This is a genomic window from Pseudomonas sp. Root71 (assembly GCF_001429045.1).
Classification (GTDB): Bacteria; Pseudomonadota; Gammaproteobacteria; order Pseudomonadales; family Pseudomonadaceae; genus Aquipseudomonas; species Aquipseudomonas monachiensis.
Map to the genome: position 1 here is coordinate 449,472 of NZ_LMHY01000001.1, position 112,610 is coordinate 562,081.

At 61.2% G+C, this 112,610-nt stretch carries 106 protein-coding genes and 1 riboswitch (1 of these 107 only partly in view); of the genes, 50 read left to right on the plus strand and 56 right to left on the minus strand.

Annotated elements, in window-relative coordinates; all coding sequences use genetic code 11:
- Positions 1 to 42 precede the first annotated feature (42 nt).
- Positions 43 to 837, plus strand: a complete 795-nt coding sequence (locus ASD95_RS02125) for a thiazole synthase (protein WP_008051425.1) — start codon at positions 43 to 45, stop codon at positions 835 to 837.
- 9 nt (positions 838 to 846) lie between these two features.
- Positions 847 to 1,572, plus strand: coding sequence for a tRNA (guanosine(46)-N7)-methyltransferase TrmB (gene trmB, locus ASD95_RS02130; protein ID WP_056726481.1), 726 nt, complete (start codon positions 847 to 849; stop codon positions 1,570 to 1,572).
- 131 nt (positions 1,573 to 1,703) lie between these two features.
- Here trmB and ASD95_RS02135 read toward each other — a convergent pair whose 3' ends face one another.
- The 10 genes from ASD95_RS02135 to ASD95_RS02180 all read right to left on the minus strand — a co-directional run bounded on the left by ASD95_RS02135 (position 1,704) and on the right by ASD95_RS02180 (position 8,684).
- The gene (locus tag ASD95_RS02135) at positions 1,704 to 2,027 is read right to left on the minus strand and encodes a DUF3392 domain-containing protein (RefSeq protein ID WP_007987827.1); all 324 of its coding nucleotides are present in this window, start codon (positions 2,025 to 2,027) and stop codon (positions 1,704 to 1,706) included.
- A gap of 9 nt (positions 2,028 to 2,036) precedes the next feature.
- Complete coding sequence (hemW, locus tag ASD95_RS02140) at positions 2,037 to 3,242, minus strand: radical SAM family heme chaperone HemW (RefSeq protein ID WP_056726482.1); 1,206 nt, start codon at positions 3,240 to 3,242, stop codon at positions 2,037 to 2,039.
- Complete coding sequence (rdgB, locus tag ASD95_RS02145) at positions 3,239 to 3,835, minus strand: RdgB/HAM1 family non-canonical purine NTP pyrophosphatase (protein WP_056726483.1); 597 nt, start codon at positions 3,833 to 3,835, stop codon at positions 3,239 to 3,241. Before rdgB ends, hemW begins: the two co-directional genes overlap by 4 nt.
- Positions 3,832 to 4,266 carry a DUF4426 domain-containing protein gene (locus ASD95_RS02150; RefSeq protein ID WP_056726484.1) on the minus strand — a complete coding sequence of 145 codons (435 nt, stop codon included), beginning with the start codon at positions 4,264 to 4,266 and terminating at the stop codon, positions 3,832 to 3,834. Before ASD95_RS02150 ends, rdgB begins: the two co-directional genes overlap by 4 nt.
- Positions 4,267 to 4,292: 26 nt before the next feature.
- Positions 4,293 to 4,913 carry a methionine biosynthesis protein MetW gene (metW, locus tag ASD95_RS02155; protein ID WP_056726485.1) on the minus strand — a complete coding sequence of 207 codons (621 nt, stop codon included), beginning with the start codon at positions 4,911 to 4,913 and terminating at the stop codon, positions 4,293 to 4,295.
- Positions 4,914 to 4,920: 7 nt separating this feature from the next.
- Complete coding sequence (gene metX / locus ASD95_RS02160; RefSeq protein WP_056726486.1) at positions 4,921 to 6,060, minus strand: homoserine O-succinyltransferase MetX; 1,140 nt, start codon at positions 6,058 to 6,060, stop codon at positions 4,921 to 4,923.
- Positions 6,061 to 6,244: 184 nt separating this feature from the next.
- Positions 6,245 to 6,538 (minus strand): DUF167 domain-containing protein, encoded by a 294-nt coding sequence (locus tag ASD95_RS02165; protein ID WP_056726487.1) that lies wholly within the window; start codon positions 6,536 to 6,538, stop codon positions 6,245 to 6,247.
- Positions 6,539 to 6,542: 4 nt separating this feature from the next.
- Entirely contained in the window at positions 6,543 to 7,133 is a 591-nt protein-coding gene (locus ASD95_RS02170) for a YggT family protein (protein WP_056726488.1), read from the minus strand.
- A gap of 10 nt (positions 7,134 to 7,143) precedes the next feature.
- Positions 7,144 to 7,962: a pyrroline-5-carboxylate reductase gene (proC, locus tag ASD95_RS02175; RefSeq protein ID WP_056726489.1), complete on the minus strand. Its 819-nt coding sequence runs from the start codon at positions 7,960 to 7,962 to the stop codon at positions 7,144 to 7,146.
- 35 nt (positions 7,963 to 7,997) lie between these two features.
- Positions 7,998 to 8,684, minus strand: coding sequence for a YggS family pyridoxal phosphate-dependent enzyme (locus ASD95_RS02180; protein WP_056726490.1), 687 nt, complete (start codon positions 8,682 to 8,684; stop codon positions 7,998 to 8,000).
- 56 nt (positions 8,685 to 8,740) lie between these two features.
- Between ASD95_RS02180 and ASD95_RS02185 the strand changes: the two genes are divergently transcribed.
- Positions 8,741 to 9,775 carry a type IV pilus twitching motility protein PilT gene (locus ASD95_RS02185; RefSeq protein ID WP_056726491.1) on the plus strand — a complete coding sequence of 345 codons (1,035 nt, stop codon included), beginning with the start codon at positions 8,741 to 8,743 and terminating at the stop codon, positions 9,773 to 9,775.
- 104 nt (positions 9,776 to 9,879) lie between these two features.
- Here the strand turns inward: ASD95_RS02185 and ASD95_RS02190 are convergent, their stop codons facing one another.
- Complete coding sequence (locus tag ASD95_RS02190) at positions 9,880 to 10,500, minus strand: C40 family peptidase (RefSeq protein WP_056726492.1); 621 nt, start codon at positions 10,498 to 10,500, stop codon at positions 9,880 to 9,882.
- Between the two features lie 251 nt (positions 10,501 to 10,751).
- Here ASD95_RS02190 and ASD95_RS02195 point away from each other — a divergent pair, with 251 nt between their 5' ends.
- The gene (locus ASD95_RS02195) at positions 10,752 to 11,180 is read left to right on the plus strand and encodes an NINE protein (protein ID WP_056726493.1); all 429 of its coding nucleotides are present in this window, start codon (positions 10,752 to 10,754) and stop codon (positions 11,178 to 11,180) included.
- A gap of 114 nt (positions 11,181 to 11,294) precedes the next feature.
- On the opposite strand, the gene ASD95_RS02200 is transcribed toward ASD95_RS02195, so the two are convergent.
- The 7 genes from ASD95_RS02200 to gshB form a co-directional block, all read right to left on the minus strand.
- Complete coding sequence (locus ASD95_RS02200; RefSeq protein ID WP_056726494.1) at positions 11,295 to 12,566, minus strand: dihydroorotase; 1,272 nt, start codon at positions 12,564 to 12,566, stop codon at positions 11,295 to 11,297.
- Entirely contained in the window at positions 12,563 to 13,567 is a 1,005-nt protein-coding gene (locus tag ASD95_RS02205; RefSeq protein ID WP_056726495.1) for an aspartate carbamoyltransferase catalytic subunit, read from the minus strand. The genes ASD95_RS02200 and ASD95_RS02205 overlap by 4 nt, the downstream gene beginning before the upstream one ends.
- A 27-nt stretch (positions 13,568 to 13,594) precedes the next feature.
- Positions 13,595 to 14,098: a bifunctional pyr operon transcriptional regulator/uracil phosphoribosyltransferase PyrR gene (pyrR, locus tag ASD95_RS02210; protein ID WP_056726496.1), complete on the minus strand. Its 504-nt coding sequence runs from the start codon at positions 14,096 to 14,098 to the stop codon at positions 13,595 to 13,597.
- A 78-nt stretch (positions 14,099 to 14,176) separates the two neighbouring features.
- Entirely contained in the window at positions 14,177 to 14,614 is a 438-nt protein-coding gene (gene ruvX / locus ASD95_RS02215; protein ID WP_056726497.1) for a Holliday junction resolvase RuvX, read from the minus strand.
- Positions 14,614 to 15,186 (minus strand): YqgE/AlgH family protein, encoded by a 573-nt coding sequence (locus tag ASD95_RS02220; protein WP_056726498.1) that lies wholly within the window; start codon positions 15,184 to 15,186, stop codon positions 14,614 to 14,616. Before ASD95_RS02220 ends, ruvX begins: the two co-directional genes overlap by 1 nt.
- Positions 15,187 to 15,366: 180 nt before the next feature.
- A complete protein-coding gene (locus ASD95_RS02225; protein WP_056726499.1) occupies positions 15,367 to 16,266 on the minus strand; it encodes an energy transducer TonB in 900 nt (299 codons plus the stop codon).
- Positions 16,267 to 16,330: 64 nt separating this feature from the next.
- Positions 16,331 to 17,284, minus strand: coding sequence for a glutathione synthase (gshB, locus tag ASD95_RS02230; RefSeq protein ID WP_056726500.1), 954 nt, complete (start codon positions 17,282 to 17,284; stop codon positions 16,331 to 16,333).
- 235 nt (positions 17,285 to 17,519) lie between these two features.
- Between gshB and pilG the strand changes: the two genes are divergently transcribed.
- The 15 genes from pilG (at position 17,520) to madM (ending at position 35,015) form a co-directional block, all read left to right on the plus strand.
- Positions 17,520 to 17,924, plus strand: coding sequence for a twitching motility response regulator PilG (pilG, locus tag ASD95_RS02235; protein ID WP_007987791.1), 405 nt, complete (start codon positions 17,520 to 17,522; stop codon positions 17,922 to 17,924).
- A 57-nt stretch (positions 17,925 to 17,981) separates the two neighbouring features.
- Positions 17,982 to 18,347, plus strand: a complete 366-nt coding sequence (pilH, locus tag ASD95_RS02240; RefSeq protein WP_007897961.1) for a twitching motility response regulator PilH — start codon at positions 17,982 to 17,984, stop codon at positions 18,345 to 18,347.
- Between the two features lie 10 nt (positions 18,348 to 18,357).
- Positions 18,358 to 18,897 (plus strand): chemotaxis protein CheW, encoded by a 540-nt coding sequence (locus ASD95_RS02245; RefSeq protein ID WP_056726501.1) that lies wholly within the window; start codon positions 18,358 to 18,360, stop codon positions 18,895 to 18,897.
- A 168-nt stretch (positions 18,898 to 19,065) separates the two neighbouring features.
- Positions 19,066 to 21,126 (plus strand): methyl-accepting chemotaxis protein, encoded by a 2,061-nt coding sequence (locus tag ASD95_RS02250; RefSeq protein WP_056726502.1) that lies wholly within the window; start codon positions 19,066 to 19,068, stop codon positions 21,124 to 21,126.
- Positions 21,127 to 21,163: 37 nt separating this feature from the next.
- Positions 21,164 to 27,070, plus strand: coding sequence for an Hpt domain-containing protein (locus tag ASD95_RS02255; protein WP_056726503.1), 5,907 nt, complete (start codon positions 21,164 to 21,166; stop codon positions 27,068 to 27,070).
- On the plus strand, positions 27,063 to 27,524 hold the full coding sequence (locus tag ASD95_RS02260; protein WP_056726504.1) for a chemotaxis protein CheW: 462 nt from the start codon (positions 27,063 to 27,065) through the stop codon (positions 27,522 to 27,524). The genes ASD95_RS02255 and ASD95_RS02260 overlap by 8 nt, the downstream gene beginning before the upstream one ends.
- Positions 27,525 to 27,756: 232 nt before the next feature.
- On the plus strand, positions 27,757 to 29,427 hold the full coding sequence (gene mdcA, locus ASD95_RS02265) for a malonate decarboxylase subunit alpha (protein WP_056726505.1): 1,671 nt from the start codon (positions 27,757 to 27,759) through the stop codon (positions 29,425 to 29,427).
- On the plus strand, positions 29,427 to 30,302 hold the full coding sequence (locus ASD95_RS02270; RefSeq protein WP_056726506.1) for a triphosphoribosyl-dephospho-CoA synthase: 876 nt from the start codon (positions 29,427 to 29,429) through the stop codon (positions 30,300 to 30,302). Before mdcA ends, ASD95_RS02270 begins: the two co-directional genes overlap by 1 nt.
- Complete coding sequence (locus ASD95_RS02275; protein ID WP_056726507.1) at positions 30,302 to 30,601, plus strand: malonate decarboxylase subunit delta; 300 nt, start codon at positions 30,302 to 30,304, stop codon at positions 30,599 to 30,601. The genes ASD95_RS02270 and ASD95_RS02275 overlap by 1 nt, the downstream gene beginning before the upstream one ends.
- Positions 30,594 to 31,445, plus strand: a complete 852-nt coding sequence (locus tag ASD95_RS02280; protein WP_056726508.1) for a biotin-independent malonate decarboxylase subunit beta — start codon at positions 30,594 to 30,596, stop codon at positions 31,443 to 31,445. Before ASD95_RS02275 ends, ASD95_RS02280 begins: the two co-directional genes overlap by 8 nt.
- Positions 31,442 to 32,245: a biotin-independent malonate decarboxylase subunit gamma gene (mdcE, locus tag ASD95_RS02285; protein ID WP_056726509.1), complete on the plus strand. Its 804-nt coding sequence runs from the start codon at positions 31,442 to 31,444 to the stop codon at positions 32,243 to 32,245. Before ASD95_RS02280 ends, mdcE begins: the two co-directional genes overlap by 4 nt.
- Entirely contained in the window at positions 32,239 to 32,859 is a 621-nt protein-coding gene (locus ASD95_RS02290; RefSeq protein ID WP_056726510.1) for a malonate decarboxylase holo-ACP synthase, read from the plus strand. The genes mdcE and ASD95_RS02290 overlap by 7 nt, the downstream gene beginning before the upstream one ends.
- Positions 32,856 to 33,767 carry a malonate decarboxylase subunit epsilon gene (gene mdcH, locus ASD95_RS02295; protein WP_056726511.1) on the plus strand — a complete coding sequence of 304 codons (912 nt, stop codon included), beginning with the start codon at positions 32,856 to 32,858 and terminating at the stop codon, positions 33,765 to 33,767. Before ASD95_RS02290 ends, mdcH begins: the two co-directional genes overlap by 4 nt.
- A 65-nt stretch (positions 33,768 to 33,832) precedes the next feature.
- Positions 33,833 to 34,249 (plus strand): malonate transporter subunit MadL, encoded by a 417-nt coding sequence (gene madL / locus ASD95_RS02300; protein ID WP_056726512.1) that lies wholly within the window; start codon positions 33,833 to 33,835, stop codon positions 34,247 to 34,249.
- Position 34,250: 1 nt separating this feature from the next.
- Positions 34,251 to 35,015 carry a malonate transporter subunit MadM gene (gene madM, locus ASD95_RS02305; protein WP_056726513.1) on the plus strand — a complete coding sequence of 255 codons (765 nt, stop codon included), beginning with the start codon at positions 34,251 to 34,253 and terminating at the stop codon, positions 35,013 to 35,015.
- A gap of 158 nt (positions 35,016 to 35,173) precedes the next feature.
- Here the strand turns inward: madM and ASD95_RS02310 are convergent, their stop codons facing one another.
- A complete protein-coding gene (locus ASD95_RS02310) occupies positions 35,174 to 36,088 on the minus strand; it encodes a LysR family transcriptional regulator (protein WP_046039288.1) in 915 nt (304 codons plus the stop codon).
- Between the two features lie 131 nt (positions 36,089 to 36,219).
- Here ASD95_RS02310 and trhA point away from each other — a divergent pair, with 131 nt between their 5' ends.
- Entirely contained in the window at positions 36,220 to 36,837 is a 618-nt protein-coding gene (gene trhA, locus ASD95_RS02315; RefSeq protein WP_007975433.1) for a PAQR family membrane homeostasis protein TrhA, read from the plus strand.
- Here trhA and ASD95_RS02320 read toward each other — a convergent pair.
- Positions 36,834 to 37,751 (minus strand): LysR family transcriptional regulator, encoded by a 918-nt coding sequence (locus ASD95_RS02320; protein WP_056726514.1) that lies wholly within the window; start codon positions 37,749 to 37,751, stop codon positions 36,834 to 36,836. The two genes, trhA and ASD95_RS02320, sit on opposite strands and share 4 nt — an antisense overlap.
- A gap of 109 nt (positions 37,752 to 37,860) precedes the next feature.
- On the opposite strand from ASD95_RS02320, the gene ASD95_RS02325 reads away from it, so the two are divergent.
- The 3 genes from ASD95_RS02325 to ASD95_RS02335 are packed head-to-tail and all read left to right on the plus strand — an operon-like array spanning position 37,861 to position 40,412.
- A complete protein-coding gene (locus tag ASD95_RS02325; RefSeq protein ID WP_056726515.1) occupies positions 37,861 to 39,102 on the plus strand; it encodes a D-amino acid dehydrogenase in 1,242 nt (413 codons plus the stop codon).
- 27 nt (positions 39,103 to 39,129) lie between these two features.
- Entirely contained in the window at positions 39,130 to 39,480 is a 351-nt protein-coding gene (locus ASD95_RS02330) for a RidA family protein (RefSeq protein WP_007975437.1), read from the plus strand.
- Positions 39,481 to 39,509: 29 nt separating this feature from the next.
- Positions 39,510 to 40,412: a transporter substrate-binding domain-containing protein gene (locus ASD95_RS02335; protein WP_056726516.1), complete on the plus strand. Its 903-nt coding sequence runs from the start codon at positions 39,510 to 39,512 to the stop codon at positions 40,410 to 40,412.
- An 81-nt stretch (positions 40,413 to 40,493) separates the two neighbouring features.
- Here the strand turns inward: ASD95_RS02335 and ASD95_RS02340 are convergent, their stop codons facing one another.
- Both ASD95_RS02340 and ASD95_RS02345 read right to left on the minus strand, forming a co-directional pair.
- Entirely contained in the window at positions 40,494 to 41,213 is a 720-nt protein-coding gene (locus ASD95_RS02340) for a 16S rRNA (uracil(1498)-N(3))-methyltransferase (RefSeq protein WP_056726517.1), read from the minus strand.
- A 157-nt stretch (positions 41,214 to 41,370) separates the two neighbouring features.
- Positions 41,371 to 42,777 (minus strand): adenosylmethionine--8-amino-7-oxononanoate transaminase, encoded by a 1,407-nt coding sequence (locus tag ASD95_RS02345; RefSeq protein WP_056726518.1) that lies wholly within the window; start codon positions 42,775 to 42,777, stop codon positions 41,371 to 41,373.
- Between the two features lie 223 nt (positions 42,778 to 43,000).
- Here ASD95_RS02345 and ASD95_RS02350 point away from each other — a divergent pair, with 223 nt between their 5' ends.
- The 3 genes from ASD95_RS02350 to ASD95_RS02360 all read left to right on the plus strand — a co-directional run bounded on the left by ASD95_RS02350 (position 43,001) and on the right by ASD95_RS02360 (position 46,188).
- Positions 43,001 to 44,752, plus strand: coding sequence for a flavin monoamine oxidase family protein (locus ASD95_RS02350; RefSeq protein ID WP_056726519.1), 1,752 nt, complete (start codon positions 43,001 to 43,003; stop codon positions 44,750 to 44,752).
- A 264-nt stretch (positions 44,753 to 45,016) separates the two neighbouring features.
- Positions 45,017 to 45,568, plus strand: a complete 552-nt coding sequence (locus tag ASD95_RS02355) for a cytochrome b (RefSeq protein WP_056726520.1) — start codon at positions 45,017 to 45,019, stop codon at positions 45,566 to 45,568.
- Between the two features lie 32 nt (positions 45,569 to 45,600).
- A complete protein-coding gene (locus tag ASD95_RS02360) occupies positions 45,601 to 46,188 on the plus strand; it encodes a YceI family protein (RefSeq protein ID WP_015097179.1) in 588 nt (195 codons plus the stop codon).
- Between the two features lie 146 nt (positions 46,189 to 46,334).
- Here ASD95_RS02360 and ASD95_RS02365 read toward each other — a convergent pair whose 3' ends face one another.
- From ASD95_RS02365 to ahcY, 4 genes are all read right to left on the minus strand, one after another.
- Entirely contained in the window at positions 46,335 to 48,203 is a 1,869-nt protein-coding gene (locus ASD95_RS02365; protein ID WP_056726521.1) for a DEAD/DEAH box helicase, read from the minus strand.
- Positions 48,204 to 48,425: 222 nt separating this feature from the next.
- A complete protein-coding gene (locus tag ASD95_RS02370) occupies positions 48,426 to 49,244 on the minus strand; it encodes a substrate-binding periplasmic protein (protein WP_056726522.1) in 819 nt (272 codons plus the stop codon).
- Positions 49,245 to 49,436: 192 nt separating this feature from the next.
- Positions 49,437 to 50,282 carry a methylenetetrahydrofolate reductase [NAD(P)H] gene (gene metF / locus ASD95_RS02375; RefSeq protein ID WP_056726523.1) on the minus strand — a complete coding sequence of 282 codons (846 nt, stop codon included), beginning with the start codon at positions 50,280 to 50,282 and terminating at the stop codon, positions 49,437 to 49,439.
- Positions 50,283 to 50,442: 160 nt separating this feature from the next.
- Positions 50,443 to 51,852 carry an adenosylhomocysteinase gene (gene ahcY, locus ASD95_RS02380; protein WP_056726524.1) on the minus strand — a complete coding sequence of 470 codons (1,410 nt, stop codon included), beginning with the start codon at positions 51,850 to 51,852 and terminating at the stop codon, positions 50,443 to 50,445.
- Positions 51,853 to 51,875: 23 nt separating this feature from the next.
- A riboswitch (S-adenosyl-L-homocysteine riboswitch) is annotated at positions 51,876 to 51,978 on the minus strand.
- A gap of 198 nt (positions 51,979 to 52,176) precedes the next feature.
- Here ahcY and ASD95_RS02385 point away from each other — a divergent pair.
- Together ASD95_RS02385 and ASD95_RS02390 are read left to right on the plus strand one after the other, a co-directional pair.
- On the plus strand, positions 52,177 to 52,581 hold the full coding sequence (locus tag ASD95_RS02385; RefSeq protein ID WP_056726525.1) for an acyl-CoA thioesterase: 405 nt from the start codon (positions 52,177 to 52,179) through the stop codon (positions 52,579 to 52,581).
- A gap of 172 nt (positions 52,582 to 52,753) precedes the next feature.
- The gene (locus ASD95_RS02390; RefSeq protein WP_056726526.1) at positions 52,754 to 53,650 is read left to right on the plus strand and encodes a formate/nitrite transporter family protein; all 897 of its coding nucleotides are present in this window, start codon (positions 52,754 to 52,756) and stop codon (positions 53,648 to 53,650) included.
- A 3-nt stretch (positions 53,651 to 53,653) separates the two neighbouring features.
- Here ASD95_RS02390 and ASD95_RS02395 read toward each other — a convergent pair whose 3' ends face one another.
- On the minus strand, positions 53,654 to 54,823 hold the full coding sequence (locus ASD95_RS02395) for an MFS transporter (RefSeq protein WP_056726527.1): 1,170 nt from the start codon (positions 54,821 to 54,823) through the stop codon (positions 53,654 to 53,656).
- Positions 54,824 to 55,041: 218 nt separating this feature from the next.
- Here ASD95_RS02395 and ASD95_RS02400 point away from each other — a divergent pair, with 218 nt between their 5' ends.
- Together ASD95_RS02400 and ASD95_RS02405 are read left to right on the plus strand one after the other, a co-directional pair.
- Positions 55,042 to 55,875, plus strand: a complete 834-nt coding sequence (locus ASD95_RS02400; RefSeq protein ID WP_056726528.1) for an EamA family transporter — start codon at positions 55,042 to 55,044, stop codon at positions 55,873 to 55,875.
- A gap of 31 nt (positions 55,876 to 55,906) precedes the next feature.
- A complete protein-coding gene (locus ASD95_RS02405) occupies positions 55,907 to 56,290 on the plus strand; it encodes an MAPEG family protein (RefSeq protein ID WP_056726529.1) in 384 nt (127 codons plus the stop codon).
- Positions 56,291 to 56,380: 90 nt separating this feature from the next.
- Here the strand turns inward: ASD95_RS02405 and mltA are convergent, their stop codons facing one another.
- Positions 56,381 to 57,553, minus strand: a complete 1,173-nt coding sequence (mltA, locus tag ASD95_RS02410) for a murein transglycosylase A (RefSeq protein WP_056726530.1) — start codon at positions 57,551 to 57,553, stop codon at positions 56,381 to 56,383.
- 128 nt (positions 57,554 to 57,681) lie between these two features.
- On the opposite strand from mltA, the gene ASD95_RS02415 reads away from it, so the two are divergent.
- The gene (locus ASD95_RS02415; protein WP_056726531.1) at positions 57,682 to 58,131 is read left to right on the plus strand and encodes a c-type cytochrome; all 450 of its coding nucleotides are present in this window, start codon (positions 57,682 to 57,684) and stop codon (positions 58,129 to 58,131) included.
- 66 nt (positions 58,132 to 58,197) lie between these two features.
- Here the strand turns inward: ASD95_RS02415 and ASD95_RS02420 are convergent, their stop codons facing one another.
- The 4 genes from ASD95_RS02420 to ASD95_RS02435 all read right to left on the minus strand — a co-directional run bounded on the left by ASD95_RS02420 (position 58,198) and on the right by ASD95_RS02435 (position 62,772).
- Positions 58,198 to 58,593, minus strand: a complete 396-nt coding sequence (locus ASD95_RS02420; protein ID WP_056726532.1) for a DUF1090 domain-containing protein — start codon at positions 58,591 to 58,593, stop codon at positions 58,198 to 58,200.
- A 96-nt stretch (positions 58,594 to 58,689) separates the two neighbouring features.
- Complete coding sequence (gene ligB / locus ASD95_RS02425) at positions 58,690 to 60,369, minus strand: NAD-dependent DNA ligase LigB (protein ID WP_056726533.1); 1,680 nt, start codon at positions 60,367 to 60,369, stop codon at positions 58,690 to 58,692.
- A gap of 198 nt (positions 60,370 to 60,567) precedes the next feature.
- Entirely contained in the window at positions 60,568 to 61,758 is a 1,191-nt protein-coding gene (metK, locus tag ASD95_RS02430) for a methionine adenosyltransferase (protein ID WP_056726534.1), read from the minus strand.
- A gap of 18 nt (positions 61,759 to 61,776) precedes the next feature.
- The gene (locus tag ASD95_RS02435) at positions 61,777 to 62,772 is read right to left on the minus strand and encodes an ArsR/SmtB family transcription factor (protein WP_056726535.1); all 996 of its coding nucleotides are present in this window, start codon (positions 62,770 to 62,772) and stop codon (positions 61,777 to 61,779) included.
- Between the two features lie 261 nt (positions 62,773 to 63,033).
- On the opposite strand from ASD95_RS02435, the gene tkt reads away from it, so the two are divergent.
- The 6 genes from tkt to fba all read left to right on the plus strand — a co-directional run bounded on the left by tkt (position 63,034) and on the right by fba (position 69,279).
- Positions 63,034 to 65,031 (plus strand): transketolase, encoded by a 1,998-nt coding sequence (gene tkt, locus ASD95_RS02440; protein ID WP_056726536.1) that lies wholly within the window; start codon positions 63,034 to 63,036, stop codon positions 65,029 to 65,031.
- Positions 65,032 to 65,212: 181 nt separating this feature from the next.
- Positions 65,213 to 66,265 (plus strand): erythrose-4-phosphate dehydrogenase, encoded by a 1,053-nt coding sequence (gene epd / locus ASD95_RS02445; RefSeq protein ID WP_056726537.1) that lies wholly within the window; start codon positions 65,213 to 65,215, stop codon positions 66,263 to 66,265.
- Between the two features lie 12 nt (positions 66,266 to 66,277).
- Positions 66,278 to 67,441 (plus strand): phosphoglycerate kinase, encoded by a 1,164-nt coding sequence (locus ASD95_RS02450; RefSeq protein ID WP_056726538.1) that lies wholly within the window; start codon positions 66,278 to 66,280, stop codon positions 67,439 to 67,441.
- A gap of 34 nt (positions 67,442 to 67,475) precedes the next feature.
- Positions 67,476 to 67,697 (plus strand): hypothetical protein, encoded by a 222-nt coding sequence (locus ASD95_RS02455; RefSeq protein WP_056726539.1) that lies wholly within the window; start codon positions 67,476 to 67,478, stop codon positions 67,695 to 67,697.
- A gap of 56 nt (positions 67,698 to 67,753) precedes the next feature.
- Positions 67,754 to 68,095 carry an MliC family protein gene (locus tag ASD95_RS02460; protein ID WP_056726540.1) on the plus strand — a complete coding sequence of 114 codons (342 nt, stop codon included), beginning with the start codon at positions 67,754 to 67,756 and terminating at the stop codon, positions 68,093 to 68,095.
- Between the two features lie 119 nt (positions 68,096 to 68,214).
- A complete protein-coding gene (gene fba / locus ASD95_RS02465; protein WP_007981624.1) occupies positions 68,215 to 69,279 on the plus strand; it encodes a class II fructose-bisphosphate aldolase in 1,065 nt (354 codons plus the stop codon).
- A gap of 87 nt (positions 69,280 to 69,366) precedes the next feature.
- On the opposite strand, the gene ASD95_RS02470 is transcribed toward fba, so the two are convergent.
- Positions 69,367 to 70,035: a polysaccharide lyase family 7 protein gene (locus ASD95_RS02470; RefSeq protein ID WP_056726541.1), complete on the minus strand. Its 669-nt coding sequence runs from the start codon at positions 70,033 to 70,035 to the stop codon at positions 69,367 to 69,369.
- Positions 70,036 to 70,358: 323 nt separating this feature from the next.
- Here ASD95_RS02470 and ASD95_RS02475 point away from each other — a divergent pair, with 323 nt between their 5' ends.
- Genes ASD95_RS02475 through ASD95_RS02485 form a run of 3 tightly spaced genes read left to right on the plus strand, consistent with a single transcriptional unit; the run spans position 70,359 to position 73,350 of the window.
- Positions 70,359 to 72,482, plus strand: coding sequence for a putative bifunctional diguanylate cyclase/phosphodiesterase (locus ASD95_RS02475; protein ID WP_056726542.1), 2,124 nt, complete (start codon positions 70,359 to 70,361; stop codon positions 72,480 to 72,482).
- A gap of 45 nt (positions 72,483 to 72,527) precedes the next feature.
- Entirely contained in the window at positions 72,528 to 73,016 is a 489-nt protein-coding gene (locus tag ASD95_RS02480; protein ID WP_046039320.1) for a M48 metallopeptidase family protein, read from the plus strand.
- Between the two features lie 37 nt (positions 73,017 to 73,053).
- Positions 73,054 to 73,350 carry a winged helix-turn-helix domain-containing protein gene (locus ASD95_RS02485; protein ID WP_008050237.1) on the plus strand — a complete coding sequence of 99 codons (297 nt, stop codon included), beginning with the start codon at positions 73,054 to 73,056 and terminating at the stop codon, positions 73,348 to 73,350.
- Between the two features lie 141 nt (positions 73,351 to 73,491).
- On the opposite strand, the gene ASD95_RS02490 is transcribed toward ASD95_RS02485, so the two are convergent.
- The gene (locus ASD95_RS02490) at positions 73,492 to 73,944 is read right to left on the minus strand and encodes a GNAT family N-acetyltransferase (protein ID WP_056726543.1); all 453 of its coding nucleotides are present in this window, start codon (positions 73,942 to 73,944) and stop codon (positions 73,492 to 73,494) included.
- A 259-nt stretch (positions 73,945 to 74,203) separates the two neighbouring features.
- Between ASD95_RS02490 and ASD95_RS02495 the strand changes: the two genes are divergently transcribed.
- Complete coding sequence (locus ASD95_RS02495) at positions 74,204 to 74,941, plus strand: substrate-binding periplasmic protein (protein WP_056726544.1); 738 nt, start codon at positions 74,204 to 74,206, stop codon at positions 74,939 to 74,941.
- Positions 74,942 to 75,098: 157 nt separating this feature from the next.
- Here the strand turns inward: ASD95_RS02495 and yccS are convergent, their stop codons facing one another.
- The 9 genes from yccS to betI all read right to left on the minus strand — a co-directional run bounded on the left by yccS (position 75,099) and on the right by betI (position 88,890).
- Positions 75,099 to 77,282, minus strand: a complete 2,184-nt coding sequence (gene yccS, locus ASD95_RS02500) for a YccS family putative transporter (protein WP_056726545.1) — start codon at positions 77,280 to 77,282, stop codon at positions 75,099 to 75,101.
- 218 nt (positions 77,283 to 77,500) lie between these two features.
- On the minus strand, positions 77,501 to 78,679 hold the full coding sequence (locus ASD95_RS02505) for an NAD(P)/FAD-dependent oxidoreductase (RefSeq protein WP_056726546.1): 1,179 nt from the start codon (positions 78,677 to 78,679) through the stop codon (positions 77,501 to 77,503).
- Between the two features lie 153 nt (positions 78,680 to 78,832).
- A complete protein-coding gene (gene dbpA, locus ASD95_RS02510) occupies positions 78,833 to 80,170 on the minus strand; it encodes an ATP-dependent RNA helicase DbpA (RefSeq protein ID WP_236709710.1) in 1,338 nt (445 codons plus the stop codon).
- Between the two features lie 105 nt (positions 80,171 to 80,275).
- Entirely contained in the window at positions 80,276 to 81,703 is a 1,428-nt protein-coding gene (mdtD, locus tag ASD95_RS02515; RefSeq protein ID WP_056726548.1) for a multidrug transporter subunit MdtD, read from the minus strand.
- A gap of 133 nt (positions 81,704 to 81,836) precedes the next feature.
- On the minus strand, positions 81,837 to 83,174 hold the full coding sequence (locus ASD95_RS02520; protein ID WP_056726549.1) for a TldD/PmbA family protein: 1,338 nt from the start codon (positions 83,172 to 83,174) through the stop codon (positions 81,837 to 81,839).
- On the minus strand, positions 83,174 to 84,616 hold the full coding sequence (locus ASD95_RS02525; protein ID WP_056726550.1) for a TldD/PmbA family protein: 1,443 nt from the start codon (positions 84,614 to 84,616) through the stop codon (positions 83,174 to 83,176). Before ASD95_RS02525 ends, ASD95_RS02520 begins: the two co-directional genes overlap by 1 nt.
- Before the next feature lie 264 nt (positions 84,617 to 84,880).
- A complete protein-coding gene (gene betA / locus ASD95_RS02530) occupies positions 84,881 to 86,581 on the minus strand; it encodes a choline dehydrogenase (protein WP_056726551.1) in 1,701 nt (566 codons plus the stop codon).
- 180 nt (positions 86,582 to 86,761) lie between these two features.
- Complete coding sequence (betB, locus tag ASD95_RS02535) at positions 86,762 to 88,234, minus strand: betaine-aldehyde dehydrogenase (protein ID WP_056726552.1); 1,473 nt, start codon at positions 88,232 to 88,234, stop codon at positions 86,762 to 86,764.
- Between the two features lie 62 nt (positions 88,235 to 88,296).
- Positions 88,297 to 88,890, minus strand: coding sequence for a transcriptional regulator BetI (gene betI / locus ASD95_RS02540; protein ID WP_056726553.1), 594 nt, complete (start codon positions 88,888 to 88,890; stop codon positions 88,297 to 88,299).
- Between the two features lie 380 nt (positions 88,891 to 89,270).
- Here betI and ASD95_RS02545 point away from each other — a divergent pair, with 380 nt between their 5' ends.
- Positions 89,271 to 91,211 (plus strand): BCCT family transporter, encoded by a 1,941-nt coding sequence (locus tag ASD95_RS02545; protein WP_223541379.1) that lies wholly within the window; start codon positions 89,271 to 89,273, stop codon positions 91,209 to 91,211.
- A gap of 179 nt (positions 91,212 to 91,390) precedes the next feature.
- Here the strand turns inward: ASD95_RS02545 and choV are convergent, their stop codons facing one another.
- The 3 genes from choV to ASD95_RS02560 form a co-directional block, all read right to left on the minus strand.
- Positions 91,391 to 92,569 carry a choline ABC transporter ATP-binding protein gene (choV, locus tag ASD95_RS02550; protein ID WP_056726555.1) on the minus strand — a complete coding sequence of 393 codons (1,179 nt, stop codon included), beginning with the start codon at positions 92,567 to 92,569 and terminating at the stop codon, positions 91,391 to 91,393.
- Positions 92,566 to 93,411, minus strand: a complete 846-nt coding sequence (choW, locus tag ASD95_RS02555; RefSeq protein WP_056726556.1) for a choline ABC transporter permease subunit — start codon at positions 93,409 to 93,411, stop codon at positions 92,566 to 92,568. Before choW ends, choV begins: the two co-directional genes overlap by 4 nt.
- Before the next feature lie 77 nt (positions 93,412 to 93,488).
- Entirely contained in the window at positions 93,489 to 94,436 is a 948-nt protein-coding gene (locus ASD95_RS02560) for a choline ABC transporter substrate-binding protein (RefSeq protein WP_056726557.1), read from the minus strand.
- Positions 94,437 to 94,871: 435 nt separating this feature from the next.
- Here ASD95_RS02560 and ASD95_RS02565 point away from each other — a divergent pair, with 435 nt between their 5' ends.
- Positions 94,872 to 96,248 carry an L-serine ammonia-lyase gene (locus tag ASD95_RS02565; protein ID WP_056726558.1) on the plus strand — a complete coding sequence of 459 codons (1,377 nt, stop codon included), beginning with the start codon at positions 94,872 to 94,874 and terminating at the stop codon, positions 96,246 to 96,248.
- A gap of 538 nt (positions 96,249 to 96,786) precedes the next feature.
- Positions 96,787 to 97,890: a GlxA family transcriptional regulator gene (locus tag ASD95_RS02570; protein WP_007975492.1), complete on the plus strand. Its 1,104-nt coding sequence runs from the start codon at positions 96,787 to 96,789 to the stop codon at positions 97,888 to 97,890.
- Between the two features lie 99 nt (positions 97,891 to 97,989).
- Here the strand turns inward: ASD95_RS02570 and ASD95_RS02575 are convergent, their stop codons facing one another.
- From ASD95_RS02575 to ASD95_RS02600, 6 genes are all read right to left on the minus strand, one after another.
- A complete protein-coding gene (locus tag ASD95_RS02575) occupies positions 97,990 to 98,253 on the minus strand; it encodes a hypothetical protein (protein ID WP_056726559.1) in 264 nt (87 codons plus the stop codon).
- A 399-nt stretch (positions 98,254 to 98,652) separates the two neighbouring features.
- Positions 98,653 to 99,816, minus strand: coding sequence for a gamma-butyrobetaine dioxygenase (locus ASD95_RS02580; protein ID WP_056726560.1), 1,164 nt, complete (start codon positions 99,814 to 99,816; stop codon positions 98,653 to 98,655).
- Positions 99,817 to 99,829: 13 nt separating this feature from the next.
- The gene (locus ASD95_RS02585; RefSeq protein ID WP_056726561.1) at positions 99,830 to 100,306 is read right to left on the minus strand and encodes a thioesterase family protein; all 477 of its coding nucleotides are present in this window, start codon (positions 100,304 to 100,306) and stop codon (positions 99,830 to 99,832) included.
- Positions 100,307 to 100,457: 151 nt separating this feature from the next.
- Positions 100,458 to 101,423, minus strand: coding sequence for an L-carnitine dehydrogenase (locus tag ASD95_RS02590; RefSeq protein WP_007975496.1), 966 nt, complete (start codon positions 101,421 to 101,423; stop codon positions 100,458 to 100,460).
- A 141-nt stretch (positions 101,424 to 101,564) separates the two neighbouring features.
- Complete coding sequence (locus ASD95_RS02595; protein ID WP_056726562.1) at positions 101,565 to 102,452, minus strand: 3-keto-5-aminohexanoate cleavage protein; 888 nt, start codon at positions 102,450 to 102,452, stop codon at positions 101,565 to 101,567.
- 94 nt (positions 102,453 to 102,546) lie between these two features.
- Positions 102,547 to 103,491 carry a choline ABC transporter substrate-binding protein gene (locus tag ASD95_RS02600; RefSeq protein ID WP_056726563.1) on the minus strand — a complete coding sequence of 315 codons (945 nt, stop codon included), beginning with the start codon at positions 103,489 to 103,491 and terminating at the stop codon, positions 102,547 to 102,549.
- Between the two features lie 223 nt (positions 103,492 to 103,714).
- Here ASD95_RS02600 and ASD95_RS02605 point away from each other — a divergent pair, with 223 nt between their 5' ends.
- Positions 103,715 to 104,659 carry a GlxA family transcriptional regulator gene (locus ASD95_RS02605; protein WP_056726564.1) on the plus strand — a complete coding sequence of 315 codons (945 nt, stop codon included), beginning with the start codon at positions 103,715 to 103,717 and terminating at the stop codon, positions 104,657 to 104,659.
- A gap of 77 nt (positions 104,660 to 104,736) precedes the next feature.
- Here ASD95_RS02605 and ASD95_RS02610 read toward each other — a convergent pair whose 3' ends face one another.
- The 4 genes from ASD95_RS02610 to ASD95_RS02625 all read right to left on the minus strand — a co-directional run bounded on the left by ASD95_RS02610 (position 104,737) and on the right by ASD95_RS02625 (position 106,362).
- A complete protein-coding gene (locus ASD95_RS02610) occupies positions 104,737 to 105,153 on the minus strand; it encodes a DUF3010 family protein (RefSeq protein ID WP_056726565.1) in 417 nt (138 codons plus the stop codon).
- 33 nt (positions 105,154 to 105,186) lie between these two features.
- On the minus strand, positions 105,187 to 105,510 hold the full coding sequence (locus tag ASD95_RS02615; RefSeq protein ID WP_056726566.1) for a helix-turn-helix domain-containing protein: 324 nt from the start codon (positions 105,508 to 105,510) through the stop codon (positions 105,187 to 105,189).
- Positions 105,494 to 105,748: a type II toxin-antitoxin system RelE family toxin gene (locus ASD95_RS02620; protein ID WP_056726567.1), complete on the minus strand. Its 255-nt coding sequence runs from the start codon at positions 105,746 to 105,748 to the stop codon at positions 105,494 to 105,496. Before ASD95_RS02620 ends, ASD95_RS02615 begins: the two co-directional genes overlap by 17 nt.
- A gap of 212 nt (positions 105,749 to 105,960) precedes the next feature.
- Positions 105,961 to 106,362 carry a lysozyme inhibitor LprI family protein gene (locus tag ASD95_RS02625; protein ID WP_056726568.1) on the minus strand — a complete coding sequence of 134 codons (402 nt, stop codon included), beginning with the start codon at positions 106,360 to 106,362 and terminating at the stop codon, positions 105,961 to 105,963.
- 235 nt (positions 106,363 to 106,597) lie between these two features.
- Here ASD95_RS02625 and ASD95_RS02630 point away from each other — a divergent pair, with 235 nt between their 5' ends.
- The 5 genes from ASD95_RS02630 to etfA all read left to right on the plus strand — a co-directional run.
- Entirely contained in the window at positions 106,598 to 107,575 is a 978-nt protein-coding gene (locus ASD95_RS02630; RefSeq protein WP_032829497.1) for a dipeptidase, read from the plus strand.
- Between the two features lie 78 nt (positions 107,576 to 107,653).
- The gene (locus ASD95_RS02635; protein ID WP_056726569.1) at positions 107,654 to 108,184 is read left to right on the plus strand and encodes a DUF5943 domain-containing protein; all 531 of its coding nucleotides are present in this window, start codon (positions 107,654 to 107,656) and stop codon (positions 108,182 to 108,184) included.
- Positions 108,185 to 108,199: 15 nt separating this feature from the next.
- A complete protein-coding gene (gene dgcA, locus ASD95_RS02640) occupies positions 108,200 to 110,260 on the plus strand; it encodes a dimethylglycine demethylation protein DgcA (RefSeq protein WP_056726570.1) in 2,061 nt (686 codons plus the stop codon).
- Positions 110,261 to 110,408: 148 nt separating this feature from the next.
- On the plus strand, positions 110,409 to 112,358 hold the full coding sequence (dgcB, locus tag ASD95_RS02645; RefSeq protein ID WP_056726571.1) for a dimethylglycine demethylation protein DgcB: 1,950 nt from the start codon (positions 110,409 to 110,411) through the stop codon (positions 112,356 to 112,358).
- A protein-coding gene (gene etfA, locus ASD95_RS02650) for an electron transfer flavoprotein subunit alpha (protein ID WP_056726572.1) crosses the window boundary here: on the plus strand, positions 112,358 to 112,610 show its 5' end (the start). 968 nt of this gene lie beyond the right edge of the window; the window shows 253 of its 1,221 coding nt (coding positions 1–253); the start codon lies at positions 112,358 to 112,360; its stop codon lies off the right edge, out of view. The genes dgcB and etfA overlap by 1 nt, the downstream gene beginning before the upstream one ends.

Below are 112,610 nucleotides of genomic sequence, written 5' to 3' on the forward strand. Positions count from 1 at the left end.
CACAGAATTCAGCAAGTACCTCACCCCTACAGAGGATTTTCCATGAGCATCGTTCGCAGCGACAAGCCTTTCGTCCTGGCCGGTCGTACTTACCAGTCGCGTTTGCTGGTCGGTACCGGCAAGTACCGTGACATGGAAGAAACCCGCCTGGCCATCGAAGCCTCGGGTGCCGAGATCGTCACCTTCGCCGTGCGCCGCACGAACCTTGGCCAGATCGAGGGCGAGCCGAACCTGCTCGATGTGCTGTCGCCGGATCGCTACACTTTCCTGCCGAACACCGCCGGTTGCTACGACGCCATCGAAGCCGTGCGCACCTGCCGCCTGGCCCGTGAGCTGCTCGATGGCCACAACCTGGTGAAGCTGGAAGTGCTGGCCGACCAGAAAACCCTGTTCCCCAACGTGATCGAAACCCTCAAGGCCGCCGAAACGCTGGTCAAGGAAGGCTTCGACGTGATGGTCTACACCAGTGATGATCCGATCATCGCCCGTCAATTGGCGGAAATCGGCTGTATCGCGGTGATGCCGCTGGCCGGTCTGATCGGCTCTGGTCTGGGGATCTGCAACCCGTACAACCTGCAGATCATCCTCGAAGAAGCCAAAATCCCGGTGCTGGTGGATGCCGGTGTCGGTACTGCTTCCGACGCTACCATTGCCATGGAACTGGGTTGTGATGCGGTGCTGATGAATTCGGCCATCGCCCACGCCCAGCAGCCGGTCATGATGGCTGAAGCCATGAAACATGCGATCGTCGCAGGCCGCCTGGCTTACCTCGCCGGCCGCATGCCGAAAAAACTCTATGCCAGCGCCTCTTCGCCGCTGGATGGTCTGATCAAGTAAGAGCCATTGATGACTGAATCGAACGACACGCCAATCCAGACGGAAGAAGGCGACGAGCGCCAACACCGCCGCATCAAGAGCTTCGTGATGCGCGCCGGGCGCATGACCGAAGGCCAGCAAAAGGGCCTGGAGCAGGGCACTCCGCTGTTCGTGCTGCCGCTGGCCGACGCGCCGGTGGATTTCGACCAAGTGTTCGGTCGCTCGGCACCGCGCTCGCTGGAAATCGGTTTCGGTATGGGCCATTCGCTGCTGGAAATGGCCGCCGCTTCGCCGGATCAGGATTTCATTGGCGTCGAGGTTCACCGTCCGGGTGTCGGGGCGCTGCTCAATGGCGTGCTGACGCAAGGCCTGACCAACCTGCGGGTCTACGATTGTGATGCCATCGAAGTGCTCAACCGTTGCGTGGCCGATAACAGCCTCGATCGCCTGATGCTGTTTTTCCCGGACCCATGGCACAAGAGCCGTCACCACAAGCGTCGTATCGTTCAGGCGTCCTTCGCTGAGCTGGTGCGCAGCAAGTTGAAAGTCGGCGGCATTCTGCACATGGCCACCGACTGGGAACCGTACGCCGAGTACATGCTGGAAGTGATGAACGTTGCGCCGGGTTACCGCAACCTCGCCGAAGACGGCAAGTGCGTGCCACGCCCGGCCGAACGGCCGATCACCAAGTTCGAACGCCGTGGCGAACGTCTTGGGCATGGGGTTTGGGATTTGAAGTTCGAGAAGCAGTCCTAAGCATCACCCAATACAAACTGTGGGAGCGGGCTTGCTCGCGAAGGCGTCGTGTCAGTCGACATTAATGTTGTCTGATGCACCGCTTTCGCGAGCAAGCCCGCTCCCACAGTTGTTTTAAGGTGTGGCTGAGATCAGCGGCGGTCTGCCACAACGCCAATCAACACCAGCACCACCAGCAGCACCGGCGCCAGGCTGTAGTTGTTGAACTGGCTCAAGCCGCGCACGACCCACGGCGTGGCATAGATCAGCGCCGCGCCGCTGCCGATCATGCACAGCAGGGACATCAGTGGCACGCGCAAGGCGCCGGCGATGCTGCCCAGGCGTTGCTCGACCCAGCCTTTGAAATCCGCACCAAACAGCACCAGCAGGCAGCCCACCAGGGCCAGGGCGATTTCCGAGAGGTTGCTGCGGCTCCAGCGAGACACGGTGGCAAGCAGGTCGAGTACCAAATCCATTCGATTTCCTTATGTCAGAAATTTCTGCAGCAAGTCGTTGAGGAAGAGTTGTCCGCGTTCGGTGGCTACCAGACGTGACGGTTCGACCTGCAACAGGCCGCTTTGTTCGGCTTCGCGGCGGCCTTCAGCAAGGCTTTCCAGTGTCATGCCGGTGCGTTCCGGGTACAGCCGTGATTCGACGCCTTTAGTCAGGCGCAGCGCGTTCATCAGGAATTCGAACGGCATTTCATCGTTGCCCAGCGCTTTCTCGCCGGCCTGGAAGCTTTTTGCCGGATTCAGGTAATCCTTCGGCAGGCGGGTCTTCCAGGTGCGAATGATGCGCCCGTCCGGATGGCTGAGCTTGCCATGGGCGCCGGCGCCGATGCCGATGAAGTCGCCAAAACTCCAGTAATTGAGGTTGTGGCGCGCCGGGCGACCGGGCAGGGCATAGGCCGAGACCTCGTATTGCGCGTAACCATGTTCAGCCAGCAGCGCTTGTCCGGCTTCCTGTATGTCCCACAGCGTGTCGTCTTCCGGCAGCGTCGGCGGCTGGTTCCAGAACACCGTGTTCGGTTCCAGGGTCAGTTGATACCACGACAGGTGTGTCGGCTTCAGGGCGATGGCTGTGCGCAGGTCGGCCAAGGCATCGTCCAGGGACTGATTGGGCAAGCCATGCATCAAGTCCAGGTTGAAGTTGTCGAACCCGGCCTGTCGCGCCATGCCGGCGGCGCGTACGGCTTCGTCGCCGTTGTGAATCCGCCCCAGGGCCTCGAGCTTCTCTTGCTGGAAGCTCTGGATGCCGATCGACAGGCGATTGATCCCCAGTTTCCGGTACGCGACGAACTTGTCTTGCTCGAAGGTCCCCGGATTGGCTTCCAGCGTGATTTCGATGTCGCTGGCAAACGGGATGCGTTGTTCGATGCCTTTGAGCAAGCGACCCAGCGAATCAGCACTGAACAGGCTTGGCGTGCCGCCACCGAAGAAAATCGAGCTCAGCTCTCGACCATAAACGGCGTGCAGGTCCTGATCGAGATCGGCCAGCAATGCGTCGACGTACTCTTCTTCCGGCAGCACGGGGCTGGCGGTGTGGGAGTTGAAGTCGCAATAAGGGCATTTGCGCACGCACCACGGGATGTGGATATACAGCGCCAGCGGCGGCAGCACAGGCAGGGCCGCCCGAGGCGATTGAGCGGCGCCGCCGAAGATCAGCGGCGACGCGGATGATTCACGGGTCATTTCAAGCCCAGGCGCTGGCGCAGCAGATCCATTGCACGGGCGCGGTGGCTGATCTGGTTCTTGTCGCCCGGGCTCATTTCGGCACTGGAGCAATCGCGCTCCGGCACCCAGAACAGCGGGTCGTAGCCAAAACCGTGTTCGCCGCTGGCCTGGGTCAGGATCCGCCCGTGCCACAAACCTTCGCAGAGAATCGGCAACGGATCATCGGCGTGGCGCACCAGTGCCAGCACGCACACGAACTGCGCACCACGTTCGGCCTCAGGCACGTCTTTCAATACGTCGAGCAGCTTGGCGTTGTTCGCCGCATCGCCCTTGCCGTCGGCATAACGCGCCGAGTAGATGCCTGGCGCGCCGCCAAGGAAGTCCACCGCCAGCCCGGAATCGTCGGCCAACGCCGGCAGGCCGGAAATGCGCGCGGCATTGCGGGCCTTGAGGATGGCGTTTTCGACGAACGACAAACCAGTCTCTTCGGGCTCGACACTGCTGAACTCGCCGATCGAGCGCAGATGCACCGACTCGCCGAGCATGGCCTGGAGTTCCTTGAGTTTGCCGGCGTTATGGCTGGCCAGTACGAGTTGCGTGAAGTTGATCATTGGCCAGGGAAGAGCTCTTGGTTGAAATTGATGGTGTTTATCTTGTCGCCGGTCTGCACCTTGATGTTGAAGGTGCGGACTTCCTGCTGGGGTACCGGGTATTGGGCGATGTAGTAGATCGCTCCTTGCTCGGTGACCTGCTTGAAGTTCAGTGTATAGCTTTGGCTGGTCAGGTCTTTGACGGTGCCGCTGACCTCGGCCGTCATCGGCGTGCCGGCCTTGATCACTGTAATGTTGATCACGCCCTGATCCTTGCTGCGAGTCAGTTGGGCGGCCTTGGCAACGTCCGGTAGCAGGTAGGTGGAGTTGAAGGTGTTGTAGTGCACCGTCACGTCACCGAAGGTTTCCTTGCGTTCGCTCTTGATGGCGTCGGCGGCCATGGCGGTGATGCTCAGGCAGGCAGTGAGTAGAAACAACGCTAGACGACCCATGATCGTTCTCCTTGAAATAGGGTGGATCAGACTGCGACCTTGTGATCGGAAAGTCCCGGGCTGCTGACCCGGTAGATACCGATCTCACCTAACAGATTAGGCCATAGCTTGCTGGCCCACCCGTGCCGATGCTGTTGATCCACGGCAAGCCGATCAATGACCTTCGCTTCACGTTCGCGACACAAGGCTTCAAAGTCCGCGAAGGTGCAGAAGTGAATGTTCGGCGTGTTGTACCAGGTGTACGGCAGGAACTCGGAAACCGGCATGCGGCCCTTGCTCGCCAGGTACCAGCGGCAGCGCCAATGACCGAAATTCGGGAAAGTGATGATGCACTGACGGCCGACGCGCAGCATTTCCTCGAGGATCCTGTCCGGGTAGTGCACCGCTTGCAGCGCCTGGGTCATGACCACGACATCGAAACTGTTGCTGGCAAAGTTGCCCAGGCCCTTGTCCAGGTCCTGTTCGATGACGTTGATGCCCTTGGCCACGCACTCGGCGATGTTGTCGGCGTCGTTTTCCAGGCCATAACCGGTGACTTGCTTGTTATCGCGCAGCCAGGTCAGCAGCTCGCCATCGCCGCACCCGAGGTCGAGCACGCGGCTGCCGGCGGGGATCCATTCCTGGATGATTTCCAGATCAGCTCTCATGGCTTTCTCACAACGTAATGCGGTTCATGTAATTGCCGAATGCCTGCAGGTAGCGCGGGATCGGAATCAGGAAGGCGTCGTGGCCTTGCGGAGCGTCGATCTCGAGGTAGCAGACGTCCTTGCGCGCGGCCATCAGTGCGTCCACCAGCTCCCGCGAGCGGGCAGGGGAGAAGCGCCAGTCGGTGGTGAACGACATCACGCAGAACCTGGCTTTTGCACCTTCAAAGGTTTTCGCCAGGTTATCGTCGAAGTTCGCTGCCGGATCGAAGTAATCGAGCGCTTTGGTCATCAACAGGTACGTGTTGGCATCGAAGCGCCCGGAGAACTCTTCGCCCTGGTAGCGCAGGTAGCTTTCCACCTGGAACTCGACGCTGTGGAAGTCGTAGTTGAGCTTCTCGCTCTTGAGCCCGCGGCCGAATTTCTCGCCCATGGAGTCGTCGGACAGGTAGGTGATATGCCCGACCATCCGCGCCAGCATCAGGCCGCGCTTGGGGATCACGTTGTGTTCCTGGAACGAGCCGCCGTGGAATTCAGGGTCGGTGAGGATCGCCTGGCGCGCCACTTCGTTGAACGCGATGTTCTGTGCCGACAGCTTGGGCGCCGAGGCGATGGCCAGGCAATGACGGATGCGGTCTGGGTAGGTGATGCTCCATTGCATCGCCTGCATGCCGCCGAGGCTGCCGCCGATCACGGCCGCGAACTGGGCGATGCCGAGACGATCGGCCAGGCGGGCCTGGCTGTGCACCCAATCCTCGACGGTTAACACCGGGAAGTCGGCGCCGAACGGCTTGCCGGTGTCCGGGTTGATGCTGCTCGGGCCGGTGGAGCCGTTGCAGCCGCCGAGGTTGTTCAGGCTGACCACGAAGAACTTGCTGGTGTCGATCGGCTTGCCGGGACCGATGCAGCTGTCCCACCAACCGGGCTTGCGGTCGTCGACGCTGTGGTAGCCGGCGGCGTGGTGGTGACCGGACAGGGCGTGGCAGATCAGCACGGCGTTGCTCGCCGTGGCATTGAGCGTGCCGTAGGTTTCGTAAATCAGGTCATAGGCCGGGAGCGAACGGCCGCAGGCCAATGCCAGGGGTTCGCTGAAGTGCGCCACTTGCGGCGTCACCAGACCAACAGAATCGGGGGGGAAGGCAGCTGGCATCGACCCTGCTCTCATTGAAATGAGGCGTAAGTCTAAAGACCGCTGGGGTAAGCGGCAAGCAAAGGCCGGGCCTGATTTCATTCAGTAAGACTGAGGTGCACCATTCGCGAGCAAGCCCGCTCCCACAGGGGGACGCATTCCAATGTGGGAGCGGGCTTGCTCGCGAATGAGGCGACTCGGTGGATCAGGCTGGACGCACCAGATCAGGCAAGTCCGGCAGCTTCTTCGGCGAACAGATCCGCACCCGTTTCTGCCGGTTCAACTCGCCGCTGAGCAGGCTGACCTGGCTCTTGGATACGCCAAAGGCCTTGGCCAGGAACGCCATCAGATACGCGTTTGCCTTGCCCTCGACCGGCGGCGCGGTCAGGCGGATCTTCAGGCGATCGCCGTGCAGCCCGCAGAAGTCATCGCTACGGGCTGCCGGTTGCAGGTGACACTCCAGAATCAGGTCGTCACCGTCCCAGCGAAACCAGCTCACCGGGTCAGATCAACACGCGGAGGATTTCCGGCATCATGGTCATGGCGGCGAGGTTGTTGATCACCAGCATGTCGAACAGCTTGAGTGCCAGGAACGCAAAGATCGGCGACAGGTCCAGACCGCCCAGGTTCGGCAGGAACTTGCGGAACGGCGCCAGGGCCGGTTCGCAGACGTCGTTCACCAGTTCGGCGCCGGGGTTATGGCTGCCCGGGGCGACCCAGGACAGGATCACGCTGATGATCAGGGCGAAGAAGAAAATCTTCATGAACAGCGCGGTCACCCCGATGATCGACCAGATCAGCAGTTGCAGCGGGTTGCCGGTGGTGCCGTAGGTCAGCAGCAGGGTCAGGGCCATCAGCGCCAGTTGCACCAGGATCGCCAGCACCAGCGAGGACATGTCCAGGCCGAACACGCTCGGGATGATCCGGCGCAGTGGCTTGAGCAGTGGCTGAGTGGCCTTGACGATGAACTGGCAGATCGGGTTGTAGAAGTTCGCCCGCACCAGTTGCAGCACGAAGCGCATCAGCACGATCAGCAGGTACAGGCTGCCGAGGGTTTGCAGCACGTAGACCGCTGCGGTGTTCAATCCAATCATGAAAAGCTCCTTATTGACCCAGTTGTTCGGCCATCTCGGCCGAGCGATGCGCGGCAGCGCCGAGTGCTTTTTCGACCAGGGCTTCAAAGCCATTGGCCTGGAACGACTTGATTGCAGCTTCCGTGGTGCCCGCAGGCGAGGTGACGCGGCGGCGCAGCTCGGCTGCGTCGACGTCGCTGGAGACCGCCATGTGTGCGGCGCCCAGGGCGGTTTGCAGGGTCAGCTGCGCGGCGATGTCCGCCGGCAGGCCGAGCTTCACGCCGGCGGCGGTCATGGCTTCGATCAGCAGGAAGAAGTACGCCGGGCCCGAGCCGGAAACGGCGGTGACGGCATCCAGTTGCTGTTCTTCATTCAGCCATAGGGCGATGCCGACCGCGGACAGCAACTCCTGGGCCTGCTGACGTTGTTCGGCGGACACCTCGGCTGTCGCAAACAGGCCGCTCGCGCCCTGACGCACCAGCGCCGGGGTGTTGGGCATGCAGCGCACGATCGGCTGGGCGCCGAGCCAGTTGTTCATGCTGGCGCAGGTGATGCCCGCTGCAATCGAAACCACCAGTTGATCGGGCTTGAGGCTTGGGCGAATGGCTTCGCACACGGCTTTCATCGCCTGCGGCTTGACCGCCAGCACGACCACGTTGGCGCCATCGATGGCCTGGGCGTTGTCGGCAAAGGTTTCGATGCCGTGTTCAGCGCTCACGCGGGCGCGGGTTTCTTCGCCCGGATCGCTGGCGCGGATCTGCGCTGCTTCCAGACCCTTGGCCCGCAGGCCGCCGATCAGGCTGGCGGCCATGTTGCCGGCACCGATAAAGGCAATACGTGTCTTGCTCATGTCAGGTCCTTATAAAGAGAGGAGTCAGCCATTTTTCAAGGCTGACCGTAGTCGCGGGCGCCAAACAGGGCGGTGCCGATCCGCACCCAAGTGGCGCCTTGGGCGATGGCCGATTCGAGATCGTGGCTCATACCCATGGAAAGTGTGTCGAGCGGCAGGTTCAGGCTGGCTTGCAGGCTTTGCACGGCCGCGAAAGAGGCATCCTGGGCGGCGCGATCTTCAGTCGGCTCCGGAATGGCCATCAATCCGCGCAGTTTCAGGCGCGGCAGGTTACTGATGGCGTTGGCCAAGGCTGGCAGGTCGGCCGGGGTGCAGCCGGATTTGCTGGCTTCACCGCTGACATTGACCTGAATGCAGATGTTCAGGGGCGGCAGATCGGCGGGACGTTGTTCGGACAGGCGTTGTGCAATTTTCAGGCGATCCACGGAATGCACCCAGTCGAAGTGCTCGGCGATAGCGCGAGTCTTGTTCGATTGAATGGGGCCGATGAAGTGCCAGATCAAGGGCAGGTCGGCCAGTTCCAGCTGTTTGCCCAGCGCTTCCTGCAAGTAGTTCTCGCCAAAGTCGCGCAGGCCGGCAGCGTAGGCTTCACGCAGGTCCTGAGCGGGTTTGGTCTTGCTCACAGCCAGCAACCGGACGCTGTTTTCGGCGCGGTTCGCGGCAAGTGTTGCGGCATGTATGCGCGAACTAACCTGAAGAATGTTGTCTGCTATGGTGGACATCAAGAGGCGCCAGCGGTCTGAAGGTTCGCGGCATTCTACTGGAATTGAGAGGCGCTATGGATATCACTGAGCTGCTGGCATTCAGCGCCAAACAGGGGGCATCCGACCTGCATCTGTCCGCGGGCCTGCCACCGATGATTCGGGTGGATGGCGATGTGCGGCGCATCAACCTGCCGGCCATGGACCACCAGCAGGTGCAGGCGCTGATCCATGCCATCATGAATGACACCCAGCGGGCGGACTTCGAAAAGCATCTGGAAACCGATTTTTCCTTTGAAGTGCCCGGCGTGGCGCGCTTTCGGGTCAATGTGTTCAACCAGAACCGTGGCGCGGGCGCCGTGTTTCGCACCATCCCGGCGAAAGTGCAGAGTATGGACGAACTGGGCATGGGCGACGTGTTTCGCAAGATGACCGACGCTCCCCGTGGCCTGGTGCTGGTGACCGGCCCGACCGGTTCCGGCAAGTCCACCACGCTGGCAGCGATGATCGATTACCTCAATACCCATCGTCATCACCACATTCTCACCATTGAGGACCCCATCGAGTTTGTTCACGAGTCGCGCAAATGCCTGATCAATCAGCGTGAAGTCCATCGCGATACCCGTAGTTTCGCCACCGCGTTGCGTTCGGCACTCCGGGAAGACCCGGATGTGATCCTGGTGGGGGAGATGCGCGATCAGGAGACCATTCGCCTGGCGTTGACCGCAGCCGAAACCGGCCATCTGGTGTTCGGCACGCTGCACACCACGTCGGCGGCGAAAACCATCGACCGGGTGGTCGACGTGTTTCCGGGGGACGAGAAGTCGATGGTGCGTTCTATGCTCTCCGAGTCGCTGCTGGCGGTGGTATCCCAGACCCTGGTGAAGAAAATCGGCGGCGGACGCATCGCGGCACACGAGATCATGCTGGGGACATCGGCGATCCGGAACCTGATCCGCGAGGACAAGGTGGCGCAGATGTACTCGGCGATTCAGTCGGGAGGGTCGCTGGGGATGCAGACGCTGGATATGAGCCTGAAGGATCTGGTGACCAAGGGGTTGGTCAGTCGTGATCATGCGCGGGAGAAGGCGCGGTCACCGGATGGTTTTTGATGACCCTGAAAGCAAAGGCTCGCAGCCTTCGGCAGCTCCTACACAGGAATATGCGATTCCATGTAGGAGCTGCCGAAGGCTGCGAGCCTTTGATCTTGCTTCAATCAGCGCTGAACAACCCGCAACGCATTTTGTTCTTTCGGCAGAACCCGCTTGGCAACTACGTAGTGGTTTTCCCAGTACGGCTTCTTCAAGGTGTCGATGGACACCGACTTGCCGCGGCGTGGCGCGTGGATGAAACGGTCGTTGCCCAGGTAAATGGCAACATGATTGACCCGACGGCTCTTGATGTTGAAGAAAATCAGGTCGCCCGGCTTCAGGTCGTCGCGATCGACTTTCTCCCCATGACCGCTGGCCATGGCGTTGGAGGTGCGTGGCAGGTCGAACGTGGCGTCGTTGAACGCGTATTTCACCAGGCCGCTGCAATCGAAGCCTTTGCTTGGGCTGCTGCCGCCCCAACGATAGGGAGTGCCAAGGACGTTCACGGCGCGGCTCAGCACGTCGCTGCTTTCCTTGGTGCCCATCGGTGGAACCAGGCCGCTTTTGCTGCTGGCCAGGCTTGGAGCGTATTTAGCGGATTTCTTGTCTTTGCTCGAAGGAGCAGAGGCATGGGATTTCGGGGTGTAACCATTAACGTTTGGAAGACGTTGCTCACGATTGGTGGCGTGGGCGGCCAGTGGCATCAAAAGGCAAATGGTTAGCCATGTCTTGAAAAATGAACGCATTAGGCAAGGCTCTTAATAAGTTAGCGCGCAACTTTATAACAGCTTTTTTCCCGCTTCCGAGGCCGTTGGTCGATTCAATAAGGGGGGCAATGGTGGCAAAAAAGCAGCAAAATGGCGCCATTGTCGGACAGGAGTCCGGTGTTACAAGGCTTTGACAGGTGCGAAGGTAGCACTTGCCATACGTCGGGTGCCCGTAAAAAAGTCACAAAGAATTAAAGAATATTTATCTATCGTGTGAATCGAGGTCATTCATGAACCCCTATCAACAGGCTGTCCAGCAGCAAGACACCCACAGCAAAGTGATCGGTTACCTGCTGTGGATTTTCGGTTTTACCGGTGCTCACCGCTTCTATTACGGCAGGCCGGTGACCGGGACGATCTGGTTCTTCACCTTCGGCTTGCTGGGGATCGGTTGGCTGATCGACCTTTTCCTGATTCCGGCGATGGACCGAGAGGCTGACCTGCGATTTACCGCGGGCCCGATCGAATACAACGTGGCGTGGATCCTGCTGACGTTTCTCGGGGTGTTCGGCGTTCACCGGATGTATCAGGGGAAATGGATCAGTGGGCTGCTGTATCTGCTGACGGGCGGGTTGTTCTTTCTTGGGGTGCTGTATGACTTCTGGACGTTGAATGACCAGGTTTCTGTGCGTAATGCGCAGAATCGCGGCGCCTTTTAGTCAGTCTTCGCGAGCAAGCCCGCTCCCACATTTGATCTCTGGTGTTCACACAATATGTGGTTACTGGAGATTTATGTGGGAGCGGGCTTGCTCGCGAATGCAGGCGACGCGAAGTTAAGCCTGGTGACTGATCCGCCCATCCACCAGCGTGTAACGCACCACGCCTGGCAGGCTGTGGCCAATGAACGGGCAGTTTTCGCCCTTGGACAGCCAGCGTTCACCCGCCACGGTCGAGGCCGCAGGGTCGAACAGCACGATGTCCGCCGCGCCACCCACCGCCAGTTTGCCTGCCGGCAGACGCAAGGCCTCGGCAGGGCCGGCGCTCAGACGCTTGAGCAACGTCGGCAGGTCCAGCAAGCCGTCTTCGACCAGGGTCATTGCCAATGGCAAGAGCAGCTCAACGCTGCTGATGCCCGGCTCGGTCGCACCGAACGGTGCCAGTTTGGCGTCACGCTCATGGGGTTGGTGATGACTGGAGATGGCCGAGATCACGCCGGATTTCACCGCAGCGCGCAGGCCCTCGCGGTCGGCGCGGGTGCGTAGCGGCGGCTGGACGTGATACAGGCTGCTGAAGCCGATCAGGGCTTCGTCGGTCAGGATCAGCTGGTACAGGGCGACATCCGCGGTCACCTTCAGGCCTCGGGCCTGGGCCTGGGCGATCAGCTCCACGCCGCGGGTGCTGGTGAGCTGGCTGAAGTGCGCGCGCACGCCGGTCTGTTCAACCAGCAGCAGATCCCGGGCCAGGGCGACGGTTTCGGCGCTTTCCGGGATGCCCGGCAAGCCCAGGAAGCTGGCGGTCGGACCTTCGTGAGCCAGGCCACCTTCGGCCAGGTCGTAATCCTGGGAGTTGAAAATCACCGTCAGGTCGAAAGTCGCTGCATAGTCCAGTGCCCGGCACAGGGTGCGGGTGTTGCGGAAACTCTCCAGGCCGTTGCCGAAGGCCACGCAGCCGGCGTCGCGCAGTGCCACGAGCTCTGCCAGTTGCTCACCGTCCAGGCCTTTGCTCAGGGCGCCAATCGGGAAGACTTTGGTGTTGCCGGCCTCACGGGCGCGGTCGAGGATCAGCTCGGCCACCGCCGAGGTGTCCAGCACCGGTTTGGTCTTTGGCGGGCAGCACAGGCTGGTCACGCCGCCAGCCGCCGCCGCGCGGGTTTCGCTGACAATCGAGCCTTTGCGGCTGTAGCCCGGCTCGCGCAGGGCAACGTTGAGGTCGACCAGGCCGGGAGCGGCCACCAGGCCTTTGGCGTCGATGGTGTCGACTGCGACAAAACCGGCCGGCGCGGCGCCAAGGGCGACGATCTTGCAGGCTTCAATATGGATATCGGTGATTTGATCCAGGCCGCTGGCCGGGTCGATGACGCGTGCGCCGAGAATGCTGAGCTTCACTGAACGTTCTCCTGGTCGAATTGGCGCTGCGCAGTCTGCCCGCTCATGGCCATGGACAATACGGCCATACGAATGGCGATCCCGTAGGTCACTTGGTTGAGGATCACCGAGTGCGGGCCATCGGCCACCGCCGACTCGATTTCCACCCCACGGTTGATCGGCCCCGGGTGCATGACGATGCAATCGGGTTTGGCCCCGGCCAGGCGCGCGGTAGTCAGCCCGAACAGGCGATAGAACTCGCCTTCGCTCGGCAACAGGCCGCCGGTCATGCGTTCACGCTGCAGGCGCAGCATGATCACCACGTCGACGTCTTTGAGGCCTTCGGTCATGTCGGTGTAGACCTTCACGCCGTACTGCTCGATGCCGATCGGCAGCAAGGTTTTCGGCGCGATCACGCGGATGTCCGGGCAGCCCAGGGTTTTCAGGGCCAGCATGTTCGAGCGCGCAACCCGCGAGTGCAGGATGTCGCCGACGATGGCCACCGAAAGGTTTTCGAAGCCGCCCTTGTGCCGGCGGATGGTCAGCATGTCGAGCATGCCCTGGGTCGGGTGCGCGTGCCGGCCGTCACCGCCGTTGATGATCGCCACTTGCGGGCAGACATGTTCGGCGATGAAGTGCGCTGCGCCGGAATCACCGTGACGCACGACGAACATGTCGGCGGCCATGGCTTCCAGGTTGCGCAGGGTATCGAGCAGCGTTTCGCCCTTGCTCGCCGACGATGTCGACACGTTCAGGGTGATCACGTCCGCCGAGAGCCGCTGGGCCGCCAGTTCGAAGGTGGTGCGGGTGCGGGTCGAGTTTTCGAAGAACACGTTGCACACGGTCTTGCCGCGCAGCAACGGGACTTTCTTCACGGCCCGGGCGCCGACTTCAAGGAAGGAGTCGGCGGTGTCGAGAATTTCCGTCAACAGCTCGCGGCGCAAACCGTCGAGCGAGAGGAAGTGGCGCAACTGGCCCTGATCATTGAGTTGCAGCGGGCGCTTGGTTTCTAGAGGCGTCATCGCGAGGGGGACTCTCAATAGGGCGAATTAAAGGGCGAGGTCTTGCAGTTCGAGCGCAAGTTCCGGGCCGGACAGCTTCACCCGTTCGTGGGCCGCCAGCGACAGGGTCGCGCCAACCACGTTCGGGCGGATCGGCAGTTCGCCGGCGTCCAGGTCCAGCAGGCACACCAGCGTCACGCTGGCCGGGCGGCCGTAGTCGAACAGTTCGTTCATGGCGGCGCGGATGGTCCGGCCGCTCATCAGCACGTCGTCGATCAGCACCAGGTGCTGGCCTTCGATCTCGAACGGCAGCGCCGAAGGGCGAACCTGTGGGTGCAAGCCGTTCTGGCTGAAGTCGTCGCGGTAGAAGGACACGTCCAGGGTGCCGAGGGGCTCATTGCTGCCCAGCTCCTTGAGCAGGGCCTGGGCCACCCAGACACCACCGGTACGGATGCCGATGAAGCGCGGGTCGCTGATGCCTCGTTTGGCCAGATAGGCGTCAAGTCGGATCGCCATCTGGCTGATCAGTTCGGCGGGATTGGGCAGGCTCATGGTTGCTCCTTCTTTGGCCCGGGCCAGCCTGTGCGGGAGTGGCTCGGGTTGTAGCTAAGAGAGACGGACAGCGGCTCTTCAGGATTCAAACAGTGCGGTGTTTTCGTCGAGCCAGCCTTGCAGCAGCAGGGCGGCGGCGATGGCGTCGACCGGGTTGTCGCGGTAACTGCCTTTCTGGCCGCCGCGAGCCAGGCGTTCGCCCTTGGCCTCGAAGGTAGTCAGGCGTTCATCGTGGGTATAGAAGGGCAGATTGAAGCGGCCGTTCAGGCGCCGGGCGAACTTTTCCGCGCGGGCGCACATGTCACTGGGTGTGCCGTCCATATTCAACGGCAGGCCGACCACCACGGCATCGGGTTTCCACTCTTTGATGAGGGCTTCGACCTGGTTCCAGTCGGGAATGCCGTTCTGCGCTTTCAGGGTGCACAGCTCGCGGGCCTGGCCGGTAATCACCTGGCCGACCGCGACGCCGATCTGTTTGGTGCCGTAGTCAAAACCCAGAATCAGCTTCAGGGCCATCAAGCGTGCCCCGCCTGGCTGGTCAGCAGGCTGAGGTTGACGCCCAGGTGCCTGGCCGCCGCCTCCAGGCGCAACTCACTGCTGGTATTGAACAGGATGTCCGCGTCAAACGGGCAGGTCAGCCAGGCGTTTTGCGCCAGTTCGGCTTCAAGCTGCCCGGCTTCCCAACCGGCATAGCCGAGGGCAATCAGGCTTTTTGCCGGGCCGACGCCGTCAGCGATGGCGAACAGCACGTCCTGGGAGGTTGACAGGGCCAGTTCGTCTTCCAGATCAACGGTCGCCTGGAAGCTCAGGCCTTTGGGGTGAAGGACGAAACCGCGATCGGTCTGCACCGGGCCACCGATGAAGATCGGCACATGCTGGCAGAGCGCTGGCGGTTCGATTTCCGGGCGCAATTGCTCAAGGATATCGGCCAGGCTCAGATCTTGCGGACGGTTGACCACCAGCCCCATGGCGCCATTGGCCGTGTGCTCGACGATGTAGGTCAATGTGTGCGCAAAGTTCGGGTCGGCCATGTGTGGCATGGCGATCAGGAATTGATGCTTGAGGTAGCTGGGGCTGACGTTTTTCATGACCGCTAGTGTGGCGTTCGAGGGGCGAACTGACAAGCTGGGGATGCCGTAATTTGGCTGTCGACACGGATCAAATGTGGGAGCGGGCTTGCTCGCGAAGGCGTCGTGTCAGTCGACATCTATATTGAATGACTGACCGCATTCGCGAGCAAGCCCGCTCCCACAGGGGATTTGCGGTGATCAGTTGCTGGAAAGTCGATCCCCGCGGGCAAATTTCCAGGTGCGGATGATCTCCAGCCGGTCGATATCCGACAAATCCCCGGTAAACGGTGCAAACGGCGCTGCCAGCCGCACAATCCGTTGCGCTGCCTGGTCCAGCAGCGGTTGGCCCGAAGACTCCAGCACCAGCACTTCATACAGCGAACCGTCGCGGTTGATCGACACCATCAGGCGCAAGTTACCGTAGATCTGTTTGCGCCGCGCTTCATCGGGGTAGTTGAGGTTGCCGATGCGCTCGACCTTCTTGCGCCATTCGTCCTTGTACCAGGCGCCCTTGTCGCGCATGGTCGATGCCGCGCTCAAACGGTGGATGCGCGGGCGCTTGGCGTACAACTGTTGTTCGGCGGCCAGTTCAGCTTCGAGGCTGGCGATGTCGCTGGACAGTTGCTCGCTGTCGAAGGTCGGCGCCTGGACCTGGGGCTTGACCTCGGTCTTGGGTTCCTCGGTCTTGGCGGGGGCCTTTTTCGGCTTCGGCGCCACTGTGGTCACGGCAGCCTTGGGCGGGGCTTCCTGAATTTCAGGCTTGGCGGCCGGCGGTGGCGTGACCTTTTGCACCTTGTTGTCCTGGAACGGCGCGACCTCGGTGGTCTTGGGAATCGCCTTTTTATCCAGGGTGCCGCTGCCTTGCTGATTCTCCTGAGCCAGGAAATCGGCTTTCTCGGGCTTCTTTTCGCTCTTGAAGGTGGCGAGGGTGATTTCCAGGGTTTTGCTGATCTGCTTGGGCTCGACCACTGCAAACCCGACACCCAACAGCAAGGCCAGGTGGATCAGCGCCGCCAGAAACAGGGTAAAACCGAGGCGGTCGGCCGGGCGCACGCCACGGTGGGCGAGTTCGGCAGGCAGATCGGACGGGAGTGTCATGACAAGGAAACCAACATCGCGTTTTCACAGGCCGCGCATGATAACGCAATGTTGGTTTGGCTAATCAACGTGCCTTGAGCTTCTGATCGATGGCATCCATCAGCATGCCGCCGATGTCGGTGCCAAACGCATTATCGATCTCGCGAATGCAGGTCGGGCTGGTGACGTTGATTTCGGTCAGGTGTTCGCCGATCACGTCCAGGCCAACGAACAACAGGCCTTTTTCACGCAGGGTCGGGCCGACTTGCGCGGCGATCCAGCGGTCCTTGTCGGTCAGTGGGCGCGCTTCGCCACGGCCACCGGCGGCCAGGTTGCCACGGGTTTCGCCCGCCGCGGGAATTCGTGCCAGGCAGTAATCCACGGGCTCGCCATCGATCATCAGGATGCGCTTGTCGCCATCGACGATGGCCGGCAGGTAACCCTGGATCATGATTTGCTGTTGACCATGCAGGGTCAGGGTTTCGAGGATCACCGACAGGTTCGGATGCCCTGCGGTGTGGCGGAAGATCGAAGAGCCGCCCATGCCGTCCAGCGGCTTGAGGATCACATCGCCATGATGGTCGGCGAATTCGCGCAGCACGTCAGGACGACGGCTGACGATAGTCGGCGGTGTGCACTGCGGGAACAACGTGGCAAACAGCTTTTCGTTGCAGTCACGCAGGCTTTGCGGCTTGTTGACCACCAGCACGCCAGCGCGCTCGGCCTGCTCCAGCAAATAGGTGGAGTAGACGAACTCCATGTCGAACGGCGGATCCTTGCGCATCAGGATCACGTCCAGATCGCTCAGCAGCGCGTCGCTTTCGGCGCCCAGTTCGAACCATTTTTCCGGGTTGGCGAAAACCTGCAGCGGACGCATCCGGGCCCGGGCCTGGCCTTCGCCCTGATACAGGTCGCGCTGTTCCATATAGAACAATTCCCAGCCACGCTTCTGCGCGGCCAGCAGCATGGCCAGCGAGCTATCCTTTTTATAGGAAATGCTGGCGATAGGGTCCATGACAATCCCGACGCGAACGCTCATTGGGTTTTCCTCGAAAATTGGCTACCGGATCGGTATGAAAAAAGTGGCGTCAGAGTGGCGCTGAGTGTGTTCCCGGTCAAGGAAAAACCACCTTGCGGGTCGTCCGATAGATTGGTTCTGGAGACTGTGCTAAAAAGGCTGCCATGTCGTGCCGGCCCTTGAGCATCAAGGGTTTCGAGCCGCGTTAACCGGCAAACGGACAATTTGTTTCGCAAAGGCGACGGTAGAGCATTTTATGGAACAGCACCCCAGCGCCTTGAAGGTCATGGTGATCGACGATTCGAAGACGATCCGTCGCACCGCCGAAACACTGCTCAAGAACGTGGGTTGTGAGGTCATCACGGCCATCGACGGTTTTGATGCCCTGGCCAAGATTGCCGACAACCACCCCGGCATCATCTTTGTCGACATCATGATGCCGCGCCTTGATGGCTATCAGACCTGCGCCCTGATCAAGAACAACAGCGCGTTCAAGTCCACGCCTGTGATTATGCTGTCGTCCAAGGACGGGCTGTTTGACAAGGCCAAGGGGCGCATCGTCGGCTCCGACCAGTTTTTGACCAAGCCGTTCAGCAAGGAAGAATTGCTTGATGCGATCCAGGCCCATGTTCCTGGCTTCGCCGCCGTTTTGCCGCAGTAGGACACGCACAGTGACGCTCGGCCATCGGGCCCGGTGTCGACAAGAATGGGGAAAACCATGGCACGTATTCTGATCGTCGATGATTCGCCGACCGAAATGTACAAACTGACCGGCATGCTGGAAAAGCACGGTCATGAAGTATTGAAAGCCGAAAACGGCGCCGACGGCGTGGCCCTGGCCCGCCAGGAAAAGCCCGATGCGGTGCTGATGGACATCGTCATGCCCGGCCTCAACGGCTTCCAGGCCACCCGCCAACTGACCAAGGACCCGGAAACCGGGCACATCCCGGTGATCATCATCACCACCAAGGATCAGGAAACCGACAAGGTCTGGGGCACGCGCCAGGGTGCCAAGGACTACCTGACCAAGCCGGTCGATGAAGACACCCTGATCAAGACCCTGAATAACGTGCTGGCCGGTTGATCGTCGGGTCATGAACGAGTCGCTGACGGCTTTCGAACTGCTGCTGCAAATCGACCAGCGCTGTCGTCTGCTGGCGGCGGACCTGCCGTCCCAGCCTGCCCGGCGGGACAGCTGGAGCGGCATTGGTTTTCGCCTGGGCGAACACTGGTATGTCGCGCCCATGAGCGAAGTCAGCGAAGTCCTGCACGAGCCGCGCTCCACTCAGTTGCCGGGGGTCAAGCCTTGGGTCAAGGGTGTCGCCAACCTGCGCGGGCGTTTGTTGCCGGTCATGGATTTGTGCGGTTTCTTCGGGCACGAGCTTTCGGCGGCGCGCCGGCAGCGGCGGGTGTTGGTGGTGGAACATGAAGAGGTGTTTGCCGGGTTGCTGGTCGATGAAGTCTTCGGCCTCCAGCACTTTGCCCAGGACAGCCTGGAGCCAGTGCCGACGGACGAGTTGAAGGGCCCGGTGGCGGCGTTCGTCAAAGGCCGGTTTCAGCGCGAGCAGTGCTGGCAGGTGTTCAGCCCGTTTGCGTTGACGCAGTCCCAGGGGTTCATGAACGTCGCGGTGTAACCGGAACAACAGAGATCCAATGTGGGAGCGGCGGTGCGGCGATCCGACTTGCTCGCGAAGGCGGCAGTCCATTCGACATTGCTATTGGCTGATCTACCGCTTTCGCGAGCAAGCCCGCTCCCACAGGGTCTCGGGTAAGCGTAGAAGTTGGTTAACAGGCGAGGACCGATGATAAAAGCAAAAGCAGGCAAGCCAATGGAAGGGTCGCGCAGCCGGTCGCAGATTATCGTGCTGTTCATCGCGCTGATCGTCTTCATCATGCTGCTGTTCGCCAACTTCGCGTACCTCAACACCCAGGCTATCTACGACAAACAGTACATCGGCCACGCTGGCGAACTGCGCGTGCTGTCCCAGCGTATCGCCAAGAACGCCACCGAAGCCGCCGCCGGCAAGGCGGCCGCGTTCAAGTTGCTCAGCGATGCGCGCAACGATTTTGCCCGGCGCTGGGGTTATCTGAAGAAGGGCGACCCGGCCACCGGCCTGCCGCCGGCGCCCGCCACTGTGCGTCCAGAGATGCGCGCGGTGCAACAGGACTGGGAACGCCTGCTGAAAAACACCGACGCGATTCTGTCCAGCGAGCAAACCGTACTGTCGCTGCATCAGGTCGCCGCGACCCTGGCCGAAACCGTGCCGCAGCTGCAGGTCGAGTACGAGAAAGTCGTCGAGACTCTCCTGCAACGGGGCGCCCCGGCGGCCCAGGTGGCCATGGCCCAGCGTCAGTCGTTGCTGGCCGAGCGGATCCTCGGCGCGGTCAATACGGTGTTGGCCGGCGACGAAAATTCACAACAGGCAGCCGATGCGTTCGGACGCGACGCGACGCAGTTCGGCAAAGTGCTCAACGGCATGCTCCAGGGCGACCCTGCGCTCAAGGTCAGCCAGGTCGAAGACCGCGACGCCCGTGCTCGACTCGCGGAAATCTCCGAGCTGTTCGAGTTCGTCTCGGGCTCGGTGGACGAGATCCTCGAAACCTCGCCTGAACTGTTCAAGGTCCGCGAATCGGCCTCGAACATTTTCAGTCTGTCGCAAACCCTGCTCGACGAAGCCTCACACCTGGCCAGCGGGTTCGAAAACATGGTCGGCGGGCGTACCACCGACACCATTGGCGGTTATGTGCTGGGCTTGTTGGCGCTGGCTTCGATCATCCTGATCGGCATGGTGATGGTGCGCGAAACCAATCGTCAGTTGCGTGAAACCGCCGAGAAAAACGAGCGTAACCAGAACGCGATCATGCGTCTGCTCGACGAAATCGAAGACCTGGCCGACGGCGACCTCACGGTGACGGCCTCGGTGACCGAAGACTTTACCGGCACCATCGCCGACTCGATCAATTACTCCGTCGACCAGTTGCGCGATCTGGTCGCGACCATCAACCTCACCGCCGGCCAGGTGGCCGCCGCCGTGCAGGAAACCCAGGCGACCGCCATGCACCTGGCCCAGGCGTCGGAGCACCAGGCCCAGCAAATTTCCGAGGCCTCCATGGCGATCAACGACATGGCCGAGTCCATCGACCAGGTGTCGGCCAACGCGGCGGAATCCTCGGCGGTTGCCGAACGCTCGGTGGAAATCGCCAACAAGGGCAACGAGGTGGTGCACAACACCATCCACGGCATGGACAACATTCGCGAACAGATTCAGGACACCGCCAAACGCATCAAGCGCCTGGGCGAATCCTCACAGGAAATCGGCGACATTGTCAGCCTGATCGATGATATTGCCGATCAGACCAACATCCTGGCCCTCAACGCGGCCATCCAGGCGTCCATGGCCGGTGACGCCGGTCGCGGTTTCGCTGTGGTCGCCGATGAAGTGCAGCGCCTGGCCGAACGCTCGTCCGCCGCCACCCGGCAGATCGAAACCCTGGTGCGGGCGATCCAGACCGATACCAACGAAGCGGTCATCTCCATGGAGCAAACGACGACCGAAGTGGTGCGTGGCGCTCGTCTGGCGCAGGATGCCGGTGTGGCCCTGGAAGAAATCGAAGGCGTCTCCAAGACACTTGCGGCGTTGATCCAGAGTATTTCCAATGCGGCGCAACAGCAGACGTCGTCGGCCGGTCAGATCTCCCTGACGATGAACGTGATCCAGCAGATCACCTCGCAGACGTCGTCGGGTTCCACCGCCACGGCTGATAGCATCGGTAACCTGGCGAAAATGGCCAGTCAATTGCGTCGTTCGGTGTCCGGCTTCACCTTGCCGGATGCCAAGGCGCAGGTTGTGGACAAAGCTTGAACCGCCCATGGGTGTCTGAATTGTGATTGGAGTGGTTATGGGTGATCGGCACGACTATGTGGCCCTCGAGTGGGTCAAGGGCGAGATTGCCGAAACGCTGAAACAGGCTCATCACGCGATTGAAAACCTGCTCGATGACCCGCAGGCGACCCAAGCGCTGGATGATTGCCTGGCATGCATCCATCAGGTCCACGGCAGTTTGCAGATGGTCGAGTTCTACGGCGCGGCGTTGCTCGCCGAAGAAATGGAACAACTGGCCATGGCCCTGCAAGGCAATCGTGTCAGCCATCGCGACGAGGCGTTGCACCTGTTGATGCAGGCCCTCGGGCAACTGCCGATCTACCTTGACCGGGTGCAAGGCGCGCGTCGCGACCTGCCATTGGTGGTGTTGCCCTTGATCAACGACCTGCGCAGCGCCCGGGGCGAAAGCCTGCTGTCGGAAACCAGCCTGTTCAGCCCGCAATTGCCCGAGTTGCCAGCGTTGGACGCACAAACGCTGGCGCAGCTGGAACCGGCCGAGTTGCCCGGTGTGCTGCGCAAGCTGCGGCAGATGCTGCAAATGGCGCTGGTCGGATTCCTGCGTGAACAGGACAACGACACCAACCTCGATTACCTGGCCAAGGTCTTCACCCGCCTCGAAACACTGTGCGCAGACGCCCCCCTGAGCCCGTTATGGCAGGTGGCATCGGCGCTGGTCGAAGGCATGCAGGGCGGTGCGATCGCCAATAGCCCGGCCTTGCGCAGCCTGTTCAAGGAGGCCGACAAGGAACTCAAACGCCTGCTCGAACAAGGCATGCCCGGCATCAATCAACCGGCCCCGCCGGAGCTGCTCAAGAGTTTGCTGTTCTACATTGCCAAGGCCGAACATCCCACCGGGCAGATGCTGACCATGAAAGAACGCTACTCACTGGACGACGCGCTGCCCGACAGCGCGATGGTCGATGAAGAACGCGCGCGGCTGGCAGGTCCCGACCGTGACGCCATGCGCTCGGTGCTGGCTGCACTGTGCGAAGAGCTGGTGCGGGTCAAGGAGCGCCTGGACCTGTTCGTGCGCAGTGACCGCCAGCACACCTCCGACCTCGACAGCCTGCTGGCGCCGCTGCGGCAAATCGCCGACACCCTGGCGGTGCTGGGTTTCGGCCAACCGCGCAAGGTGATCATCGATCAACTGGCGGTGGTGCTCAGCCTCGCTCAGGGCCAGCGCGAACCCAACGATGCGATCCTCATGGACGTTGCCGGGGCCTTGTTGTACGTCGAAGCGACGCTGGCCGGCATGGTCGGAACCGTTGAGCCGGAGAGCCAGGACGACAACCGCCTGCCGACCACCGATCTGACGCAGATCCATCAGATCGTGATCAAGGAGGCCCGCATCTGTTTGCAGCAGGCCAAGGACATGATCGTCGACTATATCGACGCCGATTGGGACCGCCAGCACTTGCAGGCGTTGCCGGCCTTGCTGACCCAGGTGCGCGGGGCGCTGGCGATGATTCCCTTGAGCCGGGCGGCGAGCCTGGTGGAAACCTGCAATCACTTTATCCGCGAGCACCTGTTGCTCGAGCCGGGCCAACCGGGCTGGCAGGAACTGGACAGCCTGGCCGACGTGATCACCAGCATCGAGTACTACCTTGAGCGCCTCAGCGATGACCCGCAGGCCCAGGGCGAAAACCTGCTCGATGTCGCGGAAAAAAGCCTGGCGAGCCTCGGTTTTTTCCCTAGTGAGCAACACGTACCCGTGCTGGATGATGTGCTCAACCCGAGCGATGCGCAGGTCATGCAGATGATGCAGGAGCTGGATGATCCTCAGGTCGTCCAGACCCTGGCCGATGTGCTCGCCAGCCCGGTTTCGAGCCTGAACCCGCCCGCGCAGAACACCCCTGGCAGCCTGCTGCCGCCGCCCTCGGGCGAAGTGCCGGTGGACGAGGAACTGCGCGAAGTGTTCCTCGAAGAAACCGACGAAGTCCTGGAAATCCTGCGCGAGTACTTGCCGCGCTGGTCCGCCAACCCTGACAACCGCTCGGCCCTGAGCGAACTGCGCCGCGCTTTCCACACCCTCAAGGGCAGTGGTCGCATGGTGCGCGCCCTGGTGCTGGGTGAGCTGGCCTGGGCTGTGGAAAACCTGCTCAACCGGGTACTGGAAAGCAGCGTGGAGCCGGGTGCCAAGGTGCAGCAACTGATCGGCGATGTGCTGCATCTGCTGCCGGAGCTGGTGGCCGAATACGCCGCCAATGCCCAGCGCCAGCGCAACGATGTCGATCAGCTGGCCGCCCGCGCCCATGCCCTGGCCAAGGGCAATGAACCCGTGTCCGATGAGGATACGCAAGATGTCGCGGCCCTCGATCCGCTATTGCTGGAGATCTTTCGCAAAGAGGCCGAAACCCATCTGGGCAGCCTCAATCGCTTCCTTGATCAGGCCGCCGAACATGTACCGTTGCAGGCCAGCGACGAATTGCAGCGCGCCTTGCACACCCTCAAGGGCAGTGCCTACATGGCCGGCGTGTTGCCGATTGCCGAACTGGCCGCACCGCTGGATCAACTGGCCCGGGAATACAAGGCGCACCTGCTCGCGCTGGATCTGGATGAAGTCGAATTGCTGCTGGAAGCTGAAGGGCTGTTTCGCCTCGGCTTGCGCCAGCTCAAGACAGATCCGCTGGCGGAAATTCCCGGTGCCCGGGGTTTGAACGAGCGCGCCAGGGCGCTGCTGGCCGAGCGCCTGGAAAGCCTCCTGAGCACACCAAACACCGGGCTGCGGATCAAGCGCGACCCGCAACTGATCAACAACTTCCTCGCCCAGGGCATGGACATCCTGCTGGACGCCGAAAGCCTGCTGCAGCGTTGGCAGCAACATCCCGGCGAACGTCAGGAACTCAGCGCTCTGCTGGACGAATTGACCACCCTTGGCGAAGGCGCCCATCTGGCCGACCTGCACCCGGTGGATGAACTGTGCGAAGCGTTGCTCGATCTGTACGGCGCCGTGGAAGAAAGCAGCCTGGCGGTCAGCGAGCGGTTTTTCCAGGAGGCACAGGCTGCCCACGAAGCGCTGATCAACATGCTCGACGAGTTGGCCGCGGGCCAGGAAGTCAGCCCCCAACCGCAACGGATCAGGGCCTTGCGCGAACTGCTCGACGAGAGCCTTGACCCGTCGGCCGTGGGCCTGATCCGCAGCGATGGCAGCCGCAGCCTGAGCATCCGTGAATTGGGTACGGCCACCGCCGAGCTTGAGCAGCGTGCGACGGCGCCGGGGGTGGACGATGAGATCGTCGCGATCTTCCTTGAAGAAGCGGTGGATATCCTCGAGAGCGCCGGTCAGGCCTTGCAGCGCTGGTTACGCGACTCGGACAACGCCGCGCCGCTGTCGTCCCTGCAACGGGATCTGCACACCCTCGAAGGCGGCGCGCGCATGGCCGAGATCGGACCGGTCGGCGATCTGGCCCATGAATTGGAAAGCCTTTACCAGGGCCTGGTGGATCGTCGTTATGCCTTCAGCGATTCACTGGCGGTGCTGCTCAAACAGTGCCATGAGCGACTGGCGTTGTACCTCGAACAGTTGCAGCTCAACCAGCCGCTGGACAATTCCCGTGAGCTGATCGAAGCCATTCGCGCCTACCGTCAAGGGCATGCAGGTGTCGCCGAGGGGGCCCGGCAGGCGACCGGCACCGACCCGACTGCGCACGATCCGGAATTGCTGGAGATCTTCCTTGAGGAAGGTTTCGACATCATCGAAAGCTCGGGGGCGGCGCTGGCGCGCTGGCAGGCCCAGCCTTCGAGTCGCCAGGAAGTGGAAACCCTGCTGCGGGACCTGCACACCCTCAAGGGTGGTGCGCGCATGGTGGAAATCGCCGCGATTGGCGATCTGGCCCATGAACTGGAGTTCCTCTACGAAGGCCTGTCCACTGGCGTGCTGCAACCGACTGAACCCTTGTTCGCGCTGTTGCAGCGCAGCCATGACCGCCTGGCGCAGATGCTCGATGCGGCCCGCGCCGGTGAGCCGATGCCGCCGGCCGACCGCTTGATCGACGCAATCAAGAACTTCAGCCACCCGGCCGTGCCGGAATCGCCCGCGCCGGTTGCGCCGCCGGCCAAGGCCAAGGCCGAGCCGCTGGCGCCGCCGCCCGATGCCGGCGCCGACATGGTCAAGGTCTCGGCGGAACTGCTCGACGATCTGGTCAACCTGGCCGGTGAGACCTCGATCTTCCGTGGCCGGATCGAACAGCAGGTCAACGATGCGCACATCGCCCTGAATGAGATGGAGACCACCATCGAGCGGATGCGCGACCAGTTGCGCCGCCTCGATACCGAGACCCAGGGGCGGATCCTCAGCCGCCAGCAAGTCGACGCCGAACGCTTGGGCTACGAGGAATTCGACCCGCTGGAAATGGACCGCCACTCACAGTTGCAGCAGCTGTCCCGGGCGCTGTTCGAGTCGGCCTCTGACTTGCTCGACCTCAAGGAAACCCTCGAGCGACGCAATCACGACACGGAAAACCTGCTGCAACAGCAGGGCCGCATCAACACCGAATTGCAGGAAGGCCTGATGCGCACGCGCATGGTGCCGTTCGAACGCATGCTCCCGCGTTTGCAGCGCATCGTCCGGCAGGTGTCCAGCGAACTGGGCAAGGACGTGGACTTCATCGTCGACAACGCCGAAGGCGAGATGGATCGCAACGTTCTCGAGCGCATGGCCGCGCCGCTGGAACACATGCTGCGCAACGCCGTCGACCATGGCCTGGAGTCCGTCGAAGCGCGGCTGGCGGCAGGGAAACCGGCCAAGGGCAAGATCTCCCTCGATCTGCTGCGCGAAGGCGGCGACATCATTTTCGACATCCGCGACGACGGCGCCGGTGTGCCGCTGGACGCGGTGCGGCGCAAGGCGATCAAGCGCGGCTTGCTCGCCCCGGACAGCATCATCAGTGCTCACGACGTGTTGCAGTTCATCCTGCAACCGGGGTTTTCCACCGCCGAAAAAATCACCCAGATCTCCGGGCGCGGCGTCGGCATGGACGTGGTGCACGAAGAGGTGCGGCAACTGGGCGGCACCATGAGCATCGACTCGGTGCCCGGGCAGGGCGTGCATTTCCGCATTCGCCTGCCGTTTACCGTATCGGTCAACCGGGCGTTGATGGTGCAGTGCGGTGAGGACCAATACGCGATCCCGCTCAATACCATCGACGGCATCGTGCGTGTCCTGCCCAATGAACTCGAAGGGTATTTTCGTTTCGATTCACCGACCTACGAATACGCCGGACAACGTTACGAGCTGTGCTACCTGGGCGAGCTGTTGAAAACCAGCCAGCGCCCGAAACTCTTGGGCCAGAGCCTGCCATTGCCGGTGTTGCTGGTGCAGTGCAACGAACGGCACATTGCGGTGCTGGTGGACGCCATGGCCGGCACTCGCGAAATCGTGGTCAAGAGCCTGGGGCCGCAGTTTGCGGCGGTACAAGGGGTATCCGGTGCGACGATTCTCGGCGACGGCCGGGTGGTGCTGATTCTGGATTTGCTGGCGCCGATCCGCGCCATGCAGGCCCGTGTCCCCCAGCGTTCGCCGGGGCAAGAGATCGAGGCCGAACCGCAGCGCCCGCTGCTGGTGATGGTAGTCGACGACTCGGTCACCGTGCGCAAGGTCACCAGCCGCTTGCTCGAACGCCATGGCATGAATGTGCTGACCGCCAAGGACGGGGTCGACGCCATGCTGCTGCTGGAAGAGCACATGCCCGACCTGATGCTGCTGGACATCGAGATGCCGCGCATGGATGGCTTCGAAGTCGCGACCCAGGTGCGCAACGACGAGCGCCTGCAACACCTGCCGATCATCATGATCACCTCCCGCACCGGGCAGAAACACCGCGACCGCGCCATGGCCATCGGCGTCAACGACTACCTGGGCAAGCCGTACCAGGAATCGGTGCTGCTCGAAAGCATCGCCTTGTGGAGCAAGACCCATGCTTGAGCACCGCACCAGTAACCTCACCGGCCTGCTGCTGCCGTTGGCCGACCGCAACCTGATCCTGCCCAATGTCGCCGTTGCCGAGCTGATCGATTACCAGCAGCCGGGGACCTTCGACCTCGACACGCCGCCGTGGTACCTGGGCCTGGTGACGTGGCGCGACCGGCAGATTCCGCTGCTGAGTTTCGAGTCGGCATGCGCGCAGAAAATCGTCATTGGCGAACGCGCGCGGATCGTCATTCTCAACGCCCTCGGCGGGCGTCCCGAGCTGAAATTCATTGCGCTGTTGGTGCAGGGGATTCCGCGCTCCTGCAAGCTCGATAGCCAGTTGAGTTACGTGGATGTGCCGTTGTGTGCGCTGGAACAAGCGGCGGTGCAGGTGGGCGAGCAGGTGGCCAAGGTGCCGGATTTGTTGGCGCTGGAGACGTTGTTGGTGGATGCCGGGTTAATCAACTGATCCCGATTCTGCGATGATCTGACTGACGCCTTCGCGAGCAAGCCCGCTCCCACAGTTGATCTGTGGTGAACACAAAACCCTGTGGGAGCGGGCTTGCTCGCGAAGAGGCCCGCATGAACGACGCAGATCTCGATCATTAACCTGAGCGTAACGATCCACCACTCTGCTTGATTGATACGCTGCGCCCAACACTCCTAAGGTAGCTCCACGACAGCGAACCCGTGGAGTGGTCATGACAACAACAATATCCCCCGACTCGCGATGGACGCGGCGGCGCAGCGAAAAGCAGCGGCGCCTCGAGCTGGTGCGAGGTCTTGCCGACGGTGTGGTGTTGCCCACCGACAACATCGTCGCGGCGCTTGAAGCGCTGATCCTGCCCGGCGACCGCGTGGTGCTCGAAGGCAACAATCAGAAGCAGGCGGATTTCCTTTCGCGATCCCTGGCCAAGGCCGACCCCGCGAAGCTGCATGACTTGCACATGATCATGCCCAGCGTCGGACGCTCCGAGCACCTGGACCTGTTCGAACGCGGCATCGCCCGCAAGCTCGACTTCTCTTTCGCCGGCACCCAGAGCCTGCGCATCAGTCAGTTGCTTGAAGACGGCCTGCTGGAAGTCGGCGCGATCCACACCTACATCGAACTCTACGCACGGCTGGTGGTGGACCTGATCCCCAATGTCGTACTTTCGGCCGGGTTCATGGCCGACCGCGCCGGCAACATCTACACCGGCCCCAGCACTGAAGACACCCCGGCACTGATCGAGCCGGCGGCCTTCAGCGACGGCATCGTCATCGTCCAGGTCAACCAGTTGGTGGACGACGTCAGCGACTTGCCACGCGTCGACATTCCCGCCTCCTGGGTCGACTTCGTGGTGGTGGCCGACAAGCCGTTCTATATCGAACCGCTGTTCACCCGCGACCCTCGGCACATCAAGCCCGTGCACGTGCTGATGGCGATGATGGCGATCCGCGGGATCTACGAAAAACACAACGTGCAGTCGCTCAATCACGGCATCGGTTTCAACACGGCCGCCATCGAACTGATCCTGCCGACCTATGGCGAGTCCCTCGGCCTCAAAGGCAAGATCTGCCGCAACTGGACCCTCAACCCGCACCCGACCCTGATTCCCGCCATCGAAAGTGGTTGGGTGGAAAGCGTGCATTGCTTCGGCACCGAACTGGGGATGGAGAACTACATTGCGGCGCGGCCGGATGTGTTCTTTACCGGGCGCGACGGCTCCCTGCGTTCCAATCGGATGTTCAGCCAACTGGCCGGGCAATACGCCGTGGACCTGTTCATCGGCGCGACTTTGCAAGTCGATGGCGACGGGCATTCTTCCACCGTGACCCGCGGGCGTCTGGCCGGTTTCGGCGGGGCACCGAACATGGGTCACGACCCGCGCGGTCGTCGTCACAGCACACCGGCCTGGCTCGACATGCGCAACACCGACGTGGCAGAGCCGATGCTTGAGCGCGGCAAAAAGCTCGTGGTGCAGATGGTCGAAACCTTCCAGGAGGGCGGCAAACCGACTTTCGTTGAAACCCTCGATGCGGTCGATGTGGCGAAGAAGAGCGGCATGCCACTGGCGCCGATCATGGTCTACGGTGACGACGTGACCCACCTGTTGACCGAAGAAGGCATCGCCTACCTGTACAAGGCGCGCTCGCTGGAAGAACGCCAGGCGATGATCGCCGCCGTCGCCGGGGTGACCGCCATCGGCCTGCGCCACAACCCCAAAGACACCGCACGCATGCGCCGCGAAGGGCTGATCGCCTTGCCCGAAGACCTCGGCATCCGCCGCACCGATGCCACCCGCGAACTGCTCGCGGCGAAAAGCGTGGCCGATCTGGTGGAATGGTCCGGTGGCCTCTACAACCCGCCCGCCAAGTTCAGGAGCTGGTAATGCACGCACTTAACCTGCAACCCAAAAGCCTGAGCCTGGCCGAACGGCTGGCGGACCTGGCAGTGGACGCGCTGATCGACGAGGCTGATCTGTCGCCAAAGCCGGCACTGGTCGACCGTCGCGGCAATGGCGCCCACACCGATTTGCACCTGGGGCTGATGCACGCTTCAGCGCTGTCTTTGTGGCCGGCCTTTAAAGAAATGGCTGAAGCCGCCATCGAGCTCGGCGAAATCGGCTTGCCCCTGCGCGAAGCCGTGGGCCGCATCGGTCGCGAAGGTGAGCAAGTCATGCTCGACACTACCGGCGGGGTGAACACCCATCGCGGGGCAATCTGGGCCTTGGGCTTGTTGATCACTGCCGCTGCACTGGAACCTCAATCCTGCAGCGCCAATAGCGTGGCGTTACGTGCTGCGAGGTTGGCCTTGCTCGACGACCGTTTTGCACCACGTCCGCTCAGTCACGGTGCGCAAGTCGCCCAACGCTACGGCGCTCGCGGCGCCCGTGAAGAAGCGCAGCTGGGTTTTCCTGCGGTGACTCAACGTGCTCTGCCACAACTGCTGCGCAGCCGCGCCGCCGGTCATGGCGAACAGAACGCCCGGCTCGATGCGCTGCTGGCGATCATGACCGATCTGGCCGACACCTGCGTGCTTTATCGCGCCGGTGAAGAAGGCTTGAACAGCATGCAACTGGGCGCCCGGGCGGTGCTCGATGCCGGTGGCAGTGCCAGCCTCGGCGGACGTCGCCGCCTGCACGAGCTGGACCAACAACTCATCGCGTTGAATGCCTCGCCCGGCGGCGCTGCCGACCTGCTCGCAGCCTGCCTGTTCATCGACCGTATCGCGTCTGGCGACGGCCTTATCCAGGAAGTGTTTTGATGGAAACCTTATCCTTTGAATTCCCCGCCGGGCAGCCGTCACGCGGTCGTACTCTGGTGGGCTGTGTCGGCTCTGGCGATCTGGAAGTACTGATCGAACCGGGCCAGGCCGGCAAGCTGACGATCAATGTGCAGACCTCGGTCAATGGCAGCGAACAACGCTGGCAGCATCTGTTCGCACGGATGTTCGACGGCCAGACGCCACCGGCCATGGATATCGACATCCACGATTTCGGCGCGACACCCGGCGTGGTGCGCCTGCGCCTGGAACAGGGTTTCGAGGAGATCGGCCATGACTGACAGCGCATCCCTGCTCAACAAGCACAGCTTCGTCGAACTCGGTGCCCGGCAACGGACCAGGGCCCTGCTCGACGCCGGCACCTTCCGTGAATTGCTCGACCCCTTTCAACGGATCATGTCGCCGTGGCTATCGCGCCAGGGCGTGGTGCCGCAAGCCGACGACGGCGTGGTGATCGCCAAGGGCAATCTCGATGGTTTGCCGGTGGTGATCGCAGCCATCGAAGGGGCGTTCCAGGGCGGCAGCCTCGGTGAAGTCGGCGGAGCAAAAATTGCCGGCGCACTGGAACTGGCCGCCGAAGACAACCGCAACGGCATCCCGACCCGCGCCGTGCTGCTGCTGGAAACCGGCGGCGTGCGCTTGCAGGAAGCCAACCTCGGCCTGGCGGCCATTGCCGACATCCACGCGGCGATTGTCGATTTGCAGCAGTACCAACCCGTGGTCGGGGTGGTGGCGGGCAGCGTCGGTTGCTTTGGCGGCATGTCGATTGCCGCCGGGTTGTGCAGCTATCTGTTGGTGACCCGGGAGGCGCGACTGGGCCTGAACGGTCCACAGGTGATCGAACAGGAAGCCGGACTCGAGGAGTACGACTCCCGCGACCGGCCCTTCATCTGGAGCCTGACCGGTGGTGAGCAGCGCTTTGCCAGTGGCCTGGTGGATCGCTATGTTGCCGACGACGTGGCGCAGATCCGCCAGCAAGTCGGCGAGTTGCTCCAGCAAGGTTTGCCTGAACAACCGCGCAGCCGTCAGGCGGAGTTGTTCCTGCAACGCCTGGCGCGTCTGGATGCCGAGCCGCAAATCGAGCCATCTGTGGTTCGCGATCTGTACCAAGGAGAACGCCCATGAGTTCGTATTCCCTGCGAGGCTTGAACTGGTTCAACGCCTTGAGTGCCGGGGCGAAAGCGGTCGAGGGTTTGCCGGCTTCGCTGAAGGTCGCCGACGGTTCGCTGGGCGATCAACCTGTGCGTTTCATCGCGGTGGTGGCCGACCCGGAAAACCGCTTCGTCCGTGCCCGCAACGGCGAGGTTGGCTTGCTCGAAGGCTGGGGCCTGGCCAAGGCTGTGGATGAAGTCATCGCCGCCGATCAGGACAAGGCACAAAAACGTGCCCTGATCGCCATCGTCGACGTGCCGAGCCAGGCTTACGGTCGACGCGAAGAAGCCCTCGGCATTCATCAGGCGCTGGCCGCTGCGGCGGACAGTTATGCCCGTGCCCGTCTGGCCGGTCATGCGGTGATCGGCTTGCTGGTGGGCAAGGCGATGTCCGGGGCGTTTCTGGCCCACGGCTATCAGGCCAGCCGCTTGATCGCCCTGCGCGATCCGGGGGTGATGGTGCATGCCATGGGCAAGGCGTCGGCGGCGCGGGTAACCTTGCGCAGCGTCGAAGAACTCGAAGCCCTGGCGGCCAGCGTGCCGCCGATGGCCTATGACATCGACAGTTATGCCAGCCTCGGGCTGCTGTGGGAAACCTTGACGGTGGAGCAGATTGAGCAGCCGACGGCGGCGGATCTGGCGCGGGTGACCGAGTGCCTGCATCTGGCGATTGGCGATGTGGCCGCCACTGGCCGTGATCTGGGCGGTCGCCTGGGGGCGGCCAATCGGGCGGCGTCGAGCAAGGTTCGCCAATTGCTGAGAGCGCAGTGGTGAGCACGCTCTTGGCTCACGACCTGCTGTGGGGCATGACCCCACGGCAGTTGCCGGCGGATGCGCCTGCCTGGGTGATCGAGTCGATCAGTGCCGGCCAGCCGGTGGTGGTCCGTCGCGCCTTGAGTGAGGCGGGGCAGGTGGCGGTGGGCGTGCGCGGGCCGTTGCGCGAACAGCGATTTGCGGCGGTGATGGAAGTCGCTGCCATCACGCGGCGGGTGCGGCCGCAAGAGCTGTGCCATGTTCAAGGCCAGCGCGATTTCCCGGCGCTGCGGGCCTTGGCGCAACTGCGCTCGCACCTCGATGACAGCGGTTGGGTCTGGGGTGTCAGCGGCAGCGCCGGGTTCGAGTTGGCCAGTGGATTTGCCGCCTTGCACGAGGGCAGCGATCTCGATCTGATCCTGCGTACGCCACGTCCGTTGAGTCGTGTCGATGCCCGGGCGTTGGTGGCTGTTCTCGATGCAGCCGTGTGCCGCGTGGACTTGCAATTGCAGACACCGTCGGGCGCCGTTGCCTTGCGCGAATGGGCCGGCGCTTCGTCGCGGGTCCTGCTGAAAAGTGCCACTCAGGCCAGCCTGGTGACTGATCCGTGGAATCCACAGGAGCAAGCAGCATGAGCAGCTTGCTGGTGTTCCCCGGCCAGGGCGCGCAACAACCCGGAATGCTCGCGCGTTTGCCTCGGGAAACATTGAACGAGGCGAGCGACCTGCTCGGTGAGGATGTGACGCAGCTGGACTCTGCCGAGGCGTTGCAGTCGACGAGGGCGGTGCAGCTTTGCCTGCTGATCGCTGGTGTCGCCGCTTCACGCCAGTTGGGCTTGACCCCGGACTACGTGGCCGGCTTGTCGATCGGTGCTTACCCGGCAGCGGTGGTGGCCGGTGCCCTGGGGTTCAGCGATGCGTTGCATCTGGTCAGCCTGCGCGGTGAGCTGATGCAGCAGGCTTATCCGCAGGGCTACGGTATGACCGCGATCATCGGTCTGGACCTGGCCACGGTGGAAGGATTGCTGGCCCGGGTGCACAGCGCGCAAATGCCGGTTTATCTGGCCAATATCAACGCCGATAACCAGGTGGTGATTGCCGGTAGCGACACGGCGATGAAAGCAGTGGCCGAGTTGGCGAAAGGTTGCGGGGCTGGCCTGGCCAAGCGTCTGGCAGTGAGCGTGCCGTCCCACTGCCCATTGCTTGAGGTGCCCGCGCAACGGTTGGCCGAAGCCTTCGCCAAGGTGCCGCTGCAAACCCCGAAGATCGGTTACCTGAGCGGCAGTCGCGCGCGCCCGCTGATCAAGCCTGAAGCCTTGCGTGACGACCTGGCCTTCAATATGTGCCGCATCGTCGATTGGCGCGGCACGGTACAAGGCGCCTACGAGCGTGGTGTACGTCTACAGATCGAACTGCCGCCCGGTGCGGTGCTGACCGGACTGGCGCGCCGGGTGTTCGAGCAGGGTACCGTGATTGCCTTCGACGGTGCCCGGCTCGATACCTTGCAGGCGCTGATGCGAGAGGAGGAAGGCCGCCACTCTTAAATCACCCGACTTAAGGCTTCGAACAACAAAAACAACATTCGAAATGCACTTTGAGGACTACAACAATGATTATTTACGGTGTGGCGCTGTTGGCGATCTGTACGCTGGCAGGGGTGATCATGGGTGACATGCTCGGTGTGTTGCTGGGAGTGAAGTCAAACGTCGGCGGAGTCGGGATCGCGATGATCCTGCTGATCTGCGCACGGTTGTGGATGCACAGGCGTGGCGGCATGACCAAGGATTGCGAGCTGGGCGTCGGCTTCTGGGGCGCCATGTATATCCCGGTGGTGGTGGCGATGGCCGCGCAACAAAACGTGGTCACGGCGCTGCATGGCGGTCCGGTGGCGGTGTTGGCGGCGATCGGTTCGGTGGTGATCTGCGGCTGCACCATTGCCCTGATCAGCCGGACCCACAAAGGCGAACCCTTGCCCGATGAACCGGTGGATGTAACACCGGTTGGCGCACCGGCAGGAGGTCGCTGATATGTGGGATCTCATCAAGAGCGGTCTGGAGCACAACGGTCTGGTCACCGCATTCGCCTTCGTCGGCGTGATCATGTGGGTGTCAGTGCTGATCTCCAAGCGCCTGACCTTCGGGCGTATCCACGGCTCGGCGATTGCCATCGTCATTGGCCTGGTACTGGCCTGGGTCGGCGGCACGATGACCGGCGGGCAAAAAGGCCTGGCGGACCTGACACTGTTTTCCGGTATCGGGCTGATGGGCGGCGCGATGCTGCGGGACTTCGCCATCGTCGCCACGGCATTCGAGGTGCAAGCCACCGAAGCGAAAAAGGCCGGGTTGATCGGTGTGATTGCGCTGCTGCTGGGCACCGTACTGCCGTTTATTGTCGGCGCGTGCATGGCCTGGGTCTTCGGTTACCGCGATGCGGTGAGCATGACCACCATCGGCGCCGGTGCGGTGACCTACATCGTCGGCCCGGTGACGGGAGCTGCGATTGGCGCCAGCTCCGATGTGGTGGCGCTGTCGATTGCCACGGGCCTGATCAAGGCAATCCTGGTGATGGTCGGCACACCGATGGCGGCGCGCTGGATGGGCCTGGATAACCCGCGCTCGGCGATGGTGTTCGGCGGGCTGGCCGGGACGGTCAGTGGCGTGACCGCCGGCTTGGCGGCGACGGATCGACGCCTGGTGCCTTATGGCGCGTTGACTGCGACCTTCCACACCGGGCTTGGCTGCTTGTTGGGGCCTTCGTTGTTGTACTTCATTGTTCGCGGGATTGTTGGGTAGTCCAGTGACTGCTGTTTGTGGCGTGGGAGCTTGCTCCCGCTGGGCTGCGTAGCAGCCCTGAAATCTACCACCGAGATGAGTCAGGTAAATCCGGTGGCCTGATTTTGCGGGCGCTTCGCACCCGAACGGGAGCAAGCTCCCTCGCCACAAGGGCTCCGTCAGACCTGCCGATTGGCATACATCCGACACTCCGCCAGCAACGCCAGCAGATTCGGATCACGCTCCTTGGCCTTCAGGAACACCACGCCAATGTGCTGCTGCAACCGGTACTTTTCCTGCAACGGGATCAGCTTCACCCGGTTCTCGTACACCGCCGCAATCCGCCCCGGCAGCAACGCATAACCCACACCTGAACTGACCATGCTCAGCAGGGTGAAGATGTCGTTGACCTGCATCGCCACCTTCGGCTCGAACCCTGCCTGCTCGAATACCCGCTTGCCGTCCTGATGGGTGGCGAAGCCTTGGGTCAGGGTGATGAAAGTTTCGTCGCGGACCTCGGCCAGGTCGACTTCGGTGCGCTGGGCAAACTTGGAATCGGCGGGTGTGGCGAGGAAAATATCGTCGGAAAACAGCGGGATCTGCTCGCAATCCGGATCGTTGACACTCTCGTCCAGGGACACCAGGGCCGCATCGACTTCCATGTTCTTGAGCTTGTAGAGCAGGTCGATGTTGGAACCCAGAATCAGGTCGATGTTGAGCTCGCTGCGGCGGATCTTCAAACCCATGATCAGCTGTGGCACGGTCTTCACCGTCAGTGAGTACAGCGAGCCGAGTTTGAAACGCTCGGCCGAGAATCCGGCGGCTTCGCGGGTCAGGCGCACGCTTTCGACGACATCCTGAATCAGCTTCTGCGCTCGCTCTTCCAGCACATATGCGCTTTCCAGCGGCGTCAGGCTGCGGCCTTCGTGCTTGAACAAAGGACAGCGCAGGGCGCTTTCCAGGGAATGGATCGCCCGATGCACGCTGACGTTGCTGGTCTGCAACTCGGCCGCGGCCCGCGCCAGGTTGCCGGTGCGCATGAAGGCCAGGAACACCTCGAGTTTTTTAAGGGTCAACTCTTCATCGATCAGCATGGGGCGGACTCTTTTTGGAATGACTCGATTGTGCCCAATTACGCCGGGCCCGTCGTACAGAAACATTGCGCTTTTACGCTGCAAGCCTGAGCCTTGCGCTCTGCGGCAATGAAATTCGAGGTGAGCAACGTATGTATCACGGGGAAAGACTGAACGCCTGGACGCATCTGGCCGGGGCCGTGGCGGCGTTTATCGGCGGGGTGTGGCTGATTGTGCTGGCCAGTCTCGACGGCAGCCCGTGGAAGATCGTCAGCATGGCGATCTACGCCTTTACCTTACTGGTGCTCTACAGCGCATCGACCGTGTACCACAGCGTGCGCGGGCGCAAGAAAGCGATCATGCAGAAGGTCGATCACTTTTCGATCTACCTGTTGATCGCCGGCAGCTACACGCCGTTTTGCCTGGTGACCCTGCGCGGGCCGTGGGGCTGGACGTTGTTCGGGATTGTCTGGGGACTGGCGCTGATCGGCATCCTGCAGGAGATCAAGCCACGTTCGGAAGCGCGGATTCTGTCGATCGTGATTTATGCGGTGATGGGCTGGATTGTGTTGGTGGCGGTCAAGCCGCTGCTCGCGGCGCTGGGCGGCGCCGGGTTTGCGTGGCTGGCATCAGGCGGGGTGCTGTACACCGTCGGGATTATCTTTTTTGCCCTCGATCATCGCCTGCGCCATGCCCACGGGATCTGGCATCTATTCGTGATCGCCGGGAGCTTGCTGCACTTTGTGGCGATTTTCTTTTATGTCCTTTAAGGCTGTACCGGGACCAGGCGATCCAGCTGCTCCCGGGCTCGACGGCTGAATACCTGCAACAGATCGTTCAAGGTGTGGGGCGGCGGTTCGGCGGCGCGGGTCACTGCGTACAGGGTGATGGGTAACGGCGGTGCCAGGGGGCGGATCGTTGTGGTGGCGGGAGAGGCGCCAAGGGCGGTGAACGGATCGATCACCGCCAGGCCCGCGCCGGACTCCACCATCGCCCGTGCCAGTGAGTAGGTTTGTACGGCGATGCGTACCCTAGGCGGCGGTTCGACCGCTTCCAGGTAACTGTCGAGTCGCGCGGCCAGCGGATCGGCGCTGGATAAACCGATCAGCGGCGCATCCGCCAGCGCCAGCAGAGGCAACGGTTTACCCACCTCTTCCTGGGGCCAGTAACCAATCGGAGCCAGCGCCACCAGCACGCCGGACGCCAGCGCCTGGGCCTTGAGCCCCGGGTGATCCGGACGTTGCAGGGTCAGGGCGACATCCACTTCGCGCATCAACAGGTTCTGCACCAGTTCGCGACTGTGGGCGCTGGAGAGTTCGCAAGCGATGTCCGGGTAACGCCCGGTCCATTCGTGAATGGCCGGCGGCAGCAATGACAGGGCCAGCGCCGGAGTGGCACCGATGCGCAGGCTGTGGCCCGGTTCGCGGCGCAGGCTCTGCGCCAGGCGTCGCACGCCTTGCAGGCTTTCGCTGACCTTGTCCACTTCGCGCTCCAGTTCCAGCGCTTCCGGCGTCGCCTGCAACTTGCCGCGTACCCGCAGGAACAGCGGAAAACCCAATTGTTGCTCGGCGTGCTGCAACACCTTGCTCACCGCCGGTTGCGAGACGTGCAGCAATTGCGCGGCAGCGCTGATCGAACCGGTCTGGCGGATGGCCTGGAAAATCTCGATATGGCGAAGACGCATGGCAAGTCCATAACCTTTGTTTATGGGTTTGCCATCTTTATGCATTGTTCAGCGTCTGTCACCTGGCTCTAACCTTGGCCTCGTCTTCACAACAGTTTTAAGGACGGACATGGCTCAGCGTGTGTGCATCATCGGTGGCGGTGTGATTGGCCTGGCAACGGCCTACGCGCTGGTGCGCGACGGCTTTGAGGTGACGGTGGTCGAGGCCCGGGACTCGCTGGGCAGCGAAACCAGCTTCGCCAACGGCGGCCAGTTGTCCTATCGCTATGTCGCGCCCCTGGCCGACGCCGGTGTGCCATTGCAAGCCATCGGCTGGATGCTGCGCGGCGATTCACCGCTGAAGCTACGCCCGCGCTTCGACCTGGCCCAGTGGCGCTGGATGGCGTCGTTCCTCGGCGCTTGCCGTCGCTCGGTCAACCGCGAGAACGCCGCGCACTTGCTGCGCCTGGCACTGTTCAGCCAGGACACATTGAAGTCTTGGCGCGAGGATGATGGACTGGCGGGATTTCAGTGGCGGCGCAACGGCAAACTGGTGACTTTCCGCCAGAGCAGCAGCTTCGAGCATGCGCGCCTGGGCCTGGCTGACCCGCAGCACCAGCAGGTGTTGTCGCCTGCCGAATGCGCGCACCTTGAACCGGCGCTGATCGATGCGCCCTTTGTCGGCGCGATCTACACCCCGGACGAAGAGGTCGGCGACTGCCACGGTTTTTGCCAGCAACTGGCCGCCCGGCTGCAAGCGTCCGGCCGTTGCGAATTTCGTCTCGGACAAGCAGTGACCGGCATCCGCCACAGCAACGGCGGCGTCAACGCCATCGAACTGGGTGAGCTAGTGCTGCCGGTCGATCAACTGGTGATCGCCGCCGGTCACCGCAGTCCGCTGTTGGCGCTTCCCGGGCTGCAACTGCCGCTTTATCCGCTCAAGGGCTACAGCCTGACCGTGCCGATCGACGCCGGTCACCGGGCGCCGGACGTGAGCATCACTGACTACGACCGCAAGATCGTTTACGCCCGCATCGGCCAGCAATTGCGAGTGGCGGCGATGGTCGACATCGTCGGTTTCGACCCTGCCCTGGACCCCAAGCGCCTGGCGCTGATCAAGCGTCAGGCCCATGACACCTTTCCCAATGCCGGCGCCTATGACGAAGCCATTGAGTGGGCCGGCATGCGTCCGGCCACCCCCAGCGGTGTACCGTTGCTGGGCGCGACGGCGTATCGCAACCTGTGGCTCAACCTCGGCCACGGCGCGCTGGGTTTCACCCTGGCCTGCGGCAGCGGGCGCTTGCTCAGCGAGCTGATCGGCGAGCGCCGGCCGTCCATTGACCTTCAGGGTTTCAGCCACCGGGCCGCCTGAATACTGATTTTTGAAGAGGGCACTGCAATGACCATTACCCGACTGCACAGCAACCCGCGCCTGTCTGGCGCCGTGACCTTTGGCGACCTGGTGTTTCTCTCCGGGCAGGTGCCGGGCGATGCCCGGGATGCCAGCGGTCAGACCCGCGAAGTGCTGGCGAAAATCGATACCTTGCTGGCCGAGGCGGGCAGCGACAAGGATCATCTGCTCAGTGCGACCATTTACCTGAAGAACATCACCGAGGATTTTGCCGCGATGAACGAGGTCTGGTCGGCCTGGCTATCGCCGGGACAGGCACCGAGCCGCACCACCGTGCAGGCCGAACTGGCCCGACCGCAGGTGCTGGTGGAAATCACCGTCATCGCTGCGCGCGTCTGATAAACCAACACCCACAACGGAGAATAACAATGCAAAAAATCACGTTGCTCGCTTGTACGCTTGGCCTGTTGCTCGGCAGTCAGGTCCGGGCCAATGAAGCGCCGCTGACCGGCACCCTGAGCAAAATCGCCAGCGCCAACAGCATTACCCTGGGCTATCGCGATGCTTCGGTGCCGTTTTCCTACGTGGGTGATCACAGCGGCAAGCCGATGGGTTACTCGGTGGATCTGGCGGGCAAGATCGTCGAGCGCATCCAGCAGCAACTGGCGCTGCCGGACTTGAAGGTGAAGTACAACCTGGTGACCTCGCAGACCCGCATTCCACTGGTGCAGAACGGCACCGTGGACCTGGAGTGCGGCTCCACCGGCGTGACCGCCGAACGGCAGAAGCAGGTGGCGTTCTCCTATGGCTTCATCTACGTCAAAGGCCAGTTGCTGACCGCGAAGGACAGCGGGATCAAGAGCTTCGCCGATCTGCGTGGCAAGAACGTGGTGACCACCGCCGGTACTACCAACGAGCGCTTCCTGAAAAGCTACAACGTCGATCACAAGATCGACATGTTCGTGATCAGCGCCAAGGACCACGGCGAAGCCTTCCAGATGCTGCAATCGGGCCGGGCGGTGGCGTTCTACATGGACGACGCGCTGCTCTACGGTGAGCGCGCCAAGGCCAATGACCCGCACAAGTGGGTGGTGGTCGGGGAGGAGCAATCTCGGGAGATCTACAGTTGCATGGTGCGCAAGGACGATCCGCAGTTCCTGGCGCTGGTCAACGGCGCGTTGGCGGATCTGTACAGCTCGGGCGAGATCAATGGCATCTACAAGCGCTGGTTCGAGCAGCCGATCCCGCCGAAGGGGTTGAACCTTGAGTTCCCGATGACCAGCGAACTCAAGGCAATCATTGCCAAACCGGTGAGTGATCCGGTGCAGTAAATGCAAAAGATCGCAGCCTGCGGCAGCTCCTACAATTGGATGGCGTACATCCTGTAGGAGCTGCCGCAGGCTGCGATCTTTTTAGAAATCACCCCAAAGCTGCTGGGCCACCGCCAGTGCAACAACCGGCGCGGTTTCGGTGCGCAGCACCCGTGGACCGAGGCGGGCGGCGTGGAAGCCGCTGGCCTTGGCCTGATCGACTTCGGCATCGGACAAACCACCCTCCGGACCGATCAGGAATGCCAGACTTGAAGGTTTGGCATGGCTCACCATCGGCTCCGCCACCGGATGCAGCACCAGCTTCAATTCGGCTTCGGTCTGCTTCAACCAGTCAACCAGCAACAGCGGCGGATGAATCACCGGTACTCGCGAGCGTCCGCACTGTTCGCATGCGCTGATCGCCACCTGGCGCCAGTGCAGCAGGCGTTTGTCGGCGCGCTCGTCCTTGAGCCGGACTTCGCAGCGTTCGGTGAAGATCGGGGTGATTTCGGTGACGCCCAGCTCCGTGGCCTTCTGGATCGCCCAGTCCATGCGCTCGCCCCGGGACAGGCCCTGGCCGAGATGGATCTGCAGCGGCGATTCGATCTGCCCGGCGAAGCTTTCATCGATCTGTACCACGACACGCTTTTTGCCGACGTCGACCAGCCTGGCGCGAAACTCCTGGCCCGAACCGTCGAACAACTGCAACGCATCGCCCTCGGCCATGCGCAGCACGCGGCTGATGTAATGGGCCTGGGCTTCGGGCAACTCGTGCTCGCCGATGCTCAGGGGGGCGTCGATAAAGAAGCGGGACAGTCTCATGCGGGGTCTCTGTAATTCATGTATAGGTCTTATGGGCGTCTTCGCGAGCAAGTCGGATCGCCGCACCGCCGCTCCCACAGGGGATTGCGGTCAACTGTGGGAGCGGGCTTGCTCGCGAAAGCTTCAGCCCTGACACCACAGAAACTCAGGAAACAAATCAGCCCGGATCACGGAACCCAGGATGGAAGTCCTTCGGCACCGCCACGCTGACGCTGTCACGGGTCGCAATGTCGATCCCTTCGCTGGCCACTTCGGCAAGGAAGTCGATCTGCTCCGGGGTAATCACATAGGGCGGCAGGAAATACACCACGCTACCCAGCGGCCGCAGTAAAGCACCGCGCTCCAGGGCATGCTGGAACACCTTCAGGCCGCGACGTTCCTGCCATGGGTAAGCTTCCTTGGTGGCCTTGTCCTTGACCATCTCGATGGCCAGTACCATGCCGGTCTGGCGCACTTCGGATACGTTCGGGTGATCGACCAGGTGCGCCGTCGACGAAGCCATGCGCTGGGCCAGGGCCTTGTTGTTCTCGATGACGTTGTCTTCTTCGAAAATATCCAGGGTCGCCAGGGCCGCCGCGCACGCCAGCGGGTTGCCGGTGTAGCTGTGGGAGTGCAGGAAGGCGCGCAGGGTCGGGTAGTCGTCGTAGAACGCGCTGTAGACGTCGTCTGTGGTCATGCATGCCGCCAGCGGCAGATAGCCGCCTGTCAGGGCCTTGGACAGGCACAGGAAATCAGGGCGGATGCCGGCCTGTTCGCAGGCGAACATCGTCCCGGTGCGGCCGAAGCCGACGGCGATTTCGTCGTGGATCAGGTGCACGCCGTAACGGTCGCAGGCCTCTCGCAGCAGCTTGAGGTATACCGGGTGGTACATGCGCATGCCACCAGCGCCCTGGATCAGCGGCTCGACGATCACCGCCGCGACCGTGTCGTGGTTTTCGGCCAGGGTCTGCTCCATGGCGGCGAACATGTTGCGCGAGTGTTCTTCCCAGCTCATGCCTTGGGGGCGCAGGTAGCAGTCCGGGCTTGGTACCTTGATGGTGTCCATCAACAGCGCTTTGTAGGTCTCGGTGAACAGCGGTACGTCGCCCACCGACATCGCCGCCATGGTTTCGCCGTGGTAGCTGTTGGTCAGTGTGACGAAGCGCTTCTTGTTCGGCTGGCCGCGATTGAGCCAGTAGTGAAAGCTCATTTTCAGTGCGACTTCGATGCAGGACGAGCCATTATCGGCGTAGAAGCACCGGGTCAGGCCTTCCGGTGTCATCTTCACCAGGCGCTCGGACAACTCGATCACCGGTTGATGGCTGAAGCCGGCAAGAATCACATGTTCGAGCTGGTCGACCTGGTCCTTGATGCGTTGGTTGATCCGCGGGTTGGCGTGGCCGAACACATTGACCCACCAGGAGCTGACCGCATCGAGGTAGCGCTTGCCTTCGAAGTCTTCCAGCCACACGCCTTCCCCGCGCTTGATCGGGATCAGCGGCAGTTGTTCGTGATCTTTCATCTGGGTGCAGGGATGCCACAGCACGGCGAGGTCGCGTTGCATCCACTGATTATTCAGGCCCATTTTCACTCTCCTGGAGGCGGTCCGTGACCAGCGCGGACAAACAATCGCGCAAGCCTATGCAATGCGTGCCACGGGGACAACCCATTGTGTCGAATGAGCTACTTTGTACAGGCCGATAGACGTTGCTGGCGGGCGTCTGAAGGCTGACGTATCCTTCGCCGTTCTTGAGCCGTCTGGCTCGCAAAAACTGCTGTTTTCCTCGTGTGATTCCGGAGTTCGCTGAATGTCTGTCGGTTGGCTGCGCGCCTGTGCGCTGGTGATGTTGGGGCTGTTCAGCGTGTCTGCGCTGGCCAAGGATAAAACCGCGATCGTGATCGGCGGCGGCCTGTCGGGCCTGACTGCCGCGTACGAACTGCAGAACAAGGGCTGGCAGGTCATCTTGCTGGAAGCCAAGTCGAGCCTGGGCGGTCGCTCCGGCATGGCCACCAGCGAGTGGATCGGCAACGACAAGGTCCAGCCGGTGCTGAACAAGTACGTCTCGACCTTCAAGCTGAGCACCACGCCGGCCCCTGAGTTCGTGCGGACCCCAGGCTACCTGATCGATGGCGAGTATTTCTCCGCCGCCGACCTGGCGACCAAACAGCCGGCCACCGCCGAGGCGCTCAAGCGCTTTGACAAGACCGTGGACGATCTGGCCCGCTCGATCGACGACCCGCAGAACCCGGCCGCCAACAATACGCTGTACGCGCTGGACCAGATCAACGTGTCGAGCTGGCTCGACAAGCAGAACCTGCCGGCCACCGCCCGCCAGTTGATCAACCAGCAAATCCGTACCCGCTACGACGAACCTTCGCGCTTGTCGCTGCTGTACTTCGCGCAACAGAGCCGCGTCTATCGTGGCGTCTCCGATCGTGACCTGCGAGCTTCGCGCCTGGTCGGTGGCAGCCCGGTGCTGGCCCAGGCCTTCGTCAAGCAGCTGAAAACCATCAAGACCAGCTCCCCGGTCTCGTCGATCATTCAGGACAAGGACGGCGTGACCGTCAAAGTCGACAACGTCGGCTATCAGGCGGACTACGTGGTACTGGCCGTGCCACTGCGCGCCCTGAACAAGATCCAGATGACCCCGGCGCTTGACGCCCAGCACCTGGCGGCGATCAAGGGCACCAACTACGGTTGGCGCGACCAGATCATGCTCAAGTTCAAGACGCCGGTGTGGGAAAGCAAGGCGCGCATGTCCGGCGAGATCTACAGCAACGCCGGCCTGGGGATGTTGTGGGTCGAGCCTGCCCTGAAGGGTGGCGCCAACGTGGTGATCAACCTGTCCGGCGACAACGCGCGGGTGATGCAGGCATTCGGCGACAAGCAGATGGTCGACCAGGTGTTGATCCGCCTGCACGCGTTCTATCCACAGGCGCGTGGTTCGTTCACCGGTTATGAAATCCGTCGCTACAGCACCGACCCGTCCACCGGCGGCGCCTACCTGGCCTTCGGTCCGGGCCAGATCAGCAAGTTCTGGCGCCTGTGGGAACGCCCGATTCAGCGCGTAGCCTTCGCTGGTGAACACACCGATACCCTGTACCCGGGCACCCTGGAAGGCGCGCTGCGTACCGGTCAGCGTGCAGCCAGTCAGGTTGAAGACCTGGCGGCGGGCAAGTCGTTCGAACCGGCGAAAGTGGGTCCGGCTGCCGCAGCGGCGGGCGCTGGTGCGGTGGTGGCGAAGAAAGGCAATTTCTTCAGCAACCTGTTCGGCGGCTCCGACGACGAGAAGAAGCCGGAGCCGGTCAAGGCGCCAGAGCCGGTAGCGCCGGCAACTCCGGCACCTGCTCCGGTACCGGTTGTTGCACCGGCTCCGGTCGAAGCACCGAAGCCAGTAACCCCGGCAAAAGCCGAGCCGGTCAAAAAGGCTCCGGCGAAACCGGCTGCCAAGACCGAAGCGAAAAAAGCCCCGGCCAAGGCACCGGTAAAGAAGGCCGAGCCAGTGAAGAAGCCAGTGGCTAAACCCGCGGCGACTCCGACAACGGATGCCAAGGCGTAGTCAGCCCTGGGATAAAAAAACGCGGCGCAAATGCCGCGTTTTTTTATGCCCGGAGAAATCTGGGCACACAATCGAATAAACCTTTGGCAGGAAGTGTTATTGAGTTGGGCTACATTTTTGTACACACATTGGCCTTTAATCTTTTCTTAACTCATCTGTTTCAGACTCTTGATCGTATTTCTCGATATTTCAAAGCAAAATTTTCCGCTTTAATTCGATAGATAACTCGATAGTCTTGGGCCAGCACTTACAGGGATCTAGGCAATGCAGCTACGTAACTCTACCTCCCGCTACGGCTGGGTCAGCATCGTCATTCACTGGGTGGTGGCACTGGCGGTCTTCGGTCTGTTCGCGCTTGGGTTGTGGATGGTCGGGCTCGATTACTACAGCACCTGGCGCAAAGACGCGCCGGACCTGCACAAGAGCATCGGCCTGGTTTTGCTGGGTGTGATGCTGCTGCGGGTGTTTTGGCGCTTCATCAGCCCGCCGCCACCGACCTTGTCCAGCTACAGCCGCATGACGCGCCTCGGCGCCAGGTTCGGCCATGGATTTCTCTATCTCAGTCTGTTTGCCGTGTTGATTGCCGGTTACCTGATTTCCACCGCAGAAGGTGTCGGTATCCCGGTATTTGGCTTGTTTGAAGTCCCGGCGCTGATATCCGGACTGCCGGACCAGGCAGATACCGCTGGCGTGATTCACCTCTATCTGGCGTGGGTGCTGGTAATTTTTTCCGGCCTCCATGCGTTGGCAGCATTGAAGCACCACTTTATCGACCGTGATGTGACCCTCAAGCGAATGCTGGGTCGCAAAGCCTGAAGTTCAACCTCGACTCCAAAGGAAAACAAAGCATGTTGAAAAAGACTCTGGCCGCCCTGGCAATCGGTTCGGCCCTGTTGTCCGCCGGTAACGTAATGGCCGCTGACTATGTGGTCGACAAAGAAGGCCAGCACGCCTTCGTTGACTTCAAGATCAGCCACCTGGGCTACAGCTTCATCACCGGTACTTTCAAGGACATCGACGGCAAGTTCAGCTTCGACGCTGCCAAGCCTGAAGACAGCAAGATCGAGTTCAACGTGAACACCGCCAGTGTGTTCACCAACAACGCCGAGCGTGACAAGCACATCGCCAGCAAAGACTTCCTGAACGCCAGCAAAGCCACGTTTGTGTCCACCAGCGTCAAACCCACCGGCAAAAACGCCGCTGGCAAGGACACTGCTGACGTGGCTGGTGACCTGACGATCCTCGGTGTAACCAAGCCAATCGTGGTCAAGGCCACGTTCCTGGGCGAAGGCAAGGATCCATGGGGCGGCTACCGTGCAGGCTTTGAGGGTACTTTCAGCCTCAAGCGTTCCGATTTCGGCAAGCAGAAAGACCTGGGCCCATCGTCCGATGCGGTTGAGATGTACGTGACCTTTGAAGGTGTAAAAGCGAAGTAATGCTGAGACCGTAGGAGCTGGCGCAGGCTGCGATCTTTTCAGAATCAAAAGATCGCAGGCTTCGCCAGCTCCTGTAAAAGCAATTCGCGGCACAAACAAAAATGCCCTGATCGCGAGATCAGGGCATTTTTTATTTCAGCGATAACTCAGCGATTGCGGGTCAGCAACGCTGGTTTTTCACCACGAGGACGGCTTGGCAGTTGATCGAGTTGCTCAGGTGTCGGGAAGCGGTCAGCCTTCGACTCCTTGTGCATGATCTTCGGCGCGGGACCGCGCGGGTTCTGTACGGCAGGCTCCGAACGCGGCTGGTCGTCACGGGCCGGGCGGCGATTGCGCGAGTCTTCGCGGCGGGCCTGGCCGTCGCGCGGTGCGCCACTGCGAGGACCGCTACGCTTGGCCGGTGGGGTGCCAGTGCTGGCGCCATCGCTGTTGCGTGGGCCGTTCTGGCGACCTTGTGGCTTGCCGGAACGTGGAGCGCCCGAACCTGCCGCGGTGCCCTGTGCCGGAGCGCCCGGACGGCGACCACGGCCTTGAGCCGGCTTTTGCTGTGGCACGTAGTCGACGCGGTTACCGAAGTTATCCACATCGTCGTCCAGGAACTCGTCCGGGGCACGGTCAGCGGCGGCACGAGGAGGCTGCGACGGACGCTGTTCGCGAGCCGGAGTGCCTTCACGTGGTTTTTGCTGACGGGCCGGGCGCTCACCGCGTTCGCCGGCCGGTTTTTCCTTGCCCTTGTCCTTGCCTTTGTCCTTGCGACCACCGCCGCCACCGCTGCCATTCGGACCGTCGCCGCGCGGGCCACGTGGATTGCGTGGGTTACGCATGTCCGGACGCTCGCGCACTTCAGGCTTTTCCGCCTCGATGGTGCTGGCATCGAAGCCCATCAGGTCGCCGTCGGCGATTTTCTGCCTGGTCATGCGTTCGATGCTTTTCAGCAGTTTTTCTTCGTCCGGGGCTACCAGCGAAATCGCCTCGCCCGAACGGCCGGCACGGCCGGTACGACCGATACGGTGCACGTAGTCTTCATCGACGTTCGGCAGCTCGAAGTTGACCACGTGTGGCAACTGGTCGATGTCCAGGCCGCGAGCGGCGATGTCGGTGGCGACCAGGATGCGCACGGTGCCGGCCTTGAAGTCGGCCAGGGCTTTGGTGCGGGCGTTCTGGCTCTTGTTGCCGTGGATCGCGACGGCGCTCAGGCCGTGCTTGTCCAGGTACTCGGCCAGGCGGTTGGCGCCGTGCTTGGTGCGGGTGAACACCAACACTTGTTCCCAGGCGCCAGCGGTGATCAGGTGCGCCAGCAGCGAACGTTTGTGGCTGGCCGGCAGGCGGAACACGCGCTGTTCGATGCGCTCGACCGTGGTGTTCGGCGGCGTGACTTCGATGCGTTCCGGATTGTGCAGCAGCTTGCCGGCGAGGTCGGTGATGTCCTTGGAGAAGGTCGCCGAGAACAGCAGGTTCTGGCGTTTGGCCGGCAGACGGGCCAGGACCTTCTTCACGTCATGGACGAAGCCCATGTCGAGCATGCGGTCGGCTTCGTCCAGCACGAGGATTTCCACGTGGGACAGATCGACGCTGCCTTGGCCGGCGAGGTCGAGCAGGCGGCCAGGGCAGGCCACCAGCACGTCTACGCCACGGGACATGGCCTGAACCTGCGGGTTCATGCCGACACCGCCGAAAATGCAGGCGCTGACGAACTTCAGGTCACGGGCATAGACCTTGAAGCTTTCATGCACTTGGGCTGCGAGTTCGCGAGTCGGGGTCAGGACCAGTACGCGCGGTTGGCGCGGGCCGTGACGCTGGGATTTGTCCGGGTGACCGTTGGGGAACAACCGCTCCAGAATCGGAAGGGCGAAACCGCCGGTTTTACCAGTACCTGTCTGTGCCGCGACCATCAGGTCGCGACCTTGCAACACGGCGGGAATGGCCCGCTGTTGCACCGGAGTAGGCTCGGTATAGCCCGCTGCCTCGATGGCGCGGACTAAAGCCTCGGAGAGACCGAGGGAAGCAAAGGACATGAGTAATCCTGTTCTAGTTAGGGCTTGGCCCAATGGGAGTCTTGCCTGGCGCGAATCGCGTTTAAGAGGACGCAATCCCGTCCGGTCCTGCTGGGTCTCGAAGGCTCGTCTGCAAGCGCTCGCGCGGGCTGAAAGCTGCGCAGTAGCGGGGTTGAGATGCCTTTAACGATTCCGAGCGTCCGGGCGTGAGCCTGGCGGGAAGGCCGGAGTATAACAGAGCAATCACTGCGCGCCGCTTTCCTGCTGCTCAACGGTTTTTTCCGTGGCAACCGTGGCCTTTTCAGTCTTCACGCTGGCTGCCGGTTCCGCGCCGTAGCGGGCACTCAGTTCAGCGTAGGCGGGCTCACGTTTGAAACGCTTGAGTTCGGCGCCGAAACGCTGCACCAGCAGATCCATGCCCGCATTGCGCCGTACCGCGAGAAACTGGCTTTGCTGGCTGATGATCGTGGGGTTTTCGGTGATCTTGTCGCGGATGCCCAGTTCGTCGAGCAAATGCTGACCGACCCGGCGGTCGGTGATCAGCAGGTCAATCCGCCCGCGCACCAGTTTGCCGAAGTTGGCTTCATGGGTAGGGGCCGGCTCGCGGGTGAACAACGTCGAATCGCTGAAATCCTTGCTGTAAAGGTAACCCGGCGAGGTGCCAATGGTCAGGCCTTGCAAGTCATCGAGGGTGCGAAACGGATGGGGCCGTTCATTGGCGTAGAACATCACGAACTGGACTTCAGACAGGGGTTCGCTGGGGTAGAGCAGGGTCGCTTCGCGTTCTTCGCTGTGAAAGATGTCCAGCGCGCCGTCGGCCTGGCCTGTCTCCAGCATCGACAGGCAGCGTTTCCATGGCAGGAACTGCCACTCCACTTCGATGCCCAGGCGCTTGAAGACAATGGCGGTGGTTTCGTAGTCCAGGCCCAGGGATTTGCCGTTGTTGTCTTCGTATACGTAGGGCGCCCAGGGTTCCGTGACAATGCGCAGCTTCTCGCCCCGGGCGGTGAGGCTCAGGCAAGTGAAGACAAGCACGGCGATTAGCTGCGTGATCAAAGGCATGGGCTGAGATTACGACGAGAAACCGGAAAGAGCCAGAAACTGACCGCAGATGCTCTAACTCCGTGGATTGCCGCACATTAATAGTGCGTTGAAAGCAAAAGATCGCAGCCTGCGGCAGCTCCTACAGGGAATACACATTTCTCTGTAGGAGCTGCCGCAGGCTGCGATCTTTTAATCGTGCTTTAACGACTTTTAACGCGGCAACTTCAGGTTGTTCCACACCGCCAGGCTCGCTTCAGCCTGGTTCAGGGTGTAGAAGTGCAGCCCTGGAGCGCCACCCTGCAGCAGTTGTTCGCACATCTCGGTGATGACCTGTTCGCCAAAGCGTTGAATGCTCTGGGTGTCGTCGCCGTAGGCTTCCAGTTGCTTGCGGATCCAGCGCGGGATTTCCGCACCGCAGGCATCGGAGAAGCGCGCCAGCTTGCTGTAGTTGGTGATCGGCATGATGCCCGGCACGATCGGGATGTTCACGCCCAGTGCCCGCACGCGTTCCACGAAGTAGAAGTAGCAGTCGGCGTTGAAGAAGTACTGGGTGATCGCACTGTCGGCGCCAGCCTTGGCCTTGCGCACGAAGTTGGCAACATCGTCTTCGAAATTGCGCGCTTGCGGATGCATTTCCGGGTAAGCGGCGACTTCGATGTGGAAATGATCACCGGTTTCTTCACGAATGAATTCAACCAGGTCATTGGCGTGGCGCATTTCACCGCTGGCCATGCCCATGCCCGAAGGCAGGTCACCGCGCAGGGCGACGATACGCTTGATGCCGGCGGCCTTGTACTGGGCCAGCAGGCCACGCAGGTCAGCTTTGCTATCGCCCACGCAGGACAGGTGCGGAGCGGCAGGGATTTTGACTTCGCTTTCGAGCTGCAACACGGTGTTCAGCGTGCGATCACGGGTCGAACCGCCGGCGCCGTAGGTGCAGGAGAAGAAATCGGGGTTGTAGGCGGCCAGCTGGCGAGCAGTGGCCAGCAGCTTTTCTTGCCCAGCATCGGTCTTCGTAGGGAAGAACTCGAAGCTGTAGCGACGATCTTGGGACATGGGAATACCCTTGAAAACGCGTAAGCCTGTGAGGCTTGCACATCCCATGTGGGAGCGGGCTTGCTCGCGAAAGCAGTGGGTCAGTCGACATTAATGTTGAATGATAAATCGCTTTCGCGGGCAAGCCCGCTCCCACAGGGAGAGCAGGCAGCAGATCCGATCAGTAGCGGTAAGCGTGCGGCTTGAACGGGCCTTCGACGGTCACGCCGATGTAGTCGGCCTGGGTCTTGGTCAGTTGAGTCACAACACCGCCGAAGCCGCGAACCATTTCCAGGGCCACTTCTTCGTCGAGTTTCTTCGGCAGTACTTCAACGGTCAGGCGCTCGGCTTTCTGGGCTGGCGACAGGTCGGCGTACTTCTGGCCGAACAGGAAGATCTGCGCCAGAACCTGGTTGGCGAACGAACCGTCCATGATGCGGCTCGGGTGGCCGGTTGCGTTACCCAGGTTAACCAGACGGCCTTCGGCCAGCAGGATCAGGTAGTCGTCGTTCTGCGGGTCGAAATCGCCAGCGCCGGTACGGTGGATCTTGTGAACCTGCGGCTTCACTTCTTCCCATGCCCAGTTCTTGCGCATGAAAGCGGTGTCGATTTCGTTGTCGAAATGGCCGATGTTGCAGACAACAGCGCGCTTCTTCAGGGCTTTGAGCATGTTTGCATCGCAAACATTGACGTTACCGGTGGTGGTCACGATCAGGTCGATCTTGCCCAGCAGTGCCTTGTCGATGCTTGCTTCAGTACCGGTGTTGATACCGTCGATGAACGGCGAAACCAGTTCGAAACCGTCCATGCAGGCTTGCATGGCGCAGATCGGGTCGACTTCGGAGACTTTGACGATCATGCCTTCCTGACGCAGGGACTGGGCCGAACCCTTGCCCACGTCGCCGTAGCCGATGACCAGCGCTTGCTTGCCGGACAGCAGGTGGTCGGTGCCGCGCTTGATCGCATCGTTCAGGCTGTGACGGCAGCCGTACTTGTTGTCGTTCTTGCTCTTGGTCACCGAGTCGTTGACGTTGATGGCCGGGATTTTCAGCTCGCCCTTGGCCAGCATGTCCAGCAGGCGGTGAACGCCGGTGGTGGTTTCTTCGGTCACGCCGTGGACGCGGTCCAGAACGGCTGGGTACTTCTTGTGCAGCAGTTCGGTCAGGTCGCCGCCGTCGTCGAGGATCATGTTGGCATCCCAAGGCGCGCCATCTTTCAGGATGGTTTGCTCCAGGCACCATTCGTACTCTTGTTCAGTCTCGCCTTTCCAGGCGAAAACCGGGATGCCGGCAGCGGCGATGGAAGCGGCGGCCTGATCCTGAGTCGAGAAAATGTTGCAGGACGACCAGCGCACTTCGGCACCCAGGGCAACCAGGGTTTCGATCAGCACGGCAGTCTGAATGGTCATGTGGATGCAGCCGAGGATCTTCGCGCCCTTGAGCGGTTGCTCTTCGGAGTACTTGCGACGCAGACCCATCAGGGCCGGCATTTCGGATTCGGCGATGATGGTTTCGCGACGGCCCCAGGCAGCCAGGGACATGTCGGCGACTTTGTAGTCGGTAAAATCTGCAGGCGTGATAACAGCGCTCATGAAGAGCCTCCATTCGTAATGTATGCGAATGGGCGCCGTTGTGCGTTTAGTGTCCAGCCACTGAAGGCCAGGCAACGCCCCATCCGAGCCTGACAGGTCGAACCTGCTGCAGCGCCCCTCGGACAGGTGGCGGGAAAACGGTATCAAGTAGAGGTTACCGTTTTGAAACGGTGGCGATTATAGCGGGCTATGCCGATCTTCCAAAGCGTTTCTGTCGGTCAATGTCCGAACGGTAATCGAGACCATAGACGACGCTCAATAGAGCTCTAGGTCGGGCTCTGCCATGATGGTCAGCATCATTCGGCAAGACGCTCAGGAGTGAACATGAATTTCCACACCCGCAAATGGGTAAAACCCGAAGACCTCAACCCCAACGGCACGCTGTTCGGCGGCAGCCTTCTGCGCTGGATCGACGAAGAGGCGGCGATCTACGCCATCGTCCAGTTGGGCAACCAGCGTGTGGTCACCAAGTACATCTCCGAAATCAACTTCGTCAGCGCCTCGCGCCAGGGCGACATCATCGAGTTGGGCATTACCGCTACCGAGTTCGGTCGCACCTCGATCACCCTGACGTGCGAAGTACGCAACAAGATCACCCGCAAGAGCATTCTCACCGTTGAAAAAATGGTGTTCGTGAACCTCGGTGAAGACGGCTTGCCGGCACCTCACGGCCGGACCGAGATCAAGTACGTCAAGGACCAGTTCAAGGATGATGACGTCGGCTCGTAATACGAGCCCCGTAGGAGCTGCCGCAGGCTGCGATCTTTTGATCTTGATTTTAAGCAGTCAGTGATGACGCCAGGATCCAAGTCAAAAGATCGCAACCTTCGGCAGCTCCTACCGAACGTAACTTGATCGGCGCGTGTCGTAGCTAAATAGCCCGCCACCGGTTGCGCATCCCATGAACTCGGCACAAGACGGCAAGACCCCGAACCTTTCGGCGCAAGAAGAGCACGAAGTCGAAAAGAGCCAGCCGCCCCGCGCCGCGGTGCTGCACGAGATCATCCGTACCCAGGGCGATCAGGAACTGGAGCGCAGCATTGCGGCGTTGTGGTGGTCGGCGCTGGCGGCGGGGTTGACCATGGGCCTGTCGCTGATGGGCATGGGGTTGCTCAATTCGCGTCTGCCGGATGGCGAAGGGTTCAAGGTGATCGCGAGTTTTGGTTATTGCGCCGGTTTTCTCGCGGTGATCCTGGCCCGCCAGCAGCTGTTCACCGAAAATACCCTGACCGCCGTGCTGCCGGTGATGACCAAGCCGACGCTGGCCAACTTCGGCCGGCTGCTACGGCTGTGGACGGTGGTGCTGGCCGGCAACCTCTGTGGCACCTTGCTGGTGGCGTACGTGATGCTGGAACTGCCGATTTTCGACAGCAAGACCGATGTCGCCTTCCTCGATATCGGCCGCAAGGTCATGGAAAACCACGCCAGCCAGATGTTCGCCAAGGGCATCATTTCCGGATGGATGATCGCCACCATGGTCTGGATGATCCCGTCCATGGAGAGTGCCAAGATGTGGATCATCATCCTCATCACCTACCTCATGGCGCTGGGGGATTTCACCCACATCGTGGTCGGTTCGCTGGAGGTTTCGTATCTGGTGTTTGCCGGCGAGTTGCCGTGGAGTGATTTCTGGCTGGTGTTCGCCGGGCCGACGCTGGCGGGGAACATCATCGGTGGCAGTTTTATTTTCGCGCTGATCAGCCATGCGCAGATTCGCAGCGAAAGCGGGCCGCCGAAAAAAACAGCGGATCAGAGCGAGGCGCCCGATCCGCAGCAGATCAAAAAACCATCAAGGTGATGTTCAGCCCACCACGTCGAGTGCAGCCGCACCGCGGCGCTGGCGATAGATGAAGAACAGTGCAGTCACCACAGTCAGCCCGCTGACCAGCGCGCCGGTCCAGGGCAGGTCTGCCAGGTCGGCGCCGCTGGCCACCACCAGCCCGCCGATCCAGGCGCCGGCCGCGTTGCCCAGGTTGAAGGCGCTCTGGTTCAGGGTCGAACCCAGGTTCGGTGCTTCGTGGGCCTGGTCGATGATCAGCAGTTGCAGGATCGGGCACAGGGCGAAGGCAAATGTCCCCCACAACACCAGCGTGATCGCCGCCGGGATCACCGAATGGCTGGTTTGCGTGAAGGCCGCCAACACCACCAGAACCGCCAGCGCCATGCCCACCAGAGAAGGCAGCAAGCGGCTGTCCGCCAGACGACCACCGAGCATGCTGCCGGCGGTCAAGCCAACACCGAACAACAACAGCATGATGGTGACGCCGTGGGGGCTGACACCGGTGATGTCCTGCAGGATTGGCGCAATGTAGGTGAACACACTGAACAGGCTGGTCGAGGCCAGCACGCTCATACCCAGGGCCAGCAGCACGTTGGCCTTGCCCAGCACCTTGAACTCGCTGGCCAGGTTGGCTTTATCCATCGCGATGTTTTTCGGCAGCCAGACCCATTGCGCAATCGCCGCCAGAACCCCGATCACCGACACCGCCCAGAAGGTCGAGCGCCAGCCGGCGTATTGCCCGAGTGCGGTGCCCAGTGGCACGCCGAGCACGTTGGCCAGGGTCAGGCCGGTGAACATCATGGCAATCGCCTGAGCCCGTTTGTTGGGGGCCACCAGTCCGGCAGCCACCACCGAACCGATGCCGAAAAATGCGCCGTGGCACAGTGCTGTGATCACGCGTGCGGCCATCAGCGTGGCGTAGTTCGGCGCCAGTGCACAGAGCATGTTGCCGAGGATGAACATCAGCGTCATGCCCAACAGCGTGGCCTTGCGGGGCATGTTGGCGGTGCCGACCGCGAGGATCGGCGCACCGAACACCACGCCCAGGGCGTAGCCGGTGATCAGCAATCCGGCATCGGGAATACTCACGCTGAGGTCGCGGGCGACATCGGGCAAAAGACCCATGATGACGAATTCAGTGGTGCCGATGCCGAAGGCGGCAACAGCGAGGGCAAGCAAAGCGAGTGGCATGCGCAAGGTCTCTGTCGGTAGTCTTGACGCTGTGATCAGGCATACGCAGGCCGACGACCGTTCTCGATGAGAGCGGGCCGGGCAGAATTTTTTTTGGAATTAGTCTGTGCGCAACTGAGTGCGGCGTGGTCGCTTGCAGTATAAACAGACACTGAAATATGGCGAATCAATTCTCTGCACCCCAACAAGGATCGTGGAGACAACAAAAGGAGTGGGTCGTGCTTGCGACTGCGTTGGTGTTGGTGGCGGCGCTGTTGCATGCGGCGTGGAATACCCTGATCAAGTTCAGTGCCGAGCGACTGTTGGTAGTGGCCTGCATGGACAGCGTGGCGCTGCTCTTTGTCGTGCTGATGTTGCCGTTCCTGAGTGTGCCGCCGCTGGAGATCTGGCCGTGGATCCTGGCATCGGCGGCGTTCGAGTTGCTCTATCGCTATTTGCTGATCCAGGCCTATCGGGTCGGCGACCTCGGGCTGGTCTATCCATTGATGCGCGGCCTCTCGCCGTTGGTGGTGCTGGCGCTGACGCTGATCTTTGCCGGGGAAGTGCTGACCCATCAGCAGATTTTCGGCATCCTGCTGATTCCGTTCGGCATGTTGTGCCTGCTCTGGCAGGGCGGCGGCGGAGCGCGTTTGCCGTGGTCAATGTTGCCGGTGGTGGCACTGATCGGCCTGTGCATCGGTTGCTACACCTACATTGACGGGCAGGCATTGCGGCGCTGGTCCCATCCACTGGATTACCTGGTCTGGGTCACCTTGCTCAGTGCCTGGCCTTTTCCGCTGTTGGCATTGGTGCGCAAACGGCCTGCGTTCATGTTGTTCTGGCGCGAGCAGTGGCGACTGGGCCTGGCCGTCGGGTTCTGCGTGTTGTTCAGCTACGCTCTGGTGCTGTGGGCGATGCAATTGGGATCGATTGCAGAGGCAGCGGCGTTGCGCGAGATCAGCGTAATCCTGGTGGTACTGTTTGGCATGCGTTACCTCAAAGAACCTTTTGGCGGGCCGCGCCTCTTAGCCTGTGGGCTGGTGCTGATCGGTATATTGATCATGAAATTTTGACTGTTCTGAAACGTGAAGAAGGGACTGCTTTATGACGGTTGCTCTGTGGTGCATTTTGATTGCGATCTTCCTGCCATATCTGTGCACGGGTGTCGCGAAGGTCAGTGGCGGGTACAGACTGAAAGACAATCATGATCCACGAGGGTTTCTCGATTCCCTGGAGGGGTTGGGCAAGCGGGCGAATGCGGCGCAGCTGAACAGTTTTGAAGTGACGCCAGCGTTCGCAGCCGCGGTGATCGTGGCGCACCTGGCGGGCAACGCCGAATTGGTGACAATCAATGTGTTGTCGGTGTTGTTCATCACCAGTCGTCTGCTCTACATCATTTTCTATCTGACGGACCTGGCGACGCTGCGGTCGTTGATGTGGTTGGTGGGGATGGGGTTGATCGTGAGTTTCTTTGTGGCGTCGGTTTAAAGGCAAGATCAAAGGATTGCAGGCTTCGCCAGCTCCTACCGGGTGTCGAATGTGCCTGTAGGAGCTGGCGAAGCCTGCGATCTTTTGACGTTAAAGTTTGTCCGCCACCTGCGGCACTTGCGGTAGCACTGCACCTTTGGGCCAGAGCATCCAGATCTGTCCCTGCTGTTTCATGTCCCCGGCCAGTTGCCCGGCCGCATCGCCGGTACCCCAGAACAGATCTGCCCGAACCTCGCCGGCAATGGCGCCGCCAGTGTCCTGCGCTGCCACGGGGCGAACCAGGGCCGTGCCGTCCGGTTTTGTAGTGGACAGCCACAACAGACTGCCCAGCGGAATCACCTTGCGATCCACCGCCGCGCTGTAGCCGGCGGTCAACGGTACGTTCAGCGAGCCGCGCGGACCTTCATTGCTGTCCGGGTTTCGGGTGAAGAACACGTAGCTGGGGTTGCTGCCGAGCAGTTCGGGAATGCGCGAAGGATTGGCCTTGGCCCAGGTGCTGATGGCGCCCATGGTCACGTCTTCTTTTTTCAACTCGCCCTGTTCCACCAGCCAGCGGCCGATCGGTCGATACGGATGGCCGTTCTGATCGGCGTAAGCGATGCGCAGCTGGCGACCATTGTCGAGCTGGATACGACCCGACCCCTGGATTTGCAGGAACTGCAGGTTCATCGGGTCGGTCAGCCAGGCCACAACCGGCGCCTTGACCCCTTTGCTCTCGATGGTTGCCGCATCGTCGTACGGCTTGAGCACGCGACCTTCGAGTCGCCCGCGCAGGCGCTTGCCCTTGAGTTCCGGGTAAATGCTGTCGAGGGCGACGATGATCATGTCTTCGGGGACGCCATAGACCGGGACATTGGCAGCGCCGGTCTGGGTCAGGCTCCCGGGATAGACCGGTTCGTAGTAGCCGGTGATCAGGCCGTTGGGGTTGTCGTTGGCGGCGCGCAGGCCATAGACATCGAGGTTCTGCTTGAGAAAACCGCGAATGTCGCTGGCGGTTTGCGGCACGTTGGCAGCCGCGGCGCAGGTGCCACCCCAGACCGGGTCCGCCTTGAGTCGGGTGCAGGCGCTGCGCCAGGAACCGAAACCGGCGACCAGATCGCTGTCGGACACCGCCGGCAGTGCTTCCCATGTGGCGCTGGAGTAGGTGGCAAGGGCGTGGGTTTTCGGTTGTTGTTTGTCGCCACCGGTGCAGCCTGCGAGCAGGGCCACCATCGGCAGGGTCCAGGCCAGGCTGTGACGCCATGCCTTGAAACGGCTGTTCATGGAGTGATTCCTTTGCCGGTTGCCTGAGCGCTCCATGTGCTCAAGCAACCCTTGTTGATAATAGGGCTATTGGTCTTTGCCGATGACGCGAGGATACTGGCCGCCGTTTCCCGTGACCTGAAGCCACCATGACTCTTAAAAGACTTTCTGTTGTATTGCTGGCCTGCCTGACGCTGTCCGCTTGTGGCGGTATCGACCCCAACTCGCCGCTCGGCCAGCGCAAGGCCATTTTCAAGCAGATGCTCAAAACTGGCGAAGACCTGGGCGGCATGTTGCGTGGACGCATTGCGTTCGATGGTCCTAAGTTCGCCGAAGGCGCGGTGAAGCTCGATGCGTTGTCCCGTGAGCCGTGGCAGCATTTTCCGCAAGTGCGCGAAGAGGATCACACCAGCGCCAAGAGCGATGTCTGGGAGCAACAGACACGTTTTCAGGCAATGGCCCGTGACCTTGAAGGCGCCACCGGTGAATTGGTGATTGCCAGCCAAGTCCAGCCCTACAAGGCTAGCAACCTGGGGCCGGCGGTGCAGAAAGTCGAAGATGCTTGCAGTGCTTGTCATAAGGCGTTTCGGGATCATTGATTGGTGTTGCTCGGTCCGACGAAGGCTGCTTCGGCAATACCAAAGCTCTTTGTTCGTTATCCGTTCTTACTTATCCAGCTCATCCAATGCGTTCTGCAATTCCTTGCGGGCATCGGCGAGTTTGTCTTTGCGCTTGTTGATCTTGTCGGGGTCGCCTTTGCTCATGGCCTTGTCGAGGTCCGCCTGACGCTTGCTGACTTCGTGCTTGGCGTCGAGCACCTTGTTTTCCCGTTCCTTCTTCAGCGAGGCGTCGGTGCAGTTGGCTTCGACTTCGCTCAGGGCCTTTTCCAGCCCGGCCTGCTGATCGGCATTGCCGTGGACCTTGGCCAATTCGATCTGGTTGACGATACCTTGCTTCTTGGCGGCGCAACCGGTCAGCCCCGGCGCTTCCTCGTCCGCCATCAACGGGGTGGCCAGCACGCTGCAAAGGGTCAACAGGGCGAGCGGTGAAAGAAGTTTCATAAAAGCTCCATGTAGGAAAGCAAGCAGACCGGTGTGGCAATGGCTTGTTGGAGCCCAGCGGTCTCCTGGGGTTCCCGGTGGGCGCAGGGCCGACCGCTAAAAGCCGTCAATCCCCGCATCACGTAACGTTTCACTCAAGGCCAGAACCTGCGGATCGCGGAAAAAAGCGTTCAGTTGCGCTGCGCGCCCTGGCCCGATATCGGCCGCGGCCCGCCATTGTTCGATGTCGCGCCGGGCCAGTGCCTGCCATGAGTCGCCGAGAGGCGCCTGGCCTGTCGGCGGTAATCCCAAGGCTTTGAGCCAGTGTATAAACGGGCGTTGCCGGGCCTGGCTGAAGCTGTCCGCAAGGCGAAGCGCACTGCGCTCGCCGAAACCGTCAATGGTAGCAAGCTCTTGGGCATCGAGGGTCAACCAATCCAGCAGACTGTTCAGGCGACCTGTTGCAAGAAGTTTTTCCCAAGTCCCCGGACCCACATTGGGCAGCGCCAGGCCCTGTTTGCTGCTGAGCCAGGTCAGGCGCGCGAGGAACTGGCTCTCGCAGCCTGGAGTCGGTTGCCAGCAACTCAATGAATGAAAGTCCTCTGCCAGGGGGGCGTTCAATTCGGCGCGCTCGCTGCTGCGCAATACAACGCTATCGAGCCTGGGAATGGTCAGCCCGGCCAGGCTGATGGCAACCTGATCACCCGGGCGGATATCCAGCGTCTGCCAGCGTTGCAACGAACCGACGCTGACGTGTTTGATCTGCCGGTCATCGAGCTTCACCGGGGTCAGTTCAAGTACCGGAGTGATCCGCCCGGTCCGGCCGATTTTGAAGTGAACCTGGCGGACTTCGGCCAGTGCCTTGGCGAAGGGGTATTTCCAGGCAATGGCCCAGTAGGGTGACCTGGTCTGCCAGCGTTCGGCGGCTGGGCGCTGGTTTTGACGCAGGACCACACCGTCGCTGGCAAAGGGCAGGGGGGAGCTATACCAGTGTTCGCGCCAGCGTTCGGCATCGATGACTGAAGTAACTGGCTGGCTGTATGCCGTGGTATTCGGGAAGCCCAGCGCAGTCAGCGCCGCGGCACGCTCGGGCACGCTCGCCGGCCCTTGGGGCCAGTCCCAGACAAACAAGTCGATGTTGGCGGCCTGTTCGGCGCTCAAGACCTTGCGCGCCATCAGGCCGGCCACCGAGCCGCGGGCATTGAGGCTGCCGGCCCGGGCCTGCACATGATCGGTCAGGCGCCAATACAGTTCGCCTTGCACGATCAAGTCCCGGGCCTGCGATAGCCGTTGCGGGATGGCCGGAATCAGCCGCGCAGGAACCGTCCAGTCCTGACCGCTCTGGCCGTCACCACGACTGATTGCCTGGGCCAGCAGGCCGTTGCGGTAAACCAGGGTCACCGCCACACCATCGATTTTAGGCTGGACCCAGACGTCCACCCGGTCACGCAGCCATTTTTCCACGGCGGGCCGATCGTGCAGCTTGTCCAGGCCGGTGTGGACGATGGGGTGGGGCAAGGTGCCGCGCGCGGTGCGCAAGGGGTCTGCGGACGGGCTCAGGTTGAAGCAGTGGCGCCATTGGGTGAGTCGCGCGCGGGACTGGTCGTAGAGTTCATCGGCGACCAGTGAACGTCCCAGGCGGTGATAGCTGTCGTCCCAGAGGTCGATTTGCTGTTGCAGTTTGTCGACTTCGTTCCGGGCGCGTTCGGGTGGCCAGGCCGGGCACTCGGCGGCGCTGGCGGTCAGATAGGTAAAGGTCAGTAGAACGGCGAAAAACAGGCGCAGGTCGGGAAGCATCTTGAGCGTCCTTGCTCGGTGAGGTGAGTGAAGGCTAGGTCAGTATGGGGTGGCGCGCAGAGGGGTGTTTTTGCCGGGTATTTCCAGTGGCTGTGCTGGCCACTTCGCGAGCAGGCTGCGACGCGGTGTAAAGCGAATCCCAATAAAAAGCCCCGCAGGGCGCGAACCGTGCGGGGCTTCGGGTGTTGCGGGGAATCCTTACAGGCCGGCAGCAGAACGCAGGGCGTCGGCGCGGTCGGTTTTTTCCCAAGTGAACGTGGTGAAGGTGTCGTCACCCACGGTCTTGGTCGCCGGGGTGCGACCGAAGTGGCCGTACGCAGCGGTTTCCTGATACATCGGGTGCAGCAGGTCGAGCATGGTGGTGATCGCGTATGGGCGCAGGTCGAATACTTCGCGGACCAGTTTGACGATCTTGTCATCGCTGATCTTGCCGGTGCCGAAGGTGTTCAGCGAGATCGACGTCGGCTGGGCAACGCCGATGGCGTAGGACACCTGGATCTCGCAACGCTCGGCCAGGCCGGCAGCGACGATGTTCTTGGCCACATAACGACCGGCGTAGGCCGCCGAACGGTCAACCTTCGATGGATCCTTGCCGGAGAACGCGCCGCCACCGTGACGGGCCATGCCGCCGTAGCTGTCGACGATGATCTTGCGACCGGTCAGGCCGCAGTCGCCCACCGGGCCGCCGATGATGAACTGGCCGGTCGGGTTGATGTGGAACTGGGTGTCCTTGCTCAGCAGTTCGGCAGGCAGCACGTGCTTGACGATCAGCTCCATCACGCCTTCGCGCAGGTCGTTGTACGACACTTCAGGGTTGTGCTGGGTCGACAGAACGACGGCGTCGATGCCGATAACCTTGCCGTTTTCGTAACGGCAGGTCACTTGCGACTTGGCGTCCGGGCGCAGCCAAGGCAGCAGGCCGGATTTACGGGCTTCAGCTTGCCTTTGTACAAGCTGGTGCGAGAAGGTGATCGGTGCAGGCATCAGCACGTCGGTTTCATTGCTGGCGTAGCCGAACATCAGGCCCTGGTCGCCGGCGCCCTGATCTTCAGGTTTGGCACGGTCGACACCCTGGTTGATGTCAGGGGACTGCTTGCCGATGATGTTCATCACGCCGCAGGTCGCGCCGTCGAAGCCGACGTCGGAGCTGGTGTAGCCGATGTTGGTGATCACGTCACGAACGATCTGCTCCAGGTCAACCCAGGCCGAAGTGGTGACTTCGCCGGCGATGATGGCCACGCCCGTTTTCACCAGAGTCTCGCACGCCACACGGGCGAACTTGTCTTCAGCAATGATGGCGTCCAGCACCGCATCAGAAATCTGGTCGGCGATTTTGTCCGGATGCCCTTCAGACACGGACTCGGAGGTGAAAAGGGAGTATTCGCTCATCTCGATGTTTTCCTGAAATTACCGATGGTGAGTGTCGCCAGCCGGTCGCTGAAAATGGCGGACCTGGATCTGGAAACCATTACGTAAGCCTACATAGAGGCTTTCCCCGGGAACGAGTCCCGCAGCGGTGGCCCAACGGGCCAGATCGTCCTGTTCAAACCCCAGCCAGAGATCACCGCAGGCCTCCTTGGCCCAACTCTGGTTGTGGCTACATAACTCTGTCACTAACAGGCTACCGCCTGATTGCAGCAAATTGGCCATGTGCTTGAGCGCATCGGCCGGCGCGGCAAAATGGTGCAGCACCATGTTCAGTACAACGCAATCGGCCTTGAGGCTGACGCCGTTCAATGCATCGGCCAATTGCAGACTAACGTTAGTCAGCTTGTCGCGTTCGCAGACCTGGCGCGCCAGTTCGAGCATTGCGCTGCTGTTATCCAGCGCCGTCACCTGCGCGAAGCGGCGCGCCAGTTCCGGCAGGAATGCGCCGTCTCCGGGGCCGACTTCAATGGCCGTGGCGTCTTTGTCAAAACTCAGCTTGTCGAGCAGGGCCACCACGCTTTCGCGGTATTGCGGCAGGCCGGCGATCAAGTCTTGCTGGGCGCGAAACTTTTCCGCCACCCGTGAGAAAAAGTCCTGGCTGGCGGCCGCCCGTTGCCCATGGACCTGAGCGATGCGCGACTGTACGTCAGTCGGCAGCGTCAGGTTGTCCACCTCTTCGAGCAAGGCGGCGTGCAATTTGCCACCCGGCAGTTCGGTGTGGGGCAGGGCGCGACGGTAGAAAATCGCGTTGCCTTCGCGGCGCGTCGCCACCAGGTCGGCCTGGGCCAGTACCTTGAGGTGGTGACTCATGCCTGACTGACCGATGCCGAAGATCTGCGCCAGCTCCAGTACGCCGAACGAGTCGTTGGCCAGTGCGCGTAAAACATTCAACCGCAGAGGATCGCCGCCAGCCTTGCACAAGGCCGCCAGCTCATCGCAATCGTCGTGTTGAATGGATGGCACGCGTAAATTCATAAGGCCGGCAGTCTAGTCACGGGTCGAAGGCATCGCAAGAGCAATATCAAAAAGTTTTGATATTGCTCGATAGATGGCACTTCTTAACGTTAGCTTCTGTCAACAAACGGATGGCGGAAAGGTTTCACCAAGCGAAACCGTCGTTATCCATTGGAAAAACGCCTTCAGATGACTATCTGTCATTGCCCCGAGGCGTCCCGGTGAGGGAAAATGCTCGCCTTTTTTCCGTTTCGTTTTATTCAAGCCCCCAGGAGAACAGCGATGCCTAGCCGTCGTGAGCGTGCCAACGCCATTCGTGCCCTCAGCATGGATGCCGTGCAAAAAGCCAACAGCGGCCATCCCGGTGCCCCGATGGGTATGGCGGATATCGCCGAGGTACTTTGGCGCGACTACCTCAAGCACAACCCGAGCAATCCATCGTTCGCCGACCGTGACCGCTTCGTGCTGTCCAACGGCCACGGCTCGATGTTGATCTACTCGCTGCTGCACCTGACCGGCTACGACCTGTCGATCGACGACCTGAAGCAGTTCCGTCAACTGCACAGCCGCACCCCGGGCCACCCGGAACTCGGCTATACCCCGGGCGTCGAAACCACCACCGGTCCACTGGGCCAGGGCCTGGCCAACGCCGTGGGTTTTGCCCTGGCTGAAAAAGTCATGGCGGCGCAATTCAACCGTCCTGGTCACAACATCGTCGACCACCACACCTATGTGTTCCTGGGTGATGGCTGCATGATGGAAGGCATTTCCCACGAAGTCGCTTCCCTGGCCGGTACCCTGGGCCTGGGCAAGCTGATCGCCTTCTACGATGACAACGGCATCTCCATCGATGGCGAAGTCGAAGGCTGGTTCACCGACGATACGCCGAAGCGTTTTGAGTCCTACAACTGGCAAGTGATCCGCAATGTCGACGGTCACGACCCGGAAGAAATCAAGACGGCGATCGACACTGCACGTAAAAGCGAGCAGCCAACCCTGATCTGCTGCAAGACCACCATTGGTTTCGGTTCGCCGAACAAGCAAGGCAAGGAAGATTGCCACGGCGCTCCACTGGGTGACGCGGAAATCGCCCTGACCCGTGCGGCGCTGAAATGGAACCACGGTCCGTTCGAAATTCCGGCCGATATCTACGCCGAGTGGGATGCCAAGGAAGCAGGTCGCGCCGTGGAAGCCGAGTGGGACCAGCGTTTCGCCGCTTACTCCGCCGCGTTCCCGACTGAAGCCAGTGAACTGGTGCGTCGTCTGAGCGGTGACCTGCCAGCTGACTTCAGCGAAAAAGCCTCGGCCTACATCGCCGAAGTGGCGGCCAAGGGCGAAACCATCGCCAGCCGTAAAGCCAGCCAGAATGCCCTGAACGCGTTCGGCCCGTTGCTGCCTGAGTTCCTCGGCGGTTCGGCTGACCTGGCCGGTTCCAACCTGACCCTGTGGAAAGGCTGCAAAGGCGTCACCGCCGAAGACGCCAGCGGCAACTACATGTACTACGGCGTGCGCGAGTTCGGCATGACCGCGATCATGAACGGTGTTGCCCTGCACGGTGGCCTGGTGCCTTACGGCGCGACCTTCCTGATGTTCATGGAATATGCCCGCAACGCGGTACGCATGTCGGCCCTGATGAAGCAGCGTGTGATCCACGTCTACACCCATGACTCCATCGGTCTGGGCGAAGACGGCCCGACTCACCAGCCAATCGAGCAACTGGCCAGCCTGCGCTGCACGCCGAACCTCGATACCTGGCGCCCAGCCGACGCCGTTGAATCGGCAGTGAGCTGGAAATACGCACTGGAGCGCAAGGACGGTCCTTCGGCCCTGATCTTCTCGCGTCAGAACCTGCAGCACCAAACCCGTGATGCCGGCCAGATCGCCGACATCAGCCGTGGTGGTTATGTGCTGAAAGACTGCGCGGGCGAGCCTGAGCTGATCCTGATCGCCACCGGTTCGGAAGTCGGCCTGGCCGTTCAGGCCTTCGACAAACTGACCGAGCAGGGCCGCAAGGTTCGCGTGGTTTCCATGCCGTGCACCAGCGTGTTCGATGCCCAGGAAGCAGGCTACAAGCAATCGGTCCTGCCGTTGCAGGTCAGCGCCCGTATCGCCATCGAGGCCGCTCACGCGGACTACTGGTACAAGTACGTGGGCCTGGAAGGCCGCGTGATCGGCATGACCACCTACGGCGAGTCGGCGCCTGCGTCGGCCTTGTTCGAAGAGTTCGGCTTCACTCTGGAAAACATCCTGGGTCAGGCTGAAGAGCTGCTGGAAGACTAAACACGACGCGGTGGTTTCACGACCACCGCGGTCCCTTGTAGGAGCTGCCGGAGGCTGCGATCTTTTGATCTTGATCTTCAAAACCAAGATCAAAAGATCGCAGCCTCGTTTCACTCGACAGCTCCTACAGGGTTTGCGTTGTTAACTAGATTTCGATCTGCCTGCGTCTATCGAGAACCCCATGCCTCAACCGCGTCCCTACAAAGTTGCACTCAACGGCTACGGCCGGATTGGTCGTTGCGTCTTGCGTGCGTTGTTCGAGCGAGGCTCGACGGCTGGGTTCGAGATTGTCGCGATTAACGATCTGGCGGACATGGCCAGCATCGAATACCTGACACGCTTCGACTCCACCCACGGCCGGTTCCCCGGCGAAGTGAAGGTCGACGGCGATTGTCTGCATATCAATGGCGACTGCGTGAAGGTCCTGCGCAGTGCCACCCCCGAAGGCATCGATTGGGCGTCCCTGGGCGTCGATCTGGTGCTGGAGTGCTCCGGCGCTTACCACACCCGCGAAGACGGCCAGCGTTTCCTCGACGCCGGCGCCCCGCGTGTGCTGTTTTCCCAGCCGATGGCCAGCGAGACGGACGTCGACGCGACCATCGTCTACGGCGTGAACCAGGATTGCCTGACCGGCGACGAGTTGCTGGTGTCCAACGCGTCCTGCACCACCAACTGCGGCGTGCCGTTGTTGCGTCTGCTGAATCAGGCCATTGGTCTGGATTACGTCTCGATCACCACCATTCACTCGGCCATGAACGATCAGCCGGTCATCGATGCCTACCACCACGAAGACCTGCGCCGTACCCGTTCGGCGTTCCAGTCGGTGATTCCGGTGTCCACCGGTCTGGCGCGAGGTATCGAGCGCCTGCTGCCGGAACTTGCCGGCCGAATTCAGGCCAAAGCCGTGCGGGTGCCGACGGTCAACGTGTCCTGCCTCGATATCACGATGCAGACCGCCACCGCGACCGACGCCACCGAGGTCAACCGGATCCTGCGCGAAGCCGCCACCAGCGGCCCGCTCAAAGGCCTGCTGGCTTATACCGAGTTGCCTCACGCAAGCTGTGATTTCAACCATGACCCACATTCGGCCATCGTCGATGCCAGTCAGACCCGCGTTTCCGGCCCACGGCTGGTGAACATCCTGGCCTGGTTCGACAACGAATGGGGTTTTGCCAACCGAATGCTGGACGTTGCAGAACACTATCTGCAAACAGCAACTTCAAAAAAACCGTAGGAAGTGCGACCCATGACCGTGTTGAAGATGTCCGACCTCGATCTGCAAGGTAAGCGCGTATTGATCCGCGAAGACCTCAACGTCCCAGTCAAGGACGGTGTTGTCACCAGCGATGCGCGTATCCTGGCCTCGCTGCCGACCATCAAGCTGGCCCTGGAAAAAGGCGCGGCCGTGATGGTCTGCTCGCACCTTGGCCGTCCGACCGAAGGCGAGTTCTCGGCCGAGAACAGCCTCAAGCCAGTCGCCGACTACCTGAGCCGTGCCCTGGGTCGTGAAGTGCCGCTGGTAGCCGATTACCTGGGCGGTGTCGACGTGAAAGCGGGCGACATCGTGCTGTTCGAAAACGTGCGCTTCAACAAGGGCGAGAAAAAGAACGCTGACGAACTGGCCCGGCAATACGCCGCCCTGTGCGACGTGTTCGTGATGGACGCCTTCGGCACCGCTCACCGTGCCGAGGGTTCGACCCACGGCGTGGCCAAGTTCGCCAAAGTCGCTGCTGCCGGCCCGCTGCTGGCCGCTGAACTGGAAGCACTGGGCAAAGCCCTGGGCGCCCCGGCCCAGCCGATGGCGGCCATTGTTGCCGGTTCCAAGGTGTCGACCAAACTCGACGTGCTGAACAGCCTGAGCCAGATCTGCAACCAGTTGATCGTTGGTGGCGGTATCGCCAACACCTTCCTGGCCGCCGCCGGTCACCCGGTCGGCAAATCCCTGTACGAGCCGGACCTGCTGGACACCGCGCGCGCCATCGCCGCCAAGGTCAGCGTACCGCTGCCAGTAGATGTGGTGGTTGCCAAGGAATTCGCCGAAAGCGCCGTTGCGACCGTCAAGCTGATCGCTGACGTCGCTGCCGACGACATGATCCTGGACATCGGTCCGCAGACCGCTGCCAACTTCGCCGAACTGCTGAAGTCGTCGCAAACCATCCTGTGGAACGGTCCGGTCGGCGTGTTCGAATTCGATCAGTTCGGTAACGGTACCAAGGTGCTGGCCCAGGCCATCGCAGACAGCGCAGCGTTCTCCATCGCTGGCGGCGGCGACACCCTGGCGGCCATCGACAAATATGGCGTGGCCGAGCAGATCTCCTACATTTCTACCGGTGGCGGCGCGTTCCTCGAATTCGTCGAAGGCAAGGTCCTGCCAGCCGTTGAAGTCCTGGAAAGCCGGGCCAAGGCCTGAGGGTCGCCCGTTTGACCAGGCAGGGAGTGTTGAAATGGTCAAGACGTTAGCGCTGTTGATCGTCGCAGGTTCGCTGGTGGCGTGCGGGAGTAACCCGAAGGCCACCCCGGAACCTGCGCCGTCCGAGTCGGACAAAGGCTGCTACCAGGCTGACTGGCAGGCGGAAACCAACCCGGTGCTCAACAAGCGTTCCGGGCCGGAAGGCCTGGACAAATACGAGACCCAGGCACCCGCCAAGGAACATGGCTGCCCTTGACGGGTCTGACTCATTACTCAGGGCTGGCAGCGTGCGCCGTCAGTCGAGGGACACGGATGAAAGGTTTTATCGCCGTTGCGGCGCTGACGTTGTTGGCCGGTTGTGCTCAGTTCAATCAGTTGAACCCGTTCCAGTCGTCCGCGTCTGTGGATAACTGGACCACCTGGACCTGCGACAGCCAGGCCAAGGTGCTGTGGCGCTACACCGACGACAGCCACAGCGAAGTCGACGTGCGCTTGGGCGGTGCCGATCAGGTCTACCGCCTGAAGCAGGAACCGGGTGCATCGGGTTCGCTGTACAGCAATGACATGCTGGCGTTCCACATAAAAGGTGAGGAAGGCCTGGTTTACTGGGTCGCCACCAATGATTTGATCGGCCGTGGTTGCAAGGCCGAGTAAAACGAAGAACACCGAATCCGCAGCCCGGCTTAACCCCCGATCTGCAAAAACTTGAATAGCCGCCGCCGCTCCGGCAGGCTGGCACGATTAACGACCCTCAACCGGGAGAGATACACACAATGGCACTTATCAGCATGCGCCAGATGCTGGACCACGCAGCCGAGTTCGGCTACGGCGTTCCAGCCTTCAACGTCAACAACCTTGAGCAGATGCGCGCCATCATGGAAGCCGCTGACAAGACTGACTCCCCGGTGATCGTCCAGGCTTCGGCCGGTGCTCGCAAATACGCCGGCGCACCGTTCCTGCGTCACCTGATCCTGGCTGCCATCGAAGAATTTCCGCACATCCCGGTGTGCATGCACCAGGACCACGGCACCAGCCCTGACGTCTGCCAGCGCTCCATCCAGTTGGGCTTCAGCTCGGTGATGATGGACGGTTCCCTCGGTGAAGACGGCAAGACCCCGACCGACTACGACTACAACGTCCGCGTTACCCAGCAAACCGTCGCCATGGCTCACGCCTGTGGTGTTTCGGTAGAAGGCGAGCTGGGCTGCCTGGGTTCGCTGGAAACCGGCATGGCCGGTGAAGAAGACGGCATCGGCGCCGAAGGCGTCCTGGATCACAGCCAGATGCTGACCGACCCGGAAGAAGCCGCTGACTTCGTAAAACGCACTCAGGTGGATGCCCTGGCCATCGCCATCGGCACCAGCCACGGCGCCTACAAGTTCACCAAGCCGCCTACCGGCGACGTGCTGGCCATCGACCGTATCAAAGAGATCCACAAGCGCATTCCGAACACTCACCTGGTGATGCACGGTTCGTCTTCGGTTCCGCAAGAGTGGCTGGCGATCATCAACCAGTACGGCGGCGACATCAAGGAAACCTACGGCGTACCGGTTGAAGAAATCGTCGAAGGCATCAAGCACGGCGTGCGCAAGGTCAACATCGACACCGACCTGCGCCTGGCATCCACTGGCGCCATGCGTCGCCTGATGGCCACCAACCCGAGCGAGTTCGACCCGCGTAAATTCTTCGGCGCCACCGTCACCGCCATGCGCGATGTATGCATCGCTCGCTACGAAGCCTTCGGCACTGCCGGCAACGCTTCGAAGATCAAGGCGATCTCGCTGGAAGGCATGTATCAGCGTTACCTGAAAGGTGAGTTGAACGCCAAGGTCAACTGAGCCTGAGCGTTAAACTGCCTTGATGAAAAACCCGTCGAGAGGCGGGTTTTTTGTGGGCCAGAGAAATGTATGCCACGGGCTTTCGGGCTATTGATTGTGATCGATATCCAGCTTGCTGAAGGTCACCTTGCCGCCTTCGGTGGTGTACCCGGTGTTGTCCTGCACATAGACCCCGGCCTTGAAGTACAGCGGTTTGTCGCGCCAGGTTGTGCTGATTTGCGTATCCCACTGATAACCTGCCGCGCTGATGCCCAAGGCGCCACCGGGGCTGAGGTGTATGAGGTAGTTGAACTCCTGATCGAGTTTCACCCCCGTCGCAACGATGATCACCCGGCCAGTATCGTCATCGGGATGCATCCGGACCTTGGCGACGATATTGCCGGTGCCTGTACTGGTTTTGTATTGGTATTCGACCTTCACCAGAGGTTTCTGGCTTTGATAGGCATGGATCTGGCCGATGACGACCTTCCCGGAACTCGGCACCTGGTTTACTGCCAAAGTGGCATACAACAAATTGTCGGCCTCCGGGTAGTACCAGTTTTTCAACGTGCCGTTGCTGTAGGTTTCACGCAATTCGGTGCGCGGATAAATCGCGTTTTCGGTACGGGAACCGGTCACGGGCGTCCAGAAAAACAATGTGCCGGTGTCGGAATGGAAGTATTGATCCTTGAAGCCATCCACCAGTTTGGCGGTTTCGACGGTGTACGGCGGGCTGCCAACGGGAACGCTGAGGTTCCAGGTTGCGAGGTCGATCATGTCGGTTCTTCCACTGGGTTCATGCTGCACGGGCGTGCCAGAAGCTCTAGACCGCACCTTTGGGGCGGCCTTTATAAGCGTAGCGGGGGATTTTGTTAATGCTCCCCTGACGGGTGGTTGACGTCAACATCCTGTCGAAATGCCATCTTTCGGGTTTTCACCGGACTGGGCATTCGACCGTTAGTCGGTAAAAAGACACAATGATTAAGTGGTGGCTCACTGACACCTTCTGCTTTTGCAGAACCGGGTCTAGAGTGAGGGCACAGTATTTGTCCGGTTTTCACGAGAAACCGGCCTGACACCCCCGCAATTAGAGAAGCAGCATGGAATGCGCGCAACCCACGCCAGTAGAAGGCGGCTCAACCCTTTTAGTCGTCGACGATTACCCTGAAAACCTGATCAGCATGCGCGCGTTGTTACAGCGCCAGGGCTGGCGGGTCATTACTGCCACCTCGGGTTTCGAGGCTCTCGGCTTGTTACTTGAACACGAAATCGACCTGGTGCTGCTGGACGTGCAGATGCCGGGCATGGACGGTTATGAAGTGGCACGCCTGATGCGCGGTAGCCAGCGAACCCGTCTCACCCCGATCATTTTCCTGACCGCCAACGAACAGTCCCAGGACGCCGTGATCAAGGGCTATGCCAGTGGTGCGGTGGATTACCTGTTCAAACCGTTCGACCCACAGATCTTCACGCCCAAGGTCCAGGCGTTGCTCGAACACCAGCGTAACCGTCGGGCCCTGCAGCGTCTGAGTCACGATCTGGAAGCCGCTCGTGCCTTTAATGCGTCGGTGCTGGATAACGCAGCCGAAGGCATTCTGGTGTTGGGCGAGGACGGTCTGATTCGTTTTGCCAATCCTGCGATGTCACGGTTGCTCAATGCCACGGTGCAGGAACTGCAAGGCAAGGAGTTTCTGGACTACCTGCAAAAGCCGCATATCCCGATCTGGGCCGATTCCGAGTTGCTGGCCGGATACAAGCGCGGCGAAACCTTGCGCCTGCACGATGCCCAGTTACGAACCGCGCCCGGCCAGCAGGTGCCGGTGGCCTTGTCCTGCGCGCCATTGCCCGTCGAGCAACACGCGATGGTTGTGACCGTGCTGGACATGTCGGTGGTGCGCCATCTGCATCAACAACTGGAATTTCAGGCGGTTACCGATCCGTTGAGCGGATTGCTCAACCGTCGGGGTTTCTACCAGACCGTAGAGAACCTGCTGTTGCGCGGTGAGCGTTCCAACAGCTCCTGGGTCTTGATGTACCTGGACCTCGACGGCTTCAAGCGAGTCAACGATTCCCTCGGGCACGATGCCGGCGATCGGGTGCTGCGCTGGGTCTCCGAACAGTTGAAGGCTTGCCTGCGGCCCTTCGACATTCTGGCGCGGATGGGCGGCGACGAGTTCACCGCGCTGCTGGATCTGGAGTTCCCCGAGCAGGCGGCGAAGATTGCCGAGAAGCTGATCGAGCGAGTGTCGATCTGTCAGCAGATCGATGGCCTCGATATCGCCCTGGGTGCCAGCATCGGCATTGCCACGTTCCCTGAATGTGGCGCCAATCTCGACGGCATGCTGCGGGCGGCCGACATCGCCATGTACGAAGCCAAGCGTGCCGGCCGCCAACAATATCGTTTCTACGATCATGAAATGAACGGCCGGGCGCGCACGCGGCTGATGCTGGAAGAAAGTGTGCGCACAGCCATCGAGAACCGGGATTTCAATCTGGTGTATCAGCCTCAGGTTGCGATTTCCGACGGGCGGATTCGGGGTTTCGAGGCCTTGTTGCGCTGGCAGCATCCGAGCGTTGGCGATGTCCCGCCGGGGCTGTTTTTGCCATTGCTGGAGGAGGCACGGCTGATCAGTCGCCTGGGCAGCTGGATCTACCATCGCGGCGCCGGGCAGCGTAAAGCCTGGGAATCCCTGTTTGCCGAGGACCTGGTGCTCGGCGTCAGCTTGAGCAGTACGCAGTTCGGCATGCCCAACCTGGTCACCGAGTTGCGCCAGGTGCTGGAGCGCCATGGCCTGCAACCGCATCATCTGGAGGTCGAGGTCACGGAAGAGGCCTTGATGCACAACCCCGAAGAAACCCGCAAGCAATTGCGCCTGCTGCACAATCTGGGCGTACGCGTGGCATTGGATGACTTCGGGGCCGGACCCTGCTCCCTGACGCACCTGCGTGACCTGGAGTTGGATACCCTCAAGATCGACCGCCATTTGATCGCCCGGTTGCCGGAGTCGGCAAGGGATGCGGCGCTGGTGCGCAGTGTGATCGACCTGTGCAGACAGTTCGGGATGCTGGTGATTGCCGAAGGGGTGGAAACCGTCGCGCAGTATGAATGGCTGCAAGCCAATGGCTGTGCATATGTGCAAGGTTTTCTCGTGGCCCGGCCGCTGATGGCCGAAGATACCGGGGCCTTTGTCCAGCCGTTTGACTGGAGCGCGCTGCCTCGCTGAATTCGCTACACTGGCGACCTTTCAGTGACCTGTATTGCCGCCCCGATGACCGTGTTGAAATATCTCCAGGCTTATCCTGCTACCTTGCAGGATCAGGTGCGCCAGCTGATCGCCGACGGTCGGCTGGGCGACTACCTGAGCCAGCGTTACCCGCAAAAGCACGGGGTGCAGAGTGACAAGGCGCTGTACACCTATGCCCTGGACCTCAAGCAGGAATACCTGCGTAATGCCCCGGCCATCGACAAGGTGCTGTTCGACAACCGTCTGGACCTGACCCACCGTGCCCTTGGCCTGCACACTACAATTTCCCGGGTGCAGGGCGGCAAGCTCAAGTCCAAGAAGGAAATCCGCATCGCTTCGCTTTTCAAGGAGGCGCCTTCCGAGTTCCTGAAAATGATCGTGGTGCATGAGCTGGCGCACTTCAAGGAGTCGGACCACAACAAGGCGTTCTACAAACTGTGCGAACACATGCTGCCGGGTTATCACCAGGTGGAATTTGATGTGCGGGTATACCTGACATGGCGGGATCTGTAGGAGCTGCCGTAGGCTGCGATCTTTTAAGGAGCATTGGATGGACGTGAGCAAGACCAAGAGCAGCTTCTATCGCCGGTTGTACGTGGCGTACCTTATCGACAGCGGTCTGGCCAGCAGCGTCCCGACGCTGACCGAGGTCACCGGCATGCCCCGGCGTACGGCGCAGGACACCATCGCGGCGTTGGCGGATCTGGATATCATTTGTGAGTTCGAGCAGGAAGAGGGCGCGCGCAACCATGCGGGGCGCTATCGGATTCGCGAGTGGGGGGCGATTGATCGCGGGTGGATCGAGCGTAATCTGCGGCAGATCAAGGCGGTGCTGGAGTATCCCTGAAATCTTTTCAGAGGATTGACTGGCGCCTTCGTCGGAACGCCGCCCGGAGCAAGCCCGCTCCCACATTTGATCTCTATCGCACACAAAATCTGTGTTCACTGCTGATCTGATGTGGGAGCGGGCTTGCTCGCGAAGAGGCCCTTACGGACGACGCATGCCAATGTGTGGAATGCCATCCTCGACAAATTCCTCACCCGTCACGACAAACCCGTACCGCCCGTAATACCCCTGCAAATGCGTCTGGGCCGAGAGGTAGATCGGCGTTTGCGGCCAGCGTTCTTCAATCTGCTTCAATGCCTGCTCCATCAACTCATGTCCAAGCCCGGCACCTCGTGCTTGTGGAGCAATGATCACCCGACCGATCACTACGTCCCCGCCTTGCAGTTCCGGGTCGAGCAGCCGCAGATAGGCCACCAGTTGATTGTTGTCCCAGGCCATCAAGTGACAAGTGTCACCTTCCAGGTCCTGGCCATCCACGTCTTGATAAGCGCATTGCTGCTCGACGACGAACACTTGCGCACGCAACTGCAAAATGGCGTATAGCTGTTCCTTGCCCAGGTCGCTGTGGTGTTTGCAAATCCAATCGACTGTCATGTTTTGATTCCCTGAAAACGTCGTTCCGATACTAAGCGCACTCACGCCAGAAGTCTTTATGGCGGAAGAATCTGTGACAAAGGCCAAAATGCCATCATTCATTTTTCGCGCGGATGTCTTCTTTGTGTAATCTGGATCGCAGCGCTGGGTTGTTGCTTCGATGAGCTAATGTTGAGTACCCGGGTCCTGCCGGTACGGGGGGGCTTGGGGTTTTGGCTGAAAACACGTCGGGCAACCCGCCCGCTAAGGATTTTCTGGCATGCCGCGATTGCATCGAGCGTTGGCCTTGATTGGATTGCTGTGGCTGGCTCAGGGAGCGGCTGCAGAAAAACTGCGGTTGGTTGCTGATGCCTGGCCACCCTTTACCGACTCCACGCTCGTCAACGGTGGTCTGGCCACGGACATTGTCAGTACCGCGCTCGCCAGGGCTGGTTATGCCAGTGATTTCGAACAGGTGCCCTGGGCACGGGCCTTGATGGGATTGGGCGAGGGTCGATACGACGTGCTGGTCAACGCCTGGTACACCGAGGAGCGAACCAGGCTTGGCCAGTTTTCCGGCGAGTACCTGCTCAATCGCGTGCGTTTTCTCAAGCGCAAAGATGCGCCCATCGAATTCAATAACCTGCAGCAATTGCACACTTATCCGATTGCCATCGTGCGTGGATACGCCTATTCGCCTCCGTTCGACAACGACGAGTCGTTGCAGAAAATCCCCGTGCACAGTTTCGCCATGGCGGTGCGCATGCTCGCGGCCGACCGGGTCAAGCTGACGCTGGAAGATGAATTCGTCGCCCGCTACTACCTGGCCCGTGAGTCACCCAAGGTGCGAAACGCCGTGGAGTTCCTGCCCAAGCCATTGAGCGAGAACAGCCTGCATATCATGGTCAGCCTGAAGAATCCCGAGCATGCACGGATCGTCGCCGGTTTCGACCGGGAGATCGCGGCGATGAAGGCGGACGGAAGTTATGACAAGTTGATTAAACAGCACGGGATGTGAGTGGGTTGAGCCAGTTTCTGTGCTGTTGCTGATGGCCTCTTCGCGGGCAAGCCCGCTCCCACACTAGATCTTCAGTCGACACAAATTTTGTGAACACCAGAGAACCCCTGTGGGAGCGAGCTTGCTCGCGATGAGGGCAGACCAGGCACCACAGATCTCAATCCTCACTGGTGTCCTTGATCAGATGCGCCGCCAATGTCCTCAACGGCCCCAGCTGCCGGCAGATCAGTGCCAGTTGCGTCTGCACCAACCGTTGACCCTCATCGATTTCATCAGGCATCTGTTCCAGTTCATTGGCCAGTGCTTCTTCTTCATCGCTCTGAATCTCGATCGAAGACTTGCTCGCCAGTCCTTGGGCGATCGCGTCGATGCTGGCGGCCAGTTTCACCCCGGCCCCTTCGATCAAGTGCTCACGCATGTCCGGCGGCAGTTGGGTTTCCCGGTGCGCGCCCAGGCCCGACAGGTAACTCAGTAACGTGTGTGACAGCACCAGGAAGCGGAAGCCTACGTCCGCTTCCTTTCGGAAATGGCCCGGCTCCATCAGCATGTTGGCCAGTGTGGTCGACAGCGCCGCGTCGGCGTTGTGCGCGTTGCGGCGGGCCAGGCGGTAAGCCAGGTCGTCGCTTTTGCCCGCCGCGTATTGCTGCATGATCTGGCGCAGGTAAATGCTATTGCAGGCCAGGGTGTTGGCCAGCACCTTGTTCAGGCGTCGGCCTTGCCAGTCCGGCAGGAACAGGAACACCGCGAGGCCAGCGATCAGGCTGCCGAGCAAGGTGTCGAACAGTCGGGGCAGGAACAGCCCGTAACCGTCGCCCACCTGGTTGAAGCAGAACAGCACCATCAGGGTGATTGCCGCCGTCGCCAGGGTGTAGCGGGTGGTGCGGTTGGTAAAGAACACCACCCCGGCGGCGATGGCGAAACACGACTGGATCAGCGGATTCGGGAACAGGTCGAACAGCGCCCAGGCCAGGGTCAGGCCGATGGCGGTGCCGATGATCCGTTGACCGAGTTTGCGGCGGGTGGCGCCGTAGTTCGGTTGGCAGACGAACAGCGTGGTGAGGATGATCCAGTAGCCTTGGGACGGGTGAATCAAATGCACCATGGCGTAGCCGATGCTCAAGGCCAGGGGCAATCGCAGGGCATGGCGAAACAGCAGCGAGGTTGGCGTCAGTTGCGTGCGCAAGCGCAGCCACACGTCCTTGAGGTTGCGCGGCGAGCGGTCGAGCAGGCTGCTGTCGGTGGCATCGGCCAGGGCGTCGGGGTTGCTGGCATCGCTGAGCAGGCGGTCGAGGGTGCCGAGGTTGGCCGCCAGTGCCCGCAGTGAGCGCAGCAAGCCGCGCCAGGCCGGGTTGCTCTGGATGCGCAGGTGTTCGAGGGAGGCATCGAGGTCGCTCAGGGCCTCGGCGAAACTGGCGTCATAGGTGAACGGCTGGCGCATCTGGATCGATTCGGCCAGGGCCCGGCAGGCCTTGCCTTGCTGGCGCAACAGGCGTTGGCAGCGGAACAGCACGTCGCTGTGGAAGAAGGCGTCGGCCAGGGCGTTGTAAGGGTAGTGCGACGAACTGGCGCGCTCGTGGATGTCCTGGGCGAGGAAGTACAGCTTGAGGTAGCGGCTGACTTTCGACCCCGGGCGCCCGTTGCCGACCCGGTGCAGGATGATCTCCTTGGCGGCGTTCAGTGCCGCCACCACCCGGCCGTTCTGCTGGGCCAGTTCCAGGCGCCGAGCCTCCACGTCCATCTGCCGGATCGGCTCGAACAACGAAGATTTGAGCTTCAGGTAAAAGCCCAGTTCGCGGAACAACCGCGCCAGGCTCTGCTGCACCGGCTGATTGGAAAACAGCGCCTGCCACAACACTGACAGCACGCCGTACCAGGCTGCGCCTGCCACCAAAAGCAGGGGTTCGTGCCAGAAGTCGGTGACCGCGCCCCCACGCTGGTCCACGCCGATCATGGTGTAGACCGAAAGGATCAACGTCGCCGAGGCAATCGCGCCATAGCGTTCGCCCAGGGCGCCGAGCATGGTCAGGCAGAATGCTGCGAGGGCGAAGGCAATGATGAAGAGGTAGGGGTAGGGGAAGAGCAGTTCGACCGACAGAGCGGCAACCGCGAAACACACCAGCGTCACCGCCAGCGCGTTGAGACGGCCTTGCCAGCTGTCGTCGGTCTCGGCCAGGGCGCTGGCGATAATCCCCAGGAACAACGGGATCAGCAGGCCCATTTCATCCTGATACCAACACAGCGCCATGGTGCCGGTCAGGGCAATGAACACCCGCACGCTGTAGCTGAATTTATCCAGCGCCCAAAGGCGACGCAGAGACTGGCGGAACGAAGTCGATGACATGAAATGCGAAGGCCTTCCGAGGCAATGACGCTAAATTGAGCCACTAATGACGCCGACGCAATGGCGTCGATCACATCAGACAGCAAAATCTGTTCCTTTCCTGACTGAAATACGGTCCCTGTAGGAGCTGCCGCAGGCTGCGATCTTTTGACTTTGCTTTTCAAGATCAAAAGATCGCAGCCTCGTTTCACTCGGCAGCTCCTACAAGAACGGTGCGATCAGACGTACTGCGCAGCCGCGTAGCCCGAAGCCCAGGCCCACTGGAAGTTGAACCCGCCCAGATGCCCGGTCACGTCCAGCACTTCGCCGATGAAGTACAGCCCCGGGCTTTTCAGCGATTCCATGGTCTTGGACGACACTTCATTGGTGTTGACGCCGCCCAGGGTCACCTCGGCAGTGCGATAGCCTTCGGTGCCGGCGGGCACGACTTTCCAGTTCGCCAGTTTCTCCGCGATATCGGCCAGTTCCGCGTGGGTGTACTGCTTCATCGGTTTGGAGACGAACCAGTTGTCCGCCAGCAGGTTGGCCATCTTCTTGGTGAAGATTTCACCGAGCAGGGTTTTCAGCTCGCTGTTTGGACGTTCGGCCTGTTGCTGTTGCAGCCATTCCGGCACGTCGTGATCCGGCATCAGGTTGATCTCGACGGTATCGCCGGACTCCCAGAACGACGAGATCTGCAAGATCGCCGGGCCGCTGAGGCCGCGGTGGGTGAACAGGATATTCTCGCGAAAGCTCTGGTCGTTGCAGCTCACCAGGCAATCCACCGACGTACCGGACAGCTCGGTGCACAAGGCCTTGAGCTGATCGGTGATGGTGAATGGCACCAGGCCGGCGCGGGTCGGCAGCAGTTCGTGGCCGAACTGTTTGGCCACCTGGTAACCGAAGCCGGTGGCGCCCAGGGTCGGGATCGACAGGCCGCCGGTGGCGATCACCAGGGATTCGCAGGTGATCTGGTCAAGCGTCGTGTCCAGCAAATAGCCCTTTTCGAGCTTCTCGATGGTCTGGATCGAGGTGTCCAGGTGCAGGCTGACGCCGACCTGATCGCACTCGTTGAGCAGCATCTCAAGGATGTCGCTGGATTTGTTATCGCAGAACAGCTGGCCGAGTTTTTTCTCGTGGTACGGCACGCCGTGCTTGGCGACCATGCCGATGAAATCCCACTGGGTATAGCGGGCCAGGGCGGATTTGCAGAAGTGCGCGTTCTGTGAGAGGAAATTGCTCGGCTCTGTGTACATGTTGGTGAAATTGCAGCGGCCACCGCCCGACATCAGGATTTTCTTGCCGGCCTTGTTGGCATGGTCCAGCAGCAACACCTTGCGCCCACGCCCGGCGGCGGTCAGTGCACACATCAACCCTGCGGCGCCAGCGCCAATGATCACGACTTCGGTAGAGCGCAAAACGGTGTCCTCTTGATGTATCACCACAAAACCAATGTGGGAGCGGGCTTGCTCGCGAAAGGGCCATCACATTCAACATCAATGTCGACTGATAAACCGCTTTCGCGAGCAAGCCCGCTCCCACAGGGGGATCTTCGTTGGGTCGAAGATCGCTTACAAAATGCGAACGCGCAACGAACGGCCCTTGATCTTGCCGTCGTTCAAACGCTGCAAGGCCTGCTTGGCAACGCCGCGCTCCACGGCCACATAGGCCTGGAAGTCGAAAATCGCGATCTTGCCGACCTGGGCACCGGGGATGCCGGCGTCACCGGTCAGTGCGCCAAGAATGTCGCCCGGACGAACCTTGTCCTTACGGCCGGCAGCGATGCACAGGGTGCTCATCTGCGGCAGCAGCGGACCACCACCCTTGGAGGTGAGGTTGTCCACCTGATCCCAGGTCAATGGTGTCTTCTGCAATTGTTCGATGGCCTGGGCGCGCTGCGCTTCGGACGGCGCCACCAGGCTGATGGCGAGGCCTTTCTCACCGGCACGGCCAGTACGGCCGACGCGGTGGATGTGGATTTCCGAATCGCGGGCCAGTTCGACGTTGATCACCATGTCCAGCGAGTCGATATCGAGGCCGCGGGCGGCGACGTCGGTCGCCACCAGCACTGAAGTACTGCGGTTGGCGAACATCGCCAGCACCTGGTCGCGGTCACGCTGTTCCAGATCGCCGTGCAGGCCGACGGCGGAAATGCCTTTGGCGGTCAGGTGGTCGACGGTTTCCTGAACCTGCTGCTTGGTGTAGCAGAAAGCCACGCAGGAGGCCGGGCGGAAGTGGCCAAGGACCTTGGTCACCGCACTCATGCGGTCATCCGGAGAGATCTCGAAGAAGCGCTGCTCGATCTGCGTGTCGTCGTGGAACGCTTCGGCCTTCACTTGCTGCGGGTTGCGCATGAACTTCGAGGCCAACTGCTTGATGCCTACCGGGTAGGTGGCGGAGAACAGCAGGGTCTGGCGACGCTCCGGGGCCTGCATGATGATTTCTTCGATGGAATCGTAGAAACCCATGTCGAGCATGCGGTCGGCTTCGTCGAGGATCAGGGTGTTCAGGCCGTGGAGTACCAGCGAACCCTTGCGCAGGTGCTGCTGGATGCGTCCCGGGGTGCCGACGATGATGTGCGCGCCGTGTTCCAGCGAAGCGATCTGCGGGCCGAGGGACACGCCGCCGCACAGGGTCAGGACCTTGATGTTGTCTTCGGCGCGGGCCAGGCGACGGATTTCCTTGGCGACCTGGTCAGCCAGCTCGCGGGTCGGGCACAGGATCAGCGCCTGGCAACCGAAGTAGCGCGGATTGATCGGGTTCAGCAGGCCGATGCCGAAGGCAGCGGTCTTGCCGCTGCCGGTCTTGGCCTGGGCGATCAGGTCCATCCCCTTGAGGATCACCGGCAAGCTTTGCGCCTGGATCGGCGTCATCTGGGCATAACCGAGGGAGTCGAGGTTAGCCAGCATGGCGGCGGACAGCGGCAAAGTATTAAATTCGGTGGCGATGGTGGTCACGGGACTGGCCTGCAAAACAAAATGTCGCGCAGTGTACCAGCCCAGTGGCCATTCGCCCTAAGGCTCTATGTGTTCTTCCGGACGTTTAACACGCCGTCCGTCATTCCGTGACAGCTGGGAAAAGATCGTCGCGGCCAACATTGCCATGATTCCTACGGTCACGAAGGTCAATTGGAATGCCCCCAAAACCGTGTCCACGCCATCATTGCCAATCTCCGCCGTAAAGCCACCGAGCAACGCACCCGCGCACGCAACCCCCAGGCTCAGGGACAATTGCGCGACCACCGACAGCAAGCTGTTGCCACTGCTGGCGCTGGCATCGTCGAGGTCGATCAGGGTCACGGTGTTCATCGCAGTGAACTGCAAGGAGTTGATCGCGCCAAGGATCGCCAGCTGGCACAGCAGCAGCCAGTACGGCGTCTGCTCGCTGACCAGGCCCATGCTCGCCAGCATGATCCCCAGGGCCAGGGTGTTGCCGGTGAGCACGATGCGGTAGCCCAGACGCTCGATCAGCGGCCGCGCCACCCACTTGGCGATCATCGCCGCCGCCGCCAGCGGCAGCATGCTCATCCCGGCCTGGGACGGCGAATAGCCCAGCGCCACTTGCAGCAGCAACGGCACCAGAAAGGGCAGGGCGCCGCTGCCGAGACGGGCGAACAGGTTGCCGAGAATGCCCACGGCAAAGGTCCGGGTCTTGAACAGCGACGGCGCGAACAACGGGTTCTCGATATGCCCGGCGCGCAGCCAGTACGCCGCCAGGCACGCCATGCCGCCGAACAGCAGTAACATCACCCGCAGATGCGGCAGGTGCAATTCGCCCAGGCCTTCCATGGCGATGGTGATCAGAATCATCGCCGCGCCAAACAGCACGAAGCCCAGGCTATCGAAGCGCGTGCGCTCGGAACCGCGCAGGTCCGGGATGAATTTCCACACGGCGTAGCAACCGACCAGCCCCACCGGCAGGTTGATCAGGAAGATCCAGTGCCAGGTCAGGTATTGCACCATCCAGCCGCCCATGGTCGGGCCGATCAAGGGGCCGAGCAGCCCGGGAATGGTGATGAAGCCCATGATCCGCACCAGCTCCGAACGCGGGTAGGCGCGCAGCACCACCAGCCGCCCAACCGGCAGCATCAATGCGCCGCCCAGGCCCTGGATCACCCGGGCACCGATCAGCATGCTCAGGCTGCTCGACAATGCGCAGAGCAGCGAGCCGAGGCTGAACAGCAAAATCGCACTGAAGAAGATTTTCCGGGTGCCAAAGCGGTCGGCGATCCAGCCGGACGCGGGAATCAGCAAGGCGACGGTGAGCATGTAGGCGATGATCACGCCCTGCATGCGCAGCGGATCTTCGGCCAGGTCCCGGGCCATGGCGGGCAGGGCGGTGTTGAGGATCGTCCCGTCGAGGGACTGCATGAAGAAGGCAATGGCGACGACCCAGGGTATCCAGCGGGCGGTCACGGCGTCGAGAGGCGGGCGGTTGGGCATGGGACCTCTTGTGGTGGTCAGGTAACCGGACCCTGTGGGAGCGGGCTTGCCCGCGAAGAGGTCGTAACATTCAACATCAATGTCGACTGATCCGCCGCTTTCGCGGGCAAGCCCGCTCCCACAGGTATTGCGTTTACAGGGTCAGGGTCAATCGGCTGACCAACGCCCCCGGCAACAACGCCGACGCCGTCGCTCGCTGACTATAGGTACTCGCCGACAACAACAACTCCCGCTCCTCGGTCAAGGCTTCCAGTTGCGAACCGAGCAGGCTGAAGGCGCTGTCATCGAAGCGCATGGTGTTGACCGGCGCCTGGATCTCGCCGTTCTCGACCCAGAACGTGGCAAACCGGGTCATGCCGGTCAGGCGTGCGGCCGGTTGATCCGAGAAGTTCAGGTACCACAGGTTGCTGATGTACAGCCCCGTGCCCAGTTGCTTGAGGATGTCCGCGTCAGGCAATGCCCCGGCTTTCATGTTCAGCGCGCTCGGTGACTCACCGCCGCTGGCGCCATTGGCGGTCAAGCCGTATTCGGCGGCGCTGCGCGAACTGACCAGTCGTGCCCCGGCCTTGCCGTCGACGATCAACTTAAGATCGCTGCGTGGATAACCCTCATCGGAAAACGCCGGGCTCAGCGAGCCGCTGACTTTTTCATCCAGCGAGACCAGCGGGCTGAACGCGCTGTCGCCACCGTAGAGCTTTTGCAGCGGGCTGCTTTTGCTGGCGATCGACTGTGCCGAGAAACCACCCCAGCACAGCATGCCCATGATTTCTTCCAGCGCCGCCGGTGCCAGGTAAGCGCGGTACTGGCCGGGCGGCAAAGTGCGCAGCGGCCGGCCCAGAAACCCAAGCTGCTCGCGGGCCTGCTGGAAGCGTCTGGCAAAGCCTTCGCTATTCCAGTCGTGCCCGGCGTAGCTGGCTTTCACGGCCTGGCCATTCTCGTGGAACAGGCTGAAGTCGAAATTGAAACTGTTGGCCTGATGCCAGCCGAAGGCGCCCGAAGAACTGGCAAAGCCACGACTGATCGGGCCGGCGGCGTAGAAACCGACAAGATCCAGGCCTTCGGCGGCCTGGGTGATTTGCGCGACTACCTCCTCGGTGTCCGGCAGCGGATGCGATTGCACGTTGTTGCTCTGCCAGCCGTTGTGGTTGAGCAGCAAATAAGGATCCTGAGGCAGCAGCGGCAAGGTTTCCCGCAGCTGTTGCAGGCCTTCGGTCAAACGTTGCAGATCAACCTGGGGATCGCCGCCCAGGGTGATGTTCAGGTCGGCATGGCGGCCTTCGTTAATCAGTTTCAGGCCGATACTCGCCTGCTGCACCTGACCGGCCTGACGCACCCTGGCGTGGTTGAAACGCACGAAGGCCGACGACTCGGCGGCGTAGCTGAGGGTGAACTGCTCGGGCTCGCGCAGGGCTTCACGCAGGCTGTTGACCAGCGCCTTGAACGACGCGGACTGGCTGTTTGAAGGATTCATCAGGCGTCTCCTCCGAATACATCAACATTGCTGAACACGCAGGCCGGTGACGCGTGGCCGACGCGGATCACCTGGTTCGGTTCGCCCTTGCCGCAGTTCGGTGTGCCGAGGACCTTCAAGGTACTGGCATCGCCGACGGCGCTGAGGCTCTTCCAGAATTGCGCGGAGATGCCCCGGTAATTGGGGTTCTTCACCACACCCTTGAGTTCGCCGTTTTCGATCAGTTGGCCCCATTCGCAGCCGAACTGGAATTTGTTGCGCGCATCGTCGATCGACCATGAACGGTTGGTCGACATCAGCACGCCGTGTTCGATACCGCCGATCAGTTGTTCGATGGACTGGTCGCCCGGCTCGATGTTGAGGTTGGCCATGCGGTCGATCGGCGGGCGGTTCCAGCCACAGGCACGGCTGTTGGCGACGCCGTCCATGCCCGCACGAAATTGCGACAACGCACCGCCCAGCGGGCGCAGTAGCAGGCCTTCGCGGATCAGGAACTGTTTGCTGGCAGGCGTGCCGTCGTCGTCATGGCCGTAGCTGGCGAGCTCCTCGGGGATGTCCGGGTCGAAGGTCACGTTGAGCAGGCCGGAACCGTATTGCAGGCGCCCGAAATCACTGGCTTTGACGAAGCTGGTGCCGGCGTAGTTGCGCTCGTCGCCGAGGATTCGGTCCAGCTCCAGCGGATGGCCGATGGACTCGTGGATTTGCAGCATCATCTGGTCGGGCATCAGCAACAGGTCGCGCTTGCCTTGCGGGGTGTTCGGCGCCAGGAGCAATTGCAGGGCCTGATCGGCCACCTGGGCACCGGCACCGATCAGGCCGCAGCGGCTGATGACGTCCGCCGCGCCTTGCTGGCCGAAGTTCTCGCGGCCAAGGCTGCGGGTCTGGCTGTCGTTGCCGTCGTAGGCCGTGACGTCCAGGCCGGGGTACACAAAGCGTTGGGCCTGGCGCAGTTCGGCACCGGCGCTGTTGAGGTAGATCTGCTCGACGTGGGTGATACCGAGGCTGACCTGCCAGTTCACCAGGCGGTCGTCCTTGGGCACGGCGGCGGATTCGGCGCCGAGCAACTGGTAGCACTCACTCAGGGACGGGAAGGCCTGGTCGAGGTTGGGTGAAAAGTAATCGGCGCGGTCGCTGGAAACGGCTTGTTCGCGCAGGTCCAGCAAGGCGTGGGGCTTGAGTCGACGGGCCTGGAGTTCGGCGCGTTCGAGGGCGGCTTGCAGGCCTTGTGGCGACAAATCGTTGGTGGCCGCATAGGCCTCGACGCCATTGACCCGCACGGTCAGCATCGCCCCTTCGTCACGGCTCAGGCTCGGCGGTTCGGCGACGTTCTTGCGCACCGACAGGTACTGCCCGGACTCGCGTACATAACGCAGGGAAAAGAATTCGGCACCCGTGCGCAAGGCAGCGAAGCGCTGCTTGAGCTGGGGGTAAAAATCGAACATTCGTGAACCTCCTGGGTATGGAGTGGCGATGGAGCGGTGCTGCGAGGGGAGGGGTGAAACGATTGCGTGGCGCTAGATTAGGCCTGCGAGGGGGGCGGATCAAGTTTGGATCGGACTTGCGAGTGAGAGGTGTTGCCTGACCGGGCCTCTTCGCGAGCAAGCCCGCTCCCACATTTGATCTGGGTGTACACAAAATCTGTATTCACCGAAGATCTAGTGTGGGAGCGGGCTTGCTCGCGAATAGCCGTAACGCGGTGTAACGCCTTAAGCGATCTGGCTCACTTCCCGCACCGGCTTGCCCTTCACCGGCGCTTCACCCGCCACATAGTAAGTGGCGGTGCTGCGCGGCAACGGCTTGCGGCCACGGATCTTGTCGGCGATTTTCTCGGCCATCATGATCGTTGGTGCGTTGAGGTTGCCGGTGGTGATGATCGGCATGATCGAGGCATCGACCACGCGCAGGCCTTGCATGCCATGCACGCGACCTTCGCCATCGACCACGGCCATTTCGTCGGTGCCCATCTTGCACGAGCAGGACGGGTGGAACGCGGTTTCGGCGTGTTCGCGGATGAACTTGTCCAGTTGCTCGTCGCTCTGCACCTCGATACCCGGGCTGATTTCGCGACCACGGAAGGCGTCCAGTGCAGGCTGCTGCATGATTTCACGGGTCAGGCGGATGCCGTCGCGGAATTCCTGCCAGTCCTGCTCGGTGGCCATGTAGTTGAACAGGATGCTCGGGTGCTGGCGCGGGTCCTTGGACTTGGCCTGGATGCGCCCGCGGCTCGGCGAACGCATGGAGCCCATGTGCGCCTGGAAGCCGTGCTCTTTCACGCCGTTGCTGCCGTTGTAGTTAATCGCTACCGGCAGGAAGTGGTACTGGATGTTCGGCCATTCGAATTCCGGACGGGTACGGATGAAACCGCCGGCTTCGAACTGGTTGCTGGCGCCGATGCCGGTGCCGTTGAACAGCCACTCGGCACCGATGGCCGGCTGGTTGTACCAGAGCAGCGACGGGTACAGCGAGACCGGTTGGGTGCAAGCGTATTGCAGGTACAGCTCAAGGTGATCCTGCAGGTTTTCACCGACGCCCGGCAGGTCGTGGACCACCGGAATGTCGAGCTTGTTCAGCAGCTCGGCCGGGCCGACGCCGGAGCGTTGCAGGATCTGCGGTGAAGCGATGGCGCCGGAGCACAACAGCACTTCCTTGCGCGCCTTGACCTCAACGCGCTCTTCAGCGGCGCCGACCAGGTAACGCACGCCGACCGCACGCTTGCCTTCGAACAGGATCTTGTCGGTCAGGGCGTGGGTGACGATGGTCAGGGTCGAACGCTTCTTGGCGACGTCCAGGTAACCACGGGCGGTGGAAGCACGACGACCTTTGGGTGTCACGGTGCGGTCCATCGGGCCGAAGCCTTCCTGCTGGTAGCCGTTCAAGTCTTCGGTACGCGGGTAACCGGCCTGCACGCCGGCTTCAACCATGGCGTGGAACAGCGGGTTGTTGCCGGCTTTCGGCGTGGTCACGCTGACCGGGCCGTCGCCACCGTGGTAGTCGTTCGGGCCGATGTCGCGGGTTTCCGCTTTACGGAAATATGGCAGGCAATCCAGGTACGACCAGTCTTCCAGGCCTGGCAGTTTCGCCCAGCCGTCGTAGTCCATAGCGTTGCCGCGGATGTAGCACATGCCGTTGATCAGCGAGGAACCACCCAGGCCCTTGCCGCGACCGCATTCCATGCGACGGCCATCCATGTGTGGTTCTGGATCGGTTTCGTAGGCCCAGTTGTAGCGACGGCCTTGCAGCGGGAACGCCAAGGCGGCCGGCATCTGCGTGCGGAAGTCGAAACGGTAGTCCGGGCCGCCCGCTTCGAGCAGCAGGACGGTGACGCCGGCGTCTTCGGTCAGACGGGTCGCCAGGGTGTTACCGGCCGAGCCGGCACCGATGATGATGTAGTCGAATTCTTGGGACATTGAATGCACCCTCTTTGATGTTGGTCAGGTCTGGCCTGACGAGTGCTGCGCACTCGATTCGCGAGTAAGCCCGCTCCCACATTTGATCTCTGGTGTACACAGGATCTGTGTTCGCCACTGGTCCCTTGTGGGAGCGGGCTTGCTCGCGAGAGGCCCTCGCGAGCAATACGGGTCTCAGTCTTAGAACACCGAGACGTAATCGCCCAGCTCGACCTGTACCGATTTGATGCGGGTGAAGTTGTTCAGCGAGCTGATGCCGTTCTCACGGCCGACACCCGACTGCTTGTAGCCGCCAACCGGCATCTTCGCGTCGGACTCGCCCCAGGCGTTGATCCAGCAGATACCGGCTTCCAGCTGATGAATCACGCGGTGGGCGCGGTTCAGGTCCTTGGTGACGATACCGGCGGCCAGGCCGAAGTCGGTGTCGTTGGCGCGGCGGATCACTTCTTCCTCGGTTTCGTAGGACAGGATCGCCATGACCGGGCCAAAGATTTCTTCACGCACGATGGTCATGTCGTCGGTGCAGTCGGTGAACACGGTCGGCGCCACGAACGCACCTTTGGCGAATTCGCCGTCGGTCAGGCGCTCACCGCCGCACAGCAGGCGGGCACCTTCTTCCTTGCCCTTGGCGATGTAGCCCAGCACGCTTTCCATGTGCGCAAAACTGACCAGCGGACCGAAGTTGGTGTTTTCGTCTTGCGGGTTGCCGATGCGGATGCGTGCAACGCGCTCGGCGATCTTGGCTTCGAAAGCGGCTTTCAGGTTGGCCGGGACGAACACGCGAGTGCCGTTGGTGCAGACCTGCCCGGAGCTGTAGAAGTTGGCCATCATCGCGGTGTCGGCGGCGCGATCGAGGTCGGCGTCGTCGCAGATGATCAGCGGGGATTTGCCGCCCAGTTCCATGGTCACGTCCTTGAGCGAAGAGCTCGAGGCGCTGGCCATGACTTTCTTGCCGGTGTCGGTGCCGCCGGTGAACGAGACTTTCTCGATGCGCGGGTGCTCGGTCAACCAGGTGCCGACTTCACGGCCGCTGCCGGTCAGGACGTTGAACACGCCGTTTGGCACGCCGGCTTCGGTGTAGATCTCGGCCAGTTTCAGGGTGGTCAGCGAGGTGACTTCGCTTGGCTTGAAGATCATCGCGTTGCCGGCCGCCAGGGCGGGTGCGGATTTCCACAGGGCGATCTGGATCGGGTAGTTCCACGCGCCGATACCGGCCACGACGCCCAGCGGCTCGCGACGGGTGTAGACGAACGAAGTGGTGCGCAGCGGAATCTGCTCGCCTTCGATGGCCGGTACCAGGCCTGCGTAGTACTCCAGCACGTCAGCGCCGGTGACGATGTCGACATAGCGGGTTTCGGAGTAGGCCTTGCCGGTGTCCAGGGTTTCCAGGGCGGCCAGTTCGTCGTTGCGCTCGCGCAGGATTTCCACGGCGCGACGCAGGATGCGCGAACGCTCCATGGCGGTCATGGCGGCCCAGATCTTCTGGCCCTTTTCGGCGCTGACGACGGCGCGTTCGACGTCTTCCTTGGTCGCACGTTGCACTTTTGCGAGGACTTCACCGTTAGCCGGGTTGATGGCTTCGAAAGTGGCGTCGCTGCTGGCGTCGCTGTACGCGCCATCGATGTAGAGTTTTTGCAGTTCGAAACGGGCCATAAAGTCCTCGCAAGAGCATTAAGTGGCTGGCGCGGTTCGGTGGTTGAGCGTTTATGTGTGCTCTAACTCACCCGCTTGGCCAGTTGGGTATCCATGTATTCGTAAGCAATCTGTTGCGCCTGCCCGGTGTCGAAAGCATCTCCCGACAGCGCGCCGCGTAACCACAGGCCGTCGATCAACGCAGCCAGGCCTCGGGCGGCACTGCGCGCATCATTGAGCGGCAGTACGCGGCGGAACTGGCAGCACAGGTTGGAATACAGACGGTGATCGTTGATCCGCTGCAACCTGTGCAAAGACGGCTGGTGCATGCTGGTGGCCCAGAAGGCCAGCCAGGTTTTCATCGCCGGGCCATTGACCTGGCTGGCGTCGAAGTTGCCTTCGATGATCACCTGCAGATGCGCCCGCGGGCTGTCATCTGTCAGCGCCTGTCGGCGCAGGGTGACGTTCTCGCTCAGGACGGTCATCAGGTACCCCATGGTGGCGGCAATCAGGCCGTTCTTGTCCTGAAAGTAGTGACTGATGATGCCATTCGAGACACCTGCCAAACGGGCGATCAGCGCAATGCTGGCGTCCCCCATTCCGACCTGATCGACGGCCAGCAAAGTGGCTTCGATCAATTGCTGGCGGCGGATGGGTTGCATACCGACCTTGGGCATCTTGCACATCTCCTTAGGCCTTCCGGTGGACGTAGTACGGCTACCGGGTTGAAGGCCAGTCTATTTTGTTTTGATTGAACGTTCAATCAACAAAGAATAAGATCTGCGACAAATCGTCGCTGCCTGTGAATTTTCCTACGCGCTGTGGCGGAAAAAACGACAACTGAAACGGCTCGAAACCTACGCGCTGCGGCGCTCCAGGGGTTTCGGGCTTTTTTCGGGGTGTCTTTATATCACCCGCCGGTCGGCTGCCCACTAACCGATTGGTCGGGTAACACGTTTGTCTTGCGTTCTTCTCTCGCACTGCCCGGAGCATCTGTGCCATGAGTTCTGCCTCGCTAATAAAGACCCCACCCGAGAAGGTGACGGTCAACGGTTGGGTGTTCTACACCTCTACCGCGTTGATTCTGTTGTTGACCGCCATTCTGATCATCGCCCCGCAAGAGGCCGGCAGAATGCTGGGTACGGCGCAAGCCTGGTTGTCCCGCAGCTTCGGCTGGTACTACATGGTGGTGATTGCCGCCTACCTGATTTTCGTCGTCGGCCTGGCGTTTTCGTCCTACGGCAAATTGAAACTGGGCAGCAAGGACGACACCCCGGACTTCAGTTACGGCGCCTGGGCGGGGATGCTGTTCTCGTCGGGTATCGGCATCTCATTGCTGTACTTCGGCGCGTCCGAGCCGCTGGACCACTACTTCAACCCGCCGGAAGGCGTGGCCGGCAGCAACCTTGCCGCCCGTCAGGCCGTTCAACTGACGTTCCTGCACTGGGGCCTGCACGGCTGGGCGATCTATGCGCTGGTGGGGTTGGCCGTGGCGTACTTTGCCTACCGGCATAACCAGCCGCTGGCGTTGCGTTCGGCGTTGTATCCGCTGGTGGGCGAGCGTTGGGTCAAGGGCGCGGCCGGGCATGCGGTGGACGGCTTCGGCATGTTCGTGACCCTGCTGGGGCTGGTGACGAACCTGGGGATCGGTTCGCTGCAAGTGTCGTCGGGGCTGGAAAACCTGTTCGGCATGGAACACAGCAACACCAACCTGCTGATCGTGATCATCGTGATGAGCACCGTGGCGACCATCGCTGCCGTGTCGGGCGTGGAAAACGGCATCCGCCGTCTGTCCAACCTGAACATCGTGCTGTTCAGTGGCCTGCTGATTTTCGTGCTGTTGTTCGGCCCGACCTTGCACCTGCTCAACGGCTTCGTACAGAACGTCGGTGACTACCTGAATGGCGTGGTGCTGAAGACTTTCGACCTCTATGTCTACGAGGGCGATAGTGAGAAGTCCGACCGCTGGTTGGGCCTGTGGACCCTGTTCTACTGGGCCTGGTGGATTTCCTGGGCACCATTCGTGGGCATGTTCATCGCGCGTATTTCCCGTGGCCGCACCGTGCGCGAACTGGTAGCCGGCGTGCTGCTGATTCCGCTGGGCTTCACCCTCGCGTGGCTGTCGATCTTCGGTAACTCGGCTTTGGACCTGGTGATGAACCATGGGGCGGTGGAGCTCGGGAAGACGGCACTGGAACAGCCGTCCATGGCGATCTACCAGTTGCTTGAGCACTACCCGGCGTCGAAGGTTGTGATCGGCGTGTCGATCTTTGTCGGTTTCGTGCTGTTCCTGACCCCGGCGGACTCCGGCGCGGTGATGATGGCCAACCTTTCGTGCAAGGGCGGTAATGTCGACGAAGACGCACCGCACTGGCTGCGGATCTTCTGGTCGGCGGTGATCACCCTGGTGACCATCGGCCTGCTGTTCGCCGGCAACTTCGAAGCCATGCAAACTATGGTGGTGCTGGCCGGTCTGCCGTTCTCGGTGGTGTTGGTGTTCTTCATGTTCGGATTGCACAAGGCCATGCGCCAGGACGTGCAGATCGAACAGGAGCAAGCGCAGTTGGCCGAACGTGGTCGTCGAGGTTTCAGCGAGCGCTTGACTCAGCTGGACCTGCAACCGAGCCAATCGGTGGTGCAGCGCTTCATGGACAAACAGGTGAGCCCGGCGCTGGAAGATGCGACGGCGCAGATGCGTGCACAAGGCCTGCAAGTGCAGACTTTGCTCGGTAAGTCCAAGCGTTGCATGGGCGTGCGCGTGGAAATGGAAGAGGGCAACCCTTTCGTCTACGAAGTGAGCCTGGATGGCTATCTGGCCACGCCGACCGAATCGGTGCAATCCGACGAGGCGCGCCAGCGTTTCTATCGCGCCGAGGTGTACCTGCACAACGGCAGCCAGGACTACGACTTGATGGGCTTCACCCAGGATCAGATCACCCGTGACGTGCTCGATCAGTTTGAAAGCCATCGGCAGCTACTTGGCCGGGTTTATAGCTGAGTGGTGAAAGGGCGCGGTGTGTCAGTGGCATCGCGTCAGCCTTAAAAGATCGCAGCCTTCGGCAGCTCCTACAGGGGAATGCGTTTTAGGTAGGAGCTGCCGAAGGCTGCGATCTTTTGATCTTTGCTCTTCAAACAAAAACGCCGCGATTCTATCGCGGCGTTTTTGTGTCTGTTGCCTTACCCCAGGTTCTTGCCGAGCAGTGCGTGATATAGCTCGCTGTCGCCAAGAATCCCCACCACCTTGTTGTTGTCGTGCAGCACCAGCTTGTTGCCGGTCTGATAACGAATCTGCAGTGCATCGCGCATGCCGATGTTCGAGTCCACCAGGGTTGGTCGACGACCCAGGCCTTCAACGGCCTGACCCGGTATCCAGTTCTGCAAGTCCAGCACAGAGCCGTTTTGGCGAGCGCCCTTGATGGTGTTGCCATCGGCCAGGTCCAGCCACGAATCACCGCCTGGATCCAGGCACACCGAACCGTTGATGCGTTTGCAGTTGTCCAGGGTGCGCATCAGGCTGCGACCGCACAGTACGTTCAGCGGGTTGGTGTGGGCAACGAAGGTCCGCACGTAATCGTCCGCAGGGTTGAGGACGATTTCTTCCGGTTTGCTGTACTGGATAATCCGGCCGTCTTTCATGATCGCGATGCGGCTGCCCAGTTTCAGGGCCTCATCGAGGTCGTGGCTGACGAATACGATGGTCTTGTTGAGCTTGTGCTGCAGCTCCAGCAGCTCGTCTTGCAGGCCCTGGCGGATCAACGGGTCGAGGGCCGAGAACGGTTCGTCCATCAGCAATATGTCGGCGTCCATCGCCAGCGCACGGGCCAGGCCCACGCGTTGCTGCATACCACCGGACAGCTCATCGGGTTTCTTGTTGCGCCACTGGGCCAGGCCCACCAGCTCAAGCTTTTCGTCCACCAGTTTGCGTCGTTCCTTTTCCGGACGACCCTGCATTTCCAGGCCGAAGCTGATGTTCTCGCGCACTGTCAGCCAAGGCATCAGGGCGAACTTCTGGAACACCATCGCGATGCGCTTGGTGCGCATCATTTTCAGTTCTGCCGGGGTGCACGAGGCAATGTCGATCTGCTTGCCTTCGTGCTCGACGAACAGCTTGCCGCGGCTGACGGTGTTGAGGCCGTTGATGCAGCGCAGCAGGCTGGACTTGCCGGAGCCGGACAGGCCCATCAGCACGCAGATTTCACCTTTTTCGATATCCAGGCTGGCTTTTTCAACGCCGACAATCTGCCCGGTCTTTTTCAGGATTTCGTTACGGGTCATGCCTTGATCCAGCAGCTTGAGGGCCTCGCGTGGATCCTTGGAGAAGATAACGTCAACGTTATCAAAGCGAATAATGCTCATGCATCACCCCCTACTTTGGCGTCGGGTTGTTTGCAGATACGGTCGAGCATGATCGCCAGCAGTACGATCGCCAGGCCTGCTTCGAAGCCCAGGGCGATATCAGCAGTGTTCAGTGCGTTGACCACCGGTTTGCCCAGGCCATCGGCGCCCACCAGTGCCGCAATCACCACCATCGAAAGGGACAGCATGATGCACTGGGTGATGCCGGCCGCGATGCTTGGCATGGCGTGGGGCAGTTCGATTCTTGAAAGCAACTGACGGCGCGAGCAGCCAAAGGCCTTGCCGGCATCCATCAATTCTTCCGGAACATCGCGGATACCCAGGTAAGTCAGGCGGATGGGCGCGGCAATCGCGAACACCACCGTGGAGATCAGGCCCGGGACCACACCCAGCCCGAAGAGGGTGAGGGTAGGAATGAGGTACACGAAGGTCGGTACGGTCTGCATCAGATCGAGTACCGGACGCATTAAAGTATAGAACATCGGCTTGTGCGCGGCGACGATGCCCAATGGCACACCGATGAGCACGCAGACCAGGGTGGCGAACAGCACCTGGGCGAGGGTTTCCATGGTTTCCTGCCAGTACCCCAGATTGAGGATCAGCAGGAAGGAGGCAACGACAAACGCGGTCAGGCCCCATTTGCGTTGAATGAAGTGTGCCAGTAGTGCGATCAGGCCGATCAATGCCAGCGGGTTGAACCAGGTCAGCGCAAACGTCACGCCGTGGATCATCGTTTCCAGTGTCACGGCGATGGCGTCGAAGGTGCTGGCGCCGTGTTGCGTCAACCATTCAACGAAGCCTGCGATGTACTGGCCTAGGGGTATTTTCTGATCAATCAGCATGGTAGTGAACGTCCGCATGCAAGGTAATTAACAGCCCGGGCAGGCGAACCTGCCCGGCATAAACGATGCTCCCTAATTCAAGGCGTCAGTTTGGCTTTCACGGCCTCCAGGCCAGGTTTACCGTCAATGGTGGTCACGCCAGCGAGCCAGGTATCGAGCACCTGTGGATTCTTTTTCAGCCAGGCCTTGGCGGCCGCGTCAGGCTTCATCTTGTCGTCCAGGATGTTGCCCATCAGTTCGCTTTCCATGTCGACAGTGAACTCCAGGTTCTTCAGCAACTGGCCAACGTTGCTGCACTCCTGGGCGTAACCCTTGCGGGTGTTGGTCGCCACGGTGGCGGCACCGAAATCCGGGCCGAAGAAGTCATCACCACCGGTCAGGTATTGAATTTTGAAGCGCTTGTTCATCGGGTGCGGCGCCCAGCCGAGGAACACCACGGCGGTGTCGCGTTTCTGCGCGCGGTCGACCTGCGACAGCATGCCGGCTTCGGAGGACTCGACGACTTTGAAGCCGGCGGTCTTCAGGCCGAAGGCATCCTTGTCGATCATGCTCTGGATCAGACGATTGCCATCGTTGCCAGGCTCGATGCCGTAGATCTTGCCGTCGAGCTCTTTCTTGAATTTGGCAATGTCGGCGAAGTCATGCAGGCCCTTGTCGTACAGCGCCTGAGGGACGGCGAGGGTGTACTTGGCGCCCTTTAGGTTGGTGCGCACGGTTTCCACGGTGCCGGCATCGCGGTAGGCCTTGATGTCGTTTTCCATGGTCGGCATCCAGTTGCCCAGGAACACGTCCATGTTCTTGCCGTCGGCCAGGGACTTATAGGTCACGGGCACGGAAATCATGGTGGTCTTGGTCTTGTAGCCGAGGGCGTTGAGCACGACGCTGGTGGTCGCGGTTGTCGCGGTGATGTCGGTCCAGCCGACATCGGAGAAGTTTACGGTGCTGCATTGGGCCGGTTCGGCGGCTTGCGCCAGAACCGGCAGACTAAGCATTGCGGCCAACAACAACGACGGGGAACCTTTCATGGATGGACTCCTTGGTGTTTTTTTTGGCAGTGTTCCGACTGGACCACCGCACTTATAGGTTGCGGTTGGATGGCGTTCTGGAGACAGCTCTACCACGTCGCCTTGCAATCGAGTCGATACGATCATGTACCAGTGAAAATCTGACGCCTACAGGGTGCGTCGTATCCAGTACAGGGATGGTCGCATCCAGTGTCGGTGACGTCGTTTACAGATTTTTTCAGCCCGATTTCCCCCTCTGAACCGCAAAAAAACGGCGAAAACACAGCGTAAAAGACACGCGGCGCTGGTGGGCATGAGTGCGTCGGTTAGAGACGTCGAACAACTGGATAAAAGCTTGATGATGCGGTCATCTCGGCGGATTGCAGCTTGAGCGTAGCAGCTCCGTCACCGTGCGCTTTCGCGTGCGCAGTGGGCCCATCCAGGAGTTCGGCAGTAATGGCTATCAGTGTTTTCGACCTGTTCAAAATCGGCATCGGCCCTTCCAGTTCACACACCGTGGGGCCCATGCGGGCGGCGGCGTTGTTTGTGCAGGGCCTGCGTGAGCGCGGGCTGCTTGAGCAAGTGCGGCGTGTCGAAGTCCAGCTGTTCGGCTCGTTGTCGGCCACCGGCATCGGCCATGGCAGCGACAATGCCGTGATCATGGGCCTGATGGGCGAGTGGCCGGACGCGATCGATCCGTCGCAAATCGGCATTCGTATCGCCACCCTGCGCGAGACCGATACGCTGCTGCTCGACAGTCGCTTGCCGGTGCCCTTCATCTGGGCCCGGGACATGCGCCTGATCGACGAGAACCTGCCATTCCACCCCAACGCCATGACCCTGATTGTCGAGGGCGAGGACGGCGAGTTGCATCGCGACACCTACTATTCGGTTGGCGGCGGTTTTGTCGTCGATGAGGCGCAGGCCTCCAGCGGTGTCGTCGACCTCGACCGCACCGTGTTGCCTTATGACTTTTCCAGCGCTGCCGAGCTGCTGGAGCTGTGTAAAAAGCACAAGCTGCGCGTGGCTGAGTTAATGATGGCCAACGAGAAAGTCTGGCGCAGCGAGGATGAAATCCGCAGCGGCCTGATGAAGCTCTGGCGCGCCATGCAGGATTGCGTTGAACAAGGCCTTAAACACGAAGGCATCCTGCCCGGCGGGCTGAACGTGCGTCGCCGTGCGGCCAAGCTGCATCGCAGCCTGCAGGAACTGAACAAACCCAACGTGATCGGCTCGACCTTGAGCGCCATGGAATGGGTCAACCTGTTCGCCCTGGCGGTCAACGAAGAAAACGCCGCCGGCGGGCGTATGGTCACGGCACCGACCAACGGCGCGGCGGGGATCATTCCGGCGGTACTGCACTACTTCATGAAGTTCAGCGAGGCCGTGACCGACGCCAATGTCGTCGACTACTTCCTCGGCGCGGCGGCGGTGGGAATCCTGTGCAAGAAGAACGCCTCGATCTCCGGTGCCGAAGTCGGCTGCCAGGGCGAAGTCGGTTCGGCCTGCGCCATGGCGGCGGCGGGACTGGCGGAAATTCTTGGTGCCACGCCAGAACAGTTGTGCAACGCGGCGGAGATCGGTCTGGAGCACAACCTCGGCCTGACCTGCGACCCGGTGGGTGGGTTGGTCCAGGTGCCGTGCATCGAGCGCAACGCGATTGCCGCGGTGAAAGCGATCAACGCTGCGCAAATGGCATTGCGCGGTGATGGCCAGCACTTTATTTCGCTGGATCGGGTGATCCGCACCATGCGCGATACCGGTGCCGATATGCATGACAAATATAAGGAGACATCGCGGGGTGGGTTGGCGGTAAGCGCGGTGGAGTGCTGAGACCGCGTCGCCTTCATCGCGAGCAAGCTCGCTCCCACAGGTTTTGCGTCGGTCACAAAAATTGTGTTCACCTCGATCCCTGTGGGAGCGAGCTTGCTCGCGATAGCGCCAGACCAGTCAAAACTGCGCGCTAAGTGAACACCCTGTTTAAAACGCGCCACCTTTTGGCGCGTCGCTCACAGATAAATCGTCTTGCCACTGATCGAGGGCCAACCGGCCTTCGACCGCCTGTCACCCGTGCCTGCGGTGACACTCCTTTCCATCGCGGCGCAACGCCGTTCCCACAAGTGCTACCGAATTGCTCACAGCTTGTGGGCGGGGGCGTTTGCCAGTCCTGATGGCCATTTAAATCCCCCTGCCTTGCAAGACATATATAGACACATTCCGACGTCGTTTTTAGGAGTTATTGAACGCGCATTCAAATTTAGGCATGGCAATTGCTCTGTCATTACAAAGCCCGTCTCCCACGCGAGAACGATGGCGATAAAAAGAGCCTCCGCCTGAGGCCATCACCCGCTTTGTGTGAGGAGATACCGCGATGACGACGTTCAACTCCGGGGCCCAACCCCAGAACCGTGCGCCTCAATCCATCGGCTTTCTGCTGTTGGACAATTTCACGCTGATTTCTCTGGCCTCCGCAGTGGAACCCCTGCGCATGGCCAACCAGTTGTCCGGTCGCGAGCTGTATCGCTGGACCACCCTCACCGTCGACGGCGGCCAGGTCTGGGCCAGTGACGGCCTGCAGATCACCCCCGACGCCTCTATGCACAAAGCGCCGCCAATGGACACGGTCATCGTCTGCGGCGGTATCGGCATCCAGCGCACTGTTACCCGCGAACATGTGTCATGGCTGCAAAGCCAGGCTCGCCAGTCCCGCCGCCTCGGTGCGGTGTGCACCGGCAGCTGGGCCCTGGCCTGCGCCGGCCTGCTCGACGGTTTTGATTGCAGCGTGCACTGGGAATGCCTGGCGGCGATGCAGGAAGCTTTCCCGCGTGTAGCGATGAGCACACGCTTGTTCACCCTCGACCGTAACCGTTTCACCAGCTCCGGCGGCACCGCGCCGCTGGACATGATGCTGCACTTGATCAGCCGCGATCACGGTCGTGAGCTGTCGGCGGCCATTTCGGAAATGTTCGTCTACGAGCGCATCCGCAACGAGCAGGATCACCAGCGTGTGCCGCTCAAGCACATGCTCGGCACCAACCAGCCGAAGTTGCAGGAAATCGTCGCGTTGATGGAAGCCAACCTCGAAGAACCGATCGACCTGGACGAACTGGCGGTATATGTCGCGGTGTCCCGTCGTCAGCTCGAGCGCCTGTTCCAGAAGTACCTGCACTGCTCGCCGTCGCGTTACTACCTCAAGCTGCGCCTGATCCGCGCGCGGCAGTTGCTCAAGCAAACGCCGATGTCGATCATCGAAGTGGCGTCGGTCTGTGGCTTCGTGTCCACGCCGCACTTCTCCAAGTGCTACCGCGAATACTTCGGCATTCCGCCGCGTGACGAGCGCGTAGGGTCCAACACCACCCAGCAAGTGGCGATGATGCCGCTGCCGCAAGCATTGGTGCTGTCGCCGTTGTCCGGCCCGTTGTCGGCGCTGAGCCAGGCGCGCAATGAGTCGACTTTCGCTAGCGTAAGGCTTTAAGCCGAGAAGCCATTAAAAGATCGCAGCCTTCGGCAGCTCCTACAGGGAACGTGTTTCAACTGTAGGAGCTGCCGAAGGCTGCGATCTTTTGATTTTCTGTCAGCCGCGATGGCTTTGCTGGTACTCCGACAACGCCGGCAGCAATTGTTTGTCGATGGCCTGGCGCACTGCCGGCAGGATCGTCGCGCTGCTGGTGTACATCTCCTTGACCATCTTGCGAAGTTCATACGCCCGGGCATCGTCCAAGCCCCTTACCACGCACTCGCAAGCCTGCTCGGCGGTGGCTCCAGTGGGCACGTTGAATCCCAACGACTTGAGCTGGCCCAACAGGTCTTCCTGGTCTATCAAATCGGCGTGCATCATGACGCAATCCTTCTTCAGGGAACGGTGTCGTGGTTCGATTCTGGTAGGGGTGCCGTGTGTCGGCAAGGACGAATTGTCGCAATGGCAGCATTGGCTATGAACAGGTCGCTTTCGGGCAACTTGCCGGCCAAAGGAGGGGGCACACTGGACTCAGCTTGCTTCACGAAGGTTTGGTCACCCTCGCACGGCAGCTCCTCAACAGTACCCTCTGCCTCGATCCTGTCACGGCTTGATCGGGGTTTTTTTTGCCTGTGATTCAGTGGGTTTTGTGTTGATTGATATACCGCTTTCGCGAGCAAGCCCGCTCCCACAGTTGACCGAGTTCTCCCAGAGGAATGCGATCGAATGTGGGAGCGGGCTTGCTCCGGGCGGCGTTCCGACGAAGAACGATGACGCGGTTTAACGCTGCAACACCAGAATCCGCGACAACAACTCATCACGGTCCACATAGCAGCCCTGGAAGTGCCGCGCCCCGGTGGCGGGGTCGAAGGCGTTACGGGCATGCAGGGTGCGGCGGTTGTCAAAGCACCACAGCTCACCGGGATTGAGCCGCTGCATCAACCTGAATCGAGGCTCGCGGGTCATCGCGATAAAGCGCCGGTAGGCCTGATACAGCTTGGGCATCTGCTCCACCGAAGCATCGAACGGCCCGCGCAGAAAGTTCGCCATGCGGATTTCCGACACCTGCCCCAACGCATCCAGGGCGATGATCGGCGCCAGGCAGCGGTAGTCGCTGTGGCGGTCCTTATTGCGAAACTCCACGGGGATTTCACACAGGCTTTTGAAAGCCTCCGGGGCTTCCAGGCGCAAGGTGTCGGCAATGGCAAAACCGTCGACAAAAATGCTCTCGCCACCCTCGGCATCATTGACCAGGCAATGCAAAAATTGCAGCCCCGGTTGCAACTCCCGGGTCGGCAGGTCGCTGTGCAGCGGCAGGTTGAAGGCGGTGTAGGCGTTGCTGTCTGCGTCGGCCTTGGATTGCACGTTGAACAGCACGCCGAAATTGCTCTCGCGGATGAAGGAAATACGCTGGGCGATCAGTTTCAGGGAGCCGGGCTCGGTGGGCACGCCACGGACCTGGGTCAATCCGACATCCCGCACAGCCAACAACCATTGCAACAAGGCGTCGGAGTCGCTCATCAGCGCTTGATACTCGAACACCGGCAACTGCAAATCGCTGTGCCAGAGCCTGGCTTTCGGCTTGCGCTGCTGACGCTCGGCGCGGGATTCATCGTCATAGGCGTGGGCGCGCAGCCAGCCAGGGTCGAAGCGGCTGCTGTGGCCGTCCTGCCAAGCCACCGACAGGCAACCTTCGCTGTCGATACCGGCGTTATCGGGCATCAGATCTTGAGCCACGTCGACGATTTCCAGTACTTGCTCGCGGGTCACGGTGTAGACGCATTGCGGGCACGGGCAGTTATCCCGCAGCCATTGATGGTGGAAAGGGCTGACGCGATCGTCGGCCCACTTCACCAGAACACTGTCCGCCAGGGTCTGCACGCCAGCCAGCGCGCTGATCAACGGATAGGTACGGAAGTCGGCAAATGCAGCGGCGGTATTCATGGCGATCTCCTTGTTATTTTTTTGGGGGTAGTGCGATCACTCGGCCAATGTACCCGGGTGTTGGCAGGTCCGCCTGTTCGGCGACGATGGCTTGCAAGCGGCCCAACGACTGTTCGCTGAACGGCGCCGAACGCGGCCCGGCGAGATCCACGTGCAGCAGCATCTGTTCGTTGCCTGCGAGCTCCTGGGCTTCACCGACCAGATGCAGGCTGTGATAGAGGTGCACGCGCTTGCTGTCGTGGGCGATGATTTGGGTGTGCACTTCGACCTGGGCGTCGAGCTTCACTTCGTGCAGGTAATTGAGGTGCAGTTCGAGGGTGAACAGCGAGTTGCCACTGGCCTCGCGGCTGTTGCTGTCCAGGCCCAGGCGATCCATCAGGGCATCGGTGGCGTAGCTGAAGATCAGCAGGTAGAAGGCGTCGCGCAGGTGGCCGTTGTAGTCGACCCAGTCGGGGATGATGGTGGTTTGGTAGGTGGTGAGGGTGGGCATGGTTTCTGATCCAATTTATAGAGTGACTGGACTGCCGCTTTCGCGAGCAAGCCAGCTCCCACAGGGGGAATGCATTCCAATGTGGGAGCGGCGGTGCGACGATTCGACTTGCTCGCGAAGAGGCCAGTGCTGTTGGCCCCAAGCCTAGGGGTTACTCGCTGAAAGCCATCCCATGCTTCTCTTTGGTGGTCTTTACCGCCTCCAGCACCGCCAGCAGGCAGTCATCACGATAGCGCTCCAGCGCCGAAATGCTGTGTTTGCCCAATTGATCGCTGGTGCCATCGACCACGTCGTCGATCAGCTTGTCGGTCAACTCCGGTGCCGGCAGGTAGGTCCACGGCAATTGCAACGCCGGGCCGAACTGTGCCATGAAGTGGCGCATGCCGGCATCGCCACCGGCCAGGGTGTAGGTCAGGAAGGTGCCCATGAACGACCAGCGCAAACCCGCGCCAAAACGGATCGCGTCGTCGATTTCGCCGGTGGTCGCCACGCCGTCGTTGACCAGGTGCAGAGCCTCACGCCACAGCGCTTCGAGCAGGCGGTCGGCGATGAAGCCCGGCACTTCCTTGCGCACGTGCAGCGGGCGCATTCCCAGGGATTCATAGACTTTCATGGCCGCTTGCACTGCTTCAGGGGCAGTGTTTTTACCGCCGACCACTTCCACCAATGGCAGCAGGTAAACCGGGTTGAACGGATGACCGACCACGCAACGTTCCGGGTGCGTGGCGCTCTCGTAGAACTCGCTCGGCAACAGCCCGGAAGTGCTGGAGCCGATCAACGCATTGGGCTTGGCTGCCGCGCTGATTTTGCTGTGCAGCTCCAGTTTCAGCTCCAGTCGTTCCGGGGCGCTCTCCTGGATGAAATCGGCATCGCGCACGCACTCTTCGATGGTCGCGACAAAGCGCAGGCGATCTTGCGATGCACCCGGCGCCAGACCTTGTTTCTCCAGCGCGCCCCAGGCATTGGCGACGCGTTTGCGCAAGGCGGCTTCGGCGCCGGGGGCAGGATCCCAGGCCACGACATCCAGGCCATGGGCGAGGGCGCGGGACACCCAGCCGCTGCCGATGACACCGCTGCCCAGCGCGGCGAAGGTTTTGATTTCGGTGATAAAGCTCATGGTGGTTTCCTGAAGAGTTCGAAGAACCCTGTGGGAGCGGGCTTGCCCGCGAAGAGGCCGGTACATCCGACGAATCTTCAGCGGTAGAACCACCGCTTTCGCGGGCAAGCCCGCTCCCACAGGGGTATGTGTAGGTTCGGATCAACCGCGCTTGGTCAGGCCCATTTTTGCCCGGCCTTCAGCCGGGGTCAGGATGCGGGCACCGAGGCGGCTGAGGATTTCGCCGGCGCGCTCGACCAGTTGGCCGTTGGTCGCCAGCACGCCCTTGTCCAGCCACAGGTTGTCTTCCAGCCCGACCCGCACGTTGCCGCCGAGCAACACCGCTTGCGCCGCCATCGGCATCTGCATGCGACCGATACCGAAGCCGGCCCAGACCGCGTCGGCCGGCAGGTTGTCGACCATGGCTTTCATGGTGGTGGTGTCTGCGGGAGCGCCCCAAGGGATGCCCAGGCACAGTTGGAACAACGGGTTGTCGAGCAGGCCTTCCTTGATCATCTGCTTGGCGAACCACAGGTGGCCAGTGTCGAAGATTTCCAGCTCGGCTTTAACGCCCAGCTCTTGAATGCGTTTGGCACCGGCACGCAGCTGGGCCGGGGTGGAGACGTAAATGGTGTCGCCGTCGCCGAAGTTCAGGGTGCCGCAGTCGAGGGTGCAGATTTCCGGCAGCAGTTCTTCGACGTGGGCCAGGCGGGTCAGCGGGCCGACCAGGTCGGTATTCGGGCCGAACTCCATCGGGTTCTCGCCGGCACCGATCTCCAGGTCGCCGCCCATGCCAGCGGTGAGGTTGACGATGATGTCGACGTCCGCCTCGCGGATGCGCTCCATCACTTCGCGGTACAGCGCCACGTCACGGCTGAACTTGCCGGTTTGCGGGTCACGCACATGGCAGTGAACCACGGTGGCGCCGGCCTTGGCGGCTTCCACGGCGGCAGCGGCGATCTGTTTCGGGGTGACCGGCACGTGTGGGCTCTTGGCGGTCGTGTCGCCAGCACCGGTGAGTGCGCAGGTGATGATGACGTCGTGGTTCATTTGGCGGTTCCTTACAGGCGAGTTTTGGCTTTGGCCAGGCGTGGTGGTCCCGTTCGCAGCCCGTCGGGGCTGCGAGTCGGTGGTTCGTTCGGGTTTATTTACTGGTCAGTTGCAGGTTTTCAGCGGCCGGCTTGCCATCGAAGGTGGTGACGCCTTCAAGCCAGCGCTTTTTGTCCTGCGGGTGATCCTTGAGCCATTGTTTGGCCGACTCGAAAGCGTCCTTGTGATTCAGCAGCGGCTGCATCATCCGGCTCTCGTCTTCGGCGGTGAACGTCAGGTTGCTCAGCAGGCGACCGATGTTCGGGCATTGTTCGGTATATGTCGGCGCGGTGACGGTCCACACGGTGGCCTTGCCTTCGTTCGGGCCGAGGGCGTCGTCGCTGCCGGTGAGGTAGGTCATCTTGACGTTGACGTTCATTGGGTGCGGCGCCCAGCCGAAGAACACCACGGCTTCGTTGCGACGTACGGCGCGATCCACGGCGGCGAGCATGCCGGCTTCGCTGGATTCGACCAGCTGGAACTTGCCGAGGCCGAACTGGTTCTTGGAGATCATTGCCTTGATCTGGGTGTTGGCGCCCGAGCCAGGCTCGATGCCGTAGATCTTGCCGCCCAGTTCTTTTTCGAACTTGGCGATGTCGGCGAAGGTTTTCAGGCCCTTGTCGGCGAGGTAGGTCGGCACGGCGAGAGTCGCGCGGGCGTCCTGCAGGCTTGGCGCCTCAAGCACCTTGACCTGCTTGGCGTCGACGAACGGGGTGATGGTCTGGGTCATCAGCGGGTTCCAGTAGCCGAGGAACAGGTCCAGACGCTGGTCGCGGATCCCGGCGAAGATGATTTGCTGGGAGGCGCTGGTTTGTTTGGTGCTGTAGCCGAGGCCATCGAGCAATACCTGGGTCATGGCACTGGTGGCGATCACGTCGGTCCAGTTCACTACACCCATGCGCACGTTCTGGCATGCGGCGGGTTCGGCGGCCATGACACTGGCGCTCAGTAAAGCGGTACCACTGAGTGCAAGAACACAGCTGCTGATCAGTCGTTTCATTCTCAGGTTCCTCGGCAGTTCGTTTATTGTGAGTTCCGGTGTCTGATGCGCCGGTGATGCCAAGTTACGCAGCAAAGCACCGATGAAAGCGCACTGCGGCGACCAGCTCTTGCACTGCAGCGACCTGCCCCTTGAATGCCGCTCGCAACTGGCGTATCAACTCCCTACGCTGCCCGCCCTCTCGTTACCTGGCCTCCTGTTACCTGCTAAGCGAGTGCGCTCCATGTCCCAGGATTTCTACTTCTTGTTGATGCCGGGTTTCTCGGCCATCGGATTTATCTCGGCCATCGAGCCGTTGCGGGTCGCCAATCGCTTTCGCGGCGAACTGTACCGCTGGCATGTGCTGAGCGCCGATGGCGGGGCGGTGCTGGCCAGTAACGGCATGTCGGTCAACGCCGATGCGGCGCTGGAGCCGTTGAAAAAAGGCGCGACGCTTCTGGTGGTCGCCGGTTTCGAGCCCCTGAAGTTCACCACCCCGGCGCTGGAACACTGGCTGCGCCGCCTGGACCACGAAGGCGTGACGCTCGGCGCCATCGACACCGGCAGTTTCATCCTCGCCGAGGCCGGTTTGCTCGATGGTCATCGCCTGACCCTGCACTGGGAAGCCATCGATGCCTTCAAGGAATCTTATCCACAGCTCAGCGTTACTCAGGAGCTGTTCGAGATCGACCGCCGCCGCATCACCTCCGCTGGCGGCACTGCTTCCATTGATCTGATGCTGGATCTGATCGCCCAGGCCTACGGCCCTGATCTGGCGATCCAGGTCAGCGAACAATTCGTGCTTGGCCGCATCCGCCCGCGCAAAGACCACCAGCGCATGGAAGTCGCCACGCGCTATGGCATCAGCAACAAGAAGCTGGTGCATGTGATTGGCGAGATGGAGCAGCACAGCGAACCGCCCCTGAGCACGCTGGAACTGGCTGAATCGATCAAGGTGACGCGGCGACAGCTGGAGCGCCTGTTTCGCCTGCATCTGAACGACACACCGAGTAATTTCTATCTGCGGTTACGATTGGAAAAAGCGCGGCAGTTGCTGCGACAGACGGACATGAGCGTGCTGGAAGTGAGTATTGCCTGTGGGTTTGAATCCCCGTCGTATTTCACCCGCAGTTATCGGGCGAAATATGAGCGGTGCCCGAGGGAAGACCGGCGTACTGCCAAGGCATAAATTAAAAGATCGCAGCCTTCGGCAGCTCTTACATGAGATCTCCTGTAGGAGCTGCCGAAGGCTGCGATCTTTTGATCTTATTTCTTCACCAACGCCGAACACGCCGCTTTGTAAGCCTCATGCTGATACTTGTTCAGCGTCCCTGGCAGTTCGAAATTGTGCTTTTTAGCCTGGGCATTGATGGTCTGCGGCGACAGCAGGGTCACCTCGCAATTCTCCTGCAACTGGAAAACCCCTTCGATCTTGAATGTCGTCGGCCCGCCGGCGAACTCGCCTTTCTTGCTGCGCTTCTTGATCGCAATGCGGTCGATGGAATTCTCACGGACAAACGAAGCGACCTGAGCGGCGAACACTTTGACATTGGCGGCTTCGTCGTCATCGTCCAGGGCAATTTTCTTGGTTGCGAGCGCGACATGGCTCAGCGCCTGACCGTCCAGCGTGGCCACGGCGATGATCGCTTCGCTGCCTTTGATTTCGATGCCGCAGACTTTCATGTTTAATCCCATTAGTGACAGAGGGTATGCAGCTTACAGCTCAAGCTGGCTGGCCGTGATGCCAAACGCCAAAGCGATTTTTTCGCGAGTGGCTTTACGGGGCTTGGCGACTGTTTCCTGTTGGGCAAAGGCAGGCTGGGTTATGCCCATGCGTTTGGCTACTTCATCCTGGGTAAGGTTCAAATGTTCGCGCCAGGCGCGGATAGGGGTAGCGCCATCGACGATACGGCTCACTACCTCATGGGGGATCAAGTCGGGCTCGATTTTCTGCGCCACGTATTGTGCATAGGGAATGACCACGAAGGCTGGATTGCCTTCGGCGTCGTTGATGATTTGAATGTCAGTAGGTGCGTTCATCGCGTTTTTTGACCTCTTGAATACTGACCACTTTGATCGCGCCATCCCAATCAAACATGACCCGGTAATTACCGACACGCAGCCGATAAGCGTAGTCATGACCGACCAGTGCTTTGACATTGCCTGCCTCAGGCATGCCAGCGAGCGCCGTGATGGCATCACGAACCTGAATCTGGTGAACGGAATGCAATCTCAAGAGTTGCTTAACGGCCTTTCGAGTCCAGTGAATGCTGTTCATGGAAGAATATAAGTCTTTTATAAGATTTGCGAATCTTTACTTATATTTTTATGCTTGGCCATCAGCAACATTTGTCGGCATGTTGCGTGAAAGGTCCGCAGAGCAGCGGCTTTGGACAGAAGCTGTAGGTCAGAGCAGAGTGCTTTGTGGGAGAAGGTTTTTTGGCGATTGAAAGCTGGTGGTAGCGCCAGCTTTCAGCGGGATACTCAGGACTATTCCTGCCCAATCGACTCCAAAAACTCCGACCGTTCATCACTCATCCGTGCCACACAATCGTTTTGGGCAATGGTGAGCGCCTTGCTGCCGGCGGTGGCCGGGAAGGTTTCGACGGCGCAGTCTGCGTCGCGGGTCTTCAGCCATTGCTGTTGGGCGGCTTTGATCCTGGCGGTGATGTCGGCCAGTTGCGACGGGTTTTTGCCGTACTGCGACTGCATGCGCTCGGTCAGGCCCTGGAGGTTTTCCTTGAGCAGATCTTCGGCGGAGGTTTTGCTGAAGGCCGAGCATTCCAGGGTCTGGATGTCGTTTTCGACTTTGTCGCACGGGTTGTCGTCGGACACCTGCGCTGCGTGTACGCCGGTCGCAATCAGTGCCATTGCCAGAATGATCGATTTCATTATCGTCGCCGCTCTTGTCCAGTGAAGCATCCAGTGATGCGGCGAATTCTGGCCCAAGCCGAGGGCCTTGAACAGGTCGGAGATTGTGCCTGGCGACGACCCTTTGTCGCGGATTGACGCTTTCGGCAAACCCCCTGTCGTTTTTGCACCCGGCTGCCCCTGCACCGAGGCATATGCTGGCCCCAAAGCGCCGGCACACGATTCGGCGCATGAATCGCTAATAGGGGACAGCCTGATGAGCCCAGCCGAATTGCACGCCGACAGCATCGTTATCGACGGGCTGATTATTGCCAAGTGGAACCGCGAGCTGTTTGAAGACATGCGCAAAGGCGGTCTGACCGCGGCCAACTGCACCGTGTCGGTGTGGGAGGGCTTCCAGGCCACTGTCAACAACATCGCTGCCAGCCAGAAGCTGATCCGCGAGAACAGCGACCTGGTGATTCCGGTCCGCACCACCGCCGATATCCGTAAAGCCAAGGAGCAGGGCAAGACCGGCATCCTTTTCGGCTTCCAGAATGCCCACGCCTTTGAAGACCAGATCGGCTATGTCGAAGTCTTCAAGCAGCTTGGCGTCGGTATCGTGCAGATGTGCTACAACACCCAGAACCTGGTGGGCACCGGCTGCTACGAGCGTGACGGCGGCCTGTCGGGCTTCGGTCGCGAAATCGTCGCCGAGATGAACCGGGTTGGCGTGATGTGCGACCTGTCCCACGTCGGTTCCAAGACTTCCGAAGAAGTCATCCTCGAATCGAAGAAGCCGGTCTGTTACTCCCACTGCCTGCCGTCGGGGCTCAAGGAGCACCCGCGCAACAAGTCCGATGAAGAACTCAAGTTCATTGCCGACCACGGTGGTTTTGTCGGCGTGACCATGTTCGCGCCGTTCCTGGCCAAGGGTATCGATTCGACCATCGACGACTACGCCGAAGCCATCGAGTACGTGATGAATATCGTCGGCGAAGACGCCATCGGCATCGGTACCGACTTCACCCAGGGCCATGGCCAGGACTTCTTCGAATACCTGACCCACGACAAGGGCTATGCCCGCCGCCTGACCAGCTTCGGCAAGATCATCAACCCGCTGGGTATCCGCACCGTGGGCGAGTTCCCGAACCTGACCGAGACCCTGCTCAAGCGCGGCCACTCCGAGCGGGTAGTGCGCAAAATCATGGGCGAGAACTGGGTCAACGTCCTCAAGGACGTTTGGGGCGAATAAGCCGCCGCATCTCTGAATCCTTTCCCGCTGCCGTTCGTGCAGCGGGCAACACAACAAATTTTCTGGAGTTAAGTTTTCATGGCCAAGATCGCCCCTCAATTGCCAATCGAAGTCGACAGTGAAACCGGTATCTGGACCTCCGACGCCTTGCCGATGCTGTACGTGCCGCGCCATTTCTTCGTCAACAACCACATGGGCATCGAGGAAGTGCTGGGCGCTGAAGCCTACGCCGAAATCCTCTACAAGGCCGGCTACAAGTCCGCCTGGCACTGGTGTGAAAAAGAAGCCGAATGCCATGGCCTGGAAGGCGTCGCGGTGTTCGAGCACTACATGAAGCGCCTGTCGCAGCGCGGCTGGGGGCTGTTCAAGATCCAGGACATTGACCTCGACAAAGGCACCGCGAGCGTCAAGCTCGAACACTCGGCATTCGTCTACGTGTACGGCAAAGTCGGGCGCAAGGTCGACTACATGTTCACTGGCTGGTTTGCAGGGGCGATGGACCAGATCCTCGCCGCTCGCGGCAGCAAGATCCGTACCGTGGCCGAACAAGTCTACGGTGGCTCCGAAGAGGGTCACGAAGACGGCTTGTTCACCGTCAAGCCGTTGTAAGTCGAGGAACCCGCCATGGCTTTCGAAGCAATGTTCCAGCCGATCCAGATCGGCAAACTGACCATCCGCAACCGCGTGCTCAGCACCGCGCACGCCGAGGTCTATGCCACCGACGGCGGCATGACCACCGACCGGTACGTCAAGTATTACGAAGAGAAAGCCAAGGGCGGGATCGGCCTGGCGATTTGTGGCGGCTCGTCCGTCGTGGCGATCGACAGCCCGCAGGAGTGGTGGAGCTCGGTGAACCTGTCCACCGACCGCATCATTCCGCACTTCCAGAATCTGGCCGATGCCATGCACAAGCACGGCGCCAAGATCATGATCCAGATTACCCACATGGGTCGTCGCTCGCGTTGGGACGGCTTTAACTGGCCAACGTTGATGTCGCCGTCGGGCGTGCGTGAGCCGGTGCACCGTGCCACTTGCAAGACCATCGAGCCGGAAGAAATCTGGCGGGTGATCGGCAACTATGCGCAGGCTGCGCGTCGTGCCAAGGCCGGTGGCCTGGACGGCGTGGAATTGTCGGCTGTGCACCAGCACATGATCGACCAGTTCTGGAGCCCGCGCGTCAACAAGCGTACCGACGAATGGGGCGGTACCTTCGAAGGCCGCATGAAGTTCGGCCTGGAAGTCTTGAAAGCCGTGCGCGCCGAGGTCGGTGACGACTTCTGCGTAGGCATGCGCATCTGCGGTGATGAGTTCCACCCGGACGGCCTGTCCCACGAAGACATGAAGCAGATCGCCAAATATTACGACGACACCGGCATGCTCGATTTCATCGGCGTCGTCGGCTCGGGTTGCGACACTCACAACACCCTGGCCAACGTGATTCCGAACATGAGCTACCCGCCCGAGCCGTTCCTGCACCTGGCGGCCGGGATCAAGGAGGTGGTCAAGGTTCCGGTGCTGCACGCGCAGAACATCAAGGACCCGAACCAGGCCACGCGCATTCTGGAAGGTGGCTACGTCGACATGGTCGGCATGACCCGCGCCCACATCGCCGACCCGCACCTGATCGCCAAGATCAAGATGGGCCAGATCGACCAGATCAAGCAGTGCGTCGGGGCCAACTACTGCATCGACCGTCAATACCAGGGTCTGGATGTGTTGTGCATCCAGAACGCCGCAACTTCCCGTGAATACATGGGCCTGCCACACATCATTGAAAAAACCACCGGCGTGAAACGCAAAGTGGTGGTAGTTGGCGCTGGCCCTGCGGGGATGGAAGCCGCTCGCGTTGCCGCCGAACGTGGCCACAACGTGACCCTGTTCGAGAAGAAAGAATTCATCGGCGGCCAAATCACCACCGCTTCGAAAGCACCACAACGGGATCAGATCGCCGGTATCACCCGCTGGTACCAGTTGGAGCTGGCTCGGTTGAAAGTCGATCTGCGCCTGGGCACTGCGGCGGATGCGCCGACCATCATGGACCTGCGTCCAGACGTGGTGGTGCTGGCCGTCGGTGGACATCCGTTCATCGAGCAGAACGAACACTGGGGTGCGGCTGAAGGTCTGGTGGTCAGCAGCTGGGATGTGCTCGACGGCAAGGTTCTGCCTGGCAAGAACGTGCTGGTTTACGACACCATTTGCGAGTTCACCGGCATGTCTACCGCGGACTTCATTGCGGACAAGGGCAGCCAGGTCGAAATCGTCACCGACGACATCAAGCCGGGCGTGGCGATTGGCGGCACGTCGTTCCCGACGTACTACCGCAGCATGTACCCGAAAGAAGTGATCATGACCGGCGACATGATGCTGGAGAAGGTTTACCGCGAAGGCGACAAGCTGGTTGCAGTGCTGGAAAACGAATACACCGGTGCCAAAGAGGAGCGGGTGGTGGACCAGGTGGTCATCGAAAACGGTGTGCGCCCGGACGAGGAAATCTACTACGCCTTGAAGGAAGGCTCGCGCAACAAAGGCCAGATCGACGTCGAAGCCTTGTTCGCGATCAAGCCGCAACCTTGCCTGGAGCAGAGCGGCGACGGCTACCTGCTGTTCCGCATCGGTGACTGCGTGGCACAGCGCAACGTGCATGCGGCGATCTACGACGCGCTGCGGTTGTGCAAGGATTTCTAAGCCACTGACGCGCCCCCTGTAGGAGCTGCCGCAGGCTGCGATCTTTTGATCTTTGAAAGTCGTCAGATCTGAAGATCAAAAGATCGCAGCCTTCGGCAGCTCCTACGCCGACCGTGTTTCTCCAAGATGTACTGGTGGGAGCTTCACCATGTTGAACACCCTTCTTCCAATCCTGTTGTTCGCCGCCCTGGGCCTTGGTGTCCTGGGCGCGTTGCGGCGGGTGGCCATGTGGCGCCGGGGCCGGGCTTCGAAAGTCGACCTGATCGGCGGCCTGTTCGCCATGCCCAAGCGCTACATGGTCGACTTGCACCATGTGGTGGCGCGAGACAAATACATTGCCAACACCCACGTCGCCACGGCCGGCGGTGCGGTGGCGTCCATCGTGCTGGCGATTCTGGTGCATGGTTTCGGCCTGCATAACCGTTTCCTCGGCTATGCGCTGCTGCTGATGACAGCGGTGATGTTCGTCGGAGCGATCTTTGTTTACCTGCGTCGGCGCAACCCTCCGTCGCGCTTGTCGAAAGGCCCGTGGATGCGCCTGCCGAAAAGCTTGCTGGCGTTCTCGGTCTCGTTCTTCCTGTTGACCCTGCCGGTGGCCGGGATCCTCCCGGAAAACTTCGGTGGCTGGCTGGTGGCGGCGGTTCTCGGGGTAGGCGTGTTGTGGGGCGTGTCGGAACTGTTCTTCGGCATGACCTGGGGCGGGCCGATGAAGCACGCCTTCGCCGGTGCGCTGCACCTGGCCTGGCACCGTCGCGCCGAACGCTTCGGTGGCGGTCGTTCCACGGGCCTCAAGCCTCTGGACTTGAACGACCCGACCGCGCCACTGGGCGTGGAAAAACCCAAGGATTTTACCTGGAACCAATTGCTCGGCTTCGACGCCTGCGTGCAGTGCGGTAAATGCGAAGCAGCGTGCCCGGCCTTCGCCGCCGGTCAGCCGCTGAACCCGAAAAAACTGATTCAGGACATGGTCGTCGGCCTGGCCGGTGGCACCGATGCAAAATTCGCCGGCAGCCCGTATCCGGGCAAGCCGATAGGCGAACACGGGGGCAATCCGCATCAACCGATCGTCAACGGTCTGGTGGACGCCGAAACCCTGTGGTCGTGCACCACCTGCCGTGCCTGCGTCGAGGAATGCCCGATGATGATCGAGCACGTCGATGCCATCGTCGACATGCGCCGCCATCTAACCCTGGAAAAAGGCGCGACTCCGAACAAGGGTGCCGAAGTCCTGGAAAATCTGATCGCCACCGACAACCCGGGCGGTTTCGCGCCGGGCGGGCGGATGAACTGGGCAGCAGACTTGAACCTCAATCTGCTGAGCGAAAAGAAATCCACCGACGTGCTGTTCTGGGTTGGCGATGGCGCCTTCGACATGCGCAACCAGCGCACCCTGCGCGCCTTCGTCAAAGTGCTCAAAGCGGCGAAAATCGACTTCGCCGTCCTCGGCCTCGAAGAGCGCGATAGCGGGGATGTGGCCCGACGTCTGGGCGACGAAGCGACCTTCCAGCTGTTGGCCAAACGCAACATCCAGACCCTGGCCAAGTACAGCTTCAACCGCATCGTCACCTGCGATCCGCACAGCTTCCACGTGCTGAAAAACGAGTACGGCGCCTTCGATGGCAACTACCTGGTGCAGCACCACAGCACCTACATGGCGGAAATCATTGATGCTGGCGCGCTGAACCTCGGTCAGCACAAAGGCGACAGCGTGACCTACCACGACCCGTGCTACCTCGGCCGCTACAACGGCGAATACGAGGCGCCGCGTCAGGTCCTGCGCGCCCTCGGGATCGAAGTGAAAGAGATGCAACGTTCCGGTTTCCGCTCCCGCTGCTGCGGCGGTGGTGGCGGCGCGCCGATCACCGACATTCCGGGCAAGCAGCGCATTCCCGACATGCGCATGGAAGACATCCGCGAAACCGGCGCCGAACTGGTGGCCGTGGGTTGTCCACAATGCACCGCGATGCTTGAAGGCGTGGTCGAACCCCGGCCGATGATCAAGGACATCGCCGAACTGGTGGCTGATGCGCTGCTCGAAGACGCCGCGCCGGGAAAGCCTTCGACACCGGCCAAACGTGAACCTGCGGAGGTGCACTGATGAGCGACATTATCCGCCGCGACCCTCGGGCCGAATGGATTGCCCGCAACCGTCTGCACCCGCTGCACGCGGCCATGCAGCCAGCGCAACACAGCTGGATGGGGCCTAACGGCGTCATCCGCAAAAATCCCCATGGCATCGGTTTCATTGGTCCCAATGGCATCAAGCGTATCGACCGTAGCGGCGCTCAGCAGGGTGGAGCGACAAAACGTTCAGCCGCTGTTGAAGTGCAATTGCCGCTACATCAGGTGA

Excerpts from the sequence above, each read along its gene's own strand:
- trhA (WP_007975433.1), top strand. The coding sequence starts at position 36,220 with ATGTATCACGGGGAAAGACTGAACGCCTGGACGCATCTGGCCGGGGCC.
- ASD95_RS02635 (WP_056726569.1), top strand. The coding sequence starts at position 107,654 with ATGGCCAAGATCGCCCCTCAATTGCCAATCGAAGTCGACAGTGAAACC.
- ASD95_RS02595 (WP_056726562.1), bottom strand. The coding sequence starts at position 102,452 with ATGAACCACGACGTCATCATCACCTGCGCACTCACCGGTGCTGGCGAC.
- choW (WP_056726556.1), bottom strand. The coding sequence starts at position 93,411 with ATGCTGATTGATCAGAAAATACCCCTAGGCCAGTACATCGCAGGCTTC.
- mdcA (WP_056726505.1), top strand. The coding sequence starts at position 27,757 with ATGACAACAACAATATCCCCCGACTCGCGATGGACGCGGCGGCGCAGC.
- ASD95_RS02615 (WP_056726566.1), bottom strand. The coding sequence starts at position 105,510 with ATGAACGCACCTACTGACATTCAAATCATCAACGACGCCGAAGGCAAT.
- ASD95_RS02580 (WP_056726560.1), bottom strand. The coding sequence starts at position 99,816 with ATGAATACCGCCGCTGCATTTGCCGACTTCCGTACCTATCCGTTGATC.
- ASD95_RS02360 (WP_015097179.1), top strand. The coding sequence starts at position 45,601 with ATGTTGAAAAAGACTCTGGCCGCCCTGGCAATCGGTTCGGCCCTGTTG.
- mltA (WP_056726530.1), bottom strand. The coding sequence starts at position 57,553 with ATGAACAGCCGTTTCAAGGCATGGCGTCACAGCCTGGCCTGGACCCTG.
- ASD95_RS02220 (WP_056726498.1), bottom strand. The coding sequence starts at position 15,186 with ATGAAAAACGTCAGCCCCAGCTACCTCAAGCATCAATTCCTGATCGCC.
- ASD95_RS02405 (WP_056726529.1), top strand. The coding sequence starts at position 55,907 with ATGACGGTTGCTCTGTGGTGCATTTTGATTGCGATCTTCCTGCCATAT.
- ASD95_RS02450 (WP_056726538.1), top strand. The coding sequence starts at position 66,278 with ATGACCGTGTTGAAGATGTCCGACCTCGATCTGCAAGGTAAGCGCGTA.
- madM (WP_056726513.1), top strand. The coding sequence starts at position 34,251 with ATGTGGGATCTCATCAAGAGCGGTCTGGAGCACAACGGTCTGGTCACC.
- dgcB (WP_056726571.1), top strand. The coding sequence starts at position 110,409 with ATGTTGAACACCCTTCTTCCAATCCTGTTGTTCGCCGCCCTGGGCCTT.
- trmB (WP_056726481.1), top strand. The coding sequence starts at position 847 with ATGACTGAATCGAACGACACGCCAATCCAGACGGAAGAAGGCGACGAG.
- ligB (WP_056726533.1), bottom strand. The coding sequence starts at position 60,369 with ATGCTTCCCGACCTGCGCCTGTTTTTCGCCGTTCTACTGACCTTTACC.
- betB (WP_056726552.1), bottom strand. The coding sequence starts at position 88,234 with ATGGCCCGTTTCGAACTGCAAAAACTCTACATCGATGGCGCGTACAGC.
- ASD95_RS02270 (WP_056726506.1), top strand. The coding sequence starts at position 29,427 with ATGCACGCACTTAACCTGCAACCCAAAAGCCTGAGCCTGGCCGAACGG.
- ASD95_RS02435 (WP_056726535.1), bottom strand. The coding sequence starts at position 62,772 with ATGAATTTACGCGTGCCATCCATTCAACACGACGATTGCGATGAGCTG.
- ASD95_RS02460 (WP_056726540.1), top strand. The coding sequence starts at position 67,754 with ATGAAAGGTTTTATCGCCGTTGCGGCGCTGACGTTGTTGGCCGGTTGT.
- dbpA (WP_236709710.1), bottom strand. The coding sequence starts at position 80,170 with ATGCTGGCTAACCTCGACTCCCTCGGTTATGCCCAGATGACGCCGATC.
- ASD95_RS02565 (WP_056726558.1), top strand. The coding sequence starts at position 94,872 with ATGGCTATCAGTGTTTTCGACCTGTTCAAAATCGGCATCGGCCCTTCC.
- ASD95_RS02170 (WP_056726488.1), bottom strand. The coding sequence starts at position 7,133 with ATGATTGGATTGAACACCGCAGCGGTCTACGTGCTGCAAACCCTCGGC.
- ASD95_RS02255 (WP_056726503.1), top strand. The coding sequence starts at position 21,164 with ATGGGTGATCGGCACGACTATGTGGCCCTCGAGTGGGTCAAGGGCGAG.
- ASD95_RS02185 (WP_056726491.1), top strand. The coding sequence starts at position 8,741 with ATGGATATCACTGAGCTGCTGGCATTCAGCGCCAAACAGGGGGCATCC.
- ASD95_RS02415 (WP_056726531.1), top strand. The coding sequence starts at position 57,682 with ATGACTCTTAAAAGACTTTCTGTTGTATTGCTGGCCTGCCTGACGCTG.
- ASD95_RS02350 (WP_056726519.1), top strand. The coding sequence starts at position 43,001 with ATGTCTGTCGGTTGGCTGCGCGCCTGTGCGCTGGTGATGTTGGGGCTG.
- ASD95_RS02455 (WP_056726539.1), top strand. The coding sequence starts at position 67,476 with ATGGTCAAGACGTTAGCGCTGTTGATCGTCGCAGGTTCGCTGGTGGCG.
- ASD95_RS02585 (WP_056726561.1), bottom strand. The coding sequence starts at position 100,306 with ATGCCCACCCTCACCACCTACCAAACCACCATCATCCCCGACTGGGTC.
- ASD95_RS02385 (WP_056726525.1), top strand. The coding sequence starts at position 52,177 with ATGAATTTCCACACCCGCAAATGGGTAAAACCCGAAGACCTCAACCCC.
- ASD95_RS02475 (WP_056726542.1), top strand. The coding sequence starts at position 70,359 with ATGGAATGCGCGCAACCCACGCCAGTAGAAGGCGGCTCAACCCTTTTA.
- ahcY (WP_056726524.1), bottom strand. The coding sequence starts at position 51,852 with ATGAGCGCTGTTATCACGCCTGCAGATTTTACCGACTACAAAGTCGCC.
- ASD95_RS02260 (WP_056726504.1), top strand. The coding sequence starts at position 27,063 with ATGCTTGAGCACCGCACCAGTAACCTCACCGGCCTGCTGCTGCCGTTG.
- madL (WP_056726512.1), top strand. The coding sequence starts at position 33,833 with ATGATTATTTACGGTGTGGCGCTGTTGGCGATCTGTACGCTGGCAGGG.
- proC (WP_056726489.1), bottom strand. The coding sequence starts at position 7,962 with ATGAGCAAGACACGTATTGCCTTTATCGGTGCCGGCAACATGGCCGCC.
- mdcE (WP_056726509.1), top strand. The coding sequence starts at position 31,442 with ATGAGTTCGTATTCCCTGCGAGGCTTGAACTGGTTCAACGCCTTGAGT.
- ASD95_RS02570 (WP_007975492.1), top strand. The coding sequence starts at position 96,787 with ATGACGACGTTCAACTCCGGGGCCCAACCCCAGAACCGTGCGCCTCAA.
- ASD95_RS02495 (WP_056726544.1), top strand. The coding sequence starts at position 74,204 with ATGCCGCGATTGCATCGAGCGTTGGCCTTGATTGGATTGCTGTGGCTG.
- betI (WP_056726553.1), bottom strand. The coding sequence starts at position 88,890 with ATGCCCAAGGTCGGTATGCAACCCATCCGCCGCCAGCAATTGATCGAA.
- metF (WP_056726523.1), bottom strand. The coding sequence starts at position 50,282 with ATGTCCCAAGATCGTCGCTACAGCTTCGAGTTCTTCCCTACGAAGACC.
- pyrR (WP_056726496.1), bottom strand. The coding sequence starts at position 14,098 with ATGAGCCTGCCCAATCCCGCCGAACTGATCAGCCAGATGGCGATCCGA.
- metX (WP_056726486.1), bottom strand. The coding sequence starts at position 6,060 with ATGCCAGCTGCCTTCCCCCCCGATTCTGTTGGTCTGGTGACGCCGCAA.
- ASD95_RS02340 (WP_056726517.1), bottom strand. The coding sequence starts at position 41,213 with ATGAGACTGTCCCGCTTCTTTATCGACGCCCCCCTGAGCATCGGCGAG.
- pilG (WP_007987791.1), top strand. The coding sequence starts at position 17,520 with ATGGAACAGCACCCCAGCGCCTTGAAGGTCATGGTGATCGACGATTCG.
- ASD95_RS02335 (WP_056726516.1), top strand. The coding sequence starts at position 39,510 with ATGCAAAAAATCACGTTGCTCGCTTGTACGCTTGGCCTGTTGCTCGGC.
- ASD95_RS02520 (WP_056726549.1), bottom strand. The coding sequence starts at position 83,174 with ATGAATCCTTCAAACAGCCAGTCCGCGTCGTTCAAGGCGCTGGTCAAC.
- ASD95_RS02630 (WP_032829497.1), top strand. The coding sequence starts at position 106,598 with ATGAGCCCAGCCGAATTGCACGCCGACAGCATCGTTATCGACGGGCTG.
- fba (WP_007981624.1), top strand. The coding sequence starts at position 68,215 with ATGGCACTTATCAGCATGCGCCAGATGCTGGACCACGCAGCCGAGTTC.
- ruvX (WP_056726497.1), bottom strand. The coding sequence starts at position 14,614 with ATGGCCCTGAAGCTGATTCTGGGTTTTGACTACGGCACCAAACAGATC.
- ASD95_RS02355 (WP_056726520.1), top strand. The coding sequence starts at position 45,017 with ATGCAGCTACGTAACTCTACCTCCCGCTACGGCTGGGTCAGCATCGTC.
- ASD95_RS02205 (WP_056726495.1), bottom strand. The coding sequence starts at position 13,567 with ATGACGCCTCTAGAAACCAAGCGCCCGCTGCAACTCAATGATCAGGGC.
- ASD95_RS02135 (WP_007987827.1), bottom strand. The coding sequence starts at position 2,027 with ATGGATTTGGTACTCGACCTGCTTGCCACCGTGTCTCGCTGGAGCCGC.
- ASD95_RS02180 (WP_056726490.1), bottom strand. The coding sequence starts at position 8,684 with ATGTCCACCATAGCAGACAACATTCTTCAGGTTAGTTCGCGCATACAT.
- ASD95_RS02485 (WP_008050237.1), top strand. The coding sequence starts at position 73,054 with ATGGACGTGAGCAAGACCAAGAGCAGCTTCTATCGCCGGTTGTACGTG.
- ASD95_RS02470 (WP_056726541.1), bottom strand. The coding sequence starts at position 70,035 with ATGATCGACCTCGCAACCTGGAACCTCAGCGTTCCCGTTGGCAGCCCG.
- ASD95_RS02605 (WP_056726564.1), top strand. The coding sequence starts at position 103,715 with ATGTCCCAGGATTTCTACTTCTTGTTGATGCCGGGTTTCTCGGCCATC.
- ASD95_RS02330 (WP_007975437.1), top strand. The coding sequence starts at position 39,130 with ATGACCATTACCCGACTGCACAGCAACCCGCGCCTGTCTGGCGCCGTG.
- choV (WP_056726555.1), bottom strand. The coding sequence starts at position 92,569 with ATGAGCATTATTCGCTTTGATAACGTTGACGTTATCTTCTCCAAGGAT.
- metW (WP_056726485.1), bottom strand. The coding sequence starts at position 4,913 with ATGAGAGCTGATCTGGAAATCATCCAGGAATGGATCCCCGCCGGCAGC.
- ASD95_RS02625 (WP_056726568.1), bottom strand. The coding sequence starts at position 106,362 with ATGAAATCGATCATTCTGGCAATGGCACTGATTGCGACCGGCGTACAC.
- ASD95_RS02620 (WP_056726567.1), bottom strand. The coding sequence starts at position 105,748 with ATGAACAGCATTCACTGGACTCGAAAGGCCGTTAAGCAACTCTTGAGA.
- ASD95_RS02345 (WP_056726518.1), bottom strand. The coding sequence starts at position 42,777 with ATGGGCCTGAATAATCAGTGGATGCAACGCGACCTCGCCGTGCTGTGG.
- ASD95_RS02280 (WP_056726508.1), top strand. The coding sequence starts at position 30,594 with ATGACTGACAGCGCATCCCTGCTCAACAAGCACAGCTTCGTCGAACTC.
- ASD95_RS02245 (WP_056726501.1), top strand. The coding sequence starts at position 18,358 with ATGAACGAGTCGCTGACGGCTTTCGAACTGCTGCTGCAAATCGACCAG.
- mdcH (WP_056726511.1), top strand. The coding sequence starts at position 32,856 with ATGAGCAGCTTGCTGGTGTTCCCCGGCCAGGGCGCGCAACAACCCGGA.
- ASD95_RS02325 (WP_056726515.1), top strand. The coding sequence starts at position 37,861 with ATGGCTCAGCGTGTGTGCATCATCGGTGGCGGTGTGATTGGCCTGGCA.
- pilH (WP_007897961.1), top strand. The coding sequence starts at position 17,982 with ATGGCACGTATTCTGATCGTCGATGATTCGCCGACCGAAATGTACAAA.
- mdtD (WP_056726548.1), bottom strand. The coding sequence starts at position 81,703 with ATGCCCAACCGCCCGCCTCTCGACGCCGTGACCGCCCGCTGGATACCC.
- hemW (WP_056726482.1), bottom strand. The coding sequence starts at position 3,242 with ATGACCCGTGAATCATCCGCGTCGCCGCTGATCTTCGGCGGCGCCGCT.
- ASD95_RS02480 (WP_046039320.1), top strand. The coding sequence starts at position 72,528 with ATGACCGTGTTGAAATATCTCCAGGCTTATCCTGCTACCTTGCAGGAT.
- ASD95_RS02370 (WP_056726522.1), bottom strand. The coding sequence starts at position 49,244 with ATGCCTTTGATCACGCAGCTAATCGCCGTGCTTGTCTTCACTTGCCTG.
- ASD95_RS02275 (WP_056726507.1), top strand. The coding sequence starts at position 30,302 with ATGGAAACCTTATCCTTTGAATTCCCCGCCGGGCAGCCGTCACGCGGT.
- ASD95_RS02560 (WP_056726557.1), bottom strand. The coding sequence starts at position 94,436 with ATGAAAGGTTCCCCGTCGTTGTTGTTGGCCGCAATGCTTAGTCTGCCG.
- ASD95_RS02390 (WP_056726526.1), top strand. The coding sequence starts at position 52,754 with ATGAACTCGGCACAAGACGGCAAGACCCCGAACCTTTCGGCGCAAGAA.
- rdgB (WP_056726483.1), bottom strand. The coding sequence starts at position 3,835 with ATGATCAACTTCACGCAACTCGTACTGGCCAGCCATAACGCCGGCAAA.
- yccS (WP_056726545.1), bottom strand. The coding sequence starts at position 77,282 with ATGTCATCGACTTCGTTCCGCCAGTCTCTGCGTCGCCTTTGGGCGCTG.
- tkt (WP_056726536.1), top strand. The coding sequence starts at position 63,034 with ATGCCTAGCCGTCGTGAGCGTGCCAACGCCATTCGTGCCCTCAGCATG.
- ASD95_RS02610 (WP_056726565.1), bottom strand. The coding sequence starts at position 105,153 with ATGAAAGTCTGCGGCATCGAAATCAAAGGCAGCGAAGCGATCATCGCC.
- betA (WP_056726551.1), bottom strand. The coding sequence starts at position 86,581 with ATGTCCCAAGAATTCGACTACATCATCATCGGTGCCGGCTCGGCCGGT.
- ASD95_RS02125 (WP_008051425.1), top strand. The coding sequence starts at position 43 with ATGAGCATCGTTCGCAGCGACAAGCCTTTCGTCCTGGCCGGTCGTACT.
- ASD95_RS02395 (WP_056726527.1), bottom strand. The coding sequence starts at position 54,823 with ATGCCACTCGCTTTGCTTGCCCTCGCTGTTGCCGCCTTCGGCATCGGC.
- ASD95_RS02310 (WP_046039288.1), bottom strand. The coding sequence starts at position 36,088 with ATGCTGATCGATGAAGAGTTGACCCTTAAAAAACTCGAGGTGTTCCTG.
- ASD95_RS02190 (WP_056726492.1), bottom strand. The coding sequence starts at position 10,500 with ATGCGTTCATTTTTCAAGACATGGCTAACCATTTGCCTTTTGATGCCA.
- ASD95_RS02575 (WP_056726559.1), bottom strand. The coding sequence starts at position 98,253 with ATGATGCACGCCGATTTGATAGACCAGGAAGACCTGTTGGGCCAGCTC.
- metK (WP_056726534.1), bottom strand. The coding sequence starts at position 61,758 with ATGAGCGAATACTCCCTTTTCACCTCCGAGTCCGTGTCTGAAGGGCAT.
- ASD95_RS02600 (WP_056726563.1), bottom strand. The coding sequence starts at position 103,491 with ATGAAACGACTGATCAGCAGCTGTGTTCTTGCACTCAGTGGTACCGCT.
- ASD95_RS02590 (WP_007975496.1), bottom strand. The coding sequence starts at position 101,423 with ATGAGCTTTATCACCGAAATCAAAACCTTCGCCGCGCTGGGCAGCGGT.
- ASD95_RS02365 (WP_056726521.1), bottom strand. The coding sequence starts at position 48,203 with ATGTCCTTTGCTTCCCTCGGTCTCTCCGAGGCTTTAGTCCGCGCCATC.
- ASD95_RS02250 (WP_056726502.1), top strand. The coding sequence starts at position 19,066 with ATGATAAAAGCAAAAGCAGGCAAGCCAATGGAAGGGTCGCGCAGCCGG.
- ASD95_RS02525 (WP_056726550.1), bottom strand. The coding sequence starts at position 84,616 with ATGTTCGATTTTTACCCCCAGCTCAAGCAGCGCTTCGCTGCCTTGCGC.
- epd (WP_056726537.1), top strand. The coding sequence starts at position 65,213 with ATGCCTCAACCGCGTCCCTACAAAGTTGCACTCAACGGCTACGGCCGG.
- ASD95_RS02195 (WP_056726493.1), top strand. The coding sequence starts at position 10,752 with ATGAACCCCTATCAACAGGCTGTCCAGCAGCAAGACACCCACAGCAAA.
- dgcA (WP_056726570.1), top strand. The coding sequence starts at position 108,200 with ATGGCTTTCGAAGCAATGTTCCAGCCGATCCAGATCGGCAAACTGACC.
- ASD95_RS02225 (WP_056726499.1), bottom strand. The coding sequence starts at position 16,266 with ATGACACTCCCGTCCGATCTGCCTGCCGAACTCGCCCACCGTGGCGTG.
- ASD95_RS02320 (WP_056726514.1), bottom strand. The coding sequence starts at position 37,751 with ATGCGTCTTCGCCATATCGAGATTTTCCAGGCCATCCGCCAGACCGGT.
- ASD95_RS02150 (WP_056726484.1), bottom strand. The coding sequence starts at position 4,266 with ATGGGTCGTCTAGCGTTGTTTCTACTCACTGCCTGCCTGAGCATCACC.
- ASD95_RS02490 (WP_056726543.1), bottom strand. The coding sequence starts at position 73,944 with ATGACAGTCGATTGGATTTGCAAACACCACAGCGACCTGGGCAAGGAA.
- ASD95_RS02420 (WP_056726532.1), bottom strand. The coding sequence starts at position 58,593 with ATGAAACTTCTTTCACCGCTCGCCCTGTTGACCCTTTGCAGCGTGCTG.
- gshB (WP_056726500.1), bottom strand. The coding sequence starts at position 17,284 with ATGAGCGTTCGCGTCGGGATTGTCATGGACCCTATCGCCAGCATTTCC.